Below are 114001 nucleotides of genomic sequence, written 5' to 3' on the forward strand. Positions count from 1 at the left end.
TCCCTCGATCCGCGCCCCAAGATCCTCGTCACCGGCAAGCCGATCTACACGCGCAACGACTACAAGCCCTCGCCCCTGGAGGGCGGCGGCACGATCGACGACATCGTCCGCGACCCGGCCCACCGCTACGTGGCGGCCATCGGCGGCGACGTGCACAACTACCAGCGCTACCCGGTCAAGGTCGGCGACCGGGTCATCCAGTACATCGTCTCCGGCGGCAGCGGCGCCTTCATGCACGCCACCCACACCATCCGGCGGGTCGACGCCGGCGGCGTGCACGAGGACGACTTCCGCTGCTACCCGCTGCGCGGCGACTCGCTGTCGTTCTACAGCCAGCTCTACGCCAGGCGGCTGCGGATGAAGTGGATCTACCTGACGCCGGACGAGGCCGCCTGCATCATGTCCGAGCAGATCAAGAACACCCCCGTGCGCCCGCTCGGCCAGGTCACGGTGACGCGGCGGATGCGGTGGGCGGCGCGGCTGCTCGGCTCCTGGCCGTGGCCGTTCCGGCTGCCGGTGGGCCAGGTCTTCCACCGCTACCTGTCGGAGTTCTCCGACTGGGACACCCCGCCGTTCTTCAAGCAGTTCCTGCACCTCTCGGTCACCCCGGACCGGGTGACCATCCGCTGCTTCGCCGCCACCGGATGCCGCAAGCAGGAGGAGGACCCGCCGCTGGAGGACGAGGTGAGCATCGCTTTGTCGTAGCCGCCTGGCACTCTGGGGGGCGTGTACGCGGTGGTGGCGGGAGAGACGGTCCTGCGGATCGGCGAGGCGCCCCTGCCGGGCCCGCCGGCCCGGGCCGTGCGCGAGCTGGAGCGGGAGCGGCCGCGCTGGGTGTGGGCCGACACGCGCGAGTCCTACCCGCCGCTGCTCACGGCCGGGGTGCGGGTCTCGCGCTGCCACGACCTCGCCCTCACCGAGGGCCTGCTGCTCGCATACGAGGGCCGCTACGGCGAGCCCAGGTCGGCCAGGGCCGCCCACGCCAGGCTGCGCGGGCTGCCCGTGCCCGACGACCAGCCGAGCGTGCCCGGCACCCTGTTCGAGCCCGAGCCGCTGCCCGCCGAGGCGGTCGCCGAGGTGCTCGGCGACCAGCTCCGCCGGATCGAGGCGCTGCCCGACCCCGGGCGGTTCCGGCTGCTGGTGGCCGCCGAGTCCGCCGGGGCGCTGATCGCCGCCGAGATGGGCCACGACGGCATGCCGTGGCGGCGCGACGTGCACGACGCCCTGCTCACCGAGCTGCTCGGGCCGCGCCCGGTCCACGGCATGCGCCCGGCCCGGCTGCAGGCGCTGGCCGACGAGGTGGCGGCGGCGTTCGGCCACCCGGTCAACCCCGACTCGGTGCAGCAGCTCGTCAAGGCGTTCAAGGGCGCGGGCGTGGCGCTCAAGACGACCCGCTCGTGGGAGCTCAAGAAGGTCGACCACCCGGCCGTCGCGCCGCTGCTGGCCTACAAGGAGCTGGCCCGGCTGTTCAGCTTCCACGGCTGGGCGTGGGCCGACCAGTGGGTGCGCGGCGGGCGCTTCCGGCCCGAGTACGTGGTGGGCGGCGTCGTGTCGGGCCGCTGGGCGACCAGCGGCGGCGGCGCCCTGCAGATCCCCAAGGTGATGCGGCGCGTGGTGATGGCCGACGACGGCTGGACCCTCGTCGTCGCCGACGCCGCCCAGCTCGAGCCCCGGGTGCTGGCCGCGATGGCGGGTGACGCCGGGCTGGCCAGGGCGGCCGGGGAGATCGACCTCTACGCGGCCCTCGCCCAGGCGTTCGGCGGCGAGCGCGACCACGCCAAGATCGCGATGCTGTCGGCCATGTACGGCGGCACCAGCGGCGACGCCGCCAAGCTGCTGGCTGTGATGCGCCAGCGCTTCCCCCGGGCCTACCAGTTCGTCGAGGACGCGGCCAAGGCGGGCGAGGACGGGCGGGTGGTGCGGTCCTGGCTCGGGCGCACCAGCCCGCCGCCGTCCGGTCGCTGGCGGGAGCTGGTGTCCGGGCCCGAGGGCGGCCGGGCGGCCCGCGACCGGGGCCGCTTCACCCGCAACTTCGTCGTGCAGGCCACGGCCGCCGAGTGGGCGCTGGCCCTCATGGCGGTGCTGCGCGGGATGCTGCCCGACCCGGCCAGGCTGGTGTTCTTCCAGCACGACGAGGTCATCGTGCACTGCCCGCTCGACCGGGCGGGCGAGGTCATGGCCGCGGTGTCGGCCGCCGCGGCGGAGGCGAGCAGGCTGCTGTTCGGGCCGACCCCGGTCCGCTTCCCGATGGAGACCGTCGCGGTGAGCTGCTACGCCGACGCGAAGTAGCCGATCCTAGGCGGGCGCCGCGTCGGCGGCGCGCCGCCGGACGACCACCAGCCAGAGCCCGGCCGCGGTCACCATCACCCCGACCACGAGCCCGAGCACCCCGTACGACAGGCCGCCCACGATCGCCCCGGCGATGATCGTGCCGGTGGCGCCGCACACGTTCATGAGCAGGTCCGACAGGCCCTGCACGGCGGGCCGGGCCTCCAGCGCGACCGACTCGCTGACCAGCGCCGACCCCGCCACCAGCCCGCACGACCAGCCCAGCCCGAGCAGGAACAGCGCCAGCGTCACCTGCCACACCCGGTGCCCGGCCGTGCCCGCCAGCGCCGCCGAGGCCAGCAGCAGCCCCATGCCGAGCATCAGCACCGGCACCCGGCCCGCCTTGTCGGCCAGCCAGCCGACCACCGGCGACATCATGTACATGCCGGCGATGTGCAGGCTGATCACGATGCCGATCACGTCCAGGGACGAGCCGTCGTGGTGCAGCTTCACCGGCGTCATCGACATGATCGAGACCATCGCCGTGTGGCTGACCGCGATCATCACCAGCGCGTTGCGGGCCATCGGCGTCGTGCGCAGCGTGCGCCAGGCGGTGCGGACGGTCCGCTTGCCGCCCTGGCCCGTCGGCTGCGTGCCGTCGAGCTCGCGGGCCAGCCTGAGCGGGTCGGGGCGCAGGCCCGCCAGGATGATCACCAGTGCGACCGCGAACGCCAGCGCCGCGAACGCGAACGGCCCGGCCTTCTCCACCAGCCCCAGGCTCTCCATGCCGATCCGGTCGGCGGGCTCGGCCAGGTTCGGGCCCGCCACCGAGCCGAACGTGGCCGCCCAGACGACCAGAGACAGATGCCTGGCCGCGTGGCCGGGCGGCGACAGGTCCGTGGCCGAGTAGCGGGCCGCCAGGTTCCCGGCGCTGCCGCCGCCCACCAGCACCAGGCCGGCCAGCAGCAGCGGCCAGTTGCCGATGCTGATGGCCGCCACCGAGATCACGCAGCCGAGCAGTGCCGCCAGGTAGGCCAGCGCCAGCCCGGCCCGGCGTCCGCTGCGGCCCGCGGCCTTGGCGGTTGGGCAGCGCCAGCAGCGCCGCGCCGAGCACGGTGGCGGTCCCGGCGAAGCCGCTGATCACCGTCGAGCCCGACAGGTCGTCGACGACCACCGAGCTGAGGGCCAGCCCGACGGCGACGCCCACCCCGCCCACGATCTGCGCCGCCGACAGCACGACGAGGATGCGGCGCTGGATGCCACGGATCCGGCCAGAGGGCGAAATTTCAGCATTGGGGGGGGCGCTGGTCACCCGTGAAGTCTCGCATAACCCCAGAGATGGCCCCAAACAGGACAGTCGGCCGTCCCGATGCGCTCAGAGCACCGTCACCCGGTCGCCCTGGCGGATCGTGCCCGTGCCGTCGGGGATGAGGTTGAGCCCGAACCAGGTCTTGCCGTCCCACCGGCGGTGCCGGGCCAGCGTGCGGATCGGCTCCTTGCCCTTGGTCCACGTGTCGGGGTCGACCGTCGTCAGCACGCACCGGTCGCACAGCTTGACGCCCCTGAACTCCACCTCCCCGATCCGGACCCGCTTCCACGCGTCCTCGGCGAACGGCTCGGACCCGGAGACCACCACGCTCGGCCGGAACCTGCGCATCGACAGCGGCCGCGGCTCCGGCTCGCCCAGCTCGGCGGCCGTGGCCGCCACCCAGGTGTTGAGCTGCTCCAGCGACGCCGTCGTGGTCAGCAGCAGCGGGTAGGCGTCGGCCAGGCTCACCCGGTCGTCCGCGCGGCCGTAGGCGGGGTCCACCGGACGCCGGGTCGGATCGTCCAGCCAGGCCAGCCGCGCCGGCCGGCCGATCAGCGCCGTCAGCCAGGCCGCCGCGTCGTCGCCGCAGTCGGTCACCTCCACCGGCGTCCCCCACACGCTGACCATGACCCGCGCCGCCGTGGGCGTGACCCGCAACGGGGTGGCGCCCGGCGCCGTCAGCGTGATCGTGCCGCCGTCCGGCCGCGCCACGCACGACAGCATCACCGGGAACTCACGCGCCGTCAGCGGCTCGCCGGCCTCGTCCACGACCAGGTAGCGCCGGTCACCGGCCAGCCCCCACGGCTCCACCTCGGCGCTGCGCAGCTCGTGACCGGTGGTGGACTTGACCGGATAGAAGTAGATGTTCGCCAGCTCCATGCCGCGACCGTAACAGGGGGCGATCAGGTGGTCTCGCGGAAGGTGTCCAGGAAGACCTTGCGGGTGTCCGCCTCGTCGTCCCACCGCAGCTCGGGCATCGTGAACGCGATCGTGTACGCGGTCCGCTCGTCGATCGTGACGTGCCTGGTCAGGGCGTGCATGGGGACGCCGTTGCCGGTCGTGTAGGTGTACTCCCAGTCGGCCGCCTTCCAGCCGCGGTACTTCACCGCCTGGAGCTGGACCTGGATGTAGGCGTCGACGCCGCCGTCGGCCTCGCGCCGGGTCAGCTCCGACAGGCCGCCGTCGGCCTGCGGCGTCGCCTGCTCCACCTCGATCGTCAGGCCCGAGTCCTTCGGGCCGGTGAACGTGGCCTCGTCGCCCGACGACGTCAGCTTCCAGCTGTCCGGCAGCGCCACCGTGAAGCCGGGCGGGGTGTGCTCCCGGTAGCCGTCGGGGACGGGCGAGGGGGCGGCGTCGGCGGCGCTCGCCGTCGGGGACGCGCTCACCGCCGGCTCCGTCGTGCCGCCGGTGGAGAGCAGCACCAGCGCCGCCACGACGGCGACCACGGCGGCCACGGCCGTGAGGAGCAGCAGCGGCGTCGGCCTGCCGCCGCGCACCCAGGCGTTGCCCGAGTCGTCCGGCCTGCGCCTGCTCCTGGTCTGGCGGTGCGCCACGCCCGGCAGCGTGGCCAGGCGGCTGTGCGGCATCTCGCGCGACAGGTCCCTGGACTGGTCGCGCAGGTCGTCGGGGGAGGCCAGCGGCCACGGCGCGGACCTGCCGGCGGTCCGGCTGTCGCTGGTCAGCGGCAGGATCGGCGGTGCGGACGGCTCGTCGTCGTCCACGTTCGGGTAGCCGCCCAGCGGCGGGTTCGACGGGCCGTCGAGCAGGCCGCGCGCCACGAACGGCGCCTCCTGCGGCCCGGGCGTCTCCTCCGGCATCCGCTGCGGCCCGGACGTGTCGTGCAGGCCGGACATGTCGGGGATGCGGTGCGAGCCCGACGCAGGGTCGGGCAGCGGGTACGAACCGGACGAGGGGTCGGGCAGCGGGTACGAGCCCGACGAGTCTTCGGGGACGCGGTGCGGTCCTGAGCGGCTGCCGAACGCGTCGAAGCCGTCCGCCACCGGCGGCTGCCTGAGCTGGTCGGTCGGGTGCCCGCCGGCCGGGCCCGCCACCGCGTACCCGCCGGACGAGCTGCCGAGCGGATCGTACGGGACCCGTACCGGACCCGACGGGGTCTCCACGATCCGCGACGGCAGCGGCCCGGACGGCGGCTCCGACGGCGGCCCGGACGGCGGCATTGACGGCGGCTCGCCCGCGCCGAAGTCCGGGTCGGGCGGCAGCGGCGGGGGCGGCGGCACGTCCGGGACGCGCGGGCGGGCCGAGCCGTGCGCGCGCAGCACCCGCTCCAGCTGCTCCACCACCTGGTCGGAGGTCAGCCGCTCGGCCGGGTTCTTGCGCAGCAGCCCGTCGATGACCGGCCGCAGCGCGCCCGCCCGCTGCGGCGGGTTCGGCTCCTGCGTGAGGACCGTGCCGAGCACCGCGATCGCGTCCGGCCCCTCGTACGGCGGCCGCCCCTCGACCGCCGCGTACAGCGTCGCCCCGAACGACCACAGGTCGGCCGCCTGGGTCAGCGGCTGGCCCGACAGCCGCTCCGGCGGGATGTAGGCGGGCGAGCCCATGAGCAGGCCGGTCTGCGTGATCGTCACGTCGCCCTCGATCGCGGCGATGCCGAAGTCCGTCAGCACCACCCGGTCGGCGGTGAGCAGCACGTTGCCCGGCTTGATGTCACGGTGCAGGATCCCGGCCGAGTGCGCGTGCCGCAGCGCGTCGAGCACCCGGATGCCGATCTCGGCCGCCTGGACCACCGGGAGCGGGCCGCCCTGCCGCACCGCCTGCTCCAGCGACCAGGCGCGGACCAGCTCCATGACGATCCACGGGCGGCGGTCCTCCTCGACGACGTCGTGCACGGTGATGATGCCCGGGTGCGTGAGCCGGGCCGCCGAGCGCGCCTCGCGCAGCATCCGCCGGTGCGCCACCTGCTTGCCCGCGTGGTCCAGGCCGAACGGCAGGATGAGCTCCTTGACCGCCACGTCCCGGGCGAGCAGGACGTCGTGGGCGTGCCACACCATGCCCATGCCGCCCCGGCCCACCGGCGACATCAGGCGGTAACGGCGGCCGATCAGGCGGCCCTGGCTCTGTGAGGCGCCGCCCTCGGCGCCGGGGCCGCTGAGTACGCGGTCGGCTGCCATGTCACGCCCCCATCTGTTACCTGCGTCGCGGCATACGTTCCAGATTAATGAGATTCGCCACGATATAGGCAGGCCATTCCGGGTGTGAAGCCAAACCTTCCTTACAGAAGCCCTGACCTGCCGATACGTCAGCCTGCAAGGGCCGCGAGCGCGCTGGTGAACGCCTCGGCGGGCGGGCTCACCAGCCCCGCCCCCACCTGCCCGGTGCCCGCGACACGCCCGGCGATGCCCGTGTTGACCACGGGCAGCAGCCCGGTCCTGGCGACCAGCGCCACGTCGATCCCCACCGGCGTCCCCCGGAAGCCCAGCGCCGGGATCTGGTAGGCCGGATGCTCCGCCAGCGTGATCTCGTACATGGACCGGGTCGCCGCCACCGCGTCCGCCACCTCCCCGCCCACGAACCGCACGATCGCCGGGGCCGCCGCCATCGCGAACCCGCCCAGGCCCGACGTCTCCGTGATCGTGGAATCGCCGATGTCCGGGTTCGCGTCGCCCGGCCCGTACGCGCCGAGGAACAGCCCGTCCGGCACCCCCGCCGGGCCGGTGAACCAGCGCGACCCCAGCCCCGACACCTGCACGCCGAAGTCCGTGCCGTTGCGCGCCATCGCCACCACCAGCGACGAGCCCGGCACGTCCCGCGCCGCGTCGGTGCTCACCTTGGCCGCCGCCATCGCCGCGTTCAGGAAGAAATGGTCGTTGCCCGCGATGAACCGCAGCACGTCCGACGCGTTCGCCGGAGCCGCGTCGACCACCGCCGGAGCCAGCTCCCGCAGCAGCAGCGAGGTGGCCGCCCGGTTGCGGTTGTGCAGCTCGTCGCCCATCTGCAACGCCTGTGCGATCATCGCCCGCAGGTCGATCGGGCCCGCCAGCTCCACCGCCGCCGACAGCACCGGGCCCAGCACCGTGTCCATCCAGCGCAGCCGCTCCAGCACCTCCGGCCCGTACGCGCCGTACCGCAGCACCTTGCCCAGGCCCTCGTTGAGCGAGCAGTACGCGACGCCGCCGTGCTCGTCGTCCCGCACCTCGAACAGCCACATCGACGGGCTGACCACCCCCGCCATCGGCCCCACCGCGCCGTGCCCGTGACACGGCTCCAGCAGGACGTCACCCGAGGCCAGCGCCTGCTCGGCGGCCCGCTCGTCCGGCGCGTACCGCTCCAGCAGCATCGCGCCGATCAGCGCCCCGCGCAGCGGCCCCGACGCCCGCCGCCACGTGATCGGCGGGCCCGCGTGCAGGAACATGCCCCTGGGCAGCCGCAGCAGCTCCGACGCCCGCCGCACCCCCGCCAGGTACGGGCGGGCACCGGTCATCCGGCGCACCGCCAGCTCGTTGGCCGCCCGCCTGCGCGGATCCGCCAGCACCCGCCCCAGCGCCTCGGCCGTCCCCGCCATCGGCGGCCGCCACGCCACGGGCACGGTGTCGGCGGCCTGCTCCCGCAACGCCTCCGCCAGCGGTTCGGCCCCCACGGTGATCACCCTCGGCGGCCCGTCCAGCACCATCACGACACCTCCGTAACCGACCCCGGCCAAACCCCTCCAGGCGCGGACCCGGAACCAGGACCGGACCCAGGGCCGTGAGCGGCGGCCCCGGGCTCTCCGGGACCGGGACCGGCGTCGAGGCGAGTGGCCCCGGGCGCTCTGAGGACCGGAGCGGCGGCCCCGAGGACACCGGGACCGGACCCAGGGCCGGGAGCGGCGGCCCGGGGAGCCCCGGGACCGGGACCGGGACCGGGACCGGAAGCGGGGGCAGGGGATGGGGGGCGGCTGGCGGTGGTGGCGGCGAAGCGGGCGGCGCGGGCGTTGGAGGCGAAGACGGCGGCCCCGGCGGCCCGGAGGGTCTCGGCCTGCCGCCGGAGCCCCTGGGGGTCACCCTCGGTGCCGACCAGCGCGACCACGACCGTGGCCGGGGACGCCGCGATCGCCGGGGCCAGTGCGGCTGCCGGGTCGGGGTCGGCCCCGTGCCCGAGCACCACGTCCATCAGCACCACCGCGTCCGGCGGCACCTTCCGCAACGCCTCCAGCCGCAGCGTCGGGTCGATCATCGGATGCGCACGCGCCCGCGTGTAAACGTCGTCCCCGTAGTCGGTGAACTCCCCCCGGCCCGCGACCGCCGCCGCCTCCGCGCACAACGTGCCCCCGGAGTACACGCCGACCAGCGCCCGCTCGCCCCCGGTCCCGTCTCCGATCCCGTCTCCGCTGGAATCTGCGACGTCGCCAAGGGCCGTCCACGACGGCCAGTCGGGCACCGGCACGCCCAGCGCCCGCAGGGCCTCCTCGGCCGCCGACGTCAGGTCGGCGTCCCCGCCGAGCACGGCCGTCACGACCGGCGTGCGCAGCGCCCCCGCCACCTCCCGTACGGCCGCCGCCACCTCGGGCGACGGCGGCTTGGAGATCAGCACGATCAGCTCGGTCGCCGGGTCGTCGTCCAGCATGCGCAGCGCCCGCACGGTGGACCGGCCGCCGATCTCCGCCGACAGGTCCCGCCCGCCGACCCCCAGCACATGGCTGACCCCCACCCCGGCGAGGTCGAGCAGGCACGTCACCTGCTGCGCCCCGGTGCCCGACGCGGCGACCACGCCCACCGGGCCGGGCCGCAGCACGTTGGCGAAGCCCAGCCCGACCCCGCCGATCACGGCGGTGCCGCAGTCGGGGCCCATGACCAGGACCCCGCGCTCGTCCGCCCGCTCCTTGAGCAGCCGCTCCTGCTCCACGGGCACCCCGTCACTGAAGATCATCACCGGCAGCCCGGCCTCCACGGCGTCCAGCGCCTCGGCGAACGCGTGCTCGCCCGGCACCGACACCAGCACCAGGTCGGCGGGCGACCTGGCGGCCGACCGGGTGGTGCGCGGCGGCTGCTCCGCCTCCCGGCCCGGCGGGGCCCGCTCGGTGAGCCGCCGGTCCAGCTCCTCGGCGGCCCCGGCCACGTCGTCGCCCCGCAAGGCCACCAGCAGGTCGCCCGGGTCCGCCGCGGGCACGTCGAAGCCCAGGTCGCGGGCCAGGCCGAGGTTCAGCTGCGTGGCCATCGCCACCACCGCCACCTCGGCCCCCGGCAGGCCCGTACCGGCCCGCATGAGCGTCACCGAGTCGTGGTAGACGCCCCGGCGCACGAACACCGCATCACCCATGCCGACCCCCAGGACCGGGAACCCCGTACGGAAACCCAGGGGGCGGCGGCCCCCCGAGCGGGCGGGACGCCCCTCCGGCGCGGCGCACGGGGACGGGACGCCGGTCCCGCGTGGAAGGGCGCGCGCCCAGGGGGCGGGTCATCGGCGGCCGCCCAGGGCGAGGACGGCGTCGAGGCCGATGGCGATGCCCTGGGCGAGGTCGGCGCCGGAGGTGTGGCCGAGGGCGTGGAGGCGGCGCAGGGCCGGTTCGAGCGCCTGGCGTCCGGCGAGGGCGCGCAGGACGGCGACGACCTCGGGCCCGGCCTGGCCGCGCGCCGCGCAGTGCAGCAGCGTCGCGGAGATCGGCGTGGTGCGGGTGCGGGCGTCGTAGGTGACGGCGGCGGCGAGCCAGCCGGCGAGCTTGACCGCCTGCCCGGCGCCGGTCGCGGCGCCGAGGTGGCGCAGCGTCACCAGCAGCCCGGCCAGCACGTCGTCGCCGCTCGGGGTGAGCCCCGGCCCGAGGCCGACGAGCTGCTCGGCGGCGGTGACCGCGCCGACCAGCCGCCCGGACGCGCAGCTCACGGCCAGCAGATCGACGGCGGGGTGCCCGGCGAGCGCGGGCCCCGCGGGCGGAGGCGGGAGCGTCACGGCGGCGAGGCGGGCCGGGTCGACGGGGCCGAGGGGCGGGGCGGGGTCCCACCAGCGGCGGGCGCGCAGGCTGAGCCGGCCGAGCTCGACGGACCCGTCGCCGACGTGGGCGTCGTCGCCCACGGTGACGTGCGGCAGGGGAGCGGAGAGGAGGACGGAGTTGGGCAGCCGGGACGCCCCGCCCGTGATGACCGCGATCACCGACGGCTCCAGGTCGGTCCTGACCTCCAGGTAGATCCCGGCGGCGAAGGCGGCCAGCACCCGGGCGGGCCGCCGGGGCGCCTCCAGGACGGGCCGCACGGCCGCGCTGGCGGCGCCCGTGACGTGGGCGCGTGCGCGCCCCGCGTGAGTGCCGACCGTCACCGGACCTCCCTATCGACCTTGGACCTGACCGTAGAACGCGCCGGGCAACCCTCCGTACGGAGAAATTTGCCAACAGTCAGCGGGAAGGTTGGCTCTTCCTGCCAGACGTTTCTCGGGTCACAATCACCCCATGGAGCCCCCGGTCCGTCTCGCCAGCACCGGAACGATCATTCACGGCGTGTCCGTCGGGGAGGTGCTGGGCGTGTCGACGCTCGCGGGCGCCCGGCTGATCGCGGGGGAGCGCGGGCTGGGCCGCATCGTGCAGCGCCTCAACGTCATGGAGGTGCCCGACATCCTGGCCTGGGTCAAGCCGCACGAGCTGCTGCTGACGACGGGCTACCCGCTGCGCAACACGCCGCAGTCGCTCGGCCGCCTGGTCGCCGACCTGGACGAGCGCGGGCTGGCGGCGCTGGGGATCAAGCTGGGCCGCTACGTGGACGAGCTGCCCGCGGAGATGGCCGAGCAGGCGGAGCGGCTGGGCTTCCCGCTGATCCTGCTGCCGAACGACGTCGGCTTCGACGACATCCTCAACCAGGTGCTGACCGACATCCTCAACCGGCAGGCGGCGGTGCTGGTGCGGGCGGAGGAGGCGCACCGGGCGCTGGTGCAGGTGGTGCTGGCGGGCGGCGGGCTGGACGAGGTGACCGCCGAGGTGGCGGCCCTGCTGGACGTGGCGGTGGCGGCGGTCGACGGGCGCGGCCGGGTGCTGGCTGCGGCGGGCCCGCGGGAGCACGTGGCGGCGCTGCGCGAGTCGGCCGCCCACGACGGCCTCCCGGCCTCGGCCGGCCAGGGGCAGCCGGGTCAGCCGGGTCAGGCGGGTCAGCCGGGGGCGGGGCCGCGCGGGCGGGTGATGGCGTCGGTGCCGGTGACGGCGGGCGGGCACCACCACGGCCGGATCGTCGCCTACAGCCCCGCCGGGGCGATCCGCGACAGCGACGTCGGCATCCTGGAACGGGCGGCGACGGTCGCGGCGCTGGCCGTCACCCGCCAGGAGGCCGTCCACGCCGTCGAGTCGAAGTACCGGGCCGACTTCCTGCGCGACGTGCTCACCGGCCGGGCCGGCACGGCCGAGCGGGTGGCGGCGCGGGCGCGGGCGTTCGGCTGGGACCTGGAGCGGCCCGTCACGGTGCTGGTGGCCGAGCTCGACCCCGACAGCGACGAGCGCACCGCCCAGGACCGCCTGGTCACCTGCTGGACGGCCGCGCTGCGCCGCCACGACCCGGGCGGCGCGGTCGCGGGCTTCTCGCACGAGGTGGTGGCCGTGGTGGGCGCGGAGGTGGACGCGTCCAGGCTCGCCAGGGACGCCGCCGCCGGGTTCGCCGACGTGCCGCCGGCGACGTTCTCCACCGGCACCTCCCGCCCGAGCCCGGGGGTGGCGACGCTGCCCGAGGCGTACACGCAGGCGCTCAAGGCGGCGCGCGTCGGCCGCCAGCTGCACGGCCCCGGCGCGGTCGCGCACTTCGACCAGCTCGGCGTCTACCGGCTGCTGTCGCTGGTCAGCGACACCGACGAGCTGCACGCGTTCGTGAAGGAGACGCTCGGCCCGCTGTCGTCCGACGCCGACGCCGAGAACGCCGACCTGCGCCGCACCCTCCAGGTCCTGCTGGAGACGAACCTCAACGTGGCCGAGACCGCCCGGCGGCTGCACTTCCACTACAACACGCTGCGCTACCGCATCGGCAAGCTGGAGCGCCTGCTGGGCAACTTCACCGACGACCCCCACCTGCGCCTCAACCTGACGCTGGCCCTGCACGTGCTGCGCATGCGCGGCATCTAGGCTTGCTCTCCGTGGACCTGGAATTCGAGCTGCGCGACGACTTCATCCCGCTGTGCGACCTGCTGAAATACTGCGGCGTCACCGAGACGGGCGGCATGGCCAAGCATCTGATCGCCGAGGGCCTGGTGCTGGTCGACGGCGAGGTGGAGCTCAGGAAGACGTGCAAGATCCGCTCCGGCCAGGTGGTCAGCGGCGACGGTTTCGAGATCCACGTGAACTGACATCGCAGGTCACCCCCTATTGTGCTCTCCGGAACTACGGAGAGGACGGGCACGCGGATGGCGCTCGGGTGGAAACTGCACGGCGACGGCAAGAGGCTGACGCCGGGCGAGGTGGTCAAGCCGGACGAGCGGCTGTCGTGGCCCAGGACGGCCGGGATCGGGGCGCAGCACGTCATCGCCATGTTCGGCGCGACGTTCGTGTTCCCGCTGCTCATGGGCCTGGACGCGAACCTGGCCGTGATGATGTCGGGCGTCGCGACGATCATCTTCCTGCTGGTCGTGCAGGGCAGGGTGCCGAGCTACGTCGGGTCGAGCGCGTCGTTCGTGGGCGCGGTGGTGGCGATCCGGGCGGGCGGCGGCGACAGCGCGACCGTGACGGGCGCGCTGCTGGTGGTGGGCGTCGTGCTGGCGGCGGCCGGGCTGGCGATCCACCTGCTGGGGGTGCGGATCATCCACCGAGTGTTCCCGCCGGTGGTGACCGGCGGCGTGGTGATGCTCATCGGGTTCGGCATGGCGTACGTGGCGGCCGACAACTACTGGCCGCGCGATCCCTGGGTGGCGCTGCTGACGATGGTGGCGACGCTGGTGTTCGTCGGCCTGTTCCGCGGCTTCGTCGGCCGGATCGGCGTGCTGCTGGGCCTGGTGTTCGGGTTCGCGCTGTCGTACGTGTGGGACCTGGTCGGCGGGAAGATCGCCACGCCCGACGCGAGCGGCGCGACGACCGAGCGCTACCGGGTGGACCTGTCGAAGGTCGCCGAGGCCGACTGGTTCGGGCTGCCGGAGCTGCACGGTCCCGCGTTCGAGGTGTCGGCCGTCGTGCTGGTGCTGCCGGTGGTGATCGCGCTCATCGCCGAGAACGTCGGCCACGTGAAGGCCGTCGGCGAGATGACGAGGACCGACGTCGACGCCTACATGGGCCGGGCGGTGCTGGCCGACGGCGTCGGCACGGTGGTCGCCACGTCGGTGGGCGGCCCGGCCACCACCACCTACGCCGAGAACATCGGCGTCATGGCCGCCACCCGCGTCTACTCCACGGCCGCCTACTACATCGCCGCCGTGATCGCGATCCTGTTCGGGCTGTGCCCCAAGTTCGGCGCGCTCATCGCCGCCACCCCCGACGGGGTGCTCGGCGGCGTCACGACCATCCTGTACGGGATGATCGGGCTGCTCGGCGCGCGGATCTGGATGGAGAACAAGGTCGACCTGGCCGAGCCGGTCAACCTGCTGCCCACCGGGGCGGGCATCATCTGCGCGATCGGCCCGGTCGCCTTCCCGGTCACCGACACGTTCGCGCTGAGCGGCATCGCGCTGGGCACGATCGTGCTGCTGGCCGGCTACCACCTGCTTCACCTGGCCCGGCCGCGCCGGGAAGCCTGATCTCTGGTCAGCCGCGCAGTTTTGGCAGATCATGCCCGTGTACGTGCGCGCGGGCGGGCCTAATGTGCCCGCAACGCGGCAAGGCGGTCCGGGCGAAGAGGGGCTCGCATGGCTCTGAGATGGACCAGACACGGCGACGGCAGACACCTGGCTCCCGGCGAGGTCGTACGGCCTGACGAGCGGCTGAGCTGGCCCCGCATGGCCGGGTTCGGGGCCCAGCACGTGGTGGCGATGTTCGGGGCGACGTTCGTCTTCCCGCTCGTCATGGGGCTCGACCCGAACGTGGCGATCATGATGTCCGGGGTCGCGACGATCCTGTTCCTGCTGATCGTGAAGGGGAAGGTGCCCAGCTACCTGGGCACCAGCGCGTCGTTCGTGGGCGGGGTGCTGGCCGTGCGGGCGCTGTTCGGCGGCGACACGGCCGGGGCCGACGCGATCGTCACCGGGGCGATCCTGGTGGCCGGGCTCGTGCTGGCGCTGGTGGGGCTGGCGGTGCACTTCCTCGGCGTCCGGGTGATCAACCGGGTGTTCCCGCCGGTGGTCACCGGGGCGGTGGTCATGCTCATCGGGTTCGGCCTGGCGTACGTGGTGGCCGACGTCTACTGGCCGCAGGACCAGTGGATGGCGCTGGTCACGATGCTGATCACGTTCGTGGTCGTGGTGGCGTTCAAGGGGTTCCTCGGCCGGATCGGCATCCTCGTCGGGCTCGTGGCGGGGTTCGTGCTCTCGTGGGCGGCCGACCGGCTGTTCGGCATGGTGCCCGCCTACGACGACGGCGCCGTCCAGGTCGCGGCGCACTTCCGCGTCGACCTCGGCAAGGTGGCGGAGGCGCCGTGGTTCGGCTGGCCGGACTTCCACTGGCCCGGTTTCGAGGCCTCGGCCGTCCTGCTGGTGCTGCCCGCGGTCATCGCGCTCGTCGCCGAGAACATCGGCCACGTCAAGGCCGTCGGCGAGATGACGGGCACCGACGTCGACCCGTACGTGGGCCGCGCCGTCGCCGCCGACGGACTCGCCACCGTGGTCACCAGCGCCGTCGGCGGCTCGCCCACCACCACCTACGCCGAGAACATCGGCGTCATGGCCGCCACCAAGGTCTACTCCACGGCCGCCTACTACATCGCGGGCCTCATCGCGATCGCGTTCGGGCTGGTGCCCAAGTTCGGGGCGCTGGTCTCCGCGACGCCCGCGGGCGTGCTCGGCGGCGTCACCGTGATCCTCTACGGCATGATCGGGCTGCTCGGGGCGAAGATCTGGATCGAGAACCGGGTCGATTTCGCGGACCCGGTCAACATGGTCCCGATCGGCGCGGGAATCATCCTGGCGATCGGACCGGTGAAGCACATGATCAGCGGCGACTTCAGGCTGGAGGGCATCGCGCTCGGCACCATCGTGGTGGTGGGCGGCTGGCACCTGCTGCGCGTCATCGCCCGCCGCGCCCCCGCGCCTGCCGGGAGCGAAGCCGGGTGAAGCCGCCCCCGTTCGTCCACCACGCGCCCCGCGACGTCGGCGAGACCCTGGAGATCCTGGCCGAGGCGGGGCCGCGCGGCAAGGTGCTCGCCGGCGGCCAGAGCCTCATCCCGATGCTCAACATGCGCCTGGCCGCCCCCGAGCACGTCATCGACATCAACCGCCTCACCGAGCTCGACACGGTCGAGGCCGGGCCGGGCGGCGTCACCGTCGGCGCGCTGGCCCGCCATGCCCGGGTGGCGCGGGCCGGCGTCCATCCGCTGCTCGGCCAGGCGCTGCGCCTGGTCGCCCATCCGGTGATCCGCAACCGGGGCACCGTCGTGGGCAGCCTCGCGCACGCCGACCCGGCCGCCGAGCTGCCCGCGGTCCTGGCCGTGCTCGGCGGCTCGGTGCGGGTGGCCCGCGCGGGCGCCGCCCCCAGGGACGTGCCCGCCGCCGAGTTCTTCACCGGCCCGATGGAGTCGGCGCTGCGGCCCGGGGAGCTGGCCGTGTCGGCGCACTTCCCGGCGCTGCCGCCGCGCACCGGCACCGCCTTCGCCGAGGTCTCCCGCAGGCACGGCGACTACGCGCTGGCCGGCGTCTGCGCCGTCGTCACGCTGGACGGCGACCTGCGCGTCGCCTCGGCGCGGCTGGCCTGCATCGGCGTCGGCCCCGTGCCGCTCGTGGTGGATCTGGGCGCCGACTGGAAGAGCGCCGCCGACGCCGCGCGTGAGCGGGCGGAGCCGGACGGCGACGTGCACGCCAGCGCCGCGTACCGGCTGCATCTCGTCGGCGTGCTGGCGCGGCAGGCGGCCGAGCGGGCCGAACGGACGGCGAGAGAGGCGGCGGCATGACCGACGGGCGAGCAGCGTCCCCGCACGAGATCACGCTGGTGGTGAACGGCGTCGCACGCCGCGCCCGGGTGCCCGGCAGGCGGCTGCTGTCCGACTGCCTGCGCCACGACCTGGGCCTGACCGGCACCCACGTCGGCTGCGAGCACGGCGTGTGCGGCTGCTGCACGGTGCTGCTCGACGGCGAGCCCGTCCGCTCCTGCCTGACGCTCGCCGTCACCGTCGACGGCCGCGACATCACCACCGTCGAGGGGCTGGCAGGCCCCGGCGGGCTCTCGCCCGTCCAGCGGGCCTTCGCCGAGTGCCACGCGCTCCAGTGCGGCTTCTGCACCCCCGGCTTCCTGTGTACGGTGACCGCGCTGTTGCGCGAGCACCCGGCGCCCACCGACGAACAGGTCACCGAGGGCATCTCGGGCAACCTGTGCCGCTGCACCGGCTACCGCAACATCGTCAAGGCCGTGCACCGCGCGGCCGAGCTCATGGCGGAGGAGTCATGAGCACCCGGCTGTTCGGCGAGCCGATGCCGCGCAGGGAGGACCCCAGGCTGCTCACCGGGCAGGGCCGCTACCTCGACGATCTCGGCCCCGGCGCGCTCGCCGCCGCGTTCGTCCGCTCGCCGCACGCGCACGCCCGCATCCGCGACATCGACGTCAGCGGCGCCCTTGACGTCGACGGCCTCGTCGCCGTCTACACCTGGGAGGACCTGCCCGAGCGGATCGGCAGGCCGCTGCCGCTGCTCATCCCGCACCCGGCGCTCACCCACGGCCGCACCGCCCGCCCGCTGGCCCGCGACGTCGTCCGCCACGTCGGCGAGCCCGTCGTCATGGTCGTCGCCGAGGACCGCTACCTGGCCGAGGACGCCTGCGCGCTCATCGAGGTCGACTACGAGGTGCTCGAACCCGTCGCCGGGCTGGAGGAGGCCGCGCGCGGCGACCGGCTCGTGCACGCCGACGTGCCCGGCAACGTCGGCGCCCACCTGGTGCAGGAGGTGCCGTCGGCCGGCGGCCGGAGCGCCGCCGACGCGATCGCCGCGGCCCCGCACACGCTCTCCTTCCGGCTCGACATCGAGCGCAGCGCGAGCATGCCGCTCGAAGGCCGCGGCGTCTACGCCCGCTGGGACGGCGCCGACCTGCGCGTCTACTCCAGCACCCAGACCTCCACCAGCGTCCGCATGGCCATCGCCGCCGCGCTGGAGCTGCCGCTGCCGCACGTCGAGGTCATCGCCCCCGACGTGGGCGGCGGGTTCGGCGTCAAGATCGTGCACCCGTGGCCGGAGGAGCTGCTGGTGCCGTGGGCGGCCATGCTGCTCGGCCGGGAGGTCAAGTGGGCCGAGGACCGGCGTGAGCACTTCGTCGCAGCCGCCCACGAGCGCGGCCAGGTGCACCGGGTGCGGGTCGGGTTCGACGACGAGGGGCGGGTGCTCGGGCTGGACGTGTCGATCCTGCACGACCACGGCGCCTACACGCCGTACGGGATCATCGTGCCGATCGTCACGTCCACGCAGCTCCTCGGGCCCTACCGGATCGGGGCGTACCGGGTCGAGTTCACCGCCGTCTACACCAACACCGTCCAGGTCACGCCGTACCGGGGGGCGGGGCGGCCGCAGGGCGTTTTCTGCATGGAACGGACCATGGACAAGATCGCCCGGTATCTGGGCAAGGACCGGACCGAGGTGCGGGCGGCCAACCTGATCCGGCCGGAGGAGTTCCCGTACGACCAGGGCCTGACCTTCCAGGACGGCCGCCCGCTCGTCTACGACAGCGGCGACTACCCCGAGATGCTGCGCATGATCAAGGAGCTGATCGGCTGGGACTCCTTCGAGCGGGCGCCCGGCCGGGGCATCGGCATCGGCTGCTACGTCGAGGGCACCGGCGTCGGCCCGTACGAGGGCGGGCACGTGCAGATCACCTCCGACGGGCGGGTGCACGTCTCCACCGGGCTCACCTCGCAGGGGCAGGGCCACGAGACCGCGTTCGCCCAGATCGCCGCGACCGAGCTGGGCGTGCCCGTCGAGCGGGTCTCCGTCGTCACCGGCGACACCCGCCGCTTCGGCTACGCCGTCGGCACGTTCGCCTCGCGCGCCGCCGTGATGAGCGGCAACGCGATCGCGCTGGCCTGCGCCGAGGTGCGCGCCAAGGCGCTGCGCGTCGCCGCCGCCGCGCTGGAGGCCGACCCGGCCGACCTGACCGTCACCGACGGGCTCGTGCACGTCGTGGGCGCGCCGTCGGCGTCGATCCCGCTGGCCACGGTGGCGGTGCTGGCCAACCCGCTGCGCTACGCCTTCGACGAGGAGACGGCCCGCGCCACCCAGTTCGCCGGGGCCGCGTCGCCCGACCGGCCGCCGGTCGAGCCGGGCGAGGAGCCGGGGCTGGAGGGGCGCGGCTACTACTCGCCGATCCGGTCCACGTTCGCCGCCGGCATGCACGCGGCCGTCGTCGAGACCGACCCGGAGACCGCGGAGATCAAGGTCGTGCGCTACGCCGTCGTGCACGACTGCGGGCGGCTGATCAACCCGATGATCGTCGAGGGGCAGATCCACGGGGGAGTGGCGCAGGGCATCGGCGGCGCCCTGTACGAGCGGATGGCCTACGACGGCGACGGGCAGCTGCTCAACGCCTCGTTCATGGACTTCCTCATGCCGTACGCGACCGAGATCCCGCCCATCGAGACCGGCCACCTGGAGACGCCCTCGCCGCTCAACCCGCTCGGCATCAAGGGCGCGGGCGAGGCGGGCGTCATCCCGGTGTCGGCGGTGATCGCCTCGGCGGTCGAGGACGCCGAAGGCATTAGCATCGACCGCATGCCGCTTTCCCCGTCCGACCTTTTCCACCTGCGCGAGGGCGCGTGAGCGAGCTGCGCGCGCCCGCCGCGGGCCTGACCGCGCCCCCCGCCCTGCCCGCCGGCGCCCGCGTCGTCGACCTGGCCTGGAACGAGCTGACCGAGCTGCCCGCGAGCGTGACCGGGCTGACCGCGCTGGAGGAGCTGCGGCTCGACGGCAACCGGCTGCGCTCGCTGCCCGACCTGTCGGGGCTCGCCGCGCTGCGCGAGCTCCACCTCGACGGCAACGCGCTCACCGCGTTCCCCGCCTGCCCGCCGGGGCTGGAGAGCCTCTTCCTGTACGGCAACGCCGTCGAGGCCATCCCCGACCGGCTCCCTCCGGGCCTGCGCCACCTGGCCGTCGGCGGCAACCGGCTGAGCGCCGTGCCCGGCGCCGTGTGGGAGCTGACCCGGCTCGAATCGCTCAACCTGGCCGAGAACGCGCTGACGTCGATCCCGCCCGCCGTCGCCCGCCTGACCCGGCTGCGCATGCTCGACCTGGGCCACAACCGGCTCACCGCGCTGCCGCCCGAGCTGGGCGAGCTGCCCCTCACCGACTACCTGTACGCCAGCGACAACAGCCTCACCGAGGTCCCCGACACCCTCGGCAGGCTCGACCGGCTGGGCTACCTCAACCTGACCGGCAACCGGCTCACCCGGCTCCCCGCCACGATCGGCCGGATGGCGTCGCTGGTGGAGCTGCGGCTCTACGACAACCAGCTGACGGAGCTGCCCGAGAGCATCGGCGGCCTGACCCGGCTGCGCGAGCTGCACCTGCGCGGCAACCGGCTGACCGCGCTGCCCGCCTCCGTCGGCGAGCTGGCCGAGCTGCGGACGCTCGACCTGCGCGACAACCACCTGCGCGCCGTGCCCGCCGAGCTGGCCAAGCTGGACCGGCTCAGCCACCTCGACCTGCGCAACAACCGGCTGCGCGACCTCCCGGAACGCCTGCCGTACGTGGACAAGCTGGACCTGCGCTGGAACAAGCTCGACGGCGACCCGCCGGTGCTGCGCGAGCTGGCCGCCCGGGGCTGCGTCATCCTGCGCTGAACCATCGCGCGCTGAACCGGGCCGCCCGCCTGTGCGTACCTCCGCACATGAAGACTCGTCCATGTCTGGCCGCCCTCGCGCTGCTGGCCGGGCTCGCCGCCGCGTGCGCGCCCGGCGCCGAGGGCGGCGGCGTCCCGAACCCCGAGCCCGCCGCCCCCCTCACCGTGGAGCAGCTCGCCGCCAAGGTCGGCTGCACGCCCCGCATGCAGGTCGACGCCGCCGACATCCGCACCGGCTACTGCAAGACCGAGGCCGGCCGCTTCTTCGTCAGCACGTTCGTCACCGAGGAGGGCAAGAACGCCTGGATGGACACCGCCCCCGAGTACAAGCCGCACCTGGTGGGGCCGCTGTGGACGGTGCTGGCCGACCTCAAGGTCCTGCGCAAGCTGCAGGAACCGCTCGACGGCGACCTGCACCTGTCGGACCACCGCGTCACACAGTCGCCCGCGGCGGGCGACCGTGTCACACAGTCGCCCGCGGCGGGCTACTGACCACCGGGAGCGTGACGCGCTTCCTGAACACCCAGTACGTCCACCCCTGGTAGCCGAGCACGAACGGCAGCGCGATCAGCCCGATCCAGCTCAGCATCGTCAGCGTGTAGGGCCCGGAGGCCGCCTCGGCCAGCGTCAGGCCCGGCAGCGGCGCGCCCCTCAGCTCGGTGAACACCGCCACCGACACCAGCACCAGCGCCGCCGCCATCGCGGTGAACGCCCAGCCCTCGCGGCGCCGCCACACCAGCGCCGTCGCCGCCGCCACGGCCCCCATCGCGGCCAGCGCCGGGATCGTGCCCACCGCCGACAGCGCGACCACGGCCACCGGGACCACCACGACGCTGACGGCCAGCGCGGCGGTCCTGGCGCGCCGCCGCACCGGCCCGTCGGTGCGCAGCGCCAGGAACACCGCGCCGTGCAGCAGGCACACCGCCAGCGAGAACACGCCGCCCATCAGCGCCGCCGTCGCGCTGCCGAACAGCAGGTCGGCGAAGACCGTGCCCCACACGAACGCGGGCAGCGCGCTGCCGACCGTGATGCCCAGGTCGCACCAGAACGGCTTGGCCACCTTGCCGCGCCACTCCAGGCCCACCCCGCGCACGATCAGCCCGAGCAGCACCAGCATGACCGGGATGTAGAAGCCGCTGAACATGCCCGCGTACCAGGCGGGGAAGGCGGCGAACATGGCGCCGACGGCGGTGATCAGCCACACCTCGTTGCCGTCCCACACCGGGCCGATCGTCTGCAGGGCCTGCCGCTGCTCGGCCGGCGTCCGGCTGACGAACGGGGCCAGCAGGCCCACGCCGAAGTCGAAGCCCTCCAGGACGAAGTAGCCCGTCCAGAGGAAGGCGATGATGACGAACCACAGATCGATCATGACCAGCTCCTCAGTACATCAGGGACGGTTCGCGCCGCTCGGCGGCCGGGACGGGCTCGTGCTCGTCCGGGCCCTTGCGCACGTGCCTGGCCAGCAGCACGATCTCGGCCACGGTCAGCGCCCCGTACACCAGCGTGAAGATCGCCAGTGAGGTCGCGACCTCGGCGAGCGAGACGCCGGGGGAGACGCTGGAGGCGGTCAGCAGCTCGCCCGCGACCGTCCACGGCTGGCGGCCCACCTCGCTGAGCAGCCATCCGGCGGTCACCGCCAGCAGCGGCAGCGGCAGCGCCCACAGCAGCGCCCTGGCCAGCCAGCGCGGCATCTCCCGCCTGCGCCGCATCAGCCACAGTCCCAGCACCGACAGGCCGACCGTCGCCATCCCGAACACGATCATCACCCGGAACGACCAGAACACGACGGTCTGGTCGGGGCGGTAGTCGCCGGGGCCGAACTCCTTCTCGAAGCGCGCCTGCAGGTCCTCGGTGCCCTGGACGACGGCGTCCGGGTCGTTGGTGGACAGGAAGCTCAGCACCTTGGGGATCTCGATCCCCGGCGCGATCGAGAACGGCGCCCCGGCCGTGTCGCGCTCCAGGCCCTCGGCCGCGGCCAGCTTCATCGGCTGCTGCTCGTACATGAGCTTGGCGGAGGTGTCGCCCGTGAGGGCCACGACCGCGCCCGCGATCGCCGTCATGACCAGCGCGGCGCGCGCCGCGCTGCGCCACATGTCCTCCTTGGTGCGCAGCAGCCAGTAGCCGCACACCGCCAGCACGAACCCGCCGGCCACCACGAACGCCGCCCCGACCACGTGCGGCACCTGCGCCAGCGCGGTGGAGTTGGTCAGCACCGCCCACAGGTCGGTCATCCTGGCCTTGCCGTCGACGACCTCGTAGCCGACCGGGTGCTTCATCCACGCGTTGGCCGCCAGGATGAAGTAGGCGGAGATGTTCGAGCCGATCGCCGCCGCCCAGATCGTCGCCAGGTGCACCCGCTTGGGCAGCCGGTCCCAGCCGAAGATCCACAGGCCCAGGAACGTCGACTCCATGAAGAACGCCAGCAGCGCCTCCATCGCCAGCGGCGCCCCGAACACGTCGCCGACGAACACCGAGTACTCCGACCAGTTCATGCCGAACTGGAACTCCTGCACGATGCCGGTGACCACGCCCATCGCGAAGTTGATCAGGAACAGCTTCCCGAAGAACTTCGTCAGCCGCAGGTACTGCTCCTTGCCGGTGCGATGCCACGCGGTCTGCAGCCCGGCCACGAAGACGCCCAGGCCGATCGTCAGCGGCACGAACAGAAAGTGGTAGACGGTGGTCACCCCGAACTGCCACCGTGCGAGATCCAGTGCGTCCATTTCCCCTCACCGCGTCCGTTAGCTCTACAGCCTGTAGTGCGTCTACTTGAAGTAGTACTACAAGCCGTAGAGCAATGCGATGCGATCTTCGTCACAACGCGCCCCCATCAGGCCGTTCAACGATGCCGGAGCGCCCCCGCCGGGCGCGTCACCCGCGCGGCGGACCGCCCGCTACGCCCCGGGACGGACGGCGGCGTCCAGGTACGCCCGCAGGTCGCCCAGCTCGTAGCCGCGGCGCTTGATCTTCTTGACCAGGATCCGGAAGTCCCTGGCCAGATTGGGGCGGAAGTGCATCAGCAGGATGTCGCCCGGGCGCAGCCGCTTGTCGGGCACCTGGTAGGCGATCTTGCCGCCCGGCTGGACGGTCGCGGTCCACAGCAGCACGGCGTCGATGCCGCAGCTCCCGGCCGCGCGCAGGGTGGCGGAGTTGTATGCGCCGAACGGCGGCCTGAACAGGGTCGGCCGGGCGCCGGTCTGCTTGCGGATCAGCGTGGAGGCGCCGCAGATCTCCCGGCGCTGGGCGTCGTAGCCCATCCGGCTGAGGTCGGGGTGGGTGAGCGTGTGGTTCTCGATCGGGACGCCCGCGTCGCGCAACTGCCGAAAATATCCCCACTTGCCCGCGCCGACGAAGCGTGCCTCGCCGCCCGACTGGTCCGGCGTCCCCTCCGCCTCCACCGCGTCCCGCATCGCGAACGCGGTCATCGGGATCCGCTCCTCCCGGATCTGCCTCACGAACCCCGGATCCTGCTCCCAGCCGTCGTCGATCGTCAGGAACACGACCTTGCGCCTGGTCGGGATCGAGCTCACCACCGGCGGCAGCCCGCCCGACGCCCGGATCCGCCCCACCTCGCCCGGCCTCGGCGCCACCCCCTGCGGGCCCGGCGTCCTCGTCCCGGCCGTCGCCGGCTTGCGTGCCGCGCCGCTCTCCCGCGCCGCGCCGCCGTCCTGCCGCGCCGGCTCCGCCGCGCACCCCGCCATCAGCAGCACCGCGGCGATCGCCGCGCCCCGCCGCGCCCGTCCCCCGTACATGCCGCACCATCCTGCCAGTCCCGATCACCACGTACGCAATCCGCGTTGGTCAGGTGTTGCCCTTATCGCCGGGGCCGGCGGCTTTCTAGAGTGGCGGTGTGAAAGTCGCAGGCAGCGCCGTGATCGGCGTCGACAGAGACCGCGTGTGGGCCGCCCTGCAGGATCCGGCGGTGCTCGTGCGCACCATCCCGGGCTGCGAGCGCCTGGAGGAGACCGGGCCCGACACGTACCGGATGACCGTCAACGCCGGGGTCGCCTCGCTCAAGGGCGTCTACCGGGGCGAGGTCGCGCTCGCCGACCCCTCGCCGCCCGAGACCTTCGTCCTGCGCGCCCGCGGCCAGGGCGCGCCCGGCACGGTCGACGCCACCGTCCGCGTACGCCTCAGCGAGGTGGACGGCGGCACCCGCGTCGACTACGACGCGGACGCGGTCGTCGGCGGCATGATCGGCGGCGTCGGGCAGCGCATGCTCGGCTCCGTCGCCCGCCGCACCGCCGGTGACTTCTTCACCGCCGTCGACCGGCACCTCCGCACCGCCGGGGCCCCGGACGCCCCCGCACCCGAGGCCGTGGCCACCGGCGAACTCCCGTCCCCCAACGGCGCCCACCCCCCGGCCCCGGCGCCCCCCGTCTACGAACGTCCCGCCAGACAGCCCGCCGAGACGCGGCCCTGGGTGATGCTGGCCGCGTTCGGCATGGGCGCGGGCGTCGCACTCGGCAGCGCCGCCGTCGGCTGGCTCTTCGGCCGCTCCCGCCGCTGACCCCCCGGGGGGCCGCCCACCCTCGGGCCCGCGGTGGCGGGGTGACCGGTGGGTTTGTGTGCAGGGTGGACTCTCGCGGAAAAGGATCTCCGGGCGTAGCGTGGCGGTATGCGGCAGGCACACGCTGAAGACGCCAGGACCGAGGCCAGACGAGTGATCCGCAACCTGCTGGGCGACGATCGCCCGACCGCCGGGTCGCTGGTGGCCGAGGCGCGTCCGGTGGTCGGCGAGGAGCGGTGCGAGCGGTGTCTCGGGCTGGTCCTGGGCGCGTCGCTGACGCGGCGGTCGGCGGAGCTGGCGGCGATCGCCGCGCTGCTGGTCGGCACGCGGGAGCTGGGCGTGGAGTGGTGGACGCGCCCCAGGGGCGGGAAGCTGCCCGCGCCGGACGAGGTGTTGCGCACGGCCGTGGCGATCGAGCCGTGGACCGACCTGACGGCGCTGGAGATGCTGGCCGCGTGGGCGTCCGACGACGCCGCCGACGCGCTGTGGGGCAAGCCGGTCGCCGAGGTGGACCTGAACTCCTGGCATGCCGAGGACCGTTTCGCGCTGCCGGAGGGGGTGCGGCCGGGGCAGCGGCTGGTGGTGCACTTCGACGCCGGGGGCAGGCTGGACGCGGTCGTCACGCGGCGTCCCGACGAGGAGCTGGGCTCCAACCTGGACTTCCACTCGCTGCGTTATTCGCGGCCCGCCGAGGCGCAGTGGAGCTGGGGGGTGGCGGCCGGGCTCGGGCCGCACCGGCTGCCGGGCGAGGAGCCGGACCCGTACGCGCGGCCGGTCGAGGCGGAGGCGGTGCGGATCCTGCGTGACTGGGCGCTGCGGCACGGCGCGACGGCGGCGCAGCTCGGGGAGCGGTGGGAGAGCGTCGGCGACGTGGTGGCGGCGATCGAGCGGGTCGACTGGATGTGGCGCAGCGGCGAGTGGTTCGGCTGGTGGCGTGGCGCGTCGGCGCTCGTCGACGGCTCGGCCTACCTGCCGTACCGCCTGGAGGAGCTGGCCTCCGGCTGACACCGCCGGTCCGGGCGGGGCTGGAATCAGCGGGGCGGGGGTGTGGTTGTGGTTGGGCGTGAAGGTTGAGATTTTCTCTGACATCGTCTGCCCCTGGTGCTATATCGGGCACACCCGGTTCGCCCGTGCCGCTGAGGCGTTCCGGGCCAAGGGCGGGGTCATCGACGTGACGATGCGCCCGTACCAGCTCAACCCGGACGCCCCGGCCGAGGGCGAGCCGCTGATTCCGGCGCTGGAGCGCAAGTTCGGCCCGAACGTGGCGCAGATGACCTCCCGGGTCACCGCCGCCGGCGCCGAGGACGGCCTTGACCTGCGCTTCGACCAGGCGATCAGCGCCAACACGTTCGAGGCGCACCGGCTCGTCGAGGTCGCCACCGGGCAGGGCCTGGGGGAGGAGATGACCGGGCGGCTGTTCCGGGCGCACTTCACCGACGGGCTGAACGTCGGCGACCCGCAGGTGCTGGCGAAACTGGCCGCCGAGACGGGCGTGCGCGACACCGGCGAGGGCGCGGACGCGGTGCGCGAGCAGGTGGCGCGGGCCGCGCGGCTCGGGATCACCGGGGTGCCGCTGTTCCTGTTCGAGGAGCAGTTCGCGGTGTCGGGGGCGCAGCCCGTGGAGACGTTCGCGGCCGCCGTCGACGAGGTGGCGGCGCGTACCGGGCAGACCCCGATCACGCAGCTCGCCACCCCCGGCGACGGGTGCGACGACGACGGCTACTGCGCCGTCTGACCGGCGGCGGCGGGGGTGAGGGCCGTGGTGCCCTCGCCGAGCAGGCCGGCGCGGTGGTGACGGCGGCACAGCACCTGGTAGCGCACCGGGGAGGCGTCGGTGTCGCCGATGACGACCTGCTCGCCGGTGCGCGCCAGCTCGCCGCCCACTACGCGGGCGTTGAGCAGGCCGGGCCTGCCGCACCAGCACAGCACCTCGACCTGCAGCCGGCACACCTCGTCGGCCAGCTCGAACAGCCGCTGCGCCGCCGGGAACATCACCGACCGGAAGTCCGAGGCGAGCCCGAACGCGTACACGTCGATCCCGTGCTCGTCGACCAGGTCGGCGAGCTGCTCGATCTGCTCGACGGTGTAGAAGCACGCCTCGTCGCAGATCAGATAGTCGATCTTGTCGTGCGCGCCGACCAGCGCCACCAGGTCGAGCGAGTCGTCCACCTCGATCGCCTCCAGGCCGAGCCCGATGCGGCTGGTGACGCGCGGCCCGCCGGACCGGTCGTGTTTGGTGAGCACCAGGCCGCGCCTGCCCTGGCGGCCGTGGTTGTAGTTCATCTGCAACGCCAGCGTGGACTTGCCGCAGTCCATCGGCCCGAAATAGAACTTCAGCACGGCATCACGAGCACCCGGCGGCACAGGAGACAGGGCAGACGATTCAGTCACGGGGTGCCACCTTAGCGGCTTGGCTTGTTCCATGACCTCGTGGGACATTTCTCCTCTGGAGTATCAGGAGGAACCGTGGTCCATGACAAACCCCCGTCGCTCGACGCGATGATGACCCCCGACGAGGTCACCGCCGCGCAGGCTGACGCCGCCCGGTGGCGGTACGGCTTCTTCGTGGTCGTGACCGGCATCGTGGCCGTCCTCGTCGCGTTCGGCGCCGCCGTGTTCGCCACCGGGGAGCTCGCCGCGCTGTTCGCCGGGGTGGCCGGGGTGATCGGCACCATCATCGGCGCCTACTTCGGCGTGCAGGCGGGCCAGTCGGGGAAGGCCAGGGTCGAGGCCGAGCTGTCCAAGGCGCAGGAGATGGTCGTCCGGCTCGCCGCCTACGTCGGCACCGAGAACGCGCCCAAGGTCATCGACGAAGTGCTCGGCCGTCGCCGAAGCTAGAGGAGCCATGCGCAGCGTCCGTATCGGAGTCGACACCGGCGGGACGTTCACCGATGTGGTGGCGGTGGACGAGCAGACCGGTGAGATCGTCACGACCAAGACCCCCTCCACCCCCGCCAACCCGGCAGACGGCTTCCTCACGGGCGTCGCCAGGCTGGGCGAGCTCGACGTCGCCTCGATCGTGCACGGCACCACCGTGGCGACGAACCAGCTCCTGGAAGACCGGATCTCCAACCTGGGCCTGATCACCACGGAGGGCTTCGAGTTCCTCCTGGAGATCGGCCGGCAGAGCGTTCCCGACGGCTACGGCAACTCGTACTTCTGGGTCAAGCCTCCCCGGATCGTCCCCGTGCACCTGGTGAAGACCGTCGGCGGCCGGCTCGACCACCGAGGCGCCGAGGTGCGGCCGTTCTCGGAGGAGCAGGCCGCCGAGGTGGCGCGCTGGTTCCGGGCCCGGGGCGTGACCGCGATCGGCGTGTGCTTCCTGCACTCCTACGCCAACCCGGCCCACGAGCGGCGCATGCGCGAGGTGCTGGCCCGCGAGCACCCCGAGGCCGTGGTGTCGCTGTCCAGCGACGTGCTGCGTGAATACCGCGAGTACGAGCGCGCCGTCACCACGCTGGTCGACGCGGCGGTCAAACCGGCCATGCGCGCCTACATCGCCAACCTGTCGAGCCGCCTGGGCAAGCCGTTCTCGGTGATGAAGTCCAACGGCGGCGTGCTGTCGGCGCGCGAGGTCGTCCACCAGCCCGTCACCACGGTCCTGTCGGGGCCGGCGGCGGGCGCGCTCGGCGCGAGCCTGATCGCCGCCAACGCCGGGCACCCGTCCGTGATCACGCTGGACGGCGGCGGCACCTCGACCGACGTGGCCGTGGTGATCGACGGCGAGCCGTCCGTCACCACCGAGGGGTCCGTCGGCCGCTACCCGTGCAAGGTCCCGATGATCGACATCGTGACCGTCGGCGCGGGCGGCGGCTCGATCGCCTGGATCTCGCCCGAGGGCACGCTCAAGGTCGGCCCCCGCTCGGCCGGCGCCGACCCGGGCCCGCTCTGCTACCGCCGGGGCGGCACCGAGGTGACGGTCACCGACGCGCACGTCTACCTGCGCCGCATCCCGCCGCACCTGCTCGGCGGCGAGATCCCGCTCGACTACGACGCCGCCCGGATGGGCGTCGAGGCGCTGGCCGACAAGCTCGGGCTCACCCCCGAGCGCACGGCGACGGGCATCCTGGAGATCAGCGCGTTCAACCAGAGCAACGCGATCCGGCAGCTCACCGTCAAGCGCGGCCTCGACGTGCGCGACTTCCCGCTGGTGACGTTCGGCGGCTCGGGGCCGCTGCTGGCCTGCCGGCTCATCGACATCCTCGGCCTGCCCGCCGTCATCGTCCCGCCCGAGCCGGGCAACGTCTCGGCGTTCGGCCTGCTCACCGTCGACGTCAAGAACGACTACGTGCGTACCTGCGTCACCCGCGACCTCGACCTGGCCACGGCCGCCAGGATCTTCGGCGAGCTGGAGGGCGAGGCCGCCGAGGCGCTCGACCGCGAGGGCTTCGACGAGCCCGTCCACGTCCGCAGCGCCGACCTGCGCTACTACGGCCAGGCCTACGAGGTGCGGGTCCCCGCCCCGGCCGGGCCGCTGGACGAGCAGTGGCGCGAGCAGGTCGTGGCCCGCTTCCACGACGCCCACGAGAAGCTGTACGGCTACGCCTACCGCGACGACGCGCGCCACGGCGTCGAATGGGTCAACCTGCGCGTCTCCGGCATCGGCCCCATCACCCGCCCGGTCATCCGGCGTGACCCGTACCGGCGGATCGAGCCCGCCGAGGCGAGCAGGAGCGTCCACTTCGAGGAGGCGCACGACACCCCGGTCCACCAGCGCGCCGCGCTGGAGTCCGGCACGGTCGTCGCCGGGCCCGCCGTCATCGAGGAGTACGGGTCCACCATCCCGATCCATCCCGGCTTCTCCGCGAAGGTGGACGAATACGGCAACCTGGAGGTGCGGCGTGACTGACCCGATCCTCGTGGAGATCGTCGAGGGCACGCTCGCCTCCGTGGAGAAGGAGGTCGAGACCGCCATCGCGCGCACGGCCCGCTCGCCGATGATCCGCGACGCGCACGACTTCCGCGCCGGCATCCACGACGTACGGCTGCGCAAGCTCACCGGCCGCTCCTACAGCGCGCTCGTGCAGCCGGTCGTCCGCGACTTCCCCGTCGAGACGATGAAGCCCGGCGACGTGTACTTCCACAACGACGTCTACCTGTCCGAAGGCGGCATCGGCCACCTGCCCGACCTGTGCGTCACCGTGCCCGTCTTCCACGACGGCGAGGTGGTGGCGTTCGTGCAGGCGTTCGGCCACCACGACGACATCGGCGGCTCGGTCCCCGGCTCCATGCCCTCGCACGCCCGCTCGGTGTACGAGGAGGGGCTGATGGTCCCGCCGATCAAGCTGTGGGACCAGGGCGTGCCGAACGAGGCCGCGCTGCGCATCATGACGCGCAACTCCCGCATGCCCGACTCGCTGGCCGGCGACCTCGACGCCGAGTGCTCGGCCTGCCTCATGGGCGCCCGCCGCCTCGCCGAGCTGTTCGGGCGCTACGGCAGGCAGGCGGTCGAGGAGTGCTTCGACGCCATCATCGGCAAGACGACCGAGACGTTCCGCCGCGAACTCCTGGCCAAGATCCCCGAGGGCACCTACACCTGGGAGGACTACGCCGAGCACGACGGCGTCGACGAGCCGCGCCTGCACGCCCAGCGCATCACGCTGACCGTCGACCACGCCGCCGAGGCGCCGCTCACCATCGACTTCACCGGCACCTCACCCCAGGCCAAGGGCCCGATCAACCACGCGGGCGACTACGCCGACGGCGTCTTCCTGAAGAAGTGGCTCGCGCCCGTGCTGCGCAACCTGGCCGACACGCCCGAGCGCATGGCCGAGCTGGACGTCAACGAGGGCGTCGTCCCCCTCATCAAGATGATCTTCCCGGAGAAGGGCACGCTGCTCACCCCGGTCTTCCCCGCGCCCACCAACGCCCGCACGTTCGTCATCCTGCGGCTGCTCGGCGTCCTGGCCGGGGTGCTCGCCAAGGCCACCGGCGGACGCATGCCCGCCGACCAGGAGACCATCCGCTACACCGGCGTGCACGGCATCGGCGACGACGGCCCCTACCTCATGCGCGAGGTGCTCGGCGGCGGCTCCGGCGGACGCTGGTACGCCGACGGCGAGGACACCATCCACGTCGTGCCCGACTCGCGCAACATCCCCGTCGAGTTCGCCGAGGCGCGCTGGCCGTTCCGGGTGGAGCGGCTCGGGCTGGCCTGCGACTCCGGCGGGCCCGGCATGTTCCGCGGCGGCCTCGGCTACGACAAGCACATCCGCATGCTGCGCGACGCCTCCTACATGTCCATCGCCGACCGGTCCATCCTGTCCTGCTGGGGCGTCAACGGCGGCCTCGCCGGGCGCCCCTTCCGCGTCGAGATCGCCGGCAAGGAGATGGAGGGGCTGGTCGACGACCACCCGGTGCAGGCCGGCGAGCTCATCCGCATCCGCACCACCGGAGGCGGCGGCTGGGGCTCCCCCTACGACCGCGACCCGCGCGCCGTCGCCGCCGACGTCCGCGACGGCAAGGTGTCGATCGCCGGCGCCCTCGGCGACTACGGCGTCGTCCTCGACGGCGACCGCATCGACGAGCAGGGCACCGCCGAGCTCCGTGCCCGCCTGCGGCCCCCGTCCGACCGCTTCTTCGACCGCGGCCCCGGCTACCCCCGCCTCTCGGGCGGGCGCACGTTCGCGGAGGTCGACGAACTGTAGAGAGATCGTCACGTTACGTGAGGGGCGGGGCTAGCATGAGCGCTCGTGAACCCCCCGTTCTCCGCGTACGTCGACGAGTCGATGCTGCTCGCCCGTGGCCTCTACCTCATGGCGGCGGTGCTCGTCCGGCCCGCGCACGCCGACCGATGCCGCGCGGACCTGCGCGCCCTGCTTCTGCGCCGTCAGCGCCGCCTGCACTGGCGGGACGAGAACGACAAGCGCCGCGCCCAGATCATCGAGGTGGTGGCGGCCCTGCGCCCCGCCGGGGTCGTGGTCGTGGGCGCCGGGCTGGACCCGAAGCGGCAGGAGCGGGCGCGCCGCAAGTGCATGGAGCACCTGCTCTGGGAGCTGGGCGGCCACCATGTCGCCGACGTGGTGTTCGAGCGCCGTCACAGCGAGCTCGACCTTCGCGATCACGAGCTGGTGGCGGTGCTGCAGGGCCGTCACTCCATGCCGCCGAGGCTGCGGCTGTCCTGGTCCGACCCGTCGGCCGAGCCCCTGCTGTGGCTGCCCGACATCGTCGCGGGCGCGCTCTCCCGCGCCGAGCGGGGCGATCACCGCTTCTGGAGTCAGGTGGACGCCGAGCTGCTCGTGCGGCGCATCGACGCGCGCTGAGACAGCGCGAAGCCCGGGCTTCCGTCGTCCGGCGGTCCACCCGGGCTCACTTCCGATCCCCCCGTAGGAGGTGGCTGCCCCAAGCGTACCCGTCCGCGTACGCAGTGTCACCTGGGTTGCCGGGCTGTCATGATGGGCTGCGTTTCGTACCCTCTGACACTCTTGGAGCACGCCGTGCGCATCACTCTCGCCGGGCTCGCCACCAGCCATCCCTACACCGATGCCCGCACGCTGGCCCGGCATGCCGAGCTGGTGGTGTGGGAGCCGGACGCCGAGCGGTTGCGGCGCTTCACGGCGGAGCACCCGGGGGCGCGGGTGGCGGGGAGCCTGGCGGAGGCGCTGGAGCACGGCCCTGACGGGGTGGTGCTGACGGTGCCGAACCCGCAGGTGCCCGAGGCGCTGGCGGCGGTGCTGGAGACCGGGGCGGCGTGTTTCGTGAACAAGCCGGCGGCGGCGACGCGGGAGCAGCTCGACCGGCTGGACCGGCTGCCGATCCACGACCGGGTGATGTCGGGTTCGGTGCTGCGGTTCGCGCCGGCGTTCGCCGGGGTGAAGGCGGACGGGGAGGACGTGCTGTCGGTGCGCGCGACCGTACGGCATGACGTGGGCCTGTGGGCGACCGGCTACAACGCCTGGCAGGACACCCCGTCGGAGGGCGGCGGGACGCTGGTGACGATGGGCGTGCACGGGGTGGAGCTGCTGGTGGCGCTGCTCGGGCCGGGGGTGCGGCTGGCGGGGGCGGCGGCCGCGACGCGGCACTACGGGACGCTGCGGTCGGAGGACACCGGGGTGATGGCGCTGCGGTGGGACAGCGGGGTGACCGGCGTGGTCGAGGTGATCGGGGTGAGTGACGAGGAGCGCTACGGCGTGACCGTGCACCGCCGGGGCGGCGACGAGCACGTGGTGATCGAGGCGGGGGACGATCCGGTGCGGGGGCTCGGCTACGCGGGGACGATCGAGGCGTTCCTGGAGATGGCGGGCGGCGCGCCGAGCCCGGTGCCGTGGGCGGAGACGCGGGCGATCCTCGGTGTTCTGGTGGCGGCGCGCGAGAGCGTCTGACGTCGCGGCGCCGCCCGTTGACAGGCGGACTCCCTCACGGTTACGGTCTGGACCGTAAATAACGGACAGAGGGGGACCCCGCGTGCGGACGACAGCGGAACTCGAGGAGCGCCTGGCGCGCCCCAGCGCCGGCCTCGTGGAGGATCTCGGCAAGCTCGACGGCGACATCATGATCCTCGGCGCGGGCGGCAAGCTGGGCCCGAGCCTGGTGCGGCTGGCGCTGAACGCCACCCGGGGCGAGAAGCGCGTCATCGCCGTGTCGCGCTTCTCCGAGCCCGGCCTGGCCGACGCGCTCGCCGCCGAGGGCGCCACCGTGGTGAGCGCCGACGTGGCCGACGAGCGGGCGCTGGCCGGCCTGCCGGAAGCGCCGAACGTGGTGTTCCTGGTCGGGGCCAAGTTCGGCACGCAGGGGCGCGAGCACGCCACCTGGTTCACCAACACGTACCTGCCGGGCCGGATCGCCGAGCGCTTCCGTGACAGCCGCATCGCGGCGCTGTCCACCGGCAACGTCTACCCGCTCGTCCCCGTCACCGGCGGCGGCAGCGTCGAGGACGACCGGCCCGGGCCCGTCGGCGACTACGCGATGAGCTGCCTGGGCCGCGAGCGGGTGCTGACGCACTTCTCGGAGCTGCACGGCACCCCGATGGCGCTGATCCGCCTCAACTACGCCGTCGAGCTGCGCTACGGCGTGCTCGTCGACCTGGCGCAGAAGGTGCTCGCCCGCGAGCCCGTCGACCTGACGACCGGTCAGGTCAACGTCGTGTGGCAGGGCTACGCCAACGAGGTCACCCTCCGCTCGCTGCTGCACGCCGGCACCCCGCCGTACGTGCTCAACGTCACGGGCCCGGAGCTGATCTCCGTACGGCGGGCCGCGCTGGAGCTGGGCGCGCGGCTGGGCGTGGAGCCGGTGTTCACCGGCGAGGAGGCCCCGACGGCGCTGCTGTCGAACGCCTCGCGCTGCCACCGGCTGTTCGGCTACCCGGAGATCACGCCGCTGGAGCTGATCGACCACATCGCCCGCTGGGTGGCGGACGGCGGCCCGCTGCTGGGCAAGCCCACGAAGTTCGAACGCCGTGACGGCCGTTTCTAGCGCCGGCGGGACCACATCTTCCATGACAAGGGGGACAAACGTGCTCAGCACGGCTCCAGAGGCGCAGACGTCGGTGCGTGACCTGTTCAGGCGCGGGCTGGTGATCCCGGCGCACCCGCTCGCGCTCACACCCGGCAGGACGCTCGACGAGCGCCGCCAGCGCGCCCTGACCCGCTACTACATCGAGGCCGGCGCGGGCGGCCTGGCGGTCGGCGTGCACACCACGCAGTTCGCCCTGCACGGCACGGACCTGCTGCCGCCGGTGCTGGAGCTGGCCGCGCGCACCGCGGGCGAGTTCGAGCGCGAGGTGGTGATGGTGGCGGGCACGACCGGGCCCACCGCCCAGGCCGTGGCCGAGGCCGAGCTGGCCAGGTCGCTCGGCTACCACATGGCCCTGCTGAGCCCGTACGCCGAGCTCGACGAGGACGCGCTGGTGGAGCGGGCGCGGGCGGTGGGCGAGGTGCTGCCGGTGATCGGCTTCTACCTGCAGCCCGCCGTGGGCGGACGGCCGCTGTCGCGCGACTTCTGGACGCGGCTGGCCTCGATCGAGTCGGTCGTCGGCATCAAGGTCGCCCCATTCGACCGCTACCGCACGCTCGACGTGCTGCACGGCGTCGTGCGGGCCGGGCGCGCCGGCGAGGTCGCGCTCTACACCGGCAACGACGACCACATCCTGGCCGACCTCATCACCCCGCACCGGGTGGTGGTGGACGGGCGCGAGGTGGAGGTCGAGTTCGTCGGCGGGCTGCTCGGCCAGTGGGCCGTGTGGGTGCGGCGGGCGGTGGAGCTGCTGGAGGAGGCCGGGCGGGCCCGCGCGGGCGACGACGCGGCCACGCGCCGCCTGCTCACGCTCGACGGCCACCTCACCGACGCCAACGCGGCCATCTTCGACACGGCCAACGGCTTCCACGGCTGCATCCCGGGCATCCACGAGATCCTGCGCCGCCAGGGCCTGCTGGCGGGCCGCTGGTGCCTGGACCCGGCCGAGGAGCTGTCGCCGGGCCAGCTCGCGGAGATCGACCGGGTGTGGGCGGCCTACCCGTGGCTGCGCGACGACGACTTCGTCGCCGAGGGACTCGCCCGCTGGCTCGCCTGAAGCCGTGTCAGAGCGTCAGCCGGTAGAGGGTCAGCGGCCGCCCGCTGGAGCCGCTGGTCAGGTTGCCGGTGCGCTCGGCCAGACCGGCGAGCTCCAGCCGGTGCAGCATGCGGCGGGCGGTGCGCTGCTGGACCGCGAGCCGGTCGGCGATCTCCCGCGTGGTCAGCGGCTCGTCGCCGGCGGCGTCGCGGGCCTCCAGGAGCTTCTCCAGCGTGGGCACCGACAGGCCGACGCGGCGGGCGATGACCGACAGGTTCTGCTCGCCGGCAGGGCCTGTCGGCACCGACTCCAGCACGATGTCGGTGTCGGCGCGCAGCGACAGCACGGCGGCGACGTCGCCGATGCGGCGGGCGCGGGCCAGGGCGCGGCGGGCCAGGCTCTCGGCCTCGGCGGCGCTGCGGCCCAGGCCGAAGCCGACCCGCACCACCTGGTTCTGGCCGGCCAGGCGGGCCAGCAGGGGCAGCCCGGTGAAGCCCACGGTGGCGTCGTGCAGCGGCCCCCGGGTGGTGACGAGCAGGTGGGTGCCGCCCCGGAAGGCGGCGACGGTGCCGCCCAGGGCGGCGGCCTCGCGCAGCAGCCCCTCGTCGTTCTCCACCTCGATGAGGCCGAGCGCGATCTGCGCGTCCTCCTGCGCCTGCCCTTCGGCGGTGAGCAGGAGCTGGCGCAGCGCGACCCGCACCGAGTGCGTGGAGGGGGCCAGCCGCAGCACGTGCGGGTCGTCGCGCAGCGCCTCGTAGACCGAGCTCAGGCAGGTGATCACCGGGTGGGCGGGGCCGCGCCGGTGGAAGGCGATGGCCTTCTTCGACGTCATCTCCGGCCGGTAGGGCAGCGTGCGGAGCTGCTCGGTGGGCAGCCCCGCCTCGGCGAACGTGGCGGTCACGTCGGCCGCCGACAGCGTGTCGATGGACAGCCGGGTCACGTCCACGCCCCGGTGCTGGAGCCGGACGAGGGCGCTGAGCAGCGTCGCGCCGGTGTAGTCGACGAACGCGGCGGGGCGGGTGAGCGCGTCGGCGTCGCGGGAGAGCATGTACGGCACGATGCCGGTGAACAGCCAGCCCTCGACGGAGGTGGCGTGCGCCTCCACGATCGCGGGCGCCTGCGACTCGTGGTCGTAGTCGAGCCGCAGGGCGCTCAGGCCCGGCTGCTCCTCGCAGGTGGCCGCGACCTGGTCGACCAGATCATGCGGACCGACGACACCGATGACGATCGCCACCCACGTCTCCCTCTCGCTATTAACGGTCAAGACCGCAATCGTATCCTGTGAGGTGCTCTGTGAAGTTCCCGTCCATGGCAGAGGCGGCCGGCCGCACGCTCGGTGACGAGGAGGTGGCGGCCGTCGAGCGGGTGATCCGTTCGGGCATGCTCAACTCCGTCTGGGGCACCGAGGCGCGGGCGCTCGAACGCGAGATCGCCGGCATGCACGGCGTGCGCCACGCGATCGCGTGCAGCTCGGGCACCGCCGCCCTCCATCTCGCGGTCGTGGCCGCAGCGCCGGATCCCGGCGACGAGATCATCACGACGCCGATCACGGACTTCGGGACTGTGGCCCCCATCTTGGCGCAGAACGCCGTTCCTGTCTTCGCCGACGTCGATCCCGCCGACGGCAATCTCGACCCGGACGCCGTCGCGCGCCTCATCGGGCCGCGGACCAGGGCGATCATGGCCGTGCACCTGTTCGGCGCCCCGGCACGGGTGGACGAGCTGCGCGCGCTGGCGGACGCGCACGGGCTCGCGCTGATCGAGGACTGCGCCCAGGCATGGCTGACCGAGCTGCCCGCCGGGCCGGGGGAGAGGCGGCTTGCCGGGACCGCCGGCGACGTGGCCTGCCTGAGCCTGCAGCAGTGGAAGCACATCACCTGCGGCGACGGCGGGCTCACGCTGACCGACGACGACGAGCTGGCCCGGCGCATGCGGCTCTTCTCCGACAAGGGCTGGGACCGCGCGGCGGGCCGCTCGCACGCCGCGTTCGGCCTGAACTACCGCATGAGCGAGCTCCAGGCCGCCGTGGCGCGCGCCCAGCTCGCCAAACTGCCCCGGGTGGTGGCCGACCGCCGCGCGACGGCCCTGCGGCTGCTGGAGGCCCTGGAGGGCCTGGAAGGGGTACGGCTGCCGCGCCCGGAGGGCCACGCCTGGTGGCTCTTCCCCGTCGTGTTGCCCGGGGGCGGCGCGCCGGAGCTGGCCGCCCGGCTGCGGGAGGCCGGGATACCGGCGCGGGCCGGATACCTGGACGAGCCGCTCAACCGCGCGCCCGTATGGCAAGGGCCGATATACGGGTCGTCTCGCTACCCTTTGGAGGGGTACGTCCCCCGCGCGTGCCCCGAGGCCGAGCGGTTGGTCGCCGAGACGCTGCTGGTCATCGACTGGAACGAGAACTACACCCCCGATCACGTCACCCTCATCGCCCAGGAAATGCTGAAATTTCGGCCCGCCCCGTAGTCACGGTCAGGTATCAGGGATTGACCGCGCCGAGTACGCGTTACTAGGTTTCGGTCAGGACCGGTATTAACGAAAGGATGCCGCCGATGAGGAAGACAACGGCCCTGGGCGTCGCGCTCGCGCTGAGCGTCGCCGCCGCCGGGTGCGGATCGTCGTCCGACGGGTCGGACAAGAGCACGGTGACCCTCTGGATGTACCCCGTCATCGGCGACCAGGCCAAGAGCCAGGCGTTCTGGGCGAAGGTCGAGAAGGACTTCGAGGCGAAGAACCCGGCGATCGACGTCACCGTCGACCAGCAGCCGTGGGAGGGCCGCCAGGAGAAGGTCACCACCGCTCTCGTCTCCAAGAAGGGCTTCGACCTGGTCGTCCTCGGACCCGACCAGATCCCGCAGTACGCCCAGCAGGGCACCATCGAGCCCGTCGACGACGTGGTGGCCGCCGACAAGGCCGCCTACCTGCCCAACTCGCTCAGCGCCCTGACCGTCGACGGCAAGCTCTACGGCGTCCCGATCTACCAGACGATCACCGCGCCCATCTACAACAAGAAGCTGTTCGCCGAGGCGGGCGTCGAGAAGGTCCCCGAGACGCTGGACGAGCTCAAGGCCGCCGCGCCCAAGCTGGCCGCCAAGAAGGTCGCCGTCCTCGACTACCCCGGCAAGCCCGAGGTCAGCCTGAACCAGAGCTTCTACCCCATCCTGTGGGCCAACGGCGGCACCGTCTTCGCCGCCGACGGCAAGAGCGTCGCCTTCAACGGCCCGGAGGGCGTGGCGAGCCTGCAGCTCCTGCTCGACCTCAAGGCCGCCGGCGGCCTGCCGGAGAACGCCGCCAGCAAGGGCAACGACATCGAGGGCGGCGCGCTGGCGTCCGGCAAGTCCGCCATGTACCACGCGGCCACCGCGCTGCAGGCCGTCCAGCTCGGCACCGCCATCGGCGAGGAGAACGTCGGCATCGGCCTGCCCTTGGAAGGCAGCAAGCGGGTCGCCTTCGGCATCCCCGGCGGCGTCGTGCTCGCCAAGCACGCCGAGAACAAGGACGCCGCCAAGAAGCTCGCCGGCTACCTGGCCTCGCCCGAGGTCGCCGCCGAGCTGGCCAAGGAGTCGGGCTTCTTCCCCGCCCGCACCGACGTCACCGTGCCCGGCCAGTCGGAGTCGGCCAAGGAGTTCGCCAAGTCCCTGGAGTACGCCTTCCCCGGCGACACCCACCCGCAGGCCCGCCAGGTCATGGGCCTCATCGCGCCGCACATCCAGGCCGCGCTGCTCGGCCAGGAGGACGCCAAGACGGCACTGGACAAGGCCGCCGAGGAAGCCGACGCGCTGCTGAGCAGCGGCGGCTGAAGCGGCTGAACGAGAAAGGAACGCCGTGCGACATCGCTTGCGTGACCCGGTCACCGGACTGCTGTTCGTCCTGCCCGTGCTGGTGCTCTTCCTGATCTTCCGGATCTTCCCCTCGCTCGGGGCCGTGGGCATGAGCCTGACGAACTGGAACGTCAGCGGCGACTGGAGTCTCATCGGCGCGGACAACTACGCCAGGCTGTTCGAGGACGTCAACTTCTGGCGCAGTCTGCGGGTCACGCTCGTGTACGCGGCCGTCTACGTGCCGCTCACCCTCGTGGTGGCGCTCGGCACGGCGTTGCTGCTCAACCGGGTGGTGTTCATGCGCGGCCTGTTCCGCGGCATGCTCTTCCTGCCGTACGTGACCAGCTTCGTGCTCGCGGGCGTGCTGTGGCGCTGGATCTACGAGTTCGACGGGCTGATCAACGGCCTGATCGGCAAGCTGGACCTCGGCCCGGTGGCCTTCCTGGAGGAGGCGTCGCTGGTGCTGCCCGCGCTGGCCGTCGTGTCGGTGTGGAAGGGGTTCGGCTACTCGATGCTGATCCTGCTGGCCGGGCTCAAGTCCATCCCGGCCAGCTACCTGGAGGCGGCCACCGTCGACGGGGCGGGCTCCTGGCAGAAGTTCCGCCGCATCACGCTGCCGCTGCTCAAGCCGACGCTCTTCTTCGTCCTGATCATCGAGACGATCAGCGCCTTCCAGGTGTTCGACACCATCTACGTGATGACCGGCGGCGGCCCGGCGCGGGCCAGCTACACGCTCATCTACGGCATCTACGACCACGGCTTCCGCTTCTTCGACTTCGGGTACGCGGCCACGTGGGGCGTGGTGCTGTTCGCGATCGTGCTGGTCGTGTCGCTGATCCAGCGCCGCTTCCTGGACCGGGGGAACACGTGACCATCACCGCCACCAGGCCGCTCACCCGCGAACGGGCCGCCGGACGGCCGCCCAGGCGCCGGGCGAGGTGGCCGCTCGCCGCCCTGCTGGCCGTGCTGTCGCTGCTGACGGTCGCGCCGTTCCTGGCCATGTTCGTCGTCGCGCTGTCGCCGGCCGGGCGGCCCACGCTGCCCGCCCAGTGGCCCGAGTCGCTGACGCTGGACAACCTGACCGCGGTGCTGTCGGCGTCCGGGTTCGTGGAGTGGACGGTCAACTCGATCGTCTACTCCGTCGTGTCGGTCGTGATCATCCTGCTCACCGCGTCGATGGCCGGCTACGCGTTCGCCAAGAAGCGCTTCCCGGGCCGCGACGCGATGTTCTGGACGTTCCTGGCGACGATGATGGTGCCGTTCCAGGCGACGCTCATCCCCACGTTCGTGCTGGTCAACAGCCTGGACGGGGTCGACACGTTCTGGGGGCTGATCGTCCCGACGCTGGCCAACTCCCAGGCCGTCTTCCTCATGCGGCAGTTCATCATGGGGCTGCCGGACGAGCTGTTCGACGCCGCCAAGGTCGACGGCGCCTCCGAGCTGCGCGTCTACCTGACGATCGTGGTGCCGCTGACCAAGCCGATCATGGCCACGTTGGGCGTGTTCGTGTTCCTGTGGCACTGGAACGACTTCCTGTGGCCGCTGGTCGTCGGCCAGAGCGACGCCACCCGGACGCTGACCGTCGGCCTGGCGGGGCTGCGGACCGAGGAGATGCAGCTGACGATGCTCATGTCGTCGGCGACGATCTCGGTGATCCCGTGCCTGCTGGTGTTCTTCCTGTTGCAGCGGTACCTGGTGAACAGCATCGCGATGACCGGATTCAAATAGGCTCCCTTCCGTGGATGAAACGGCACAAGCGCTTCGGGATCGGCTCCACGGCACCCTCATCGCCGCCGCGGCCACCCCCATGACGGCGACCGGCGAGGTGGACCCGGACGTCGTGACCCGCTACCTGGCGGGCCTGGTCGAGGACGGCGCGGGGGCCCTGGCGGTCCTCGCCCACACGGGCCGCGGCCCGTACCTCCCCCCGGCCACCCGCGCCACCGTGATCGAACGCGCGGTCGCCACCGGCGTCCCCGTCCTGGTCGGCGTGGGCGGCGGGCCGGCGCGCGACGACCCGGGGGAGCAGGCGCGCGTCGCGGCGGCGCTGGGCGCGGCCGGCGTGCTGGTGTTCCCCGAGGAGGGGGACCGGCTCGCCCGGCACGAGCACGTCTGGCGGGCGGCCCGGCTGCCCATGATCGCCTTCGACCTCTACACCCGCCCCTGCCCGCCCGAGACGCTGCGCGACCTGCTCGCCCACCCGGGCGTGGCGGGGCTCAAGACGGCCCTGCTGTCCGACGCCATGGGCTGCCAGCTCGCCATCGCGCTCACCAGGGACGCCGACCGGCTTGCGATCACCGGCGAGGATCGCATGTTCGGCCCCTCGCTCCTGTGGGGCGCCCAGGCGGCCCTGGTCGGCATCGCCGCCGCCCACGTCGGCCTGACCGCCGCCGTCCTGCGCGCGTTCGAGGGCACCGACCTGCGCGCCTTCCACGAGGCGTCCGCCCGCCTCGACCGGCTGGCGGCGGCCACGTTCACCGCCCCGATGGAGGGCTACGTGCAGCGTATGCTCTGGCTGGCCGCCGCCGAGGGCCGCATCCCCGCCGCCCACGCCGCCGACCCCTACGGCCCGCCGCTGCCCGGCGGCGAACGCGCCGCCGTGCTGGACGCCCTGGCGGCCGGCCGTGCCTGACCCCCGGCCGGACACGATCCGGCAGCTGTCCAGCAAGGTCGTCTACGACAACCCGTGGATGACGGTCCGCGAGGACCAGGTCGAGCGCCCCGACGGCACCCGGGGCATGTACGCCTACGTCGACAAGCCCGACTTCGTGCTGGTCGTCCCGATGGAGGACGACGGGTTCCACCTGGTCGAGGAGTACCGCTACCCGATGCGCCGCCGCTCCTGGAGCTTCCCCCAGGGCACGGCGACGGCAGCCAGCCGGGAGGAGGAGGCCAGGATCGAGCTGGCGGAGGAGACCGGGCTGCGCGCCGCGAGCTGGACCCTCCTCGGCGCGCTCGACAACGCCCACGGCCTGGTCAACCAGCAGCTGTACGTCTACCTCGCCACGGAGCTGCAACGCGGCCCGGCCAACCGGGAGCACACCGAGCAGGACATGCTGCACCGGTGGGTGAGCCGCGCCGAGTTCGAGCGGATGATCCGCGCCGGCGAGATCAGCGACTCCAGCTCGGTCGCCGCCTACACCCTGCTGAGGATGGGGCTCACACCAGGGACTGGGTGACCTCGTCGCGCTCGGCGGTGTGGGTGACGACCGCCCGCGCGCCGTTGACCAGCGGCAGGTACGGCGGCACGTGGCCGCACTCGACGTCGGCCACGATGGGCACGCCGAGCCCGCCGAGCGCGTCGAGCACCGCCTCGTGCTGGGTGAGCGTGCGCAGCCCGGGAGCGCGGGTGCGGCCGACGAGGATCGCGGTGGCGCCGTCGAAGAAGCCGGCCAGCCGCATCCCGTGCAGGTTGCGGCAGATGGTGCCCGCGTCGTGCTCGCACGCCTCCACGTACACGATCAGCCCGTCGCCGGCCAGCGGCGCGGTGTCGAGGTAGGGCGTCCCGGCGAGGTTGCAGAGCATCTCGACGCAGCCGCCGATCAGCCGTCCCTCCGCCCGGACGTCGCCGTCGCCGTCCAGCCGGGTCCACCGGCCGGGCGTGTCGAGGGTGAACTCGTCGGAGCCGGGCGCGTTCTGCCAGTCGTCGAAGCCCTGCGCCCGGTAGCGGCCCGGCGGGGTCTGCGTGAACGTCGCGCCGGGCGGCATCGCCACGATGTCCAGCCAGCTCGCCAGCCCGTCGGGCACCCGGTAGGGGGTGTCCATCAGGTTGTTGCCGTGGACGGTCGCGACGCCGGTCAGCAGCGTCAGCGGGGTCAGGATCGTGGTGTTGTCGGAGTAGCCCACCAGCCAGGTCGGCTCGGCCTGGCGCAGCGCGTCCCAGTCGAGCAGCGGCAGCAGGTCGATGCAGGTGTCGCCGCCCCACGGCGGCACGATCGCCCTGATCGACGGGTCGGTGAGCATGTCCGTCAGCTCGCGGGCCCGCTCGGGGGCGGGCGCGCTGACGTGACCGGAGCCGTCCATGCAGGCGCCGACGACCACCTCGTAGCCGCGCGCCTCGACGGCGTGGATCGCGACCTGGAGGCGGTCGTTCAGGCTCTTGTCGACGCCGCTGGACGGTGAGGTGACCCCGACCCGGTCACCGGGCCGCAGGGGAGACGGATATCGCATCTCCGTTAACTAGCACGTACGCATCAGTCGAAACTAGCGAAATATGTGGCGGACATGTCCTCGTCGCCGTGGCCCTGGGCGTCGGCGCGGCGGAAACGCTCGCGGGCGGCGGCCACCACGTCCAGCCGGACGCCGGCCTCCCGGCCCGCCTCGACGATCAGGCCGGTGTCCTTCTCGGCGTTGCGCACGGTGAAGCTCGGCTCGAAGGAGCCGTCGAGGATCGCCCGCGACTTGACCTGGAAGTAGGCGCTGTCCATCGGCCCGCCCACGATCACCTCGCGGACCAGCTCGGGGTCCACGCCGAGGCCCCGGGCCAGGGCCAGCGACTCGGCGACGACGGCCGTCAGCGAGATGCCGAAGCTCACCGTGGCCATCTTCAGCCGCGACCCGGCCCCGGAGGCGCCGTCCTCGTCCAGCCAGAGCGTGCGCTGCCCGAGGGCGGCGAAGACCGGTTCGAGCGCCTGCCTGGCCTGTCCCGGCCCGGCGGCCAGGATGATCAGCGTGCCCTGCTCGGCCGGCTGCTTGGTGCCCTGCACGGGCGCGTCGACGAACGTCAGCCCGTGTGCCGCGGCCAGCTCCGCCAGCCGGGCCACGCCGCCGACGCCGACCGTGCTCATCTGCGCCCACACCTGCCCGGCGCGCAGCCCGGGGGCGGCGGCGGACACGGCGTCGTGGACGGCTCCGGCGTCGCTCAGCATCGTGATCACGACGTCGGCGCCGTCCACGGCCTCGGCCGGCGTGCCCGCGACCACCGCGCCCGCCGCCTCCAGCGGCTGCGCCTTCTCCCGCGTGCGGTTCCACACGCGGACGGGCAGGCCCACCGCGAGCAGGTTGGCCGCCATGGGCGCACCCATGATCCCCGTTCCGAGCACTGCGACGCCGGTCATGTTCTCCCCCAGATCACGACTTCACCTCTACGGTAACCGGGCCCGGAACGGCGCTGGTCAGCGGCTGCCGTCGATGGCGATCCGCACCAGGTTGCGGCCCTTGACCCCGTACAGGGCGAGCCGGGACGGGTCGAGCGCCAGCTTGGGCTCGCCGCCGAACCACTGCCCCGCCAGCCCCTCCACGATCGGCTTCGCGGTGAAGGCGCGCAGGTCGACCTTGTAGACCTTGTCGCCGTCGGTGCAGTACGCCACCCGGCCCACCACGTGCAGGTCGCCGCCCTTCGAGCCGGTCTTGAGCGTCCGGGTGACCTTCCGGGCGCGCAGGTCCCACTCGAAGACGACGCCCGTGTTCGTCATCCCGTACAGGTGGCGGGGGCCGAGCGCGAGCGCGGAGATGTAGCGGGCGCCCGGGACGGGCTCGGCCTCCCACAGCAGCTCGCGCGCCGCCAGGTCGTAGGCGGCCAGGCGGGCGGTGGTCGTGACCGGCGGCAGGCCCAGCCCCTCCTGGGTGAGCGTGCCGAGGTAGGCGGTGCCGCGCCGGGTGACGACCGAGTAGACGGTCTGGCGCTCGACGGCGGGCCGCTGCGTCGCGTACGCGCCGGTGCGCGGGGCGTAGAAGGACAGGGCGCCGTTCATGTGGCCGGGCTCCGGCTGGGTCGGCATGACGAGCAGGCCGGTCCTGGCGTCCCAGGCCAGGTCGCGCGGGCGGTCCTGCTGGTTGCCGGTGCGCGCCAGCAGGGTCGCCTCGGCGTCGCCGGCCCGGTGGGAGTAGAGCGCGGCCTGGGTGTAGACGCCGATGTAGGTGGTGCCGTGGACGGTGATCATGGTCTTGGGTTCGCCGGGGATGGCCAGCCGGGTGGTCTCGCCGGTGGCCAGGTCGTGGATGTCGGCGCCGCTCTTGCCGCCCACGTAGACGCGCTCGCCGTCGGAGTGGACCGACATCGGCTCCTCGGCGGCGGCCCGGAAGCCGCGCTGCACCAGGTTGCGGTAGTCCAGCGAGCCCGTCGCCGGGTCGTAGACGAACACCGCGTTGTCCTGGACGCCGTACACGCGGCCCTCGTGGGCCAGGATGCGGTGGGTGGCGGCCTCGAAGTACGGCACGCCCAGCACCTCCAGCTCGCCGGTGTCGAGCCGGGCCCGGTAGAAGGTGCCGGTGGGGCGGCCGGCGAAGTAGGCGTAGCCGTCGTGGATCAGCACCGAGACGATGTACTTCTCGCCCGGGGCGGTGGCCTTGACGACCTTGTAGTCGGACGGGTCCGCCTTGTTCAGGATGACCAGCTCGGCGAGCGAGTTCATGCCGCCGGCGATGTGGGTGGCGGAGACGCTCAGGCTCGACACCCAGTCGCGGTCGGCCAGCTCGGGCGGCAGCAGGTCGCGCCGCTCCCCGGTGGCCCGGTCGATCGCGATCAGGTGGGCGTTGGCGCCGACGCCCGCGTAGACGTGAGTCTCGTCGGCCTGGATGCCGCGCACGTACGCCTCGCCGGGGGCCGCCTCGCCCAGGTCGCGGCCGGCGCCGGTGGCCGGGTCGTACTCCTTGACCTTGCCCGGCTCGGAGGTGCCCAGGTAGACCTTGCCGTCGGGGGAGGCGGCCAGGGTCCAGATGAAGTGGTCCGGGTAGGAGGCGACCTTGGTGACGGTGCCCGCGACGGTGTCGAGCTTGTAGAGGTCGGACCTGGAATGGGTGCCCACGTACACGTCGGTGCCGACCCGGCACATCGCCCAGACGCCGATGCCGGTGGGGATGTCGAAATGGGCGGTGACCGAATCCTGGGCGAGGTCGTAGGCGCCGACCACGTTGGGTGACAGGCCGCGCGAGCCGGCGTAGAGCACGCCGCCGACGATCTCGGCGTTGCCCAGCGGGCTGGCGACGCTGGCGGGGCCCAGGTCGGTGAGGGTTCCTTCGGGGGGTGCGGCGGCGTGGGCGGCGGTCGCTGGCGTCAGGGCGGGCAGCGCGGCGGCCGCCGTGGACGCGGCGGCCACCTGCAGGAAACGACGGCGGGGGATCATGTGCGGCTCCTGGGAAGGTTTGGCCGCACGCTATAACGGGCTGGTCCGTAATGTCTAGATCGAGAACAGCTCCGCCGCGTTGCGCCACGCGACCCGCTCGGCCGTCAGGCCCGTGAGCCCCGCCGCCGCGACCGCGCCGAACGCCGAGGACGGGTCGATCAGCGTGGCGTCCGTGCCGAACAGCAGCTGCCGGTCGTCCACCGCCGCCACCACCTCGGCGATCCGGCCCGCCGGGGCGTGCGACCAGCACGGCTCCAGGTAGAGCCGGTCGCAGCCGCGCGCCGCCTCGATCGCGTAGCGGTGGCCGTCGGCGCCCATGTGCCCGGCGATGACCCGCAGGCCCGGGACGTCCAGGCACACCTGGGCCAGGTCGAGCACCGAGGGCCCCCACGTGTGCACGAGCGCCGGCAGCCCCGCCTCGGCGGCCAGCTCCAGCGCGGCCCGCATCCGCGGTGAGGTCACCGGCGAGCCCGTGTAGTCCGTGTGGATCTTGACGCCGACCCACGGCCCGGTCAGGTCCCGCAGGTCCTCCGCCGCCTCGCGCAGCCGCCGCGGGTTGATTGTGACGTACCCGAGGAGCCGGTCCTGCCCCTCCAGCACCTTCGCCAGCGCCCGGTTGCCCGCCTGCGCGTCGTAGATGACCGCCTCGGTGGCCGACACGATCGCCTTGCCGATGCCGTAGCGGTCCATGGTGGCCAGGCTCGCCCCGGCCACGTCCATGGTGAAGAACCACGGCCCCCAGTGCGCGTGCACGTCGATGATCATGCCAGCAGCCTCCTCGCGTTGCCTCCGGCCACGGCCTCGACCTGGGCCGGGTCCAGCCCGCTCGTCGCCAGCCTGAGCAGCGGCACGATCGGCTCGTAGTGCGGCGCGCGGGTGCCGTGCAGCAGCCGCTCCACGCCCAGCTCGGCGGCGACGGTCTCCAGCGCGTCGGGGGAGTTGAGCAGCCGCGTCGAGGTGTGGAACCCGGGCTCCTCCAGCGCGGCCACCAGGAAGTCGCCCAGATGGTAGAAGTGCGTGTCGAGGAAGACGACCCGGGCGCCGATCCCGGCGAACGGCTGCCAGAAGCGGCGCACGTCGCCGCCGGTCAGCACCACCAGCCCGAGCTCCGCCGCCCGGCGGGCGACGTGGCGCACCGACGGGAACGACGCGTCCACGCCCTGCTCGTCCGGGAACAGCCGCACCGCCCGCACCCCGGCCCCGGCCAGCCGGTCGAGCTCGCGCCCGGCGCCGAGCGCGTCACGCAGGTCCACGGCGCCCACGGGCAGCCACCGTGACTCGGCGGCCAGGGCCAGCACCTCGTCGTTGCCCTGCCGTACGTCGAACAGGGCGGCCCGCAGGCTCGCGACCGCGCCGGCGCGGGTGCGGTGGCCGGCCAGGAGCCCGCCCACCGACTCCGGCGTGCCGGGCGGGCCGTCGCGGTCGGGGAAGGCCCCGACGAGCACGTCCACGTCGAGCGTCACCTCCAGGCCGCCGATCAGGCTCCAGGCGTCGAACGGTATTGCGGGCTGTTCCTCAATCGTCATGCGCGTCATCATGCCATTGACTAACCGCGCTCATATAGTTACGGTCTGGGCCAAAATCAGGCACAAATGAACGTGAGGTGGCCGGCGTGCTCCGATCCCTGCTCGTCGTGGTGGCGGGCCTGTTACCCGCGCTCGTCTCTCCCGGGGCCGCATCCGCCGCCCCCTCCCGCTGCGGCGACCCCGCCGTCACCACCTACGGCCCGGCCTCCGTCACCGCCGCCATCGTCGGCGCCGCCGTGCACGAGGGCCGCGCCTACGTCGTCAGCCGCGGCCCCAAGCCGCCCGTGATCGCCGAGATCGACCTGGCCACCCGCAAGGTCGTCAGGAGCGCCACGCTGCCCGACGGCCCCGCCGACGGCGAGCCCGAGGGCGGCTGGGCCGTCGCCGTGTCCGGCGGCAAGGTCTACGTCGGCACCTACCCCGTCCCCGACCTCTACAGCTTCGACATCGCCACCGGCGAGGTGGCCCACCTGCACTCCTTCGGCAAGGTCGGCGGCTTCGTGTGGAGCCTGGCCGCGGCCCCCGACGGCACGCTGTACGCCGGCACCTCCTCCGACGGGCGGGTGTGGGAGTACGTCCCCGGCACCGGCGCCGTCCGCCGCTACGGCGTGCTGGCCCAGGGCGAGCACTACGTGCGCGCCGTGGCCGCCGACGACCGCTACGTCTACGCGGGCCTGCTGGAGAAGAAGCTGCTCGTGCGGGTCGACCGCGTCAGCGGCGAGGTCACCCGGCTCGCCGAGGCCGGCGCCGCGTTCGGCGTCGTCACCCTCAACGGCGACCGCGTGGTGGCCGCCGCCGGGCCCGAGCTGATCGACGTCCGCAAGGACGGCACCGACCTGCGGCGGGTCACCGTCGAGACCGGGCTGCTCGACGCGCTCACCCCGGCCGCCGACGGCTCCGTCTACGCCGCCTCCCGCCCCGACGGCGCCGTCCACCGCTACCGCACCGGCGACAGCGCGCTCACCCGGGTCGCCGCCCCGCCCTCCTACGGCGACGAGACCCGCCTGCTCCACGTGACCGGCGAGAACGCGGTGCTGTCGTTCGCCGGCAGCGGCGGCCTGTGGGCGCTGGACGGCGGCACCGGCGCGGCCGAGTTCACCGACCTCATCGACGCGGGCATGCCGGCCGGCGCCGAGCGCACCCAGAGCATGGTGCTCGTCCCCGGCCGCGCCGTCTACGCCGGTGGCCACTTCGCCCTCGACATCCGCGACCTGCGCACCGGCGAGCAGCGCCGGATCCGGGTCCCCGGCGAGCCCAAGGCCATGGTCAGGGCGGGGGACAAGGTCTACGCCGCCATGTACCCCACCGGCGAGATCGTCTCCGTCGACGTGCGCACCGACGAGGTCCGCAGCCTCGGCTACCTCGGCCACGACCAGAAGCGGCCCTGGGACATCGAGTACGACCCGCGCACCGGCAAGCTCCTGGTCGCCACCTCGTCGCTGTCGGCGAGCGTCCCCGGCGCGCTGTCGGTCGTCGACCCGCGGACCGGCGCCAAGGACGTGTACGCCGGCGTCATCCCCGGCCAGAACCTCATGAGCCTGGCCCTCGACGAGGAGCGGGGCGTCGTCTACCTGGCCGGCGACGTGTTCGGCACCAGCACGCCGACCGCCTCCGTCGCCGCCTTCGACCTGGCCCGCCGCACCGTCCTCTGGCGGGCCGACCCGATGCCGGGCCACCGCACCTTCCAGGACGTCAAGCTGCACAAGGGCCTGCTGTACGCGTCGTTCAAGCGCGAGTCGGGCGCCTGGATGGCGATGGACCCCGAGACGCGGCAGGTCGTGCGGCAGGGCACGATCTCCGGCTACGGTGAGCTGACCACGCACCGGGGCCGCCTGTTCGCCTCGGTCTTCCGGGGCGGCGGCAACGCCTACGAGCTCGACGCCGGGCGCGGGGCCACGCTGCTGGCCACCGGGCTGGGCGACGAGTGGCACACCAATCCGCAGCTCCACTTCGAGCCCGGCTCCTGGAACGCCTGGGCGATCGTGGGGCGTGACCTGGCCCGCGTCCGGCTCGACCCGCGCTGCCCGCCCTTGACGCTCCCCGCCGGCACGTCGTAGGTTTCGGTCTGTGCCGAAATTGATCGTGGACGCCCACCGGCTGGCCGGTCCCGTGCCGTTCGACGACCTGCCGGTGGACCCGCGGCCCGACCTGGACCGCCTGGGCATCGACCGGGCCCTCGTGACCCACACCCTCAGCCTCTACTCCGACGCCGAGGCGGGCAACGACGCCCTCTTCGCGCTGTCGGACCCCCGGCTCGAACCGGTGCCCGTCGTGGTGCCGGCCGTGCCGGGGGCGTGCACCCCCGCCACGCCCGCCGCCGTGCGGGCGTGGGGGGCGCGCATGGTGCGGCTCTGCCCCGAACGGCACCGGTTCGACCTCACCGGCCCGATCGCGCTCCGCTGGCTCGCCGCCCTCCGCGACGGCGCTCTCCGCGACGGCGATACGGGGAGTGACGCCGGGCCGGGACGGCCGCCCGTCGTCGCCGTCGACCTCGACGAGACCAGCCCCGCCCAGCTCCGCACCCTCGCCGACCGGCTGCCCGGCCAGCGGATCCTCGTGCTGAACCCCGGCTACCGCCGCCTGCGCGCGCTGGCCGAGCTCATGGCCGAGGCGCCGGACGTCTGGGTGGAGATCGGCACCGTCAACACCCAGGGCGGCGTGGAATGGCTGGCCGAACGGTTCGGCGCCGAGCGGCTGGTGTTCGGCACCGGCGCCCCGGTCGCCGACGACTGCGGCCCGCGCTTCCTGCTCGACCACCTCGACCTCACGCCGCACGAGACCGACCTGATCGCCGCCGGGTCCCTCGCCGCGCTGCTCGGAGACCGCCGATGATCCTCGACGCGCACGGCCACGTCGGCACCTGGCCCGACTTCCTCATCCCCGACCCCACCGCCGAGGGCCTGGTCGCCACCATGGACCGGCTCGGCGTCACCGCCGTGGGCATCAGCCACCTGCTCGCCGTCGGCCCCGACGCCGAACGCGGCAACCGGCTCGCCCAGGAGGTCGCCGCCCGCCACCCCGGCCGGTTCGGCGTCTGGCAGGTCTACAACCCCCACCACCGCACCCCGCTGGTCACCGACGGCGTGTGGGGCGTCAAGCTGCACCCCGACGTCCACCAGTGCCGCCTCGACGACCCCCGCTACGAGCCCGTCTGGCGGCTCGGCCTGCCGGTGCTCGCCCACGGCCAGACCGACTCGCCGTGGAGCGACCCCGCCCAGTTCGCCACCGTCGCCGCCCGGCACCCGGACGTGCCGCTCCTCATGGGCCACACCGGGCTGTGGCCGAACGGCTTCGCCCGCGCCGCCCGCCTGGTGGCGGACCACCCCAGCGTCCACCTGGAGGTGTGCGGCTCCAAGTCGACCGGCCGCTGGATCGCCCGCCTGGTGGAGCTGGCCGGGGCCGGACGTGTCGTGTTCGGCACCGATGCCTGCTTTCTCGACATGCGCCTCGGCTTCGGCCGCCTGGCGCTCGCCCCGCTGTCCGACGCCGACCGCGCCCTCGTCCAGGGCGGCAACCTGGCCCGCCTGCTCGGGAAGGGACTCCCATGACACTCGCCCTGCACGGCGGCACCCCCGTGCGCGCCACCCCGTGGCCCGCCTGGCCGCCGCCCCTCGACGCCGCCCAGCGCGAGCTCGTGACCGGCGTGCTGGACAGCGGCCTGTGGGGCGCCACCCAGGGCGGCTCCCTCGTCGCCGACCTCACCGCCGCGTTCGCCCGCGCCGCCCGCGTTCCGTACGGGGTCGCCGTCGGCAACGCGACGCTGGGCCTGTTCGCCGCGCTCAAGGGCCTGGGCGTGGGCCGGGGCGACGAGGTGATCGTGCCCGCCTACACGTTCGTCGCCTCGGCCACGGCGGTGCTGCTCGCGGGCGCCGTCCCGGTGATCGCGGACGTCGACCCGGAGCACCTGCACCTGTGCCCGCGCGCCGTGGCCGGGGCCGTCACGCCGCGCACCGCCGCCGTCATGCCCGTCCACCTGGCCGGCAGCCCCGCCGCCATGGACGAGCTCGCCGCCGTGGCCGCCCGCCACGGCCTCGCGGTCGTCGAGGACGCCGCCCAGGCCCACGGCGCCGCCTACCGTGGCCGCCCGGTCGGCGGGCTCGGCGACGCCGGCGTCTTCAGCTTCCAGTCCAGCAAGGCGATGACCGCGGGGGAGGGCGGGATGATCGTCTGCCGGGACGAGAGCGCGTACGAGGCCGTCTGGTCGGTGTGCAACGTCGGCCGCCGGCTCGGCGGCCAGTGGTACGGCCACCCGTCGGTGGGCTGGAACCTGCGGCTCACCGAGATCCAGGCCGCGCTCCTGCTGCCGTGGCTGGACCGCCTCGACGGCGAGCTGGCCCGCCGCGACGCGTTCTGCGCGGCGCTCACGGCCGAGCTGGCGCACCTGCCGGTGAGCGCCGTGCCCGCGCCGGAGGGGACCACGCGCGACTCGCGGCACCTGCTCATGCTGCGCGTCGAGGCCCCGGTGGACCGGGACTTCCTGCTGGCCGCCATGGCCGCCGAAGGGGTGCCGCTGGACGCCGGCTACCCGCCGCTGGGCGGCATGGACGCGCTCACCGCCGAGGGGGCGCGCGCCGAGCCCTGCCCGGCCGCCGAGCAGGCCGCCCGCGACGTGGTGTGGGTGCGCCAGTCGATGCTCATGGACGATCCGGCCCGCGCCTCCGACATCGCCGAGGCGCTGGCCAAGGTGCTGTCGGCCTAGATCCGCCGCAGGAGCTCGGCCGCTTCACGGATGTGGCGGTCGCCTCCGCCGGGCGCCGCAAGCCGTACCGGATCACCGGGGACGGCCGCGACGCGCTGCGCGAGGAGGTCGCCGACCTGGTCCGCTCCCGGCCCGCGCGGCCGCGCACGGCGCTCGGCCCGTGCGGCCGCGCACGGCGCTCGACCTGGCGCGGGGGCGTTCGCGGCGGCGTGTCGGCCGGCGCGCTGGTGGCGGTGATCGCGCTCGGGCGCCGCCGGGCCGTGCCGGAGCTCCAGGAGATCTATATTCGGCCCCAACCGTAACCGGACTATTGACGGAAAAACCGTTCCTTCCTAGGTTTCGGTCATGACCTTAATCAAGCGAGCGTTCGCCGCCGCCGTGGCCGCCGTGGTGCTGGCCGCGCCGGCCGCCCCCGCGCACGCCGATGACCGGCTCACCGACCTGGGGGTGCCGCTGCAGGACGTGCTGCTCCTCGGCGGCACCGTCGCCCCCGGACCCGGCGGCACGCCCGTGCTCTGGGCCGCCTCCTCCGGGGCCCCGGCCCACCTCAACGCCGTCGACCCCGCCACCGGCGCCGAGGTGACCCGGCTCGACCTGCCCGGCGCCGCCGGAGCCTGGGCGGTGGACGCCACGCCCGACGGCAGCGTCTACGCCGGCACCTACGGCGACGGCCGCCTCTACCGCTGGACCCCCGGCGGCGGCGTCACCGACCTGGGCCGCCCGATCGCCTCGGAGAACTTCATCTGGTCCGTGGCCGCCGGCGAGGGCGCCACCGTCTACGGCGGCACCTACCCGGGCGGACGCCTGTTCGCCTACGACCCGGCCACCGGCGTGCGCGACTACGGCAAGCTGTCGCCGTCCCACTCCTACGTCCGCAGCGTCTCCTACGCCGACGGCAAGATCTACGCGGGCACCGAGAACCCGGCCGCCCTGTTCGAGGTCGACGCCGCCTCCGGCGCGGTCCGCCGGCTGCCGGCCCCGCCCGGCATCGACCTGACGGACCGGTGGGCCTACGACGTCGACGTGGAGGCCGGCTACCTGTACGTCCGGCTCGGCAGCGCGTTCCCGGCGCCGCTGCACGTGTGGGACATCGCGGCCGGCGCCTGGGTGGACGCGCTGGAGACGGCCCACGGCCTCGACGTGTCGCCGCCCGACGACGAAGGCAGGGTCTACTTTGTAAAGGCGGGCGAGCTGGTCAGGTACGACCCGCGCACCAAGGCCGTCACGCCGACGGGGATGCCGTTCGTCGGCCGGGTGGCCAACACGCGCGGCATCGGCTGGGCCGAGCTGGGCCTGCCCGACTACCCGGGCAAGAGCCTGGTGGGCCTGCTGTGGCGCGGCATGATGTTCCGCTACAACCCGCAGACCGGGGCCAAGTCGTTCGTCCAGTCCGGGATCAAGGGCGAGCCGATCGACGTCACCGCCATCGCCGACGGCCCCGACGGGCGCGTCTACACCGGCGGCTTCCTCAACGGCGGCTTCGCCGCCCTGGACCCCGGCACCGGCGAGAGGGAGGAGTTCCACACCTTCTCCCAGACCGAGGCGCTGGCCACGCACCGGGGCAAGCTCTACGTCGGCGCCTACCCGGACGCCCGCCTCTACGCCTACGACCCGGCGCTGCCCTGGAACAGCCCCGAGTACTCGCCCAGCCCCGAGCCCGGCCCGGCGCCGAACCCGGCCAGGCTCGCCGACTTCGCCGCCGACAAGCAGATCAGGCCCCGCGCCCTGACCTCCGCCGGTAAGTACCTGGCCGCAGGCACCATGCCCGACCTGGGGCACCTCGGCGGCGTCCTGGCCCTGTGGGACCCGGAGACCGGCGCGCTCAAGCACGCCGAGCGCAACGTGGTCAAGGACCAGAGCATCGTCTCGCTCGCCTACCGCGACGGCGTCCTGTACGGCGGCACCTCCATCTACAGCGGTCAGTCGGCGACCGAGCCCACCCAGCCGGAGGCCAAGCTGTTCGCCTGGTCGGTCAGGCACGACAAGCTGCTGTGGGAGATCGTCCCGGCCCCCGGCAAGCCCGCGATCCCGGCGCTGACCTTCGACGACCGCGGCCGCCTGTGGGGCATCGCGGGCGGCGAGGTGTTCGGCGTGAACGTCCACGCGCGCAAGGTGGTCGACCGCCTCACGCTCTCCGCCGGCTCCAGCTCCGGCGGCCAGCTCGCCTTCAACGCCGCGGACAGGCTCCTGTACGGGGCGCACGCGGGCAAGGAGGCGTTCACCCTCGACCCGAGGACGCTGGCGCGGGCCGTGATCAAGCAGGGGCCGGTGCACCACCTGGCGGTGCACCGGTCGGGAGACGTGTACTTCGCCGAGGGTCCGAAGCTGTTCCGCTACCGGCCCTGAGCCTAGGATCGATCCCGGACCCAGCCTGCCGGGAGGACCGCCGTTGGACGTCGTCCCCTTCGACAGCGCGCCGGCCGAGCCCGCCGGCCGGCTGCTCGCCGACGCGCACCCGGGCGAGCCGGGGCGTGGCGGGCTCGACCCGGCGGCGGCCCGGCGCCGGCACTTCCGGACGGAATGAGGGGGCGCGATGCACGCCACGGGACCGTCGCGGATCATCGCGGTGCGGCACGGCGAGAGCGAGGCCAACCTGGCCTACCGGGAGGCCGGTGACGAGCCGCTGGTCTACGGGCGGGGCGACGACGAGGTCACGCTGACGCCGCTCGGCAGGGAGCAGGCCGCGGCGCTCGGCGCGCTGCTGGCCGCGCTGCCGGAGGAGGAGGCGCCCGACCTGGTCCGCTGCTCGCCCTTCCGGCGGGCGCTCGACACCTGGGCGATCGCGCGCCGGGTGTGGGGCGCCGATCCGCCGGTGACGGTGGACGAGCGGCTGCGCGACCGCGGCAGGGGAGAGCTGGGCCGCTACAACGAGGCGGCGATCGCGCTGCGCCGCCCGGAGGAGCTGGCCCGGCTGCGGGCCGAGGGCGAATACCGCTACCGGCCGCCCGGCGGGGAGTCGTTCGGCGACGTGGCCGCCCGCGTCCGTGACTTCCTGGCGGGCCTGCGCGGGCGGGCCGACGGGCGGCGGGTGCTGATCGTGGCGCACGACGCGGTGGTGCTGGCGCTGCGCCACGTCATCGCCGAGGCGCCCGACGCCGATCTGGCGGAGCTGGACGCGTTCACGCCGATCCGCAACGGCTCGGTCTCCACCTGGCACACGGTCGGCGGCCGGCTGACGCTGCTTGACTTCAACGCCGGGGGCCACCTGTAGGGGTCAGGTGGTGACGATCTCGTCGGCGCGCGCCCGGGTGCCGTCGGCGGCGAACCACGCCTCCTCCTTGGCGAACCACGTCCGCCAGCTCGGCTCCAGGTGGGCGCCGTCGCGCGCCAGCACCCGGCGCAGCCGGACGTCCTCGTCGGCCTCGACCCAGACGGTGAAGGCGAGCAGGTGGGCGGCCGACGCCCTGGCGGTGCCGACGCCCTCGATGATCAGCGTGGGAGCGACCGGCACCACGATCCGCCCGGTGTAGGCGGCCCGTACCCAGTCGTAGCGCCGGAAGGCGCCGGGGCGGCCCTGGCCGAGCGGGCGCAGGACCTGCTCGTCGAGAGCGGCGAACCAGGTTTCCGGGCCGTCGTCCCAGTGCACGGGGAAGTCGTCGCTGTGCACCACCTGGCAGCCGAGCGCGGCGGCGAGCGCGCCGGCGAACGTGGTCTTGCCGGAGCCGGCCGGACCGTCGACGGCGACGACGCGGACCGGGCCGCACGACGGTGGGCGTTCGAGGACGCGCCGGGCCAGGGATTCCACGCACTCAGGGTAGGAGGAGACTGGAGTGCGGAGGCGAGGAGATATGCTTCCGCTTCCGAACCGGCTGGAGGTTGATCTTGCGCGGACCCCTGGGTGACATCGTCGTGCTCGACCTTTCCAGGGCCCTCGCGGGCCCGCACGCCGCGCAGATGCTCGGCGACCTGGGCGCCAGGGTCATCAAGGTGGAGCACCCCGACGGGGGAGACGAGTCGCGGGGGTGGGGACCGCCCTTCGTCGGCCCGGACGAGGAAATTTCGACATATTTCCTGGCGGCGAATCGTAACAAGCAGTCCATCGCCGTGGATTTGAAGTCCGACGCGGGCAGAGACCTCGTCGAACGGCTGGTCCGCCGCAGCGACGTGCTGGTGGAGAACTTCCGCACCGGGGTGCTCGACCGGCTGGGCCTGCCGGTCGAGCGGCTGCACGAGCTCAACCCTCGCCTGGTCGTCCTGTCCATCACCGGGTTCGGGCACGACGGCCCCGAGGGCGGCCGGCCGGGATACGACCAGATCGCGCAGGGGGAGGCTGGGCTGATGTCGCTGACCGGGCCGCCCGGGGAGCCCCACCGCGTGGGCGCCTCGGTGGCCGACCTGCTGGCGGGCATCCACGGTGCGTACGGGGTGGTCGCCGCCCTGTACGAGCGCGAGCGCACCGGCCGGGGCCGGGTCGTGCGGACGTCGCTGCTGGCGGCGGTCACCGGCGTGCACTCCTACCACGGCACCGCCTGGACCGTCGGCGGGCGGGTGCCCGCGGCGGGCGGCAACCACCACGCCACGATCGCCCCCTACGGAGCCTTCCGCTGCGCCGACGGCATGCTGCAGATCGCCGCGGCGAACGACGGCCAGTGGAAGAAGGTCGCCGCGCTACTCGACATTGACCCTGATATGGCGAAATATGCGACCAACAGGGACCGATTCACGCACCGGGATGAGCTGATCGCCGACATGGAGAAGGCCCTGGCCGCCCACGACCGCGCCCACTGGCTGGCCAGGCTGGGAGAGGCCGGCGTGCCCGCGGGCGCGATCCGGTCCATCGACGAGGTCTACGCCTGGGAGCAGACCCGCTCGCAGGGCCTCGTGGTGGAGGTCGACCACCCGGTGCTCGGCCCCATCGAGCTGCCGGGGCCGCCGCTGCGCTTCGACGGCCTCGACGGCGTGAGACACACGCCGCCCCCGGCCCTCGGCCAGGACGGCGACGCGGTGCTGCGCTGGCTCACGGAGCTCGAAGAGCGGGAGCGATGACGGCGATCCGGCGGCACCGCACGAGGAGCTCGTGCGTCAACCTTGCATCACCGGCTGACGAGAGGGAGCGATGGTGAGCCGTCCGGACGCGCGCACACTGATCGACACGGTCCTCGACGGGGGCTCGTGGAAGTCGTGGGACGCGCCTCCCGCCGACCCGGCCGAGCCGGGCTCCTCCTACGCCGAGGAGCTGGCCGCGGCCCGGGTCAAATCCGGCTACGACGAGGCCGTGCTGACCGGCGAAGGGCTGCTCGGCGGGCGCCGCGTGGCCGTCGTGGCGTCGGAGTTCTCGTTCATGGCCGGGTCGATCGGCGTGGCGGCCGCCGAGCGGATCGTCGCCGCCGTCGAGCGGGCCACCCGCGAACGGCTGCCGCTGCTGGCCGCGCCCGCCTCGGGCGGCACCCGCATGCAGGAGGGCGCGACCGCGTTCGTCCAGATGGTCAAGATCACCGCGGCGGTGCAGCAGTTGCGCGCGGCGGGCCTGCCGTTCGTCGTCTACCTGCGCCATCCGACGACCGGCGGCGTGTTCGCCTCCTGGGGTTCGCTCGGGCACGTGACGGCGGCCGAGCCGGGCGCGCTCATCGGGTTCCTCGGGCCGAGGGTGTTCGAGTCGCTGCACGGCTACCCGTTCCCGGCGGGCGTGCAGGTGGCGGAGAACCTGTTCGAGCACGGCCTCATCGACGCCGTCGTCGCCGCCGAGGACGCCCGCGAGATCGCGATCAGGGCGCTGTCGGTGCTGTCGGCCGAGCGCCGCGGCCTCGACCCCGGCCCCGCCCCCGAGGAGGACCTGCGGCCCGTCGAGGCGTGGGAGGCCATCACCCGCTCCCGCCGCGACGACCGGCCCGGCGTGCGGGCGCTGCTCAAGCTCGCCGCCACCGACGTGACCCCGCTCAGCGGCAGCGGCGAGGGCGAGAACGAGCCCGGCCTGGTGCTGGCCCTGGCCAGGTTCGGCGACGCCCCGGTCGTGCTGCTCGGCCAGGACCGCCAGCACCAGCGTGCCCGCTCACCCCTCGGCCCCGCCGGGCTGCGGGTCGCCAGGCGCGGCATGCGGCTGGCCGCCGAGCTGGGGCTGCCCCTGGTCACCGTCATCGACACGGCCGGCGCGGCGCTGTCGAAGTCCGCCGAGGAAGGCGGCCTGTCCGGCGAGATCGCCCGCTGCCTGGCCGAGCTGGTCATGCTCGACGCGCCCACGGTCTGCCTGCTGCTCGGCGAGGGCGCCGGCGGCGCCGCGCTGGCCCTGCTGCCCGCCGACCGGGTGCTGTGCGCGCAGCACGCCTGGCTGTCGCCGCTGCCGCCCGAGGGCGCCTCGGCCATCCTCTACCGCAGCGTCGACTTCGCCCCCGAGATCGCCCAGGCGCAGCGGGTGCGCGCCACCGACCTGCGCCGCGACGGCATCGTCGACCGCGTCGTCCCCGAGCTGCCCGACGCCGCCTACGAGCCGCGCGCCTTCTGCGAGCGCGTCGGCCGGGCGCTGGAGCACGAGATCGCCGGCCTGCTCGCCCAGCCACCCGCCGACCGGCTCGCCGCCCGGCTGGCCCGCTACCGCCACCTGGGCGGCTGAGTCACGGCACCGGGACGCGCTCGACGCGGATGGAGACGACCTCCTCGCGCGGCACCACGACCTCGTAGGCGCCGTGGTCGACCATCCAGTAGCCCAGCGCCTCGGCCTTCATCCCGCTGTGGCCGGTGTAGGCGATGTGCAGGCCGTCCTCGTCCTCGTCCAGGACGATGCACGGCTCGCCGCCGAACGCGCCCACGGTGCGCACCAGCACCAGCCACTCCAGCTCCGTACGCGCCACCGTGCGCCGCCAGTAGCCGGAGGCCGCCTCGAACCCGTCGAGCTCCTCCTCGCTGAACAGCACCACCTGCTCGTCCGGACCCAGCGCGGCAGGCAGCGTGCGCTCGCCGAAGCGGGCCACGAACCCGGAGGCGACAGGGATGAGCTCGTCGTTCATGCGGCCGGCCGCCACGTGAGACCGTCGTACTCGGCGAAGGGCCGTTCGCCCTCGGCGGTGACGTGCACGATGCTCGCGCCCGCCGGGATCGGCATCGGCGTCGTGTGGAACTGCGGCACCACGTGCTCGCGCGAGGTGGTGAACCCGTTGCCGGCGAACGGCGGCGCGTCACTCCAGTCGCCGCCCATGTGCGGGCCGTAGGGCACCGCGTAGGTGTCGACGTCACGTGCCTGCCAGCGCATCACGTAGAGCTCGGGCACGCCGGCCGTCAGCTCCGAGCCGTCGAACGACAGGTCGAGGCCGTAGTAGAGCTGCTCGGGCGTGGTCAGCCTGGCGCAGTCCTGCACCCGGTAGACGAAGCCGGAGATGACCGTGCGCTTGCCCGCCAGATAGGGCACCAGCAGACGCGGCGGGACCACCTTCTGCATCTGCGTTCCGCTCATGATGACCACTTTACGGTCGCTCGACCCCGAGCACCCGATGTTCAAGGCATGGCAAGGTCGCGCGGGCGGCCGCGGTGGCCTCCGGATCGAGCTCCACGACCTGCACGCCCGGCGGCGTGCCCAGGTCGGCGCGGACCACGCCCAGCGGGTCGACCAGCATGCTGCGGCCCACGCCGTAGCCGTCGCCGGACTCGGCGGGGTTGGGCGCCTGGCCGACGGCGGCGGTCCACATGGTGTTCTCCAGCGCGCGGGCGCGCACCAGCGTGACCCAGTGGTCCTCCTTGAGCGGCCCCGACCCCCACGCGGCGATCACCGCGAACAGCTCGGCGCCCCGGTCGACCAGCGCCCTGGTCAGCTCGGGGAAGCGGATGTCGTAACAGGTGACGAGCCCCACGCGGAGCCCGGCGAGCTCGACGACCACCGGCTCGGCGCCCGGCGCGACCAGCTCCGACTCCTTGGCGCCGAACGAGTCGAACAGATGGATCTTGCGGTAGGCGGCGCGGATCCCGCCGTCGGCGCCGATCGCGACGGCGGTGTTGCGCACCCGGCCGTCGCCCGGCTCGAACACCCCGGCGATCACCGCGAGGCCGTGCCGCCGCGCCGCCTCGGCCAGGCCGGTCACGAACGGCCCGTCGAGCGGCTCGGCCAGCTCGGTGATCCGCCTGCCGTAGCGGGTGAGCGTGGCCTCGGGGAAGATCGCCAGGTCGGCGCCCTCCGCCTTGGCGAGGGCGTCGCGGACTCGTGTCAGGTTGGCCGCCGGGTCAGGAGACACCGGGATCTGGCAGAGGGCGATTCTCGTCACGGCCCGACTCTAACTTGTTGGGCACGTACCGGAACCAGGTGAGGCACCGCCAGATCCACTCCAGCGGCCCGTAGCGGAAGCGGGCCAGCCACCACCGGCTGAAGACCCCCTGGACGAGCAGCGTCACCGCCGTCAGCCCGAGCACCGACCAGCGGGTCGGGTCGGCGGCCAGCAGCGGCGCGGCCAGCACGATCACCACCGTGCCGCTCACGTAGTTGGTCAGCGCCATTTTGCCCAGCGGCTCCAGCGCCGCCGACAGCCACGGCCGCAGCACCAGCAGCAGCCCCGTCACGTACGCCGACGCCCCGGCGACCGCGCCCGCCAGGTAGAGCGACCAGTCGCCGGTGGAGTTCCAGGCGGCGGTCAGGAACACGACGGCGAGCACGCTCACCACGAACCCCGGCGCCAGCAGCCGCCGCGACGGCCGCAGCCGCATCAGCCCCATGCCGATCAGGAACGCCGCCGGGATCAGCAGCGGCCCGTTGGAGACGAACGGCGGCGCGTCCTCGATGCCCAGGTAGCCGCCGCCCGACATGACGCTCCACGCCAGCAGCGCCACCCCCAGCAGCAGCGGGAGCAGCCCGCCCGGCAGGAACGAGGCGGGCAGCAGCACCAGCACGCCGAAGAACGCGTAGTCGGTCAGCACCTCGCCCGGGTACCACAGGTGCTGGACCAGCCCGAACCCCATCAGCCACGCCAGCCGCCCGGCCAGCGCCCACCGGTCGGACCCGCGCAGGAACAACACGAAGCTGATGCCGAACAGCAGCGAGAAGATCGGGTAGAAGCGGCTCTGGAAGAACGTGTCGACCACCTGGTCGATGCCGGTCTGCGGCTCGTGCGGCGCGTGCTGCCAGGTGTTGACCAGCATGATCCCGCCCACCGCGAACCCGCGGAGGGCGTCGAGCTCACGGATGCGTGCGACGCTGCCCAAGTGAATCACCCTACGGGTAATAGTGTGAGGCTGTGACGGAACCACTTGTCTCCCGGATGCGCTCCTTCGGCACGACGATCTTCGCGGAAATGAGCGCGCTCGCCACCCGCACCGGCGCGATCAACCTGGGCCAGGGCTTCCCCGACACCGACGGCCCGGCCGCCATGCTCGACCGGGCCGTGCACGCGATCCGCTCGGGCGCCAACCAGTACCCGCCGGGCCCCGGCGTGATGGAGCTGCGCCAGGCCGTCTCCGAGCACCGCCGCGAGCACTACGGCCTGTCCTACGACCCGGCCGGCGAGGTGCTCGTCACCGTCGGCGCCACCGAGGCGATCGCCGCCGCCGTCCTGGCGCTGTGCGAGCCCGGCGACGAGGTCATCGCGTTCGAGCCGTACTACGACTCCTACGCGGCCTCGATCGCGCTCGCCCAGGCCCGCCTCGTCGGCGTCACGCTGCGGCCCGTGGCCGGCCGCTTCACGTTCGACCCCGCCGAACTGCGCGCCGCCGTCACCTCCCGCACCCGGGCGATCCTCGTCAACTCCCCGCACAACCCCACCGGCACCGTGCTCACCCGCGACGAGCTGACCGTCATCGCTGATCTGTGCCGCGAGCACGACCTGATCGCCATCACCGACGAGGTGTACGAGCACCTCACGTTCGACGGCGTCGAGCACGTACCACTGGCCACGCTGCCCGGCATGCGCGAGCGCACCGTGATGATCTCCTCGGCGGGCAAGACGTTCTCCGTCACCGGCTGGAAGACCGGCTGGGTGTGCGCGCCCGCGCCGCTCGTGACCGCCGTGCAGTCGGTCAAGCAGTTCCTCACCTTCACCGCGAGCGCGCCCTGGCAGGTCGCCGTCGCCTACGGGCTGCGGCACGAGGGCGCCTGGGTGGCCGCGCTGCGCGACTCCCTCCAGGACAAGCGCGACCGGCTGATGGAGGGCCTGGCGGCGGCCGGGTTCGAGGTGTTCGGGCCGGCCGGGACGTACTTCGTGCAGACCGACATCCGGCCGCTCGGCTTCACCGACGGGCTCGCCTTCACCCAGCGGCTGCCCGAGCTCGCCGGCGTGGTCGCCATCCCCACGCAGGTCTTCTACGAGCACCCCGAACGCGGCCGGCACTTCGTCAGGTTCGCCTTCTGCAAGAAGGACGAGGTCATCGACGAGGCCGTGACCCGGCTCAAGCGCCTGTCGGCCTGAGCCGGGCCGGCCCCGGCCGGTCTCCTCAGCCCCGGTCGACGTCGTCGACCTCGTCGACCTCGTCAGCCCTGGTCGTCCGCCGCAAGGTCCACGATCGCCGCCACCGGCCCGCCGCCCGACGGGCCCTGGTGCACGGCCGCCACCGACACGAACACCGCCGGATCGCCCGTGACGGCCGCGGCCACCCCGCCCACCGCGGCCTTGATCTGGCGGTGCCAGTGCACGTCGGAGTCGTCCAGCATGATGTTGCGCCGCCCCCGCACCCGCCCCGACGGGTCGGCCTCGCACTTCATGAACACGTTCACCAGCCGCCCGCCCAGGTCGGAGTGGTGCGGCCGCTCCGGCAGCGCCAGGCCGGCGTCGCGGATCGCCGCCCAGATGCCGTCGGCGTCCAGCGCGTCGCGCATCACCGCGTGCCCCGCCCGATAGCGCCCGCCGATGCCGCGCACGTTGCCCACCAGCACGATCTGCGCCCGGTCCAGCTCCACCCCCGACGAGCACGACGCCACCGAGGAGTAGAGCGACAGGTCCTTGTGGATCTGCTCCGCCGACGGCATCGCGATCTCCCCGAGCGCCACCGCCACCCCCAGCGCCGTGGTCGAGTTGGACAGGTCCATCGACGGGCCCGTCTCCTCGATCGCGGTGTCCTGGCCACGCTCCCGCGCCTCGGTGATCGTCGCCAGCGTCAGCAGCGGCGTCTTCGTCTGCACGTAGTGGACGTCACGCGGGTCGTCGATGCCGGCGAGCTTCATCGCCTCGCGCACCCCCGCGGCCACCTTCTCCACCATGGCAGGCCTGCCGATGTCCTCCGGCAGGATCACCTCGCTCATCGCCACCCCGACCGACACGCGCGGCTCGTCCGACGGCACCGCCCGCGCCGGGTCGAGCGTCGCGAAGATCGTGGCGTGCGGGCTCAGCACCCCGTCGGTGCCGCCCGACCACACCAGCGGCACGCTCTCCGGCGCCGGATGCCCCCGCGACGCCAGCACCTCACGGAAGGCGCGGTCGGCCAGGATGCGCGTGTAGTCGTTCACGCCGCCGTTGCCCTCGGTCTTGCCCACCACGGCCAGCACCCGGTGCGCCTCGATCACCCCGTCGTCGATGAGCCGCGCCAGCCCCGACGCGTCGGTCACGCTCTCGATCGGCACCTTGCGCACTTCGATCGGATCCGGCATCCGCCCGCCCCTTCCCGCCACGTCGATCGGCATACCCAGCCTGACGCTAGTGACGCCGCCGCACGGCCACACCGGCAATGTGTGCCAGTAGGGTCCAGGTGTGATTCGTGAAACCGTCGCCAACGGGATCAAGCTGACGTACCGCGAAGAAGGCGACCCGGCCGCGCCGGCGCTTGTGCTCCTGCACGGGCGGACCGCCGACCACAACGACTGGAACGGCATCACCCAGCACCTCGCCCGGCGCCACCACGTGCTCGTACCCGACCTGCGCGGCCACGGCGCCAGCGACCGGCCCGGCACGTACGCCATCCCCGACATGGCCGAGGACGTCGCCGGCCTCCTCGACGCCCTCGGCATCGACCGCGCCGTCGTCGTCGGCCACTCCCTCGGCGGCATGGTCGCCTACCACCTGGCCATGAACCACCCCGGCCGCGTCACCCGCCTCGTCATCGAGGACTCCGCCGCCCCCGAGCCCATGCACGGCCGCGCGCCGCTCGTGGAGGACGACTCCACCGGCTTCGACTGGCGCATGATGCACGACACCGAACGGCAGTTCCTCGATCCCGACCCGGCCTGGCTCGCCGGGCTCGCCCGGATCACCGCCCCGACGCTCGTCATCTCCGGCGGCGCCGCCAGCCCCTTCCGCGCCGACCGCCTCGCCGCCCGCATCCCCGGCGCCGCCCTCGTCACCATCGAAGCCGGCCACCTCGTCCACGTCACCAATCCCAAAGCCTTCAAAGCGGCCCTGGACACCTTCCTCTCTGCCTGACTCCGGCCCTACAAGCGCCCCACCCCGTCGCGGGAACCCGCCCTCCAGCCCACCCCGCCCCCGGGCCCGTACGCACCACCGGCCTACCGAACGCCCCGCCGCTCACCTCGGGGGAGCACTGCCCCGCCCCTCTTGGGGGCGCGCCTTCGGGCTGGTGCGGCGGCCCACCCCGGGTGGTCGCACGGGTGAGGGAGGAGACGGCGTGGGCCGCGCGAGCTCGGGCCGCGCCTTCGCGCCTGGCGCGGCGGCTCCACGGGTGTGCGGCGGCGGCTCCGGGGTCGCGGAATTGGCGCTCGGGCAGTGTCCCGGACGGCGGCCCCCGGCAGGCGCTCCCCTTACGGGGTCAGCCCGGCGTGCTGCGGAGGGGCGGTGCCGTGGAGGCCGGACGGGGTCAGGTGAGGCAGGCGCGGAAGACGGCGGTGAGCCGTTGGACGACCTTGTCGCGGGGCGTCGTCGTGGCCGGGCCGAAGAGCTGGCGGAACTGGCCGCTGCCCATGACGATCGCCGTGGCGATCGTGGCGCGCAGCTCGGCGTCCTCACCCGGCAGGCGGTCGACGAGCGGCTCCAGGATGGCGGTGCGGACCCGGTCCTTGGTGATGCTGCGGATCTCGGCGCTGGACCCGGACCGGGTGAGGGTGGCGAGCACCGGGCTGTCGGCTTCGGAGCCGAGCCGGTCGGCGACGTACTCGGCGAGCCGCACGGCCAGGTCGTCGCCTTCGTCGAGCACGCCGGGGAAGCGCCCCTGCTGGGCCAGCACCTCGGCGAACAGCTCCCGCTTCGACCCGAAATATCGGTTGATGAGCGCGACGTTGGCGTTCGCCTCGGCGGCGAGCATGCGCATGGTCACCTCGTCGTAGCCGTGCTCGGCGAACAACCGGCGGGCCGCGTCGAGGATGCGCCGCCGGGTGCCCTCCCGGCTCCTTGGTTCCACGATGACGACAATAGGGGGCCCGCCAAGCGCCCCAGGCCAACGCGACGCGGGAATACTGGCCGTTATCGCCCGCCTTGGACTGTGTGACCGTAATGTCATAAAGATCCGTCAGGGTGGGAAGGGTGGGTACGAAGCTCGGCGATCACATGCGGGAGCGGCTGCGGACGTTCGGGCTGACGGCTCCCTCGATCGCGCAGTCCGCCGTGGGCTCGGCCGTGGCGTGGATGATCGCCACGCAGTTCCTCGGGCACACGCGTCCCTTCTTCGCCCCGATCGCGGTGCTCATCAGCGTCGGCATCGGCCTCGGCCAGCGGCTGCGCCGGGTGGCCGAACTGGTCGTGGGCGTCAGCCTCGGCGTCGGCGTCGGCGACCTGCTGGTGGCCTGGATCGGCTCCGGCCCCTGGCAGATCGCCCTCGTGGTGGCGCTGGCCATGGCGACCGCCGTGCTGCTCGACAGCGGCGCGCTGTTCGCCGCGCAGGCCGCCTCCTCGGCCGTGCTGGTCGCGGCGGTGGTGCCCGGCGACGACATGGGCGGCTTCGACCGCATGCTCGACGCGCTCACCGGCGGCGTCGTCGGCCTGGCCGCCGTGGCGCTCATGCCCGCCAGCCCGCTGACCATCGCGGCCAAACACGCCTCCGGGGTGCTCGACGCGCTGTCCACGGCGCTGGAGCAGGCGGCGGTGGCGATCGAGAAGCGCGACGCCGACCTGGCCGCCGAGGCACTGGAGGAGGCGCGCGGCACCCAGGCGGCGGTGGAGGAGTTCGAGCAGGCGCTGCAGACCAGCAAGGAGATCATCATGATCTCCCCGATGCACTGGCACCGCCGCGCCAGGCTCGCCCGGTACGAGACGGCCGCCGAGCCCGTCGACCACGCGCTCAGGAACGCCCGCGTGCTGGCCCGCCGCACCCTGGCCGCGCTCGGCGAGTACCCGCCGCCCCCGCCCGCGCTGGCCGACTCGCTCCGTGAGGTGTCGGAGGCGGCGCTGCTGCTGCAACTGGAGCTGGGCGCGGGCCGCGAGCCCGTGCTGGCCAGGCAGGCGCTGCTGGCCGTCGCCACCCGCCAGCGTCCCGAACGCCTGGGCTTCTCCGCCGACGTGATCGTGGCCCAGCTCCGCTCGATCGTGGTCGACCTGCTCCGGGCGACGGGCACCGGCGAGGAGGAGTCGACGGCCGCCCTGCCCCCCGTGAACGCCCCACCCCGGCCCTGACCCTCCCGTCCCTGACCCTCCCGTCCCTCGCTGCCCCGTCCGCCCCTGACCCGTCTCACGGCCGCACGTCATGGAATCGTCGTACGGGATCGGCGGCGTGAGCCTGGTGGGCGGGGCGGGAGAGGGCGCGGGTAGTCTCGGACGCTGTGCCGAGCATTCCGCAACCCCTCGACCCCGACGACGACGGCGGTGTCGCGCCCGCCGTGGCCGCCGCGCTGGACGACTACCAGCGGGGTGCGGCGGGCCCCGACCGGGTGCTCAACGCGCTCACCGGCGCCCGCCTCCTGGTGCCCGTCGTGGCCCTGCTCACCGAGTCCGAGGTGGGCGAGCACGGCCTGCGGCAGGAGAAGGAGAGCGAGATGGCCCTGCCCAAGCTCGTCGGCAAGGACGGCAGGCAGGCGGTGCTGGCGTTCACCGGCACGGAGGCGCTGATCAGATGGCGTCCCGACGCCCGGCCGATCCAGGCGAGCACGCTGCAGGTGTGCCGGGCGGCCGTGGGGGAGGAGGCGGCGGCGGTGGTCGTGGACGTGGCGGGCCCGGTGACGTTCGTGATCGAGGGTGACGTGCTGCGGGCGCTGGCCGCCGTCGAGTCCGGCACGCTCGACCAGCTCCCCGGCGTGACCGTCGCCCGCGTCGAGCCGATCGCCAGACGCCGCTGGTTCCGCCGCCGCACGAACTGAGCCCGTACGAACTGAGCCCGTACGAACCGAGCCCGCGCGGACGGGACGCGGGTCAGGAGCCCGACTCCGACCACTCCTGCTCCTCCTGGTCGACCATGGACACGCGGCTGCCGAGCGCCTTCTCCATCGCCGGGCTGAGGCCGGGGAGGGTGCGGATGAGGATCTCCGACTCGCCGATCACCTTCCGCTTGGCCGCGGTGGGCGCGGGCCCGCACGTTCGCGGCGACGAGCGCGATGAGCGCGAGCGCCGCCACCACGGACGCCACCGTGACCGCGCGCGAGGCGCTGTGGTCCTCGCCCTCGATGTACCGGGCGAGGAGCTCCAGCAGGACGGGCACCAGCACGAAGGTCGAGAGGACGACGGCGATCCTGGTGAATTTTGTCCCCGCCCATCTGGAAATCATCCGACGGCCGGGCCCGCGCCCGCAATAGTGTCGGGCCGTGCTCGCACTGCTGGGGGTGCTCGGCCTCGTCGCCGGTCGCTACGTCAGGACCCTGGCCGGCGCCTTCGCCCCCGACCCCGCCGACCATCGGGCCGAGGCCCGCGCCGCGCTGCGCGCCCTCGTGCGCACCGTCCCGGTCCCGGCCTGGCCGCCGCTGCCCGAGGTGGTCACCGCCGTCGTGACCGTGCTCGTCGCCTGGCGGGCCGGCCTGCCGTACGTGTACGCGGCGGTGGCGGGGACGGCGCTGGCCTTCGTCGACTGGCGCACCAGCCGCCTGCCGGACGTGATCACGCTGCCGTCGTACCCGATCCTCGTGCTGACGCTGCTGCCCACCGGGGAGCTGCCCAGGGCGCTGCTCGGCGGGCTCGCGCTGGCCGCCGCGTACGGTGTGCTCTGGTTCGTCAGGCCGGCCGATCTGGGGCTGGGCGACGTCAAGCTGGCCGGGCTGATCGGCCTGGCGTGCGGGGCGCTCGGCTGGCAGGCGTGGGCCGTCGCGGCGCTGGGCGGGCAGTTCCTGGGCGCCCTGTACGCGGTCGTCCTGCTGGCGACCAGGCGCGCGACACGCGCGACCCAGTTCCCGTTCGGGCCGTTCATGCTGCTCGGCGCCCTGGCCGGGCTCTGTCTCGGTGGATGAACGCCGGACATCCCACTGGGCCGCGCATGGAAGACTTGGAGGCATGTTGCGCTGGTTGACTGCCGGAGAGTCTCACGGCCCCGAGCTCGTTGCCGTTCTGGAAGGCCTGCCCGCCGGGGTCGAGGTGACCACGGCCGCCATCGACGAGGCGCTGCGCCGGCGCCGCCTCGGCTACGGGCGCGGCGCCCGCATGAAGTTCGAGCAGGACGAGGTGACGATCGTGGGCGGGGTGCGGCACGGCCGCACCATGGGCAGCCCCGTCGCCGTCCGCATCGGCAACACCGAGTGGCCCAAATGGGAGAAGGTCATGTCGGCCGACCCGGTCGACCCGGCGGAGCTGGAGGGCCTGGCGCGCAACGCGCCGCGCTCGCGGCCCCGGCCGGGCCACGCCGACCTGGCCGGCATGCAGAAGTACGGGTTCGACGACGCCCGCCAGGTGCTCGACCGGGCCAGCGCCCGCGAGACGGCGGCCCGCGTCGCGCTCGGCGAGGTGGCCAGGCGCTTCCTCAAGCAGGCGCTCGGCGTCGACATCGTCAGCCACGTCACCTCCATCGGCGACGCCGTCACGCCGGCCGACGAGCTGCCCGGCCCCAACGACCTGGCCCGCGTCGACGCCGACCCGGTCCGCTGCGCCGACCCGGCGGGCAGCGCCGCCATGGTCGAGGTGATCGACCGGGCGCACAAGGACGGCGACACGCTCGGCGGCGTCGTCGAGGTGCTGGCCTACGGCCTGCCGCCCGGCCTGGGCAGCTACACGCACTGGGACCGGCGCCTCGACTCGCGGCTGGCCGGCGCGCTCATGGGCATCCAGGCGATCAAGGGCGTGGCCGTCGGCGACGGCTTCGAGACCGCCCGCAGGCCCGGCTCGCGGGCCCACGACGAGATCGCCTACACCACGGGCGACGGCGTGCGGCGCGTCACCAACCGGGCGGGCGGCGTCGAGGGCGGCATGACCAACGGCGAGATCCTGCGCGTCAGCGCCGCGATGAAGCCCATCTCGACCGTGCCCAGGGCGCTGGCCACGATCGACGTCAAGACGGGCGAGGCCGCCAAGGCCCACCACGAGCGCTCCGACGTGTGCGCGGTCCCGGCGGCGGGCATCGTCGCCGAGGCGATGGTGGCGCTGGTGCTGGCCGACGCCGCGTTGGAGAAGTTCGGCGGCGACTCCGTGGAGGAAGTCGCCCGCAACCTGTCCGGCTACCTCTCATCCATGGTGATCAAATGACCAAGGCCGTGCTGATCGGCCCGCCCGGGTCGGGCAAGACCACTCTCGGCCGCCTTCTCGCCGAGCGGCTCGGCGTCGCCTTCCGCGACACCGACGCCGACGTCGAGGCCGTCGCGGGCAAGCCCGTCAGCGAGATCTTCATCGACGACGGCGAGGAGCGCTTCCGCGAGCTGGAGCACGAGGCGGTGCGGCGGGCGCTGGCCGAGCACGACGGCGTCCTGTCGCTCGGCGGCGGCGCCGTGCTGCACGAGGAGACGCAGGCCCTGCTCGCCGGCCACCCGGTCGTCTACCTTCAGGTCGGCCTGGCCGACGCGGTGCAGCGGGTCGGTCTCGCCTCGGCCAGGCCGCTGCTCGTGCTCAACCCGCGCAGCCAGCTCAAGCGGCTGATGGAGGAGCGCCGGCCCGTCTACGAGCGGCTGGCCGTGCTGACCGTCGACACCGGCGGGCGCGAGCCCGACGAGCTGGCCGACGAGATCCTGAAGGGCCTGGCGGCATGAGCGTGACGCGGATCGCCGTGCGCGGCGACAGCCCGTACGAGGTCGTCGTCGGCACGGGCGTGCTCGGCGAGCTGCCGGGGCTGTTCAGGCCCGGGGTGCGCACGGTGGCGGTGATCCACCCGGAGAGCCTGCCGGAGATCTCGCGGCCGGTGTGCGCGGCGCTGTCCGACGCCGGGTTCGACGTGGTCGCGCTGCCGGTGCCCGACGGCGAGCAGGCCAAGACCGTCGAGGTGGCCGCCCAGCTCTGGTCGGCGCTCGGCCGCCACGGCGTCACCCGTTCCGACGCGGTCGTCGGCGTGGGCGGCGGCGCGACCACCGACCTGGCCGGGTTCGTGGCCGGGACGTGGCTGCGCGGCGTGCAGGTCGTGCTCGTCCCCACCACGCTGCTGGCGATGGTCGACGCGGCCGTCGGCGGCAAGAACGGCATCGACACCCCCGAGGGCAAGAACCTGGTCGGCACCTTCCTGCCTCCGGCGGGCGTGCTGTGCGACCTGGCGACGCTGCCCAGCATGCCGCGCGCCGACTACGTGGCCGGCCTCGCCGAGATCATCAAGGGCGGCTTCATCGCCGACCCGCGCATTCTCGAGCTCATCGAGGACGACCCCGACGCCGCCACCAGGCCCGAGGGCGGCCACACCCGCGAGCTGATCGAGCGCAAGATCCAGGTCAAGGCCGACGTGGTCGGCGCCGACCTGCGCGAGGCCGGGCTGCGCGAGATCCTCAACTACGGCCACACGCTCGCCCACGCGATCGAGCGCGCGGAGAGCTACCGGATGCGCCACGGCGAGGCGGTCGCCATCGGCATGGTGTTCGCCGCCGAGCTGTCCCGGCTCGACGGCCGCGTCGGGCCCGACCTGGTCGAGCGCACCCGCGCCATCCTGACGTCGGTCGGCCTGCCCACCGCCTACCCGGCCGACGCCTGGCCGAGGCTGCGCGACCACATGCGCCTCGACAAGAAGAACCGCGGCGCCAAGCAGCGCTTCGTCGTGCTCGACGGCCTGGCCCGGCCAGGCCGGCTGGAGGACCCGCCCGAGGAGCTTTTGGAAGCCGCCTACCGTGCCGTCGCGCGTGTCACCGGGCATTAACGTGTGTGGGCCACTACAGTCGTGGCCCACGCCGCGGCACGACGAAAAAGCGGAGATGAACAGCAGGTCATGAGGCATTACGGCTCCTTCGTGGCGCTCGGTGACAGTTTCACCGAGGGCTTGAACGACCCCGGCACCAACGGCCACTATCGAGGCTGGGCCGACCGGGTCGCAGAACGGCTCGCACAGGACGATGCGTCGTTCCGCTACGCCAACCTGGCGGTGCGCGGCAGGCTGCTCGACCAGATCGTCACCGAGCAGGTCCCCGCGGCCGTGCAGATGGCTCCTGACCTGGTCAGCCTCTGCGCCGGCGGCAACGACCTGCTGCGGCCGGGCAGCGACCCCGACGTGATGGCCAAGCGGCTGGCGGGCGCGGTGCGCGAGCTGCGCTCCTGCGGCGCCGACGTGCTGCTGTTCACCGGCGTCGACCCGCGTGACATGCCGCTGATGCGGCGGCTGCGCGGCCGCTTCGCCGTCTTCTACCTGCACGTGCGCTCGATCGCCGACCTCTACGGCTGCCACCTGGTGGACCAGTGGTCGATGCAGGGCCTGCGCGACTGGCGGGCGTGGAGCGAGGACCGCCTCCACATGAACGCCGACGGTCACCGGCTGGTGGCCGCCCGCGTGCTCGACATCCTCGGCGTCCCGTTCGACGACTGGCACAAGTCGTGGCCGGAGCGGGCCGTGGATCCGCGCGCCCGCCGCAAGGAGGACGCCCAGTGGATGCGCGAGCACCTGGTGCCGTGGGTGTCGCGCCGCCTGCGCGGCGTCTCCTCGGGCGACGGGCTCGCGCCCAAGCGGCCGGAGCTGTCGGTCTGGTCCTGACCGCCCGCCCGCTCACCTGACGATCCCGTACGGCAATCCGTACGGGATCGTGTCATTCGGCGGCGAGCCGTTTGAGGGCGGCGCGCGGGACGGCGGGGTCGGTCGTGCGCCAGAACGGCGGGAGCGAGCCCAGCAGGAAGCCGCTGTAGCGGGCGGTGGCCAGCCGGGGGTCGAGGACGGCGATGACGCCCTTGTCGTCCTGGGAGCGCAGCAGGCGGCCGGTGCCCTGGGCGAGCAGGAGCGCGGCGTGGGTGGCGGCCACGGTCATGAAGCCGTTGCCGCCGCGGGCGGCCACGTGGCGCTGCCGGGCCGAGGTGAGCGGGTCGTCGGGGCGCGGGAACGGGACGCGGTCGATGATGACCAGCCGCAGCGACGGGCCGGGCACGTCGACGCCCTGCCAGAGCGACAGCGTGCCGAACAGGCAGGTCCTCTCGTCCTCGGCGAACTGCTTGACCAGCAGCATGGTCGAGTCGTCGCCCTGGCACAGCAGCGGCACGTCCAGGCGCTCGCGCAGCGCCTCGGTGGCGGCCTTGGCGGCCCGCATGGAGGAGAACAGGCCGAGCGTGCGCCCTCCCGCGGCCTCGATCAGCTCGGTGATCTCGTCGAGGTAGGCCTGGGGGAGGCCGTCGCGGCCGGGCTGGGGCAGGTGCTTGGCGACGTAGAGGATGCCGGCGCGCGGGTGGTCGAACGGCGAGCCGACGTCCATGCCCTGCCAGCCCTTGTCGCCCAGCCCCCACTGCCGGGCCATGCCGTCGAACGTGCCGCCGAGCGCCAGCGTGGCGGAGGTGAGCACCACGGTGCGGTCGCCGAACAGCTTGTCGCGCAGCATGCCGCCCACGTTGAGCGGGGCGACGCGCAGCATCGGCGGGCGGCGGTCGGTGCCGGCCTCCAGCCACACGACCTCGGCCCGGTCGGCCTCGGAGGCGTGGCCGTAGGCCTCCAGCATGCGCACGGCGGTGTCGTGGACCTCGTCGAGCGCGGTGAAGGCGGCCTTGCGCTGCCCGGCGCGGTCGGGGTCGTCCTTGTCGCCGCCGCGCGGGCCGAGCGCGGTCAGGCAGCGGGCGGCGCTGTCGCGCACCAGCGCGAGCGTCAGGCCGAGCACCTCGGGCAGCTCGTCCACGCGGCCGGGCGGGGCGGCGGCCAGCAGCGCCTTGAGGTCTTCGCCGGCCTCCAGGAGCTGGTCGGCGATGGGCTGCTCGATGAGGCGGCCCACCCGGCGCACGGCCAGCGACACCGAGCTCTCCGACAGCTCGCTCGTCACCACCGAGGTGACCCGGTCGACCAGCTCGTGCGCCTCGTCGACGACGACGAGGTCGTGCTCGGGCAGCACCGGCAGGTCGCCCATGGCGTCGATGGCCAGCAGCGCGTGGTTGGTGACGACGACGTCGACCTCGCCGGCCCGCGCCCTGGCCAGCTCGGCGAAGCACTCGGCGCCGCTGGGGCAGCGGGTGGCGCCCAGGCACTCCTGGGCGCTGACGGAGAACTGCCGCCAGGCCTGCTCGCTCACGCCGGGCACCAGCTCGTCGCGGTCGCCGGTCTCGGTCTCGTCGGCCCACTCCTGGATGCGCTGGACCATGCGGCCGGTCGCGCTGACCTCGCGCGGGTCGAACAGCTGGTCCTGCTCGTCGTCCTCGGGCCAGCCGGCGGTGGCCTTGTAGCGGCACAGGTAGTTGCGGCGGCCCTTGAGGATGGCGAACGTCGGCTCGTGCGGCAGCTCCTTGGCCAGCGCCTCGGCCAGCCGGGGCAGGTCGCGGTCGACGAGCTGGCGCTGCAGCGCGATCGTGGCCGTGGAGACGACCACGGGGGTGTCGGTGTCCATGGCGTGCCGGATCGAGGGCACCAGGTAGGCCAGGGACTTGCCGGTGCCGGTGCCCGCCTGGACGGCCAGGTGCTCCTCGGCGTCGATGGCCTGTTGCACGGCCTTGACCATGCTGATCTGGCCGTGGCGTTCGCTCCCTCCGAGAGCGTCGACCGCGATGCTGAGCAGTGAGTCCGCTGACGGGAGATGGGAGTCCGGCACGGCAGTAAACGCTACCCGCATTCCGAGGTCGCCGCGCCGAACGCGGTGTGATCGGCCATACGCATCCCGGCGTTCGCGGGCCCGTCCGCCGTCGCCCGTGGCACACTGGCCGTCGGTGCTCCAACTGGTCGTGGAGTGACCTGCGGGGGTGTCGGTGGAGATGGTTTTGTAGGCTTCTCCGGGGTTGAGTGGACGTATTAGGGCTGGATGTGCAGGATGTCTGCCATGTCGGAAGTTGTCCCGTTGCCGTCGTTCGGCGAAGTGTTCTTCGATGCCCGAGGCCAGGAGCGGTGTCTCCGTGTCACCTGGCACGAGGGCACGCTGGTGCTCAGCCTGTGGCGGGGGGAGATGTGCACGGCGAGCTTCCGCATGCCGATGGACGACGTCGGCCGGCTGCTCGACACCCTCGACGACGGTTTCGCCGAGGCCACCGGTGAGCAGCCCGCCGTGCCCGCCCAGGACCCCGGGACCGAGGTGATCCCCGGCACCGGGACCTACCACCGGCCGCCGCAGACCGGCCAGCACCAGCCGGCCCCGGACGACCGGCCGGCGGCCTCGCTGTCGCCCAACGACGTGCTCGTGGCCCGGGGCAACCCGGCCCACCAGGACAAGCTCGTCGCCTCCTACGGCGACACCCGCGAGCAGCAGCGCCAGCCCTTCTCCGGCCCGCAGTACAGCGACCCGCTGACCGGCCCGGCCCCCGCCGAGCCGTTCACCGGCCCGCAGTACACCGACAGCGGCTACCACGACCCGCTGTCCGGCCCCCACTTCACGCAGGACCAGCAGCCCTTCACCGGCCCCCAGTACGCCGAGGAGTCGCCCACCGCCTCCACCGGGCCCGTCTACCAGCTGCCCGGCGACCGCCCGTCGCCCCTGTCGACCGACCCGCTCGGCTTCCCCTCCCAGGCCAGTACTCCGTACCAGAGCGACTCCTACCAGGCCGACTCCTACCAGGCCGGGTCCTACCAGAACGAGCCGTACCACTCGGGTGAGACCTACCGGCAGCCCGACCCGTACCCGCAGCACCAGGCCGACCCCTACGCGGGCCGGCAGGCCCCCAGCCGTCCCCAGCCGCCCGTACAGGCCGCCGCCGGGCTCGGCACCCCGATGCACGGCATCCCGGGCGCGGGCCGCCGCCAGGACCCCTTCCAGGACCGCGCGTACGGCCAGGAGCCGTCCTACGGCCAGGACCCCGGCTACGGGCAGAGCGGCGCTTACGGCCAGGACCCCGGTTACGGCCAGGATCCCGGCTACGGGCAGGGCGGCGGTTACGGGCAGGACCGGGCCGACGGGCGCACGCCGCCCAACCCGGTCGACCCGCTGCTCGCCCTCGGCAAGCAGGCCGAGCCGTACCACCCGCAGGACTCCGACATGACCCGCCCGTACGTCGGCGATCCGATGTTCTCCACCGGCGAGCGGCTGCGCCCCGAGCAGCAGCCGTACGACGATCGCGGCGAACGCCGCGAATGGTGATCGCCACCCACTAGCGGCGTTTCCTACACTTGGCCCGACAAATTGGGCGCCATATGTGGAGGAGCCGCCGGTGAACCCGTCGACTGGCCTGCAACTGCTGCTGCTGGCCGGGGGCGCCGTCGCGCTCGCGGCCGTGGCCCGGCGCCGGGGCTGGCCCGCGCCGCTGCTGCTGGTCGCGGCCGGGCTGCTCGTCTCGCCGCTGGTCCCGGCGGTGCGGCTGGACCCGGAGCTGGTGCTCTACGTGTTCCTGCCGCCGCTGCTCTACTCGGCCGCGTTCGACAGCTCCTACCTGCGGCTGCGTGACGCCCGGGGCCCGGTGGCGCTGCTGTCGGTCGGCCTCGTGCTGTTCACCACGGTCGTGGTGGGCCTGGTCGTGCACCTCATGCTGCCCGCCGTGCCGCTGGCGGCGGCGTTCGCGCTCGGCGCCGTCATCGCGCCGCCCGACGCGGTCGCCGCCGTGGCCGTCGGCAGGCGGCTCGGGCTGCCGCGCCGGACGCTGACCATCCTCATCGGCGAGAGCCTGTTCAACGACGCCACCGCGCTGACCGCCTACCGGGTGGCGATCGCGGCGGCCGTCGGCGGCAGCATCGACCTGCTGGAGGGCGGCTGGCAGTTCCTCGTGGCCGCCGCCGGGGGCGTGCTGATCGGGCTGGCGCTGGCGTACGCGTTCGCCTGGCTGTTCCGCCACACGCGCGACTCGCTGGTCGAGAACACGCTGATGCTGCTCATCCCGTTCGCCGCCTACCTGGCGGCCGAGAGCGTGCACGCCTCCGGGGTGATCGCCGTCGTGATCGTGGGGCTCCACCTGGGCAACCAGATGCACCTGCGCGGGTTCGGCACCCGGCTCGTGTCGGACTCGGTGTGGAAGGTCAGCGACTTCTTCCTGGAGACGATCGTCTTCGCGCTGATCGGGCTGCAGCTCGTCACCGTGGTCGAGGGCATCGTCGGCTACAGCCCGTGGGAGGTCGCGCTCTACGCGCTCGTGGTGTTCCTGGTGACGGTCGCGGTGCGGTTCGCCTGGGTGTTCGCCGCCGCCCACCTGCCGCGCCTGTTCAGGCGGGGGTACGAGGCGCCGTCGCCGCAGCAGCTCACGATCGTCGGCTGGGCGGGCATGCGGGGTGTGGTCTCGCTGGCGGCCGCGCTGCTCATCCCCGACATCCCGGACCGCGAGATCCTGCTCTTCCTCACCTTCACCACCGTGATCAGCACGCTGCTCGTCCAGGGCCTGACGTTCCCGGCCCTGATCAGGCGGCTGCGCGTGTCGAGCGAGCAGGAGCTGTACGAGGACCGCCTCGCCGAGGCGTCGGCCCAGCAGGCGGCGCTGGAGGCCGGCCTGGCCGAGCTGGACCGCCTGGTCGCCGCCGAGGGCCAGCCGGACGAGATCCAGCGGCAGGTCATCGACCAGCTCAGGGAGAAGTCCTGGCGGCGCTCCCTGTCGGCCTGGGAGCGCCTGGGCGGCGGCACCGGCCACGGCGGCGCCGAGACGCCCAGCGCCCTCTACAGGCGGCTGCGCCGCGACATGCTCCAGGCCGAGCGGCAGGTGTTCGTCCGGCTGCGCGACGAGCGGCGGCTGGACGACGAGGTGCTGCGCGAGGTGATGGCCCAGCTCGACTTCGAGGAGGCCATCCTGGAGCGTTAGCCCATCGAGCTGTCGACGAAGCACCACCGCCACTTCTCGTTCGGCTCGAACGACTGCACCACCGGGTGGCCGGTGCCGTGGAAGTGCGCGGTCGCGTGCTTGCCGGGCGAGGAGTCGCAGCAGCCCACATGGCCGCACTCCAGGCAGCGCCGCAGGTGCACCCAGCGGCCACCGGAGGCCAGGCACTCCTCGCAGCCCTCGGGAGTGCGCGCCTGCGGGTCGTCAGCCTGGGAAAGATGCTCACACATAGCCATGAGCCGATCCTATTTCGGGCCGGCCGGCCGCCGGATGCCGGGCGCCGTGCCGCCCCAACCGGCGGCCCGTTGGGTAGGGTCGAGATATGTCTCGCCCACGCAGCCGCTTCGTGCCCCTGCTCGCCTTCTCCGCGTTCGTGTTCGCCGCCGGATGCGGTGAGGTGAACGACACGATCGACCGGGCCCAGGCCTGTCTCGAAGCTCCCAAGATCGTCGGAGAGCTGACCGCGCAGCTCACCTCCCTGGCCAACGACCCGCAGGCCATGGAGAAGGCCCTCGACAGCACCGCCACCAAGCTCGGTGAGGTCGCCGACGGCGCGGCCAACACCACGCTCAAGGAAGCCACCGACAAGCTGGCCGGCACGCTGGCCGGCATCAACGTCCAGAACGCCAACGACGCGGTCGACGCCGTCCAGAAGGTCGGCACCGACACGGCCGCCTATCTGGAGAAGGTCGCCACGGCCTGCACCGGAGGCTGAATCCCGGTTTCTCTAGGGAGAATAGGTACGAACTACCGTTTTTCTCATGGAGCCCGACCCGCGTTTCACCCTCGCCAACGAACGCACGTTCCTCACCTGGCTGAGCACCGCCCTGGCGCTGAGCGCGGGCGGCGTGGCCATCGCGGCGGTGCCCGCCGACGTGTTCGTCCCCTGGCTGCGCACGGTGCTCGCGGTCGTGCTCGTCACCCTGTCGGCGCTGGCCGCGGGCCTGGCCTACCCGCGCTGGCGCAACATCCAGCGCGCCCTGCGCGCCGAGGCGCCGCTCCCGCCGCCCGCGCTGGCCGCGGTCTTCGGCTACGGCGTCGCCGCCGTGGCCGTGCTCGCCCTCGTCCTCATCCTGCTCGCCGCGTGAGGGCCAGGTCGCGCATGCCGTCCCGTCCGGCGTCGCAGGCAGGGAGGTGAGATGTCGGAGGAGATCTGGGACCGGGGGCTGCAGAGCGAGCGGACGCGCCTGGCCTGGGTGCGCACCGCCGTGACGCTGGCCACCGGCGGCCTGGGCGCCACCGGGCTGGCCGCCCGCGCCGGGCTGCCCCTGCCCGCCCTGGCCGCCTTCGCGCTCGCCGTGCTGTGCGGGGCCGTCCTGCTCATCAGGACCCACGTCCGCTTCCGCCGCGTCCAGCAGGCGCTGCACGGCGGCCACCCGCTCGACAACGGCGCCGACGCGCTGCTCGCCTGGCTCGGCACCCTCGCCGTCGTCGCCGGCGCCCTGACCTTCGTCATCGCCGTTCGCTGACCCTGCTTGCGGGTACTCCGTCAGCAGGCGGACACTCGAAGTGAGGAGGTGACCTCCATGGACGAAGAGCGCAGGACCGTGCCCTTCGAGTGCCGGAGCTGCTGGCATGTCTGGGAAGAGGACTACCTCGTCCGGCACGTGCCGGGGCGGCACGGAGCCGAGAGCGAGGTGTGGATGCGCGGGGGAGTGGCAGTGCCGCCGCCCGCGCCGAGCGGCGTCGTCTGCCCGCGCTGTGGCTGCCAGGGGGCTGTCATGTTCCCCGACGGCTACCTCGCCCACCATCCGGAGCTGGTCGAGTCCGGCGAACCCGCGCCGCCCGACCCCACCCCGCTGCTGAGCCCGGTGCCCAAACGGTTCTATTGACTCCATAACATGACGGAGGGTGAGCTTTCCCTAACGGAAGGTGTCACAAGGCCCATCTTGCCGGTGGTATGAACCGGGCGGACACTCGGTGCGGATGGCGGTCCGTTACCGGGGGGGTGGTCCTGGTGCACGATGGTTTCGACACTCATCAGCTGTGGCCCTACGAGTGCCTGCGCTGCTGGCACGTATGGGAAGCGCGCTACACGGTCAGGCGGCTCGACGACGGGCACGGTCACCCCGTCGAGGTGTGGCTGAGCAACGGCGTCCCCGTGCAGCCTCCCTGGGCCGGGGCGTGCTGTCCCGGCTGTGGAGCGTTCTACGTGACCTCGTTCCCGCCGGGCTACCTCAGCCGGCACCCCGAGCTGGTCTCGGCGCCCGAACCGGCGCCGGTTCCGGCCCCCGCGCCCGTCGAGCCGCTGCCCGCGGCCACGCCCGTGCCCGCGATGCGGCCCAGGCGGCTGCTCCTCGGGCTCGGCGTGCCGGTGCTGCTGATCGCCGGGTACGAGCTCTACCGGGTGGTTCTCGCGGTCGCGCACACCAACTAGCGGCCCTGCCGACCAACTGGCGGCGTACGCCTGCCGGGAGGGGCGGGCCGCCTCAACGGAGAGGCGGCCCGGCGGAACGGAGAGGCCGCGCGATGCTCAGCTGAGGCTGTCGAGCCAGGCGCGGTGCAGGCTCGCGAACCGGCCGGAGGCGGCCACGAGCTGGCCGGGCGCGCCGTCCTCGACGATCTCGCCCCGCTCCATGACCAGGACCCGGTCGGCGATCTCCACCGTCGACAGCCGGTGCGCGATGATCAGCGCCGTGCGGTCGGCCAGGATCGTGCGCAGCGCCCGCTGGACGAGCCGCTCGCTCGGCACGTCCAGGCTGGACGTCGCCTCGTCCAGGATCAGCACGGCCGGATCGGCCAGGAACGCCCGCGCGAACGCGACGAGCTGCCGCTGCCCGGCCGACATGCGCCCGCCGCGCTTGCCGACCTCGGTCTCGTACCCGTCGGGCAGCGCCGAGATGAACTCGTGCGCCCCGATCGCCATGGCGGCCTCGCGCGCCTCGCGGTCGGACGCGTCCGGCCTGCCGAACCTGATGTTCTCCATCACCGTGCCGCTGAACAGGAAGTTCTCCTGCGTCACCATGACCACGGCCCTGCGCAGCGTGGCCTCGTCCAGCGTGCGCAGGTCGACGCCGTCGAGCAGCACCCGCCCGGCCGTCGGGTCGTAGAAGCGGGAGATCAGCTTGGCCAGCGTGGTCTTGCCGGCCCCGGTCGAGCCGACCAGCGCCACGCTCTGCCCGGCGGGGATCGTCAGGTCGAGCCCCGGCAGGATCGGCATCTCCTCCACGTACGCGAACCGGACCCCCTCGAACCGCACCGCGCCCCGCGCCTCGGCCAGCGCGTGCGGCTCGCGCGGCTCGGGCACCGCGGGCTCCTCCTCCAGCACGCCGGACAGCTTCTCCAGCGCCGCGCTGGCCGACTGCAGCGTGTTGTAGAACTGGCTGATCTCCTGCATCGGCTCGTAGAAGCCGCGCAGGTAGAGCAGGAACGCGGTGAGCACGCCGACCGTCACCTCGCCGTGGAAGGCCAGGTAGCCGCCGTAGAACAGCACCACCGCCACGGTCACGTTGCCGATCAGCTTGATCCCCGGCATGAAGATCGCGATGAGCTTCATGGCCCGGACGTTGGCCTGCCGGTAGTCGTCGTTGAGCTGCTGGAAGATCTCCTGGTTGCGCGGCTCGCGGCGGAACGCCTGCACGGCGCGGATGCCGGTCATCGACTCCACGAAGTGCACGATGACCAGCGCCACCGTCTCGCGGGTGCGCCGGTAGACGAGCGCCGACTGCCGCCGGAACCAGCGCGTGAACAGCAGCAGCAGCGGCAGCGGCACCAGCGCCACCAGCCCGAGGTGCACGTCCAGGACCAGCAGCAGCGCCGCCGTGCCGAACATCGTCAGCACCGCCGTCACCAGCCCGTCGAAGCCCGACTGCAGCAGCTCGGCGATGGCCTCGATGTCGGAGGTGAGCCGGGAGATGACCCGCCCCGAGGTGTACTTCTCGTGGAAGCTCAGCGACAGCCGCTGGAAGTGGTCGAACACCCGGCGGCGCAGCTCCAGCAGGATGTCCTGGCCGATGCGGCCCGACAGCTTGAGGAACCACTGCCGGGTCACCGCCTGCGTGGCCGCCGCCGCCAGGATCACGCCGACGACGGTCAGCAGCGTGCCCGGCCCGGTGCCGCGCAGCATCGGCGGGATGCCCGCGTCGATGCCGACCTTCACCAGGTACGGGATCGCCAGCCCCGCCGCGTTCGAGACGACGATCACCGCGGTGAGCAGCGCGATCGCCTTGTGGTGGGGTTTCAGCAGGTCACCGAGGAGCTTGCGGGAGCGTGCCCGCAGCAGCCCGCTGACCTTGTCCGTCAGCTCGTCCTGGTCCTCCGAGGCGACCCCGCGCCAGGTCGTCGTCGCGGTCATCGCAGCGCTCCTTCGGACGGGTCGAGGTCGGCGTCCTGGGCCAGCAGCTCGCGGTAGGCCGGGACCTCGTTGAGCAGGTCCTGGTGACGGCCCACGTGCGTGATCGTGCCGCCGGACAGCAGCGCGACCTTGTCGGCCAGCAGCACCGTGGAGGCCCGGTGCGCGACCACGATGCCGGTCGCCTCGCGCAGCACCTCCCGCAGCGCCTCCTCCACCAGCGCCTCGGTCTCCACGTCGAGCGCGGACAGCGTGTCGTCCAGCACCAGGATGCGCGGCCTGCTCAGCACGGCCCGCGCCAGGGCCAGCCGCTGCCGCTGCCCGCCGGACAGCGACAGGCCCTGCTCGCCGATCCGCGTGTCGAGGCCCCACGGCAGGTCGTACACGAACATCGCCTGCGCGGTGCGGATCGCGGCGGCGAGCTCCTCCTCGGTGGCGTCGTGGCGGCCGAGCGTCAGGTTCTCGCGCACGCTCATCGAGAACAGCGTCGGCTCCTCGAACGCCGTGGCGACGATCGAGCGCAGCTCGGGCAGCGCCAGCTCGCGCACGTCGCGGCCGTCGATGGTGACCCGCCCGGCCGTGACGTCGAGCAGCCGCGGCACGAGCGCCGTCAGCGTCGTCTTGCCCGACCCGGTCGCGCCCACGATCGCGACGGTCTCGCCGGGCCGCACGTCCAGCCAGACGTCCCGCAGCACCGGCCGGTCCGCGCCGGGGAAGCGGAACTCCACGCCCTCCAGCCGCAGGTGGCCGCGCGGCCGCTCGATCGCCGCCTGCCCGCCCACGATGTCCGGGACGGTGTCCATGACCTCCAGCACGCGGTCGGCGGCGGTCATCGACTCCTGCGCCATCGCCAGGATGAAGCCGAGGCTCGCGATCGGCCACACGAGCTGCAGCACCAGCGTGGTGAACGCGAGCAGCGCGCCCAGCGTCAGCGCGCCCTGGCCGACCGCCAGCGCGCCCAGCAGCAGGACCAGCGCCAGCGTGAAGTTCGGGATCATCTCCAGGAACGTGAAGAACCGCGCCGACAGCCGCACCTTGCCCATCGAGGTGGCGTGCAGCTTGCGCGCGGACTCGTCGAACGTCTCGTACACGTGGTGGCGGCGGCCGAACGCCTTGATCGTCCGGACGCCGATCGCCGCCTCCTCGACGAACGTGGCCAGATCGCCCTGCTCGTCCTGCACCTGCCGGGAGATCTTGATGTAGCGCTTCTCGAACCGCAGCGACAGCAGCACGATCGGCACCGCCGAGCCGGCCACGAGCAGCCCCAGCGGCCAGTAGAGGTTGAGCAGCAGCACGGTCACGGTCACGAGCTGCAGGATGTTCATGACCAGGAACAGCATGCCGAAGCCGAGGAAGCGGCGGATCGTCGACAGGTCCGTGGTCACCCGTGACAGCAGCTGACCCGACTGCCACTCGCCGTGGAAGCTCATCGGCAGCCGCTGCAGGTGCGCGTACACGTCGTCGCGGATGCTCGTCTCCAGGCCGAGCACCGGCCCGGTCTGCGTCCACCGGCGCAGGAACGTGAGAAGCGCTTCGACGACGCCGAGCCCGAGCGCGATCAGCCCGAGCGTGAGCAGCGCGCCGGAGTCACCGGTGCGCACGGGTCCGTCGACGACCCGCTCGCCGACGAGGGGGAGCGTGATGCTGACGCCGATGCCGGCGATCGCGGTCAGCCAGATGAAGATCAGCTTGCCGACGTAGGGGCGGAGATAGTGCCTCATCCGCCAGAGGGAGATGGATTCGAGCAGGGGACGGCCAGGGGAGCTCGTATCTGGAGGCATTCCTCCAAGGCTAGTACGGCCGATCAACCCATTTTCGGGCGGTGAGGAGGTCGTGGCGGGCATGGCAGGGTGGCGTGGCAGGGTGGTCCCATGAACGAGACAGACCTTCGTCACCTGCGCCGATGCGCCGAGCTCGCCGCCGAGGCGCTGGCCGCCGGCGACGAGCCGTTCGGTTCCCTGCTCGTCTCCGCCGACGGCGTCGTCCTGCTGGAGGACCACAACCACGTCGTGGCCACCGGCGACCACACCCGCCACCCCGAGTTCGAGATCGCCCGCTGGGCGGCCGCCCACCTCACCCCCGCCGGACGCGCCGCCGCCACCGTCTACACCTCCGGCGAGCACTGCCCGATGTGCGCGGCCGCGCACGGCTGGGTGGGCCTGGGCCGGATCGTGTACGCGTCCTCGTCGGAGCAGCTCGGGCAGTGGCTCGCCGAGATGGGCGTCGCCGGGCCGCCGGTCCGCCCGCTCGGCATCCGGGAGGTCGTCCCGGACGCGGTGGTGGACGGCCCGGCCCCGGACCTGGCCGCCCAGATCCGCACCCTCCACCGCCGCTTCCACGGCCTGACTTGACCGGACAGTTTGCAGTAATCGGAGCGGGAAGTTCGAAATGTCCGGACGGGGAATGGGGGAGTGTCAATTATCCGCGAGCGCGCCGGATGATATCCGCGCGGTGAGGATACGGTTACGCGCCTGCCATCCTCGGTGAATTTCCTCTTTATGGTTAATGTCCTCATAGCGTAGAGACATGGAGTTGGTGGCGACGATCGCCGGTGTGATCGCTGCTCTGCTCGCGGTGCCCGCGGCGCTGATCGCGGTGCCGCCGATGGCGGGCCTGTGGCGGGACCGGCGCCGCAGGCGCGCCACCCTGGCCAGGGGAGTTTCCGGTCACCGCCCCACCGTGCGGGCCGACGCCCCCGACGTCCCGGGCGTGATCGGCTCGGTCGAGGCGCCCATCGGCCGCCTGCCGGGCTCCGTCCGCGGCCGCGAGGACCTGATGCGGCGGCTACGGCAGGCGGCCGCGGCGCCGGGCGCGCCGGTGCAGGTCCTCGGCGGCATGGGCGGCCTGGGCAAGACGACGATCGCGCTCAAGCTCGCCGAGGAGTTCCGCCAGCAGCAGCGGGTGGTCTGGTGGGTCGAGGCCACCAGCCGCGGCCAGGTGGAGACGCTGCTCCTGCAGGTGGCGCAGGACGACCTCGGGGTCCCGCCGGAGAACGTCCAGGACGCGCTGGCCGGCCGGCGCAACGCCGCCGACGTCTTCTGGGGCGCGGTACGGCGCACCGGCAAGGTCGGCGGGTTCGCGCTGATCCTCGACAACGCCGACGACCCGCACGCCGTGCTGGCCCCGCCCGGAGGCGCCGCCGGCGAGGGCAACGGGTGGATCCGCACCAGCCGGATGTGCGTGACCGTGGTGACCTCCCGCGACCGTGACCCCCGGACGTGGGGGCCGCTGTGCGAGGTGCACGCGATCGAGCCGATCGACGAGGGGGCCGCGGCGCAGATGCTGCGCGACCTGGCCCCCGAAGCGCCCGACAAGGACCGCGCCGCCGAGCTCGCCCGCAGGCTGCAGTGCCTGCCCCTCGCGCTGCACCTGGCCGGAACCCTCATCGCGTGGCCGCACAGCGCCTTCCGCACCTTCGCCGCCTACCAGCAGGCTCTCGAAGGGGACATGGTGGGCATCCTGGACCTGCGCCCCGACACCTCCCAGCCGCCGCCGGACCGGCAGGTGGTGGCCAGGACCTGGCAGCTGTCGTTGCGCACGCTCCGGGACCAGCAGGTGAAGGAGGCCTCCACCATCGCCCTGGTGATGGCCCAGCTCGCCGACGCGCACACCATCCCCTCCGGCCTGCTGCACCCGGGCCGGCTCGGCGCGCTCATCGGAGCCACCTCCAACCAGGTCGCCGTCGCGATCGAGGCCCTGGCCAGGGTCGGTCTCACCGACCCGACCTCCGACGGCGACATCCCCGGCTTCCGGCTGCACCCGCTGGTGGCCGAGACGCTGCGGGTGGCCAGGCCGCCGCGGCTGCGCATCCCGCCCCAGCGCAGCGACGTCCAGCAGCGGGCCTGGGCGATCGCCCTGCACCTGCTGCACGCCGAACTGGGCGAGCTCGACCCCGCGCAGCCGTACGACTGGCCGATGGGGGTCCTGCTGGAAGCCCATCTGCGCGCCCTCATCGGCCGCTGCCCCGGCAACCCTCCGCGCGACCTCCTGCGCGGGCTGGCCTCAAGCACGTCGACCGTCATCGACGTGCTGCGCGAGTACGGCTCCTATCCCGACGCCTCGCAGCTCGCCGACGAGGCCGTCCGCGTCACCGGGACGCTGTCGGCCCGTGACCCGGCCCTGCTCCAGCTCCGGCACAGCCTGGCCATCCTGCTGCACAAACGGGGCAGCTTCCGGCAGGCGGAGGACGAGCTGCGCAAGGTGCTGGCCGACCGGGAGCGGGTGCTCGGCCCCGACCATCCCGACACGCTGCTCACGCGGCACAACCTGGCCGCCAACCTGCACCGGCAGGGCAATCTCCGCGAGGCGGAGAAGTACTACCGCGAGGTCCTGAACGACCGCAGGCGCGTCCTCGGCGCCGACCATCCGGACACGCTGCTCACCGGGCACCACCTCGGCCGGGCGCTGCAGTCCCGCGAGGAGTTCCGCAAGGCGGCGGAGTCGTACCGGGACACGCTGGACAACCAGCGGCGCGTCCTCGGCCCGGACCACCCGCAGACCCTGAACACGCGGCACAACCTGGCCACCGTCCTGGCCGACCTGGAGCTGTACCAGGAGGCGGAGACGGACCTGCGGCAGGTGCTGGCCGATCGGCAGCGGGTCCTCGGCGAGGAGCACCCCGACACGCTGCTCACCCTGTACGACCTTGCCACCACCCTGCACAAGAGGGGCCGGTTCGAGGACGCGAAGGAGGCGTACGAGCGGGTGCTGGCCCACCGGGAACGGGTGCTGGGCGCCGACCACCCCGACACCTCGCTCGCCCGGCACGGCCTGGCCCTCGTGCTCATCGATTTCATGGAATTCCGCGACGATCCACCGTGATTAATGGCCGCGCTTTTATGGGCGTTAAGGCTGGTCTCCTCAATCGGCCGGGACTCGGCTAGCATTGCGGATTACACAAGTTCCCGGGGCAGGCACGGGGTGTTGCGCGGTGACATTCCTAGAACCAGCACGAGAGTGGCCCGCCACCCTCGATGTGCCCCAAATGCTGCAGGACGGCTGGGAGCCCCGGCCCTTCCGGCAATTTCTCCTGAAAGTGCACAGCCGGTGCAATCTGGCGTGCGACTACTGCTACGTCTACACCCTGGCCGACCAGAGCTGGCGATCACGCCCCAAGATCATGGCGCCCGAGCTCATCACCACCGCCGCCGCCCGCATCACCGAGCACGCCGAACGCCACCAGGTCGACTCCGTCCGGCTCATCCTGCACGGCGGCGAGCCGCTCCTGGTCGGCCACGCCTACCTGCGCGACGCCGTGGAGACCATCAGAGCCCACGCCGGTCCTGGCCTGCGCGTCGACGCGGCGGTGCAGACCAACGGCGTCCTCCTCGACGACGACGCGCTGCGCTGCTTCGCCGACCTCGACGTCAAGGTCGGCGTGAGCCTCGACGGCAGCCCGCGCGGCAACGACCGCAACCGCCGCTTCTCCGACGGCCGCGGCAGCTACGAGCCGGTCGCCAAGGCGCTCCGCCTGCTGACGAGCCCGCCCTTCGAGCACCTCTACAGCGGCCTGCTGTGCACGGTCGACCTGGCCAACCACCCCGTCGAGACCTACGAGGCGCTCCTGGAGTTCAGGCCGCCGATGATCGACTTCCTGCTGCCGCACGGCACCTGGGAGTCACCGCCGCCCGGCCGCTCTCCCGACCCCAAGAAGACGCCCTACGGCGACTGGCTCGTCGCCGTCTTCGACCGCTGGTACGGCTCCAGCGGCGAGACCGTCGTCCGCCTCTTCGAGGAGATCATCCACATGCTCCTGGGCGGCAAGTCCGCCAGCGAATCGGTGGGCCTGACCCCGACGAGCCTCGTGGTGATCGAGACCGACGGCACGATCGAGCAGACCGACGCGCTCAAGGTGGTGCAGCACGGCGCGCCCGCCACCGGCCTCAACATCGTCGACCATCCCTTCGACCTGGCCCTGGAGCATCCCGGCATGGTCGCCAGGCAACTCGGCTGGGAGGCGCTGAGCGACACCTGCAAATCGTGCCGGTTCGGCAGGGTGTGCGGCGCCGGCCTCTACCCGCACCGCTACCGGCCGGGCACCGGGTTCCGCAATCCCTCGGTCTACTGCTACGACCTCTACCGGCTGATCGGGCACATCCACTCGCGTCTCGTCAGAGACCTCCGGCGATCCTCCACGTGAAGGGAACTCCATGGAACCACGCTCCCACCGCTTGCCCGGCGAGGTGCTGTCCCGGCTGGCGGCCGGCGGGGGCGGGGCCGCGGCCATGCGCCACCTCGTCGCGGCCGAGCGCAGCAAGCACCGCCTGCTGGTGCTCGGCGTCGCGCGGCTGGCCGGGGAGAAGGAGGTGGAGCACGCGTACGACGTGCTCGCGGGCATCGAGAAGAAGCGCCCGGACGCGGTCGACGCCGTGCTCGGCCACCCCGCCGTCGGCGGCTGGGCCGCGCACACCGTACAAGCCTTGACCCGTGGGGACGGGGCACCGCCGGACGACCCCGCGTCCGGCCCGTACGGCGGGGCCGCGCAGCTCGGAGCGGTGGCCGCGGCGGCGGCCGTGCGGGCCGGGGTCGCGTGCCGGACGGAGGCGCCCGCGCCGCGGGGCCGGGTCACATTGCCCTCCCTCGGACAGCTCGTCCTCCCCGGCGCCGCCGACCTGGTCGAGCTGCGCGTGCACGCCGACGGCGTGGTCGAGGCCGGCGGGAGGCGCGTCCTGGCCGGAGAACGGGAGCAGCCCGGCTGGGAGCCGCTGGCCCGGATCCGGACCGGCGATGAGGGACTCAGCCTGCTCGTCGACGACCTCGACCCGCACCGGTGGACCAGCGAGACGGTCGTCGACGGCCGCCTGCCCGCAGCCGAGCTCCGTGCCTGGCAGGCGTGCCTGGACGCGTCATGGCGGATGCTCCTGCGGCACCACTGGACCATCGCCCAGGAGCTGGGCGCGATCATCACCGTGCTCACCCCGATCCGGCCCCCGGCCCAGGGCATGAACAGCGCCTCGGCGGCCGGCCGGTTCGGCGCGATCGCGATGTCCACCCCGCCCGACGGCCGCTGGCTGGCCTCCACCTTCGCCCACGAGGTGCAGCATGCCAAGCTCGGCGCCGTCCTGGACGTCATGGACCTGCTGGAACCGGACGACGGCCGCCGCTACTACGCCCCCTGGCGGCCCGACCCGCGCCCGCTGTCCGGCCTGATCCAGGGCGCGTACGCGTATCTGGGCGTGGCGGGGTTCTGGCGGCGGCAGCGGGCACACGAGACCGACCTGCGCCCGCACATCGAGTTCGGCCGGTGGCGCGAGTCGGCGCACGAGGTGACGGGGACCCTGCTCGACAGCGGACGGCTCAACGCGGCCGGCAAGCAGTTCGTCACCGCCATGCGCACCACTCTGTCGGCCTGGCTCACCGAGCCGGTGCCCGCCGAGGCCCTGGCCGCGGCCAGGGCGGAGGCCGGCGGGCACCGCGAGGCCTGGATCGCCAGGAACGGGCGCGTCACAGCGTGAGCGGGTCGAAGTCCCAGTTGAAGCGCTCACCGGTCGTGGCGTGGAGCCGTTCGGGATGGTCCTTCGGGAACTCCCTGTAGCGCGCCAGGGTCGTCTCGTACAGGTCTTCGGCCTCGGCGACGCTGCCCGAGGCGCGCAGGTCCATGGCCAGGTTGACGGCCGCCGAGAGCGTCAGCGGATGCCGGTCGCCGAAGAAGTCGTGCACCTGCTGGTAGGTCCGCCTGCCCAGCTCGCGCGCCCCGGTGACGTCGCCGAGGGCGGCCAGGTCACTGGCCAGGTTGACGGAGCCCGCGAAGGTGTAGCGGTGGCGCTCGCCGAGCACCTCCCGCAGCCCGTCGCGCGCCTCGCGGTCGAGCTCGCCGGCCCGTCGGACGTCGCCGCGCAGACGGTAGAGCAGGGCCAGGTTGATCTGGCAGCCGTAGGTGAAGGGGTGCTGCGGGCCGAAGACCTCCTGGTAGCGGGGGAGCACCGTCCGGGCCAGCGCCATCGCCTCCTCCTCGCGCCCGCTCTGGCGCAGCGTGTTGCTCAGGGCGACCATCGCGGCCATCGTCTCGGGATGCTGGGAGCCGAAGAGCTTGACCAGCCGCGCGTGCGTCTCCTCGATCAGCTCCAGCGCCCCGGCGACGTCGCCGATCCGCCGGCGGGCGATGGACAGGTCACGGGCCGTCATGAGCGTGAGCTGGTGCTCGACCTGCAGCTCGCGGCAGCCGTGCGCGTAGGCCTCCTCGCCGAAGTCGCACGCCTGCGCGTGGTCGCCGCAGGCCCGCACCACCCGGGCCAGGCCGTTCCAGTACATCTGCACGTCCCACTTGCTCACGTCCGCGCGCGTGCTCGACAGCTCCAGGAAGGCCAGCTGCTGGAGCCTGCGGGCGGTCTCGTACTCGCTGAGCAGGGCGTGGTCGAGCGCGAGGTTGTTGATCACGCGCAGGGTGGCCGGGTCGGTGGCGCCGAACACCCTCTCGTAGGCGTCCAGCGTGGCGGTGTCCTGCTGGAACGCCTCACGGAACTTGCCCTGCGCGCGCAGGTTGGCGCCGAAGGTGAGGGCGACGCCGAGCGTCTCCGGATGCTCCGGGCCGAACTCCTCCCGCATCAGCTCGAGCGTCTCCTCGTTCAGCCTGCGGGACTCGTCGTAGCGGCCGATCTGCCACAGCACGTTGCCCAGCTGCCTGCGGATGCGCAGCACGTTGTGGTCTCGCGGGCCGCCCCGCCGCGACCAGCTTTCGAGGAACTCCTCGGCGAACGCCTGCGCCGAGTTGTAGCTGGCCACCCGGTAGAGGTAGCGGACGATGTTGATCGCGAAGTCCTGCACGGCCTCGTGCGTGCTCGTGGCGATGCCGACCGGCCTCAGGTGCGGCACCAGGTCGTAGAAGGCCGGCCACTGCGTGGTGTCCTCGGGGTTCGTCGGCGCCCCGCCGGCCAGCAGCTGGTGCACCTCGTGCCGGATGGCCTCGCGCTCGTCCTCGGCGAGCGAGTCGCGCAGGAGCGCCTGGACGAGCCGGTGGACCTGGACGGTGCCGGCCTCCTGCTCGATCTTCACCAGGGCGAAGCGGTTGAGCTCGGCCAGAGCCTGGCTGAGCATGAGCGGGTTGGCCAGGATGGGGCCCATCCGCGGGGTGCCGGTCTTGTTGGCCCGCCGGAAGATGTCGCGCGGGATCGGATCGGGGCCGAAGAAGGCCAGGCAGCGCAGCACCTCGGCCGCCTCGGGCAGCCGGGCCTCGATCTCCTGGACCGACAGCTGCCAGGCCGCGGTCATGGAGAGCGGGTACTCGGTGGACTTGCCGAGCCCGAGCACGGCCCGGGTCTGGCGGGCGAGCTGCTCGATGTACTCGTCGGTGGTCATGCCGGTCATGACCTGCAGGGCCGCCGCCTGCTCCAGCGCCAGCGGAAGGTCGCCCAGCTCGGTGGCCAGGTGCTCGGCCTCGTCCTGCTCGATGGCGCGCTGGAGGCGCTTGCGCAGGAAGTCGACGCTCTCGCCCTTGGTGAAGACGTCGACGGGCACCGTCTCGGCGACCCCGCTCCAGCGGCTGTTGCGCGAGGTGATCAGCACGTGGCCGGGCCCGCCCTCGGGGATCAGGTCCCTGATGCCCTCGGGGTCGTCGGCGTTGTCGAAGATCAGGAGCCACTTGTCGACCGGGTCGCCGCGCTGAAGGGCGTCGCGCACGGACGCGGCGGCCTCGTCGATGCCGACGCTGCTGGGGGAGCGCAGCTTGAGATCGTCGGTGAGCGCCGCCAGCGTGCTGGGGACCAGCATCGGCTGGTCGGCCGGCACCCACCACACGAGGTCGTAGTGGCCGCGGTAGCGCCAGGCGTACTCGATGGCGAGCTGGGTCTTGCCCACGCCGCCGAGCCCTTGCAGGGCCTGGGGGAGCGGGACGACGGCGGCCTTGGTGGAGGTGGTGATGCTCTCCCGCAACTGGGCGAGCAGGCTTTCGCGCCCGGTGAAATTCTTGTTGCGACCCGGGATCTTCTTACCCCAGATTGCGGGCATCCGTGCCGGTTCCGGCGTGCTGACCTGCTCGTCCACGGCGCCTCAGCCCCTCTCGTCTTCCCCTTATTTTCGCTCCTGAGATTGATTCTGGCGAGAAGCGGTCACAGAATCACATAGAGGAAACCAGGGGTGCGCTCAGGGTGCAATTCACCGCATTTGCGGGCGGCCGTAACCAGGCTCAGGGAGGGCCGTATGGAGGATGCGAACGGGTCCGGGCTCATCGATGTCAGCGACATCGACCTGGAAGATCTCAAGAGCTTGGCGATACCCGCCCTGGACCGGGCGTGGCGCAGGTGCGCGGGCCAGGAAGGCGGGACGGTGGCCGGCTTCTCGTCGGCGCTGTGAACATCAGGACCGACCGGCGTGGCGTGAGACGGTCCCGCGGCGACCGCGCACCATGACGAGATGACGGCCACGTACGTTCCGCGGTGAGCGTACGTGGGCGTGCGCCTGTTCCGCCCAGCTGGCGATGCCGGGCGCACGGATGTGCGATGACATCGCATTTGCTCGAAATCGGGCTTTATCGGATTAAATCCGGAGTCGCATGAATTGCCGCCCTATCCTGTGGGCTGGCGTATACCCTCTATGATGCGACAGGCGCGGCATTGTTGCCTGCCGCAAAGGGTCTCTCGTTTGACGTGATTTGACCGAGTATGAGCGCATTGCCGCTGTGTGACGTGTTGTCTTGCTGATCTCCGGAGAATGTGTCGCGACTGATGTCATACGCAGCTGGGCGGAAGCGTGCTTAAGTTTGTTCACATCATGCCGTTTTTGGCAGATTCGCCTGGATTTAAGGGTGTTTTATGGGCGTCGGGCAGCTCTCTCCTCAGCACGCGCACGCTGAACGTCACCTATCCGCTGCTGGCGGTCGCGCTGACCGACTCCCCGGCGTGGATCGGGTGGGTCATGTTCGCCTCGACGGTGCCCGGGCTGCTCTGCTACATCCCGGCGGGCGCGCTCGTCGACCGGCTGGGCGCCCGCAGGGTGCTGGCGTGGAGTGAGACGGCCCGCGCCATCCTCATCGGCTGCCTGTGCGTCGCCATGGCCTCCGGCGTGCTCGGACTGTGGCATCTCGTGGTCGTCGCCCTGGTCGAAGGCGTGCTGTGCGTCATCTCCAATGTGGCCGAGACGACGCTGGTCCCCACCACGGTGAGCTTGGACCGGGTGGACACCGCGCTGTCCACGCACGAGGCCATGACGCATGCCACCGTTCTGCTGGGGCGGCCGCTCGGCGGACTGCTGCACGGCATCGGCGTCCTGGTGCCCTTCCTGGCGAACGCCGCCATGTTCGCCGTGGCCGCGATCATGCTCCATCGGCTGCCCGACCGGCACCATGAGCGCACGCGGAAGTCCCCGGCGCAGCTCGGCGCCGGGCTGGCCGAGCTCTGGCGGAACCGGTTCCTGAGGTCGGCGACCCTCGTGACCGCCTGCACGAACCTCATGGTCCAGTGCCTGATCGTGGTGCTCCTGATCACCGCGTCGAGAGAGCGCCTTCCTCCGCTGTACGTCGGCGCGGTCCTCGCCTGCCCGGGGCTCGGCGGCATCGTCGGCGCGTTCATGGCGCCGAGGCGGCACGCCATCTCGCAGTGCATCGGCGCGTGGACGGGCGAGGGCCGCATGTCGCGGCTGTTCGCCCGGGCCGGGCTGCTGGGGGACGGCCGGTCCACGATGCTGCTGCTCGTCTGGGCGTGCGCGGCCGGGGTCCTGCTCACCCTCGTGTTCCGGCAGAGCTTCCTCTCCTTCGCCGGAGCGCTGGTCGTCGTCGGACTGGCGGGCGGGCTCAGCAACGTCACCGTGCGGACCGCGCTCAGCCGGGAGCCCGCCCGCGTGACCGCCGCCTCCCGGCTGGGCAGCTACGGCGCCGTCGTGCTCGGGCCGGTCCTGGGCAGCCTTCTCCTCATGCACGTCGAGCCGGCCGTCGTCCTGGCGATCCTCGCCGGCGGCATGCTCACCCTCGCCGGCCTGTTCACGGTGGTGCCCACGTTCAGGAGAAGCCTTTCCCCCCGGGAGGCCGGGCGCTGAACGACGCCCCGGCCCGCCGACGTATGCCTTCGCTCAGTCGTGAGCGTCGAGGGCGCCGAGGGTGATGGTGTCGGCGACCTCGGCGTGGCGTTCCGCCTCCTCCTCGGCGAAGCGGGCCGCGTCCAGCTTCTCGGCGATCTCCTCGTCCTGCCGCATCAGCGCCTCCAGCGACTGGCCGGCCATCTCCAGCACGCCCATGTCCGCGTACGCCTGCTGCAGCCGGGGGCTCCACAGGCCGATGTCCTTGACGCACGGCACGATGCGGCTGAACAGCAGTGAGCGGAACAGCCGCAGGTACTCCGACTCGTCGACCGCCCGCATGGCCTCGTCCACCTCGGCCTTCGTCAGACCGAGGTTCTCCCACGTCTCGCGTCCGCGCAGCCGGTCACGCATGAGGTAGCAGCCCTCGATGACGAAGTCCTCGCGCTCGCGCAGCTCCGGCTCCGAGAGCTGGCGGTAGTAGTCGCGCAGCGCCATCCGGCCGAAGGCGACGTGCCGGGCCTCGTCCTGCATGACGTAGGCGAGGATCTGCTTGGGCAGCGGCTTGGTGGTGATGTCGCGCATGACGCCGAACGCCGCCAGCGCCAGGCCCTCGATGAGCACCTGCATGCCCAGGTACGGCATGTCCCAGCGGGAGTCGGTCAGCGTGCTGTCGAGCAGCGCCTTGAGGTGTTCGTTGATCGGGTAGGCGAGGCCGACCTTCTCCTGGAGGAAGCGGGCGTAGGTCTCGGCGTGGCGGGCCTCGTCCATCGTCTGGGTGGCGGCGTAGAACTTGGAGTCGAGGTCGGGCACCGATTCGACGATCCGCGCCGAGCAGATCATCGCGCCCTGCTCACCGTGCAGGAACTGGGAGAACTGCCAGGCGGCGCCGTGCAGCCTGACCTCCTGCCGCTGGCGTTCGTCCATCCGGTCCCACAGCGGGGTGCCGTGGATGGCGATGGTGTGGTCGGGGATGCCGAGCACGTCGTACGGGTCCACTTCCAGGCCCCAGTCGATGCGCTTGACGGAGTCCCACTGCTTGTCCTTGCCCTTCTGGTAGAGGGCCAGCATCCTGTCCCGGCCGTCGTCGTACTCCCAGGTGAACTTGCTGGTTCCGGCCATGTCCACGTTCCACGTGGAGAGCCCGGCGGGGATGGTGTAGAGATCGTGGGTCGACATGGGGACCTCCGGGGGGTCACGTACACCGTACGTCCGTAATCGGAGCTTGCACGTACGGTGTACGTACGTCAATAGAATGAGCTATGAGCACCGAGCCCCTGTCGAGGGCGCGCATCGTGGCCGCGGCCATCGAGCTGATCGAGCGGGAGGGCGCCGATGCGGTCTCCATGCGGCGCATCGCGGCCGAGCTGGGCGTCGGCGTGATGTCCCTCTACAACCACGTGCCCAACAAGGACGCGCTGCTCAGCGGCGTGGCCGAGGCCGTGCTGAGCGAGATCGAGTTCACCGACGACCCGGGCGCCGACTGGACCGACCGGGTGCGCGTGCAGGCCCGCGCCTTCCGGCAGATCGCCCACCACTATCCCCGCTGCACGATGCTCGTCGTCAGCCGGCAGGTCCACTCGCCGGCCGGGATGCTGCCGGTGGAGCGGGCGCTGGCGACGCTGCGCAGCGCGGGGTTCGACGGGGCCGACGCGGTGCGGGTGCTGCGGGTGTTCATCGCGTTCGTCGTCGGGTCGCTGCTGCGGGAGGTCGGGGTGACGCCCGCGTTCGCGCCGCCGCGTGAGGACGCGGCCGATCCCGGCGTGGTCGACCCGGCGCTGTTCCCCGAGGTGCACGCGCTGTCGGCGCTGCTGGACGGCTGCGACCACGAGGGCGACTTCGAGTTCGGCGTCGAGCTGATGATCCGGGCGATCGCCGTGCACCCGGCACGGCGGGAGGGCACCCGCACAGCCGCGGATGCCCTCGGGAAAGCCGACGTCGACACCTGACGTCAATACCAGTTGTGCGACCGGAAGTGCCCCCAGGCGCCGCACGGCTTGCCGTACCTCCCCTTGATGTAGGCCAGGCCCCACCGGATCTGCGTCTCCGGATTGTGACGCCAGTCCCTGCCCGCTCCCCGCATCTTTCCTCCGGGGAGCGCCTGCGGGATGCCGTAGGCGCCTGACGATCTGTTGTATGCGCGGTGGTTCCAGTTGCTCTCCCTGGTCCACAGGTTGTCCAGGCAGTGGAATTCGCGCAGCGGCCACGACCGCTGCACCACCTGGTTCAGGGCGAAACCCTTGCTCCTGCTCTTCGCGTTCCCGGCGACGACCTTCGGCTCGGCGGAGGTCCGCCAGACCCCGGTCCTGACGACCGGGGCGTCCCCGGTCTCGGCCCAGGCGACCGTCGGCGTACCGCTGAACGCGGTGAGGCCGGCGACGGCGGCGAGAGTGATCTGTAGCGTGCGCTTGCTGTCCAATTCAGTCCTCGCGGTCGGGTCGCGTGCGGACGGGCGCTCTCGCTTCCCCGGCGCCCCTGCCGGTCCGCGTCCGTGGCTCGCACGCGGAGGGTCCGCGCGGCCCTCCGGGATCCTTGGTTCCGTCCGATCACGCTGGACGGCCCGGAGGGCGCCACGACATGTCCTCTTAGCCGGTTGTAGTACGCGGCCCGACCGGGCTCCGGGACCTGGGACACGCCCCGGACAGGTGTTTGCCGGACGGTGGCCGACAATCGGCGCTCCCGTTGGGCCGGGTTGGCGCGGCCCGGGGCGCGGATGGCCCGCCCTTGCCGCGAAACGGGCGCGCACCTGGGGTTTGAACCGCTCTCGAAGGTGGGATGGCGAGTAGGGTCGGGCGCATGAGTGTTCGAGAGATCCCGGTCCGCACCCTGGCGGACGTGCCCACCACCCTTGCGGACCTGGCGGGCGACGCCGCCCTCCTCATCGTGAACGTGGCCTCCCGCTGCGGGCTGACCCCGCAGTACGCCGGCCTCGTCGAGCTGCACAAGCAGTACGGGCCGCGCGGGTTCAGCGTGGTCGGCGTGCCGTGCAACCAGTTCATGGGGCAGGAGCCGGGCAGCGCCGAGGAGATCCAGGAGTTCTGCTCGGCCACCTACGGCGTCGACTTCCCGCTGCTGGAGAAGGCCGAGGTCAACGGCCCCGGCAGGCACCCGCTGTACGAGAGCCTGACGGGCGTCCCGGACGCCGACGGCGAGGCCGGCGACGTGCAGTGGAACTTCGAGAAGTTCCTCGTGGCCCGCGACGGCACGGTGGCGGCGCGTTTCCGTCCCGGCACGGCGCCGGACGACCCGGCGATCGCCGCGGCCATCGAGAAGGTGCTGTAGGGCCGCGGGAAGCCGGCCTCAGCGGTGCGGACCGCAGCTGCCCCGGACGATGAGCTCGGTCGGCAGCACGACCGTGCGCGGGCGCCGGGCGGCGCCGGTGCGCAGGACCAGCTCGGCCGCGCGATAGCCGATGTCGCGGCCGGGCTGGGCGATCACGGTCAGCGGCGGCGCGCACAGCTCGGCCCACGGCACGTCGTCGTACATGACCAGCGACACGTCGCGGGGCACCCGCAGGTCGAGCTCGCGGGCGGCCAGCACGGCCGCCTCGCCCAGCACGTTGCCCGCCGCGACCACCGCCGACAGGTCCGGGCGACTCTGGAACAGCCCGGAGGCGGCGGCGTAGGCGGCGTCGCGGCTGCCCGTGGCGAAGACGACCAGCTCCTCGTCCACCGGGTCGCCGACCGCCTCGCGGAAGGCGGCCACCCGCCGGTCGTGCCCCGGGCCGCCGAGGAAGGCGATGCGCCGGTGGCCCAGCCCGCGCAGGTAGCGGACCGCCGTACGGATGCCGGCCCGGTCGTCGGCCAGGACGGCGGGCACGTCGACGGGGCGGGCGGGCGGCGCGGCCGGGGCGGGCACGCCGTCCAGGAGCATGAGGTCGCGCACGGTGGAGGAGCCGGCCTGCTCGGCGGCGTCGGCCGGCAGCCGGTCGGCGAACACGACCGCCATCCCCGCGCGGATCGCCGGCCGCCAGGTGTCGGCGCCGCCGGACGGCACCGCGATCACCCGGTCGACGCCCTGCTCCAGCAGCATGCCGATCATCTCGGCCTCCTGCTCGGGGTCGTCGGCGGTGGAGGCGAGCACGACCGGTTCGCCCGCCGAGCGGCCGCAGGCGAGCACGCCCTCGGCCAGCCGGCCGAAGAACGGGTCGGTGAGGTCGGGCACGAGCAGCCCCATGCCGCCGGTGCGGCGCTGGCGCAGGTTGCGGCCCAGCGCGCTGGGCCGGTAGTCGAGCTGGGCGGCGACGGCGAGCACCCGCTCACGGGTGCGCGGGCTGGCCGAGCCGCCGGACAGCACCCTCGACACGGTGGCCACGCCCACGCCGGCCGCCTCGGCCACGTCCTTGATGGTCGCCCGCTTTTCCATGGAAACGATTCCATCATGCTTTCCGGAATCCGGGAAGTCCTCAGGGACAGCAGGGCTGGTCACGCCCAAACCCTTGACACCGATGTCCGTTTCGGGTGAGATGCTTGAAAACGTATCCACGAAAGTGGAAACTCCGCACAACATCGGGGTCAAGCCCTGGAGCGCGAAGGACAGTCATGGCATCCATCGTTCTGACCAACGTCGACAAGATCTACGCCGGTGGCGTGAAGGCCGTGAACGGGCTCAACCTTGAGATCAAGGATGGCGAGTTCATGGTGCTGGTCGGCCCCTCCGGTTGCGGCAAGTCGACCGCGCTCCGGATGATCGCCGGCCTCGAGGACATCAGCGGCGGCGAGATCGCCATCGGCGACAAGGTGGTCAACCACCTGCCGCCGAAGGACCGCGACATCGCGATGGTGTTCCAGAACTACGCGCTCTACCCCCACATGACGGTCGAGGAGAACCTCGCCTTCGGCCTCAAGCTTCGCAAGATGCCCAAGGCCGAGATCCAGCAGCGCGTCAACGACGCCGCCAAGATGCTGGGCCTGGAGACCTACCTCAAGCGCAAGCCGGCCGCCCTGTCCGGTGGTCAGCGCCAGCGTGTCGCCATGGGCCGCGCCATCGTCCGCGAGCCGCAGGCCTTCCTCATGGACGAGCCGCTGTCCAACCTGGACGCCAAGCTCCGCGTCTCCATGCGCGCCTCGCTCAACCAGATGCACGAGCGCCTCGGCGTCACCACCGTCTACGTCACGCACGACCAGGTCGAGGCCATGACCCTCGGCGACCGCGTCTGCGTGCTCCGCGACGGCCTCCTCCAGCAGGTCGACACGCCGCAGAACCTGTTCGACAAGCCGGTCAACCTGTTCGTCGCCGGCTTCATGGGCTCGCCGTCGATGAACTTCGTCACCGCCGAGCTGGTCCGCGACGGCGGCGCCGCCGTCACCTTCGCCGGCATCAAGCTGCCGATCCCCGACTCCACCTTCACCGAGAAGCCGGGCCTCGACCAGTACATCGGCAAGAAGATCATCCTCGGCATCCGCCCGTCGGACTTCGAGGACGCCGCCTCCGCCGGCAACCACGCCAACGGCTGGGCCACGCTGCCCGTCAAGGCGGAGGTCACCGAGGAGCTCGGCTCCGAGATCAACGTCCTGTTCCTCATCGACGCCCCGCCCGTCGAGCACAAGGACACCGTCGCCGCCGCCGACAAGGGCGACGAGGAAGAGGCCACGCTGCCGCTGGCCGGCGACAAGTCGCTGTGGACCGCCCGCGTCAACGCCCGCAGCCACGCGCGCCCCGGCCAGAACATCGACCTGGTCCTCGACACGCACAACCTGCACTTCTTCGACACCAACTCCGGCCTGGCGATCGGGCACCCGGCCAACGTCGGCCGCTAGTCACCGACCGCCGATTCCCGGCCGCGAGCCCGCTCGCGGCCGTCCCGGGCCCTCACCGCGACCCCCTCCCGCGGCGAGGGCCCACCTCTTTTCCGGGGTACGGGCTGCCGCGTCGCGGTGTGCCGTGCCTGGAGCGTCGTGCGGTGTCGTGCCGCGCCGTCAGCGGCCGATGCGGGCGGAGATCCGGGCCGCGATGCCGTGGGGGACGAGCCGGCCGGCGTTGAGGATGACCTTGTAGCGCAGCGACGGCACCGAGACCCGCTTGCCCAGCGCCAGGTCGCGCATCGCCGTACGGGCCACGTCGTCGGCCTTCAGCCACAGGATGTCGGGCATGCCCGACATGTCCATCGAGGCCCGCTGGTGGAACTCCGTCCGCACGAACCCCGGGCACAACGCCATCACCCGGACCCGCGCGCTGCCCGCCTCGGCCGCCACCGACTCACTGAAGTTGACCACCCACGCCTTGCTCGCGCTGTAGGTGCCCCGGGTGAAGAACGCCGCCACCGACGCCACGTTGATCACGCCGCCCCGGTCGCGCTCCCGCATCCCCGGCAGCGCCGCCAGCGTCAGCCGCAGCACCGCCTCACAGTGGACCTTGAGCATCACCAGCTCGTCCTCCACCGGCGTCTGCAGGAAAGCGCCCTTGTGGCCGAACCCGGCGTTGTTCACCAGCAGGTCGACGCCCTCCCGGCAGCGGGCCTCGGCACGCGCCAGGCCCTCCTCGGTCGCCAGGTCGGCGGACAGCACCTCCACCGGGACGCCATAGCGCAGGCGCAGCCGCCCCGCCTCCTCGGCCAGGCGGCCCTCGTCGCGCGCCACCAGGACCAGCGAGAAACCGTCGGCGGCCAGCCGCCGTGCGAAAGCGGCGCCGATGCCGGCGGTGGCGCCCGTGATCAGTGCGGTAGGCATGCCAGAACCCTAACGCCCCCACCCCACCCCTCCGCGAACCCCCGGCCCCACCGGAAAGGCCCGCCGCGTGCCGGGGCGGGCGCCCGCTTCGGGAGGGGGCCGCCGCCCGCGTGGTGCGGTGCTCTCCGGAGGGAACGGGTGCGGTGTGCGTGTCCGCCCCAGCCCTCGCCCTCGCACCCGTGTGCGGGGGTTCGTTCCGAAAAGGGGGCCGCCTGCTCCCTGGGGGTGGGGCGGGGTGGGGGTGGGCGTGGCAGGATGGCGGGGTGGGTCTTGTGCGGGCTGTGCCGGTCGCCTTACTGGGCGTCGTTCTGGTCGCTTGTTCGGCGGGTGTGCCGGAGCGTACGCCCGAGCAGGCCGTGACGACGGCGGAGGCCGGGCCGTCCGGCACCGGCGGTGAGGCGGCGGCGGGGAAGGTGCGGCTGACGCGGGTCGCCGAGCTGGAGCGGCCCGTGGCCTTCGCCGTGCGTAAAGGGGACGACCGGCTGTACGTGGCCGAGCAGGGCGGGAAGCTGCGCACCACCGACGGCGCGACGGTCGTGGACCTGTCGGGCGAGGTGAGCGACGGCAACGAGCAGGGCCTGCTGGGCGTGGCGTTCCATCCGTCGGGCCGCTGGCTCTACCTCGACTGGACCGACGCCGACGGCACCACGCACGTGACCGAGTGGGCCTACGACGGCACCAAGGCCACGGCCCGGCGCGACGTGCTGACGCAGAAGCAGCCGTACGCCAATCACAACGGCGGCCAGCTCGCCTTCGGCCCCGACGGCTACCTCTACGTCGCGCTGGGCGACGGCGGCAGCGGCGGAGACCCGGAGGGCAACGGCCAGGATCTCGGCACCCTGCTCGGCAAAATCCTGCGCATCGACCCGCGCGGCAACCCGTACAAGATCCCCGAAGGCAACCCGTTCGCGGACCGGGAGGGGGCGCGGCCGGAGATCTGGGCGTACGGGCTGCGTAATCCGTGGCGGTTCGGGTTTGACCGGGAGAGCGGCGATCTGTGGATCGGCGACGTGGGCCAGAACGCCTGGGAGGAGGTCGACCGCCAGCCGGCCGGCTCGGGCGGCGGCGAGAACTACGGCTGGAACCTGCGCGAGGGCAAGGCCGGGTTCGGCGCGGGCGGGCAGGCGAAGGACCTGGTCGACCCGGTGATCGTCTACCCGCTGGGCGAGGGCGGCGCCTGTTCGGTCATCGCCGGCTTCGTCTACCGCGGCTCGAAGATCGACTGGTTGCGCGGCCGGTTCCTGTACGGCGACTTCTGCGCGGGCTGGATCAGGGCGACCCCGGCGGACAGGCCGGGCGAGGGTGAGGAGATCGGGCGGGTGGATCAGCTGTCGTCGTTCGGCCAGGGCCACGACGGCGAGCTGTACGCGCTCAGCCTCCAGGGCCCGGTCTATCGGATCGATCCCGCCTGACCCGGTCGATCAGGTCCTCGACCTGGCCGTTGAGCCGGGCGCCGCGTGACCAGCCGGCGTAGTGGGTGAGCAGGACGACGACCTCGCGCAGTTCGCTCTCGTTCAGGTCGCCGGTGCGCAGGGCGGCGTCGAGCTGTTCGGCCACCTGGTCGTCGAGGCCCTGCCCGACGAGGAGCCCGAGCAGGACGAGGCGGCGCTCCCGGTCGGAGAGCGCGTCGCGCGACCACACCTCGGCGAAGGCGCGCTCGGCGGCCATGCCGTAGGAGTCGACGGCCGGTTCTGTCATGGCTGGCTCCGGTCGTGCGTGAGGGGAACCTCCATCTTCGGCTACTTCTCGCCGCGCACCAATGCAGGCGCGCCAAAGCCGCGGTTTCCTGTTGATCTGTAACAAGTAAGGCCGGTGTACGGCCAAGATTTGGTCAAGATTTCTCATCGTGCATCGGGCTCACCGGATCCGAAAACGGGCACAACAACGTCGGTGCCTCATCATTGGAGGTAGGACCCCAGTGAAGATCCGGTGAGGAAGACACGGGCGTGGGTCGCGCTGACGGCCGCGATCCTGTTGCCGGTTGCGTGCGGGCAGCCGGAGTTCACCTACGTGCGCGACAGGGACGGCACCACCTACTTCAAGGTGCCCGCCTCGTTCGCCAGGATCGACGCCTACCCGCTGGAGCTCGTGTTCAGCGGCGACAGGCCGGGCTCGCAGGCGGCGCTGGAGCGCAGGCGGCGGGTCTGGTCGGCGGCCTTCGACCAGGCGCGGGAGCCGGACGTGGACCACCTGTTCGGCTCGCGGGAGCCGTTCGTGTACGCGGCCGTGCACCGGCTGACCGGGCCGCAGCGCGACGTGGTGTCGCTCGACCGGCTGCGCGACTTCGTCCTGCCGGTGACCGAGGAGTCGCGCACCGCCTACCTGGGCCGGGTGCTGGAGTCGGGGCGGCCGCCGCTGTTCAGCGGGTTCGAGCGCCTTAGCGACGAGCCCGTCCGGCTGGACGACGGCGCCCGGGGCGTACGGGTCCGCTACAGCTACCGGATCGGCGCCGGACACCAGACCTTCGACCAGACCGCCATCCTCGACGGCTCCGGCTCCACCGTCTCGGTCATGCTCATCGCCTGCCGGCCGGACTGCCACGTGGCCCGCCGGGCGGAGTTCGACGAGATCGCGCGTTCGTTCAAGCTGCTGCGGCTGCCCGGATGAGGGAGCACCCTGTGAAGAGCACACGCCAGGCAGGGCTGCGCGCGCCCGGCAGCGGGCCCGCCGTGCCCGCCACCGCCACGCGGCCGAGGATGCGCCTGTGGGACCGCAGCAGGCTCCTGCTCGGCCTCGCGGTCGCGTACGCCGTCCTGACATGGAAGGTGATGGCCGACTTCCCCGGCATCGTCCCGTACGGCGAGGCCATGCTGGTGATCGCGCGGCAGCATCAGTGGATCTTCTGGCTGCTCGGCGCTGAGGCGGTCCGGCAGGCGCACTTCCTGGTCAGCGAGGTGTCGCCGGGCTACCACCGGTTCTGGGCCGGGCGGGTGTCCGGCGGGGTCGAGCGGTGGTCGCACCGGCGCTTCGACGACTGGGCCCGGTTCCGGTTCGCCCGGCTGCTGATGGCGGCGTTCTGGGTCGCGCTGGCGGCGCTGGTGCTGGGCGCGGTGCTCGGCACCAGCCCGTTCCTGGCGGTGTTCCAGGCGGCGGCGCTGGTCCTCGCGGCGCTGCCGTCGGTGCTGCGGGCCGTGCTGGTGGCCTGCGCGGTCGTCGTGCCGGTCGCGGGGGCGCTCTGGCTGCTGTCCAGGGGCGGCGTGGAGACGTACTTCCCGGGCGACGTCGAGACGCGCCTGGCCGACGTGTGGGGGCAGGACCACGTCGTCGAGCGGGTCCGCGAGGCCGTCGTCTTCCTGGAGCGGCCCGGCGAGATCGAGGAGCGCGGCGGCTACGTGCCCGGCGGCCTGCTGCTGTGGGGGCCGCCGGGCACCGGCAAGACGCTGCTGGCCGAGGCCGTCGCGGGGGAGACCGGCAAGCCGTACGTGCTCGTCGAGCCGGGCGCGTTCGCGAACCTGCTCCCGGGCGTCGGCGTCCTCAAGATGAAGGCGCTCTTCCGGAGGCTGCGCAGGCTCGCGCTCCGCCACGGCGGGGTGGTCGTCCACTTCGACGAGGCCGACGCGCTCGGCAGGCGCGGCAGGCCCGCCCACCAGGGCGCGGGCGGCCCGGCCCCCTGCCACGGCATGACGTACCTGTCCGAGGAGAGCCGGATGGCCCTGGCCTTCCGCGACCCCGGCAACGGGCTGCTCGCCACGGGCCGCGCGGCCCACGGCGAACCTGGCACCCTCCAGGCCCTGCTCGCCGAGCTGTCCGGGCTGAAGAAGCCGCGCGGCCTGTTCAACCGGCTGGTCCGGCGGGCGCTCGGCATGCGGCCCAAGCCGCCGCCCGGCTACCGCGTCCTCGTCATGATGGCCACCAGCCGCCCCGACGCCGTCGACGAGGCGCTGCTGCGGCCCGGCCGCATCGACCGCGTCTACAAGGTCGGCCACCCGACCAGGGCCGGACGGGTGGCCACCTACCAGGGCTACTTCGGCAAGGTCGCGCACCGGCTCACCGCCGAGCAGATCGACAGGCTCGCCACCCTCACCCCGTACGCGACCGGCGCCACCATCAAGGACCTGGTCAACGAGTCGCTCATCGCCGCCGTCCGAGCCGGGCGCGACGTCATCACCTGGGCGGACGTGCTGCACGCCAAGCGGCTCAAGCAGCTCGGCCCGCCCGGCGGCGCCGAGTACGCCGGCCGGGAGCGGCACGCCGTGGCCGTGCACGAGGCCTGCCACGCGGTCGTCGCGTACGTGGCCCGCTTCCACCTGGAGATCGACGTCGCCACCATCGAGAAGGGGGCCGACCACCTCGGGCTGGTGGCCTCCATCGAGCCGGGCGACCAGTTCACCCGGTGGAAGTCGGAGTACGAGGCGGACATCATGGTCGCGCTCGCCTCGCTGGCCGGGGAGCGGATGTTCTTCGGCGAGGACAGCTCCTCCGGCGTCGCCGGCGACCTGCACGCGGCGACCTTCCTGGCGGCGCTCATGGAGTCGCACTGGGGGATGGGCTCCGGCGTCACCTCGCTGCCCGCGCTGCGGGAGCTGGAGATCACGGGCGGCAAGGCGCACCGCCGCGGGTCGCGCCGCTCCGCCCGGGCGCGGCCCGGACCGGCGCCGGACGTGCTGGGGGAGCGGATCGAGGACCACCTCGTGCGGCTGCTGGAGAAGACCGAGCGGCTGCTGGAGGAGCGCCGCAGGGACGTGCTGTCGCTGGCGCACGCCCTGGAGGCGCACCGCACGCTCAACGGGGACGACGTGGTCGCGGTCATCGAACGGGCCGCGGGGCCGCTGGTCGACGGCGCCGTGTACGCCTCGGACGACTTCTACCGGGAGCTGGAGGACTACCACCGGGAGGCGGTCCGCGCCCACCGTGAGCACGGCCGCATCGGGCGCGACCTGCCCGGCGTGAGCGCCCCTCCCGAGGAGGTGATCGAGCCCCGCACGATCGTCCCACCGGCGGCGGCGGTCCCGCCGGACGACGGGCCCGGGGTGGTGGCCGTGCCCGGGGCGCAGGGGTCCCGGCCGGAGTTCGTGCCGTGGGCCGCCGAGCCGGCGCCGGCGTACGAGCCCGTCCCCGCGCGTGGCGCCGCGCCCTTCTCCGCTCCCGTCCCCGCGTCTGGTGTGGGGCGGCGCTGGTGGCTGGCCGGGGGGAGCCTGCTCGCGCTGGTGACGGTGGCCGTCGTCTGCGGGCTGGCCGTGAGCGGCGCGCTCGCCGGCTCGGCCGGGGCGGAGCCCGGCGGCGGGATCGTCTCGCCGGGCCTGCTGGCGGTGCTGTTCCTCGTCGTGGTCGCTGCCGTCGTGGGCGCCGGGCTGGCCGCCGTCGCGGTCAGGGGCCTGCGCGCCGCCCAGGCCAAGGCCGAACGAGAACGCGACCAGGCGCATGCCCGCGCCCAGCTCCTGGCCGCGGCGCTCGACCCGGACACCGCCATGCGCCTGCTCGGCTACGACGGACAGGCCAGGCGGGAGGGCGCCTGATCCGGCACCGGCTTAACACGCCGTTCACATTCGGGCAAAAACGTGGAAACGGCTGTCCTTAAGACTCGGCGTGGCTGAGAGAAACCGTGAAAGGACCGCCGTGAGCTACAAGGCTGAGTACATCTGGATCGACGGCACCGAGCCCACGGCGCTGATGCGCTCCAAGACCAGGATCCTCGCCGACGGGGCAGAGCCGCCGCTGTGGGGCTTCGACGGTTCCAGCACCAACCAGGCCGAGGGCCACTCGTCGGACCGCGTGCTCCGCCCCGTGTTCACCTGCCCGGACCCGATCCGCGGCGGCGACAGCGTGCTGGTCCTGTGCGAGGTGGAGGAGACCGACGGCACCTCGCACAAGAGCAACACCCGTGCGCTGCTGCGCCCGATCGCCGAGCGTTACGCGGCTCAGGAGTCGTGGTTCGGCATCGAGCAGGAGTACACGTTCTTCAAGGGCAGCCGCCCGCTCGGCTTCCCCGAGGGCGGCTTCCCCGCCCCGCAGGGCCACTACTACTGCGGCGTGGGCGCCGAGGCCGTGTTCGGCCGCGAGATCGTCGAGCTGCACCTGGACCGCTGCCTGGCCGCCGGCCTGGCCATCTCCGGCATCAACGCCGAGGTCATGCCCGGCCAGTGGGAGTTCCAGGTAGGCCCGGCGGGCCCCCTCGAGGTCGCCGACCACCTGTGGATCGCCCGCTGGCTGCTCTACCGCACCGCCGAGGAGTTCGGCGTGGAGGCGACGCTCGACGCCAAGCCCGCCCGTGGCGACTGGAACGGCGCCGGCGCGCACACGAACTTCTCCACCAAGGCCATGCGCGAGGGCTACGACGCCATCATCACCGCCTGCGAGGCGCTCGGCGAGGGCGACAAGCCGATGGAGCACGTCTCCCAGTACGGCGCCGACATCGAGAGCCGCCTGACCGGCGCGCACGAGACCGCCCCGTGGAACCGCTACACCTACGGTGTCTCCGACCGCGGCGCCTCCGTGCGCATCCCGTGGCAGGTCGAGGTGGACAAGAAGGGCTACATCGAGGACCGGCGCCCCAACGCCAACGTCGACCCGTACGTGGTCACCCGCCTGCTCGTGAACACCTGCTGCGCCGCGCTGGAGAAGGCCGGCCAGGTCTGACCCGGCGGACGGCGGGACGCGGACGCCGCGTCCCGCCGCCGTGCGCTCAAAGCCGGAAGTCGCGGTCCGGCGTGATGTCGGCGACGTCCATCTGGGCCTTCTGCAGCCGCCCGGAGTGGTCCCAGTTCATCGCCTGCCAGCGGGTGAACTGGTCGAGCACCCACATCCCCGACTGCCGGCTGCCGTTGCCCGACTTGCCGTTGCCGCCGAACGGCAGGTGCGCCTCGGCCCCCGAGGTGGAGTTGTTGACGCTGACCATGCCCGCCGAGACGCCCTCGCGGAAGCGGAAGGCGTGCTTGGCGTCAGTGGTGTAGATGGAGCTGGACAGCCCGTAGCCGGGCCGGTTGGCGAGCTCGACGGCCTCCTCCAGCGTGGCGAACGAGGTGACGCCGACGATCGGCCCGAACGTCTCCTCCAGGAACAGCCGGTCGTCCGGCCGCACGCCGTCGACGACGACCGGATGGTAGTAGAGGCCGCCCTCGCCGGTGAAGCCGCCGTGCGGGCTCTCGGCGGTGATGCGGCCGGTCGCGCCGGTGACGACCCGGTGGTGGGGCTGGATCCAGGTCAGGTATTCCTCGTAGCGGTCGGCGAACTTGCGGTCCAGCAGCGGCCCGGCCAGCACGTCCTGCTCGGGGTCGCCGATCCTGGCCTCCCGTACGGCGCGGGCGAAGCGGTCGGTGAACTCGCGGTGGATCGACTCGTGCACGATGACCGTGCCCAGGCTGGTGCAGCGCTGCCCGGCGGTGCCGAACCCGGAGAACAGCGCGCCCTCCACCGCCAGGTCCAGGTCGGCGTCCGGCATGATGACCATCGGGTTCTTGCCGCCGAGCTCCAGGCAGGCCGACTGCAGGTGCCGGCCGGCCAGCTCGCCGATCTTCCGGCCGACCTCGCTGGAGCCGGTGAAGCCGACCTTGTCGACGTTCCCGGCGTCCAGGGCGCGCTCCAGCCCGGCGAACGTCTGCCCGCCGTCGGCGAAGACGATGTTCAGCACGCCGTCGGGCAGCCCCGCCGCCGCGAACAGCCGGTAGAGGGCGTGCGCGGAGGCGGCGGCGTACTCGGCGGGCTTCCACACGACCGCGTTGCCGCACAGCAGCGCCGGCACCAGGTACCAGGACGGGACGGCCACCGGGAAGTTGCCCGCGGTGATCACCGCCGCGACGCCGACCGGGTTGCGGAAGGTGAACAGGTTCTTGTCGGGCATCTCCGACGGCACCGTCTGCCCGTAGAGCCTGCGGCCCTCGCCGAGGAAGAAGTCGCACGTGTCGACGATCTCCCGCACCTCGCCCAGCGCCTCACCGTAGGGCTTGCCGATCTCCTGGGTGACGATCCTGGCCAGCGTCTCGGTGTTGGCCTCGACGAGCCGCCCGATGGAGGCGATCACCCGTCCCCGCACGGGAGCGGGCACCCTAGCCCACTCCCGCTGCGCCTCCTTCGCCGTCGCCGCGGCGACGGCGAAGGTCTCGGCGTCGGCCAGCCCCACCTCGGCGACGACCTCGGCGGTGCGGGCGGGGTTCGTCGATGCGTACGTCTCGATCGCGGCGGCGTCCTTGCCTCCGACGACGGAGGAAATCTTGCGGCTCACAGGTGCCCTCCTCACAGGTTCTCCGGACACACAATCATCCCTCCGGATGCTTGGCCAGCCAGCGGGTGATGCCGAGCGTCTCCAGGAACGGCAGGTCGTGGCTGACCACGAGCAGCGCGCCCCGGTAGGCCGACAGCGCCTCGGACAGCCGGCGGACGCTGGCCATGTCCAGGTTGTTCGTCGGCTCGTCCAGGAGCAGCAGCTGGGGCGGCGGCTCGGCGGAGAGCAGGGCGGCCAGGACGGCGCGGAACCGCTCGCCGCCCGACAGCGTCGCGGCAGGCTGCTCGGCCCGCGCCCCCCGGAACAGGAAGCGGGCCAGCCGCGCCCGCAGCTCGCCCACGGGGACGGCCGGGGCGAACCGCCGGACGTTGTCGAGCACGCTGAGCGAGCCGTCCAGCAGGTCGAGCCGCTGCGGCAGGTAGCGCACGGGCACCCCGGGGCAGGCCCCGGGAGCGCCTGAGACGATCGCGCGCAGCAGCGTCGTCTTGCCCGACCCGTTGGGGCCGGTCAGCGCGACCCGCTCGGGGCCGCGCAGCACCAGCTCGGTCACGGGCTCGCCGCCGGCGTCGGGGCCGCCGCGCAGCTCGCTCAGCCCCGGCACGCCCGTCAGCGTCAGGACCGTGCGCCCGGCCGGGACCTCGGTGCGCGGCAGCGACACGCGGATCTCGGCGTCCTCGCGGACGGCCTGCTCGGCCTCGGTGAGGCGGTCGCGGGCCTGCTCCAGCTTCTCGGCGTGCATGGTGCGGTGCTTGCCCGCCGCCACCTGGGCCTGCCGTTTGCGCGCGTTCATGATGATCTTCGGCTCGCGCTTGGTCGCGTACATCTTGTCTCCGTAACGGGTCCGGCGGCTCAGCTTGACCAGGGCGTCGGCCAGCTCCTGCTTCTGCTTCCTGAGGCCGCCCTCGGCGACCCGGACCATGCGCTCGGCCGCCTCCCGCTCGGCCGCGAGCGCCTGCTCGTAGGCCGTCAGGTTGCCGCCGAACACGCGCACCGCCCCGTCGCGCAGGTCGGCGATCTGGTCCACCAGGTCGAGCAGGACGCGGTCGTGGCTGACCACCACCAGCACCCCCGTCCAGGAGCGCACGGCCGCGTACAGGCGGCGGCGGGCGTCCAGGTCGAGGTTGTTGGTGGGCTCGTCGAGCAGCAGCACGCCGGGCCTGCGCATGAGCAGCGCCGCCAGGCCGGTCATCACGACCTCGCCGCCGGACAGGGTGCCGGCGGGCCGGTCCAGGCCGAGGTGGCCGAGGCCGAGCCGGTCCAGCTCGGCGTGCGCCCGCTCCTCGACGTCCCAGTCGTCGCCGATGGCCGTGAAGTGCTCGGGGGAGGCGTCGCCGCCCTCGATGGCGTGCAGCGCGGCCCGCTGCCGTTCGATGCCGAGCAGCCCGGCGACGGTGGCGCCGGTGGCCAGGGGCAGGTCCTGCGGCAGGTAGCCGACGTCGCCGGCGACGCTGACCGAGCCGGCCGTCGGCCGCAGCTCACCGGCGACGAGCTTGAGCAGCGTGGACTTGCCGGAGCCGTTGACGCCCATGAGCCCGGTGCGCCCGGCGCCGAAGGCGACGTCGAGGCCGTCGAGGACGGGGGTGCCGTCGGCGTGCTCGTAGGAGAGGCCGTCACAGACGATGGAGAATGACATAAGGGGTGGCTCCTCACCGTGTCAGGAAATTTCGGGACACGTGGAGACACCGCGGAAAGGCCGCCCGGAAACGCGGAACAGAGGCGTCGAAGGATCACCTGAGGTCGGGCGGGCGCACACCACGGACGTGGGCGCGGCGTCTCGGCCTCAGAGCTTCAACAGATCACCTCGGATGTCGGCGGCAGGACCCGCACACTGTACGCGACCGAAAAGGTGGGGGCAAGGGGATGCCGGCGGTGCATCTTCCTCCACCCCGGCTGTGCAGCTGGCCTCCTGTCCGCCTCCCGCCCCCGCCCGTAGCGTCGGAGCCGCAGAGCAACGCGCAGGCCATCCGACGAGAGGACGATCATGAGCGAGGTCACGCGCAGGGGCTTCATCGGCGGCACGGCGGCGCTCGGCGGCGGGCTCGCCGCGGGCGGCGGATTACCCGGCGAGCCCGCCGGGCCCGGCGCCCCGCCGCTCGGGCCGGTCGTGGTGCGCCCGTCCGACCCCCGCTACGAGGACCTGGCGGTCCGGCGCACCAACCAGCGCTTCCGCGCCGAGCCCGACTACTTCTACCTGGCCGGGACGACCGAGCAGGTGGTCCAGGCCGTCGGCCGGGCGGTGCGCGAGAACCGGCGGCTGACCGTGCGCAGCGGCGGCCACTGCTACGAGAACTTCGTCGGCGAAGGCGCCGAGGTGGTGCTCGACCTGTGCGAGATGTCGGAGGTCTACTTCGACGAGGAGCGCCGCGCGTTCGCGATCGAGGCGGGGGCCACGCTCATGCAGGCCTACCGGCGGCTCTACCTCGGCTGGGGCGTCACGATCCCCGGCGGCCAGTGCGGGGGCGTGGCCGCCGGAGGGCACATCGCGGGCGGCGGCTACGGGCCGCTGTCACGGCGCGACGGCCTGACCGTCGACCACCTGCACGCCGTCGAGGTCGTGGTCGTCGACCGGCACGGCCGCGCCCGCGCCGTCGTGGCCACCCGCGACCCGCGCGATCCCAACCACGACCTGTGGTGGGCCCACACCGGAGGCGGCGGCGGCAACTTCGGCGTCGTCACCCGCTACTGGATGCGCGATCCGCGGGCGCGCGGCGACGACCCCGGCACCCTGCTGCCCAGGCCGCCCGCCTCCGTCGTGTCGGGCATCGCGATCTGGTCGTGGAAGGACATGACGCGCGAGTCGTTCCAGCGGCTGCTGCGCAACCACGGCGAGTGGCACGAGCGCAACAGCGAGCCCGGCACCCCGTACGCCTCGCTGTGGGGGTCGCTGCTGATCCCCGGCCGCCAGGGCGACGACGCGCCGGGCGACATGATCCTGCCGGCGCAGATCGACGCGGGCGTGCCCGGCGCCGAGAAGCTGCTGGCCGGCTTCCTCGCCGCCGTCGGCGAGGGCGTCACGCCGCCGGCGACGGTGCCGCCGTTCCTGCGCCAGCCGTGGTTCCAGGCCGTGCGGTCGCTCTCGCTCGGCGAGGCGACCGAGGCGGGCCACTACAAGGGCAAGTCCGCCTACCTGCGCAGCCGCTTCACCGACGAGCAGGCGGGCATCGCCTACGACAGCCTGACCGCGGGCGGCCCCGCGCGGACCGGCGTGCTGTGGCTGCTGTCGTACGGGGGCCGCGTCAACACGGTCGCGCCGGAGGCGACCGCCACCGTCGAGCGCCGGTCGATCCTCAAGGTGCTCCACCTGGCCACCTGGGACCCGGCCGGCGACGGCGCGGCCGAGCTGGCCTGGGTGCGCGACCTGCACCGCAGGACGTTCGCGGCGACCGGGGGCGTGCCGGTGCCGGGCGGCAACCTCGGCGGCGCCTACATCAACTACCCCGACACCGACCACGCCGACCCGGCCTGGAACACCTCCGGGGTGCCCTGGCCGGCGCTCTACTACGGGGACAACTACGCGCGCCTGCAGCGGGTCAAGGCGCGCTGGGACCCGCGCGGCGTCTTCGGCCACGCCCTGTCGATCAGGCCGTGACCAGGCCGCTCACCTGGGCCAGCAGCTCCAGCGAGCGCAGCCAGGCCGCCCGCTCCGGCGCCGCAGACACCACGATCAGCTCGTCGGCGCGGGCGTGCCCGGCGAACCTGTCGAGCTCGGCGGCGACGTCTCCCGGCGTGCCGACGGCCGAGTAGCGCGTCATCTGCAGGATCTGCTGCCCGGCGGGGGATTCGAGGACCGCGTCGGCCTCCTCCGGCGTGAACGCGCGGCCCCGGCCGAGCAGCAGGCTCACCCGCTTGCGCTTGGCCGACAGGAACTGCGCCTGCGCCTCCTCGGCCGTGTCGGCGGCGATCACGTTCACGCCCGCGATCACGTACGGCTCCGCGAGCTGGGCCGACGGCCGGAAGTCACGCCGGTAGAGCTCGACCGCCTCCTCCAGCGCGGCCGGCGCGAAGTGGGAGGCGAACGCGTACGGCAGCCCGAGCATGGCGGCGAGCTGAGCGCCGAACAGGGACGAGCCGAGGATGTACAGCGGCACGTCGGTGCCCTTGCCCGGCGTCGCCTCCACGCCGGGGATGCGCGACTCGCCGGTCAGATAGCCCTGCAGCTCCAGCACGTCCTGCGGGAACTCGTCGGCGGCGGCCGGGTTGCGGCGCATCGCCCGCATCGTCTGCTGGTCGCTGCCCGGCGCCCGGCCCAGCCCCAGGTCGATGCGGCCCGGGTGGAGCGTGGCCAGCGTGCCGTACTGCTCGGCAATCGTCAGCGGGGCGTGGTTGGGCAGCATGACGCCGCCCGCGCCGAGGCGGATCGTGCGGGTGTGCGCGGCCACGTGGGCGATCAGCACGCTCGTGGCGGACGAGGCGATCGTGGGCATGTTGTGGTGCTCGGCGTACCAGATACGCCGGTAACCCCACTCCTCGGCGCGCTGGGCCATCGTGACGCTGGCGGCCAGGCTGTCGGCGGCCGTCTCCCCTTCGCCGATGTGCGCCAGATCGAGTATGGAGAGCGGGAGAGCCATGGAGAACATGCCTTTCGCTGTGAAAGATCCGGGAGCACGTGGTGTAACCACCGGGACCGCCGGGTTATTTCACAGGGCCGGTTAACCGTGGGTTCACCGGTGGTGTCTACGTTGACGGGCCATGAGCTGGAAGTACACGGTCAACGCGACGCTCGAAGGACTCACCGGCTACACGCTGACCCGGGCCCGCGCGGCCAGGCCGGCGCCCGCGCCGAAGCCCGTCCCCAAGCCGCCGCTCGAACTGCAGCGGCTGCCCGGCGACGAGGTGCGCCCGCCGGCCGACCCGGCGCACGACCGGCTGCTGCGGGCCCCGGTCTTCCTGCTCTCCTCGGTGCGCTCCGGCTCGACGCTCATGCGCGTCATGCTCAACAGCCACTCCCAGGTGCACTCGCCCATCGAGACGCACTTCCGGCGGATCACCGTCGGGCTGACGACCGAGCCGGTCCGGCAGGCGATGGAGCTGCTCGGCCACACCCACAGCGACATCGAGCACATCGTGTGGGACCGGATGCTCCACCGCGAGCTGGCCCGCAGCGGCAAGCCGGTCCTGGTGGAGAAGACGCCCTCCAACGTGTTCGCCTGGCGGCGGATCGCGGCGTGCTGGCCGGACGCGCGGTTCCTGTTCCTGCTACGGCACCCGATGTCGATCGTGCAGTCCTGGCACGAGGCCGACCCGGTCAAGCGGCCCATGGAGGAGGCGGTGCCGCGCACGCTCAGCTACATGACCTACCTCCAGGAGGCCCGCACCCACCTGGAGGGGCTGACCGTCCGCTACGAGGACGTGGTCGCCGATCCGGAGGCCGAGCTGCGGCGGGTGTGCGCCTTCCTCGGGGTGGAGTGGGAGCCGTCGATGCTGAACTACGGCGAGCGCGACCACGGCGGTTTCGTGAAAGGCGTCGGCGACTGGCGCGACAAGATCCGTAGCGGTACGGTCGTCGCTGGCCGCCCGTTGCCGACAGACGACGAGCTGCCGCCCGAGCT

Annotated in this window: 105 protein-coding genes (2 of these 105 only partly in view); 68 read left to right on the plus strand and 37 right to left on the minus strand. The window is 73.0% G+C overall.

Annotation, left to right across the window (positions count from 1 at the left end; translation table 11 throughout):
* Both ACBI99_RS10230 and ACBI99_RS10235 read left to right on the plus strand, forming a co-directional pair.
* Positions 1 to 705, plus strand: partial view of a metallophosphoesterase gene (locus ACBI99_RS10230; protein ID WP_219506730.1) — the end only. It extends 780 nt beyond the left edge of the window; 705 of the gene's 1485 nt are visible here — the last part of the coding sequence; its start codon lies off the left edge, out of view; its stop codon occupies positions 703 to 705.
* Between the two features lie 21 nt (positions 706 to 726).
* Positions 727 to 2289 carry a bifunctional 3'-5' exonuclease/DNA polymerase gene (locus ACBI99_RS10235; protein ID WP_375072163.1) on the plus strand — a complete coding sequence of 521 codons (1563 nt, stop codon included), beginning with the start codon at positions 727 to 729 and terminating at the stop codon, positions 2287 to 2289.
* 6 nt (positions 2290 to 2295) lie between these two features.
* On the opposite strand, the gene ACBI99_RS10240 is transcribed toward ACBI99_RS10235, so the two are convergent.
* From ACBI99_RS10240 to ACBI99_RS10265, 6 genes are all read right to left on the minus strand, one after another.
* On the minus strand, positions 2296 to 3312 hold the full coding sequence (locus ACBI99_RS10240; RefSeq protein WP_375072242.1) for an MFS transporter: 1017 nt from the start codon (positions 3310 to 3312) through the stop codon (positions 2296 to 2298).
* A gap of 331 nt (positions 3313 to 3643) precedes the next feature.
* Positions 3644 to 4456, minus strand: coding sequence for an MOSC domain-containing protein (locus tag ACBI99_RS10245; protein ID WP_375072164.1), 813 nt, complete (start codon positions 4454 to 4456; stop codon positions 3644 to 3646).
* Between the two features lie 23 nt (positions 4457 to 4479).
* On the minus strand, positions 4480 to 6705 hold the full coding sequence (locus ACBI99_RS10250) for a serine/threonine-protein kinase (RefSeq protein WP_375072165.1): 2226 nt from the start codon (positions 6703 to 6705) through the stop codon (positions 4480 to 4482).
* 128 nt (positions 6706 to 6833) lie between these two features.
* Entirely contained in the window at positions 6834 to 8204 is a 1371-nt protein-coding gene (locus ACBI99_RS10255; RefSeq protein ID WP_375072243.1) for a DUF1116 domain-containing protein, read from the minus strand.
* Entirely contained in the window at positions 8204 to 9829 is a 1626-nt protein-coding gene (locus ACBI99_RS10260) for an FdrA family protein (RefSeq protein WP_375072166.1), read from the minus strand. The genes ACBI99_RS10255 and ACBI99_RS10260 overlap by 1 nt, the downstream gene beginning before the upstream one ends.
* Positions 9830 to 9967: 138 nt before the next feature.
* On the minus strand, positions 9968 to 10819 hold the full coding sequence (locus tag ACBI99_RS10265) for a DUF2877 domain-containing protein (RefSeq protein WP_375072167.1): 852 nt from the start codon (positions 10817 to 10819) through the stop codon (positions 9968 to 9970).
* Between the two features lie 130 nt (positions 10820 to 10949).
* Between ACBI99_RS10265 and ACBI99_RS10270 the strand changes: the two genes are divergently transcribed.
* The 9 genes from ACBI99_RS10270 to ACBI99_RS10310 all read left to right on the plus strand — a co-directional run bounded on the left by ACBI99_RS10270 (position 10950) and on the right by ACBI99_RS10310 (position 20849).
* Positions 10950 to 12596, plus strand: coding sequence for a PucR family transcriptional regulator (locus tag ACBI99_RS10270; protein WP_375072168.1), 1647 nt, complete (start codon positions 10950 to 10952; stop codon positions 12594 to 12596).
* Positions 12597 to 12607: 11 nt separating this feature from the next.
* Complete coding sequence (locus tag ACBI99_RS10275) at positions 12608 to 12817, plus strand: RNA-binding S4 domain-containing protein (protein ID WP_219506709.1); 210 nt, start codon at positions 12608 to 12610, stop codon at positions 12815 to 12817.
* Positions 12818 to 12874: 57 nt separating this feature from the next.
* On the plus strand, positions 12875 to 14194 hold the full coding sequence (locus ACBI99_RS10280) for a uracil-xanthine permease family protein (protein WP_375072169.1): 1320 nt from the start codon (positions 12875 to 12877) through the stop codon (positions 14192 to 14194).
* 108 nt (positions 14195 to 14302) lie between these two features.
* On the plus strand, positions 14303 to 15661 hold the full coding sequence (locus tag ACBI99_RS10285) for a uracil-xanthine permease family protein (RefSeq protein ID WP_375072170.1): 1359 nt from the start codon (positions 14303 to 14305) through the stop codon (positions 15659 to 15661).
* Positions 15658 to 16494: an FAD binding domain-containing protein gene (locus tag ACBI99_RS10290; RefSeq protein ID WP_357589488.1), complete on the plus strand. Its 837-nt coding sequence runs from the start codon at positions 15658 to 15660 to the stop codon at positions 16492 to 16494. The genes ACBI99_RS10285 and ACBI99_RS10290 overlap by 4 nt, the downstream gene beginning before the upstream one ends.
* Complete coding sequence (locus ACBI99_RS10295; RefSeq protein ID WP_357589486.1) at positions 16491 to 16988, plus strand: (2Fe-2S)-binding protein; 498 nt, start codon at positions 16491 to 16493, stop codon at positions 16986 to 16988. The genes ACBI99_RS10290 and ACBI99_RS10295 overlap by 4 nt, the downstream gene beginning before the upstream one ends.
* Complete coding sequence (cutA, locus tag ACBI99_RS10300; protein ID WP_357589484.1) at positions 16985 to 19339, plus strand: aerobic carbon-monoxide dehydrogenase large subunit; 2355 nt, start codon at positions 16985 to 16987, stop codon at positions 19337 to 19339. The genes ACBI99_RS10295 and cutA overlap by 4 nt, the downstream gene beginning before the upstream one ends.
* On the plus strand, positions 19336 to 20358 hold the full coding sequence (locus ACBI99_RS10305; RefSeq protein ID WP_375072171.1) for a leucine-rich repeat domain-containing protein: 1023 nt from the start codon (positions 19336 to 19338) through the stop codon (positions 20356 to 20358). The genes cutA and ACBI99_RS10305 overlap by 4 nt, the downstream gene beginning before the upstream one ends.
* Positions 20359 to 20405: 47 nt before the next feature.
* A complete protein-coding gene (locus ACBI99_RS10310) occupies positions 20406 to 20849 on the plus strand; it encodes a hypothetical protein (RefSeq protein ID WP_219506692.1) in 444 nt (147 codons plus the stop codon).
* Here the strand turns inward: ACBI99_RS10310 and cydB are convergent.
* The 3 genes from cydB to ACBI99_RS10325 all read right to left on the minus strand — a co-directional run bounded on the left by cydB (position 20821) and on the right by ACBI99_RS10325 (position 24109).
* The gene (cydB, locus tag ACBI99_RS10315; protein ID WP_219506690.1) at positions 20821 to 21726 is read right to left on the minus strand and encodes a cytochrome d ubiquinol oxidase subunit II; all 906 of its coding nucleotides are present in this window, start codon (positions 21724 to 21726) and stop codon (positions 20821 to 20823) included. The genes ACBI99_RS10310 and cydB overlap by 29 nt on opposite strands.
* Positions 21727 to 21736: 10 nt before the next feature.
* Positions 21737 to 23080, minus strand: a complete 1344-nt coding sequence (locus tag ACBI99_RS10320) for a cytochrome ubiquinol oxidase subunit I (RefSeq protein ID WP_375072172.1) — start codon at positions 23078 to 23080, stop codon at positions 21737 to 21739.
* A 171-nt stretch (positions 23081 to 23251) separates the two neighbouring features.
* Positions 23252 to 24109 carry a polysaccharide deacetylase family protein gene (locus ACBI99_RS10325; RefSeq protein WP_357589483.1) on the minus strand — a complete coding sequence of 286 codons (858 nt, stop codon included), beginning with the start codon at positions 24107 to 24109 and terminating at the stop codon, positions 23252 to 23254.
* Between the two features lie 98 nt (positions 24110 to 24207).
* Between ACBI99_RS10325 and ACBI99_RS10330 the strand changes: the two genes are divergently transcribed.
* The 3 genes from ACBI99_RS10330 to ACBI99_RS10340 all read left to right on the plus strand — a co-directional run bounded on the left by ACBI99_RS10330 (position 24208) and on the right by ACBI99_RS10340 (position 26602).
* Positions 24208 to 24867: a carbon monoxide dehydrogenase subunit G gene (locus ACBI99_RS10330; protein ID WP_219506686.1), complete on the plus strand. Its 660-nt coding sequence runs from the start codon at positions 24208 to 24210 to the stop codon at positions 24865 to 24867.
* Positions 24868 to 24975: 108 nt separating this feature from the next.
* On the plus strand, positions 24976 to 25872 hold the full coding sequence (locus tag ACBI99_RS10335; protein WP_219506684.1) for a hypothetical protein: 897 nt from the start codon (positions 24976 to 24978) through the stop codon (positions 25870 to 25872).
* Positions 25873 to 25930: 58 nt separating this feature from the next.
* Entirely contained in the window at positions 25931 to 26602 is a 672-nt protein-coding gene (locus tag ACBI99_RS10340; RefSeq protein WP_375072173.1) for a DsbA family protein, read from the plus strand.
* Here the strand turns inward: ACBI99_RS10340 and ACBI99_RS10345 are convergent.
* Positions 26587 to 27207, minus strand: coding sequence for a thymidine kinase (locus ACBI99_RS10345; RefSeq protein ID WP_219506682.1), 621 nt, complete (start codon positions 27205 to 27207; stop codon positions 26587 to 26589). The two genes, ACBI99_RS10340 and ACBI99_RS10345, sit on opposite strands and share 16 nt — an antisense overlap.
* Positions 27208 to 27333: 126 nt before the next feature.
* On the opposite strand from ACBI99_RS10345, the gene ACBI99_RS10350 reads away from it, so the two are divergent.
* The 7 genes from ACBI99_RS10350 (at position 27334) to ACBI99_RS10380 (ending at position 35374) form a co-directional block, all read left to right on the plus strand.
* Positions 27334 to 27705: a hypothetical protein gene (locus tag ACBI99_RS10350; RefSeq protein ID WP_219506681.1), complete on the plus strand. Its 372-nt coding sequence runs from the start codon at positions 27334 to 27336 to the stop codon at positions 27703 to 27705.
* A gap of 7 nt (positions 27706 to 27712) precedes the next feature.
* Positions 27713 to 29716 carry a hydantoinase/oxoprolinase family protein gene (locus ACBI99_RS10355; protein ID WP_219506680.1) on the plus strand — a complete coding sequence of 668 codons (2004 nt, stop codon included), beginning with the start codon at positions 27713 to 27715 and terminating at the stop codon, positions 29714 to 29716.
* A complete protein-coding gene (locus tag ACBI99_RS10360) occupies positions 29709 to 31514 on the plus strand; it encodes a hydantoinase B/oxoprolinase family protein (protein WP_219506679.1) in 1806 nt (601 codons plus the stop codon). Before ACBI99_RS10355 ends, ACBI99_RS10360 begins: the two co-directional genes overlap by 8 nt.
* Before the next feature lie 45 nt (positions 31515 to 31559).
* Entirely contained in the window at positions 31560 to 32129 is a 570-nt protein-coding gene (locus ACBI99_RS10365; protein WP_375072174.1) for a hypothetical protein, read from the plus strand.
* Positions 32130 to 32303: 174 nt separating this feature from the next.
* Complete coding sequence (locus ACBI99_RS10370) at positions 32304 to 33188, plus strand: Gfo/Idh/MocA family oxidoreductase (protein WP_357589477.1); 885 nt, start codon at positions 32304 to 32306, stop codon at positions 33186 to 33188.
* An 82-nt stretch (positions 33189 to 33270) separates the two neighbouring features.
* A complete protein-coding gene (locus ACBI99_RS10375) occupies positions 33271 to 34278 on the plus strand; it encodes an NAD(P)-dependent oxidoreductase (protein ID WP_219506676.1) in 1008 nt (335 codons plus the stop codon).
* 22 nt (positions 34279 to 34300) lie between these two features.
* A complete protein-coding gene (locus ACBI99_RS10380) occupies positions 34301 to 35374 on the plus strand; it encodes a dihydrodipicolinate synthase family protein (RefSeq protein ID WP_246645131.1) in 1074 nt (357 codons plus the stop codon).
* A gap of 7 nt (positions 35375 to 35381) precedes the next feature.
* On the opposite strand, the gene ACBI99_RS10385 is transcribed toward ACBI99_RS10380, so the two are convergent.
* Positions 35382 to 36587, minus strand: a complete 1206-nt coding sequence (locus ACBI99_RS10385) for a hypothetical protein (protein WP_375072176.1) — start codon at positions 36585 to 36587, stop codon at positions 35382 to 35384.
* Positions 36588 to 36661: 74 nt separating this feature from the next.
* Here ACBI99_RS10385 and ACBI99_RS10390 point away from each other — a divergent pair, with 74 nt between their 5' ends.
* The 6 genes from ACBI99_RS10390 (at position 36662) to ACBI99_RS10415 (ending at position 42344) form a co-directional block, all read left to right on the plus strand.
* On the plus strand, positions 36662 to 37810 hold the full coding sequence (locus tag ACBI99_RS10390; protein WP_375072177.1) for a DegT/DnrJ/EryC1/StrS family aminotransferase: 1149 nt from the start codon (positions 36662 to 36664) through the stop codon (positions 37808 to 37810).
* An 86-nt stretch (positions 37811 to 37896) separates the two neighbouring features.
* A complete protein-coding gene (locus ACBI99_RS10395; protein ID WP_219506671.1) occupies positions 37897 to 39144 on the plus strand; it encodes a sugar ABC transporter substrate-binding protein in 1248 nt (415 codons plus the stop codon).
* Between the two features lie 25 nt (positions 39145 to 39169).
* Positions 39170 to 40036: a carbohydrate ABC transporter permease gene (locus ACBI99_RS10400; protein WP_219506669.1), complete on the plus strand. Its 867-nt coding sequence runs from the start codon at positions 39170 to 39172 to the stop codon at positions 40034 to 40036.
* Entirely contained in the window at positions 40033 to 40893 is an 861-nt protein-coding gene (locus tag ACBI99_RS10405) for a carbohydrate ABC transporter permease (RefSeq protein WP_308125814.1), read from the plus strand. Before ACBI99_RS10400 ends, ACBI99_RS10405 begins: the two co-directional genes overlap by 4 nt.
* 10 nt (positions 40894 to 40903) lie before the next feature.
* A complete protein-coding gene (locus ACBI99_RS10410; protein ID WP_357589469.1) occupies positions 40904 to 41797 on the plus strand; it encodes a dihydrodipicolinate synthase family protein in 894 nt (297 codons plus the stop codon).
* On the plus strand, positions 41790 to 42344 hold the full coding sequence (locus ACBI99_RS10415) for an NUDIX domain-containing protein (RefSeq protein WP_375072178.1): 555 nt from the start codon (positions 41790 to 41792) through the stop codon (positions 42342 to 42344). The genes ACBI99_RS10410 and ACBI99_RS10415 overlap by 8 nt, the downstream gene beginning before the upstream one ends.
* On the opposite strand, the gene ACBI99_RS10420 is transcribed toward ACBI99_RS10415, so the two are convergent.
* Genes ACBI99_RS10420 through ACBI99_RS10440 form a run of 5 tightly spaced genes read right to left on the minus strand, consistent with a single transcriptional unit; the run spans position 42325 to position 47755 of the window.
* Positions 42325 to 43335 carry a S66 peptidase family protein gene (locus ACBI99_RS10420; protein WP_375072179.1) on the minus strand — a complete coding sequence of 337 codons (1011 nt, stop codon included), beginning with the start codon at positions 43333 to 43335 and terminating at the stop codon, positions 42325 to 42327. The genes ACBI99_RS10415 and ACBI99_RS10420 overlap by 20 nt on opposite strands.
* A 23-nt stretch (positions 43336 to 43358) precedes the next feature.
* Positions 43359 to 44222, minus strand: coding sequence for an NAD(P)-dependent oxidoreductase (locus tag ACBI99_RS10425; RefSeq protein WP_375072180.1), 864 nt, complete (start codon positions 44220 to 44222; stop codon positions 43359 to 43361).
* A 57-nt stretch (positions 44223 to 44279) separates the two neighbouring features.
* Entirely contained in the window at positions 44280 to 46229 is a 1950-nt protein-coding gene (locus ACBI99_RS10430; protein ID WP_357589467.1) for a hypothetical protein, read from the minus strand.
* Positions 46230 to 46283: 54 nt separating this feature from the next.
* Positions 46284 to 46994 carry an amidohydrolase family protein gene (locus tag ACBI99_RS10435; protein WP_375072181.1) on the minus strand — a complete coding sequence of 237 codons (711 nt, stop codon included), beginning with the start codon at positions 46992 to 46994 and terminating at the stop codon, positions 46284 to 46286.
* A complete protein-coding gene (locus ACBI99_RS10440) occupies positions 46991 to 47755 on the minus strand; it encodes an amidohydrolase family protein (RefSeq protein ID WP_357589463.1) in 765 nt (254 codons plus the stop codon). The genes ACBI99_RS10435 and ACBI99_RS10440 overlap by 4 nt, the downstream gene beginning before the upstream one ends.
* 86 nt (positions 47756 to 47841) lie before the next feature.
* Between ACBI99_RS10440 and ACBI99_RS10445 the strand changes: the two genes are divergently transcribed.
* Genes ACBI99_RS10445 through ACBI99_RS10480 form a run of 8 tightly spaced genes read left to right on the plus strand, consistent with a single transcriptional unit; the run spans position 47842 to position 55665 of the window.
* Entirely contained in the window at positions 47842 to 49812 is a 1971-nt protein-coding gene (locus tag ACBI99_RS10445; RefSeq protein ID WP_375072182.1) for a PQQ-binding-like beta-propeller repeat protein, read from the plus strand.
* A 10-nt stretch (positions 49813 to 49822) separates the two neighbouring features.
* Positions 49823 to 50587, plus strand: a complete 765-nt coding sequence (locus ACBI99_RS10450; RefSeq protein ID WP_375072183.1) for an amidohydrolase family protein — start codon at positions 49823 to 49825, stop codon at positions 50585 to 50587.
* Entirely contained in the window at positions 50584 to 51303 is a 720-nt protein-coding gene (locus ACBI99_RS10455) for an amidohydrolase family protein (protein WP_357589457.1), read from the plus strand. Before ACBI99_RS10450 ends, ACBI99_RS10455 begins: the two co-directional genes overlap by 4 nt.
* Positions 51300 to 52454 (plus strand): DegT/DnrJ/EryC1/StrS aminotransferase family protein, encoded by a 1155-nt coding sequence (locus ACBI99_RS10460; protein ID WP_219506651.1) that lies wholly within the window; start codon positions 51300 to 51302, stop codon positions 52452 to 52454. Before ACBI99_RS10455 ends, ACBI99_RS10460 begins: the two co-directional genes overlap by 4 nt.
* A gap of 32 nt (positions 52455 to 52486) precedes the next feature.
* Positions 52487 to 52756 carry a hypothetical protein gene (locus tag ACBI99_RS10465; protein ID WP_375072184.1) on the plus strand — a complete coding sequence of 90 codons (270 nt, stop codon included), beginning with the start codon at positions 52487 to 52489 and terminating at the stop codon, positions 52754 to 52756.
* 43 nt (positions 52757 to 52799) lie between these two features.
* On the plus strand, positions 52800 to 54800 hold the full coding sequence (locus ACBI99_RS10470; protein ID WP_375072185.1) for a PQQ-binding-like beta-propeller repeat protein: 2001 nt from the start codon (positions 52800 to 52802) through the stop codon (positions 54798 to 54800).
* 43 nt (positions 54801 to 54843) lie between these two features.
* A complete protein-coding gene (locus ACBI99_RS10475) occupies positions 54844 to 54978 on the plus strand; it encodes a hypothetical protein (protein ID WP_281427039.1) in 135 nt (44 codons plus the stop codon).
* Positions 54979 to 54987: 9 nt separating this feature from the next.
* Positions 54988 to 55665 (plus strand): histidine phosphatase family protein, encoded by a 678-nt coding sequence (locus ACBI99_RS10480; RefSeq protein WP_219506647.1) that lies wholly within the window; start codon positions 54988 to 54990, stop codon positions 55663 to 55665.
* Between the two features lie 3 nt (positions 55666 to 55668).
* Here the strand turns inward: ACBI99_RS10480 and ACBI99_RS10485 are convergent, their stop codons facing one another.
* Complete coding sequence (locus ACBI99_RS10485; protein WP_357589453.1) at positions 55669 to 56199, minus strand: AAA family ATPase; 531 nt, start codon at positions 56197 to 56199, stop codon at positions 55669 to 55671.
* A gap of 77 nt (positions 56200 to 56276) precedes the next feature.
* Between ACBI99_RS10485 and ACBI99_RS10490 the strand changes: the two genes are divergently transcribed.
* Positions 56277 to 57440, plus strand: a complete 1164-nt coding sequence (locus ACBI99_RS10490; RefSeq protein ID WP_357589451.1) for a CoA transferase — start codon at positions 56277 to 56279, stop codon at positions 57438 to 57440.
* 70 nt (positions 57441 to 57510) lie between these two features.
* Positions 57511 to 59001 carry a carboxyl transferase domain-containing protein gene (locus tag ACBI99_RS10495; RefSeq protein ID WP_219506642.1) on the plus strand — a complete coding sequence of 497 codons (1491 nt, stop codon included), beginning with the start codon at positions 57511 to 57513 and terminating at the stop codon, positions 58999 to 59001.
* A gap of 1 nt (position 59002) precedes the next feature.
* Here the strand turns inward: ACBI99_RS10495 and ACBI99_RS10500 are convergent, their stop codons facing one another.
* The 4 genes from ACBI99_RS10500 to ACBI99_RS10515 are packed head-to-tail and all read right to left on the minus strand — an operon-like array spanning position 59003 to position 61571.
* On the minus strand, positions 59003 to 59395 hold the full coding sequence (locus ACBI99_RS10500) for a hypothetical protein (RefSeq protein ID WP_219506640.1): 393 nt from the start codon (positions 59393 to 59395) through the stop codon (positions 59003 to 59005).
* Complete coding sequence (locus ACBI99_RS10505; protein WP_246645128.1) at positions 59392 to 59838, minus strand: hypothetical protein; 447 nt, start codon at positions 59836 to 59838, stop codon at positions 59392 to 59394. Before ACBI99_RS10505 ends, ACBI99_RS10500 begins: the two co-directional genes overlap by 4 nt.
* 10 nt (positions 59839 to 59848) lie before the next feature.
* The gene (locus tag ACBI99_RS10510) at positions 59849 to 60640 is read right to left on the minus strand and encodes a carbon-nitrogen hydrolase family protein (RefSeq protein ID WP_219506638.1); all 792 of its coding nucleotides are present in this window, start codon (positions 60638 to 60640) and stop codon (positions 59849 to 59851) included.
* Positions 60600 to 61571 (minus strand): DUF418 domain-containing protein, encoded by a 972-nt coding sequence (locus tag ACBI99_RS10515; RefSeq protein WP_375072186.1) that lies wholly within the window; start codon positions 61569 to 61571, stop codon positions 60600 to 60602. Before ACBI99_RS10515 ends, ACBI99_RS10510 begins: the two co-directional genes overlap by 41 nt.
* A gap of 32 nt (positions 61572 to 61603) precedes the next feature.
* On the opposite strand from ACBI99_RS10515, the gene ACBI99_RS10520 reads away from it, so the two are divergent.
* A complete protein-coding gene (locus ACBI99_RS10520; RefSeq protein ID WP_219506634.1) occupies positions 61604 to 62770 on the plus strand; it encodes a pyridoxal phosphate-dependent aminotransferase in 1167 nt (388 codons plus the stop codon).
* A 62-nt stretch (positions 62771 to 62832) separates the two neighbouring features.
* Here the strand turns inward: ACBI99_RS10520 and ACBI99_RS10525 are convergent, their stop codons facing one another.
* On the minus strand, positions 62833 to 63945 hold the full coding sequence (locus ACBI99_RS10525; protein WP_357589448.1) for a ring-opening amidohydrolase: 1113 nt from the start codon (positions 63943 to 63945) through the stop codon (positions 62833 to 62835).
* 100 nt (positions 63946 to 64045) lie between these two features.
* Between ACBI99_RS10525 and ACBI99_RS10530 the strand changes: the two genes are divergently transcribed.
* Positions 64046 to 64714: an alpha/beta fold hydrolase gene (locus ACBI99_RS10530; RefSeq protein ID WP_219506630.1), complete on the plus strand. Its 669-nt coding sequence runs from the start codon at positions 64046 to 64048 to the stop codon at positions 64712 to 64714.
* Positions 64715 to 65105: 391 nt separating this feature from the next.
* Here the strand turns inward: ACBI99_RS10530 and ACBI99_RS10535 are convergent, their stop codons facing one another.
* Complete coding sequence (locus ACBI99_RS10535; RefSeq protein ID WP_357589446.1) at positions 65106 to 65645, minus strand: TetR family transcriptional regulator; 540 nt, start codon at positions 65643 to 65645, stop codon at positions 65106 to 65108.
* Positions 65646 to 65767: 122 nt separating this feature from the next.
* Here ACBI99_RS10535 and ACBI99_RS10540 point away from each other — a divergent pair, with 122 nt between their 5' ends.
* A complete protein-coding gene (locus tag ACBI99_RS10540) occupies positions 65768 to 66853 on the plus strand; it encodes an aromatic acid exporter family protein (protein ID WP_375072187.1) in 1086 nt (361 codons plus the stop codon).
* A 146-nt stretch (positions 66854 to 66999) separates the two neighbouring features.
* Entirely contained in the window at positions 67000 to 67533 is a 534-nt protein-coding gene (locus ACBI99_RS10545) for an SseB family protein (protein WP_375072188.1), read from the plus strand.
* A gap of 52 nt (positions 67534 to 67585) precedes the next feature.
* Here ACBI99_RS10545 and ACBI99_RS10550 read toward each other — a convergent pair whose 3' ends face one another.
* Positions 67586 to 67714 carry a hypothetical protein gene (locus tag ACBI99_RS10550; RefSeq protein WP_375072189.1) on the minus strand — a complete coding sequence of 43 codons (129 nt, stop codon included), beginning with the start codon at positions 67712 to 67714 and terminating at the stop codon, positions 67586 to 67588.
* A 260-nt stretch (positions 67715 to 67974) separates the two neighbouring features.
* Between ACBI99_RS10550 and ACBI99_RS10555 the strand changes: the two genes are divergently transcribed.
* The 5 genes from ACBI99_RS10555 to ACBI99_RS10575 all read left to right on the plus strand — a co-directional run bounded on the left by ACBI99_RS10555 (position 67975) and on the right by ACBI99_RS10575 (position 72242).
* The gene (locus ACBI99_RS10555; protein WP_219506622.1) at positions 67975 to 68610 is read left to right on the plus strand and encodes an A24 family peptidase; all 636 of its coding nucleotides are present in this window, start codon (positions 67975 to 67977) and stop codon (positions 68608 to 68610) included.
* Positions 68611 to 68653: 43 nt separating this feature from the next.
* Complete coding sequence (aroC, locus tag ACBI99_RS10560) at positions 68654 to 69835, plus strand: chorismate synthase (protein WP_219506620.1); 1182 nt, start codon at positions 68654 to 68656, stop codon at positions 69833 to 69835.
* Positions 69832 to 70332 carry a shikimate kinase gene (locus ACBI99_RS10565; RefSeq protein WP_375072190.1) on the plus strand — a complete coding sequence of 167 codons (501 nt, stop codon included), beginning with the start codon at positions 69832 to 69834 and terminating at the stop codon, positions 70330 to 70332. Before aroC ends, ACBI99_RS10565 begins: the two co-directional genes overlap by 4 nt.
* Complete coding sequence (gene aroB, locus ACBI99_RS10570) at positions 70329 to 71417, plus strand: 3-dehydroquinate synthase (RefSeq protein ID WP_375072191.1); 1089 nt, start codon at positions 70329 to 70331, stop codon at positions 71415 to 71417. Before ACBI99_RS10565 ends, aroB begins: the two co-directional genes overlap by 4 nt.
* Before the next feature lie 69 nt (positions 71418 to 71486).
* Positions 71487 to 72242 carry an SGNH/GDSL hydrolase family protein gene (locus ACBI99_RS10575; RefSeq protein ID WP_375072193.1) on the plus strand — a complete coding sequence of 252 codons (756 nt, stop codon included), beginning with the start codon at positions 71487 to 71489 and terminating at the stop codon, positions 72240 to 72242.
* Between the two features lie 52 nt (positions 72243 to 72294).
* Here ACBI99_RS10575 and ACBI99_RS10580 read toward each other — a convergent pair whose 3' ends face one another.
* A complete protein-coding gene (locus tag ACBI99_RS10580) occupies positions 72295 to 74283 on the minus strand; it encodes an ATP-dependent DNA helicase (protein ID WP_375072194.1) in 1989 nt (662 codons plus the stop codon).
* A gap of 204 nt (positions 74284 to 74487) precedes the next feature.
* Here ACBI99_RS10580 and ACBI99_RS10585 point away from each other — a divergent pair, with 204 nt between their 5' ends.
* A complete protein-coding gene (locus tag ACBI99_RS10585; protein WP_219506614.1) occupies positions 74488 to 75735 on the plus strand; it encodes a hypothetical protein in 1248 nt (415 codons plus the stop codon).
* A gap of 70 nt (positions 75736 to 75805) precedes the next feature.
* Entirely contained in the window at positions 75806 to 77374 is a 1569-nt protein-coding gene (locus ACBI99_RS10590; RefSeq protein WP_375072195.1) for a Na+/H+ antiporter, read from the plus strand.
* Here the strand turns inward: ACBI99_RS10590 and ACBI99_RS10595 are convergent.
* On the minus strand, positions 77371 to 77622 hold the full coding sequence (locus ACBI99_RS10595; RefSeq protein WP_375072196.1) for a UBP-type zinc finger domain-containing protein: 252 nt from the start codon (positions 77620 to 77622) through the stop codon (positions 77371 to 77373). The two genes, ACBI99_RS10590 and ACBI99_RS10595, sit on opposite strands and share 4 nt — an antisense overlap.
* Before the next feature lie 92 nt (positions 77623 to 77714).
* Here ACBI99_RS10595 and ACBI99_RS10600 point away from each other — a divergent pair, with 92 nt between their 5' ends.
* The 5 genes from ACBI99_RS10600 to ACBI99_RS10620 all read left to right on the plus strand — a co-directional run bounded on the left by ACBI99_RS10600 (position 77715) and on the right by ACBI99_RS10620 (position 79769).
* Positions 77715 to 78107 (plus strand): hypothetical protein, encoded by a 393-nt coding sequence (locus ACBI99_RS10600; RefSeq protein ID WP_219506611.1) that lies wholly within the window; start codon positions 77715 to 77717, stop codon positions 78105 to 78107.
* Positions 78108 to 78153: 46 nt separating this feature from the next.
* Entirely contained in the window at positions 78154 to 78480 is a 327-nt protein-coding gene (locus tag ACBI99_RS10605; RefSeq protein ID WP_219506609.1) for a YidH family protein, read from the plus strand.
* A 51-nt stretch (positions 78481 to 78531) separates the two neighbouring features.
* Positions 78532 to 78861, plus strand: coding sequence for a DUF202 domain-containing protein (locus tag ACBI99_RS10610; protein WP_375072197.1), 330 nt, complete (start codon positions 78532 to 78534; stop codon positions 78859 to 78861).
* A gap of 57 nt (positions 78862 to 78918) precedes the next feature.
* Positions 78919 to 79224 (plus strand): hypothetical protein, encoded by a 306-nt coding sequence (locus ACBI99_RS10615; RefSeq protein WP_219506606.1) that lies wholly within the window; start codon positions 78919 to 78921, stop codon positions 79222 to 79224.
* Between the two features lie 125 nt (positions 79225 to 79349).
* Complete coding sequence (locus ACBI99_RS10620; protein ID WP_375072198.1) at positions 79350 to 79769, plus strand: hypothetical protein; 420 nt, start codon at positions 79350 to 79352, stop codon at positions 79767 to 79769.
* Positions 79770 to 79865: 96 nt separating this feature from the next.
* On the opposite strand, the gene ACBI99_RS10625 is transcribed toward ACBI99_RS10620, so the two are convergent.
* Together ACBI99_RS10625 and ACBI99_RS10630 are read right to left on the minus strand one after the other, a co-directional pair.
* Positions 79866 to 81686 (minus strand): ABC transporter ATP-binding protein, encoded by a 1821-nt coding sequence (locus ACBI99_RS10625; protein WP_219511381.1) that lies wholly within the window; start codon positions 81684 to 81686, stop codon positions 79866 to 79868.
* Entirely contained in the window at positions 81683 to 83404 is a 1722-nt protein-coding gene (locus tag ACBI99_RS10630) for an ABC transporter ATP-binding protein (RefSeq protein WP_219511378.1), read from the minus strand. Before ACBI99_RS10630 ends, ACBI99_RS10625 begins: the two co-directional genes overlap by 4 nt.
* Positions 83405 to 83554: 150 nt before the next feature.
* On the opposite strand from ACBI99_RS10630, the gene ACBI99_RS10635 reads away from it, so the two are divergent.
* The 4 genes from ACBI99_RS10635 to ACBI99_RS10650 all read left to right on the plus strand — a co-directional run bounded on the left by ACBI99_RS10635 (position 83555) and on the right by ACBI99_RS10650 (position 89137).
* Positions 83555 to 84034, plus strand: coding sequence for a nucleoside deaminase (locus ACBI99_RS10635; RefSeq protein WP_375072199.1), 480 nt, complete (start codon positions 83555 to 83557; stop codon positions 84032 to 84034).
* A 175-nt stretch (positions 84035 to 84209) separates the two neighbouring features.
* Positions 84210 to 86504 carry a tetratricopeptide repeat protein gene (locus ACBI99_RS10640; protein WP_375072200.1) on the plus strand — a complete coding sequence of 765 codons (2295 nt, stop codon included), beginning with the start codon at positions 84210 to 84212 and terminating at the stop codon, positions 86502 to 86504.
* 163 nt (positions 86505 to 86667) lie between these two features.
* On the plus strand, positions 86668 to 87822 hold the full coding sequence (locus ACBI99_RS10645; protein ID WP_219511371.1) for an FxsB family cyclophane-forming radical SAM/SPASM peptide maturase: 1155 nt from the start codon (positions 86668 to 86670) through the stop codon (positions 87820 to 87822).
* A gap of 10 nt (positions 87823 to 87832) precedes the next feature.
* A complete protein-coding gene (locus ACBI99_RS10650; RefSeq protein WP_375072201.1) occupies positions 87833 to 89137 on the plus strand; it encodes an HEXXH motif domain-containing protein in 1305 nt (434 codons plus the stop codon).
* Here ACBI99_RS10650 and fxsT read toward each other — a convergent pair.
* Entirely contained in the window at positions 89127 to 91625 is a 2499-nt protein-coding gene (gene fxsT, locus ACBI99_RS10655) for an FxSxx-COOH system tetratricopeptide repeat protein (protein WP_375072202.1), read from the minus strand. The two genes, ACBI99_RS10650 and fxsT, sit on opposite strands and share 11 nt — an antisense overlap.
* A gap of 192 nt (positions 91626 to 91817) precedes the next feature.
* Here fxsT and ACBI99_RS10660 point away from each other — a divergent pair, with 192 nt between their 5' ends.
* Both ACBI99_RS10660 and ACBI99_RS10665 read left to right on the plus strand, forming a co-directional pair.
* Positions 91818 to 91970: a hypothetical protein gene (locus ACBI99_RS10660; protein WP_219511366.1), complete on the plus strand. Its 153-nt coding sequence runs from the start codon at positions 91818 to 91820 to the stop codon at positions 91968 to 91970.
* A 426-nt stretch (positions 91971 to 92396) separates the two neighbouring features.
* Entirely contained in the window at positions 92397 to 93647 is a 1251-nt protein-coding gene (locus ACBI99_RS10665) for an MFS transporter (protein WP_219511364.1), read from the plus strand.
* A gap of 33 nt (positions 93648 to 93680) precedes the next feature.
* Here the strand turns inward: ACBI99_RS10665 and ACBI99_RS10670 are convergent, their stop codons facing one another.
* The gene (locus ACBI99_RS10670) at positions 93681 to 94805 is read right to left on the minus strand and encodes a ferritin-like domain-containing protein (protein WP_357589417.1); all 1125 of its coding nucleotides are present in this window, start codon (positions 94803 to 94805) and stop codon (positions 93681 to 93683) included.
* Positions 94806 to 94888: 83 nt separating this feature from the next.
* On the opposite strand from ACBI99_RS10670, the gene ACBI99_RS10675 reads away from it, so the two are divergent.
* On the plus strand, positions 94889 to 95575 hold the full coding sequence (locus ACBI99_RS10675; RefSeq protein ID WP_219511359.1) for a TetR/AcrR family transcriptional regulator: 687 nt from the start codon (positions 94889 to 94891) through the stop codon (positions 95573 to 95575).
* 2 nt (positions 95576 to 95577) lie between these two features.
* On the opposite strand, the gene ACBI99_RS10680 is transcribed toward ACBI99_RS10675, so the two are convergent.
* A complete protein-coding gene (locus ACBI99_RS10680; protein ID WP_219511356.1) occupies positions 95578 to 96045 on the minus strand; it encodes a transglycosylase SLT domain-containing protein in 468 nt (155 codons plus the stop codon).
* A gap of 377 nt (positions 96046 to 96422) precedes the next feature.
* Here ACBI99_RS10680 and ACBI99_RS10685 point away from each other — a divergent pair, with 377 nt between their 5' ends.
* Positions 96423 to 96908, plus strand: coding sequence for a glutathione peroxidase (locus ACBI99_RS10685; RefSeq protein WP_219511354.1), 486 nt, complete (start codon positions 96423 to 96425; stop codon positions 96906 to 96908).
* Between the two features lie 18 nt (positions 96909 to 96926).
* Here the strand turns inward: ACBI99_RS10685 and ACBI99_RS10690 are convergent, their stop codons facing one another.
* Positions 96927 to 97991 carry a LacI family DNA-binding transcriptional regulator gene (locus ACBI99_RS10690; protein WP_357589415.1) on the minus strand — a complete coding sequence of 355 codons (1065 nt, stop codon included), beginning with the start codon at positions 97989 to 97991 and terminating at the stop codon, positions 96927 to 96929.
* A 176-nt stretch (positions 97992 to 98167) separates the two neighbouring features.
* On the opposite strand from ACBI99_RS10690, the gene ACBI99_RS10695 reads away from it, so the two are divergent.
* Entirely contained in the window at positions 98168 to 99385 is a 1218-nt protein-coding gene (locus ACBI99_RS10695) for an ABC transporter ATP-binding protein (RefSeq protein ID WP_219511350.1), read from the plus strand.
* A 159-nt stretch (positions 99386 to 99544) separates the two neighbouring features.
* Here the strand turns inward: ACBI99_RS10695 and ACBI99_RS10700 are convergent, their stop codons facing one another.
* Entirely contained in the window at positions 99545 to 100294 is a 750-nt protein-coding gene (locus tag ACBI99_RS10700) for an SDR family NAD(P)-dependent oxidoreductase (protein WP_375072203.1), read from the minus strand.
* Positions 100295 to 100623: 329 nt separating this feature from the next.
* On the opposite strand from ACBI99_RS10700, the gene ACBI99_RS10705 reads away from it, so the two are divergent.
* On the plus strand, positions 100624 to 101706 hold the full coding sequence (locus ACBI99_RS10705; protein ID WP_375072204.1) for a PQQ-dependent sugar dehydrogenase: 1083 nt from the start codon (positions 100624 to 100626) through the stop codon (positions 101704 to 101706).
* Here the strand turns inward: ACBI99_RS10705 and ACBI99_RS10710 are convergent.
* On the minus strand, positions 101666 to 101992 hold the full coding sequence (locus ACBI99_RS10710; RefSeq protein WP_219511344.1) for a carboxymuconolactone decarboxylase family protein: 327 nt from the start codon (positions 101990 to 101992) through the stop codon (positions 101666 to 101668). The genes ACBI99_RS10705 and ACBI99_RS10710 overlap by 41 nt on opposite strands.
* A gap of 231 nt (positions 101993 to 102223) precedes the next feature.
* Here ACBI99_RS10710 and ACBI99_RS10715 point away from each other — a divergent pair, with 231 nt between their 5' ends.
* The 3 genes from ACBI99_RS10715 to glnII all read left to right on the plus strand — a co-directional run bounded on the left by ACBI99_RS10715 (position 102224) and on the right by glnII (position 106870).
* The gene (locus tag ACBI99_RS10715) at positions 102224 to 102901 is read left to right on the plus strand and encodes a hypothetical protein (RefSeq protein ID WP_219511342.1); all 678 of its coding nucleotides are present in this window, start codon (positions 102224 to 102226) and stop codon (positions 102899 to 102901) included.
* A gap of 11 nt (positions 102902 to 102912) precedes the next feature.
* On the plus strand, positions 102913 to 105750 hold the full coding sequence (locus ACBI99_RS10720) for an AAA family ATPase (RefSeq protein WP_375072205.1): 2838 nt from the start codon (positions 102913 to 102915) through the stop codon (positions 105748 to 105750).
* 100 nt (positions 105751 to 105850) lie between these two features.
* On the plus strand, positions 105851 to 106870 hold the full coding sequence (glnII, locus tag ACBI99_RS10725) for a glutamine synthetase (protein ID WP_219511337.1): 1020 nt from the start codon (positions 105851 to 105853) through the stop codon (positions 106868 to 106870).
* Between the two features lie 46 nt (positions 106871 to 106916).
* On the opposite strand, the gene ACBI99_RS10730 is transcribed toward glnII, so the two are convergent.
* Entirely contained in the window at positions 106917 to 108452 is a 1536-nt protein-coding gene (locus ACBI99_RS10730; RefSeq protein ID WP_364168919.1) for an aldehyde dehydrogenase family protein, read from the minus strand.
* A 34-nt stretch (positions 108453 to 108486) separates the two neighbouring features.
* Positions 108487 to 110085 (minus strand): ABC-F family ATP-binding cassette domain-containing protein, encoded by a 1599-nt coding sequence (locus ACBI99_RS10735; protein WP_375072206.1) that lies wholly within the window; start codon positions 110083 to 110085, stop codon positions 108487 to 108489.
* A gap of 348 nt (positions 110086 to 110433) precedes the next feature.
* Here ACBI99_RS10735 and ACBI99_RS10740 point away from each other — a divergent pair, with 348 nt between their 5' ends.
* The gene (locus ACBI99_RS10740; RefSeq protein WP_219511331.1) at positions 110434 to 112041 is read left to right on the plus strand and encodes an FAD-binding protein; all 1608 of its coding nucleotides are present in this window, start codon (positions 110434 to 110436) and stop codon (positions 112039 to 112041) included.
* Here the strand turns inward: ACBI99_RS10740 and ACBI99_RS10745 are convergent.
* Positions 112031 to 113020 (minus strand): LLM class flavin-dependent oxidoreductase, encoded by a 990-nt coding sequence (locus ACBI99_RS10745; RefSeq protein ID WP_219511328.1) that lies wholly within the window; start codon positions 113018 to 113020, stop codon positions 112031 to 112033. The two genes, ACBI99_RS10740 and ACBI99_RS10745, sit on opposite strands and share 11 nt — an antisense overlap.
* Before the next feature lie 121 nt (positions 113021 to 113141).
* On the opposite strand from ACBI99_RS10745, the gene ACBI99_RS10750 reads away from it, so the two are divergent.
* Positions 113142 to 114001, plus strand: partial view of a sulfotransferase gene (locus ACBI99_RS10750; RefSeq protein ID WP_357590838.1) — the 5' portion only. Its footprint extends 34 nt past the window's final position; the window shows 860 of its 894 coding nt (coding positions 1-860); the start codon lies at positions 113142 to 113144; its stop codon lies beyond the right edge, outside the window.

This window comes from Nonomuraea sp. ATR24, from assembly GCF_041950485.1.
In the GTDB taxonomy this organism is placed as follows: Bacteria; Actinomycetota; Actinomycetes; order Streptosporangiales; family Streptosporangiaceae; genus Nonomuraea; species Nonomuraea ceibae.

Bases quoted from the DNA above. Each gene is read 5' to 3' on its own strand.
- ACBI99_RS10245 (WP_375072164.1), bottom strand. From the start codon at position 4,456: ATGGAGCTGGCGAACATCTACTTCTATCCGGTCAAGTCCACCACCGGT.
- ACBI99_RS10585 (WP_219506614.1), top strand. From the start codon at position 74,488: ATGTCGGAAGTTGTCCCGTTGCCGTCGTTCGGCGAAGTGTTCTTCGAT.
- ACBI99_RS10325 (WP_357589483.1), bottom strand. From the start codon at position 24,109: ATGTACGGGGGACGGGCGCGGCGGGGCGCGGCGATCGCCGCGGTGCTG.
- ACBI99_RS10740 (WP_219511331.1), top strand. From the start codon at position 110,434: ATGAGCGAGGTCACGCGCAGGGGCTTCATCGGCGGCACGGCGGCGCTC.
- ACBI99_RS10440 (WP_357589463.1), bottom strand. From the start codon at position 47,755: ATGACGATTGAGGAACAGCCCGCAATACCGTTCGACGCCTGGAGCCTG.
- ACBI99_RS10390 (WP_375072177.1), top strand. From the start codon at position 36,662: ATGGCAGAGGCGGCCGGCCGCACGCTCGGTGACGAGGAGGTGGCGGCC.
- ACBI99_RS10700 (WP_375072203.1), bottom strand. From the start codon at position 100,294: ATGCCTACCGCACTGATCACGGGCGCCACCGCCGGCATCGGCGCCGCT.
- ACBI99_RS10355 (WP_219506680.1), top strand. From the start codon at position 27,713: ATGCGCAGCGTCCGTATCGGAGTCGACACCGGCGGGACGTTCACCGAT.
- cutA (WP_357589484.1), top strand. From the start codon at position 16,985: ATGAGCACCCGGCTGTTCGGCGAGCCGATGCCGCGCAGGGAGGACCCC.
- ACBI99_RS10710 (WP_219511344.1), bottom strand. From the start codon at position 101,992: ATGACAGAACCGGCCGTCGACTCCTACGGCATGGCCGCCGAGCGCGCC.
- ACBI99_RS10690 (WP_357589415.1), bottom strand. From the start codon at position 97,991: ATGGAAAAGCGGGCGACCATCAAGGACGTGGCCGAGGCGGCCGGCGTG.
- ACBI99_RS10695 (WP_219511350.1), top strand. From the start codon at position 98,168: ATGGCATCCATCGTTCTGACCAACGTCGACAAGATCTACGCCGGTGGC.
- ACBI99_RS10630 (WP_219511378.1), bottom strand. From the start codon at position 83,404: ATGAGGCACTATCTCCGCCCCTACGTCGGCAAGCTGATCTTCATCTGG.
- ACBI99_RS10480 (WP_219506647.1), top strand. From the start codon at position 54,988: ATGCACGCCACGGGACCGTCGCGGATCATCGCGGTGCGGCACGGCGAG.
- ACBI99_RS10495 (WP_219506642.1), top strand. From the start codon at position 57,511: ATGGTGAGCCGTCCGGACGCGCGCACACTGATCGACACGGTCCTCGAC.
- ACBI99_RS10580 (WP_375072194.1), bottom strand. From the start codon at position 74,283: ATGCGGGTAGCGTTTACTGCCGTGCCGGACTCCCATCTCCCGTCAGCG.
- ACBI99_RS10435 (WP_375072181.1), bottom strand. From the start codon at position 46,994: ATGATCATCGACGTGCACGCGCACTGGGGGCCGTGGTTCTTCACCATG.
- aroB (WP_375072191.1), top strand. From the start codon at position 70,329: ATGAGCGTGACGCGGATCGCCGTGCGCGGCGACAGCCCGTACGAGGTC.
- ACBI99_RS10575 (WP_375072193.1), top strand. From the start codon at position 71,487: ATGAGGCATTACGGCTCCTTCGTGGCGCTCGGTGACAGTTTCACCGAG.
- ACBI99_RS10425 (WP_375072180.1), bottom strand. From the start codon at position 44,222: ATGACCGGCGTCGCAGTGCTCGGAACGGGGATCATGGGTGCGCCCATG.
- ACBI99_RS10505 (WP_246645128.1), bottom strand. From the start codon at position 59,838: ATGAGCGGAACGCAGATGCAGAAGGTGGTCCCGCCGCGTCTGCTGGTG.
- ACBI99_RS10640 (WP_375072200.1), top strand. From the start codon at position 84,210: ATGGAGTTGGTGGCGACGATCGCCGGTGTGATCGCTGCTCTGCTCGCG.
- ACBI99_RS10635 (WP_375072199.1), top strand. From the start codon at position 83,555: ATGAACGAGACAGACCTTCGTCACCTGCGCCGATGCGCCGAGCTCGCC.
- ACBI99_RS10320 (WP_375072172.1), bottom strand. From the start codon at position 23,080: ATGGACGCACTGGATCTCGCACGGTGGCAGTTCGGGGTGACCACCGTC.
- ACBI99_RS10255 (WP_375072243.1), bottom strand. From the start codon at position 8,204: ATGGTGCTGGACGGGCCGCCGAGGGTGATCACCGTGGGGGCCGAACCG.
- ACBI99_RS10565 (WP_375072190.1), top strand. From the start codon at position 69,832: ATGACCAAGGCCGTGCTGATCGGCCCGCCCGGGTCGGGCAAGACCACT.
- ACBI99_RS10420 (WP_375072179.1), bottom strand. From the start codon at position 43,335: ATGCGATATCCGTCTCCCCTGCGGCCCGGTGACCGGGTCGGGGTCACC.
- ACBI99_RS10380 (WP_246645131.1), top strand. From the start codon at position 34,301: ATGACAAGGGGGACAAACGTGCTCAGCACGGCTCCAGAGGCGCAGACG.
- ACBI99_RS10430 (WP_357589467.1), bottom strand. From the start codon at position 46,229: ATGATCCCCCGCCGTCGTTTCCTGCAGGTGGCCGCCGCGTCCACGGCG.
- ACBI99_RS10615 (WP_219506606.1), top strand. From the start codon at position 78,919: ATGGACGAAGAGCGCAGGACCGTGCCCTTCGAGTGCCGGAGCTGCTGG.
- ACBI99_RS10270 (WP_375072168.1), top strand. From the start codon at position 10,950: ATGGAGCCCCCGGTCCGTCTCGCCAGCACCGGAACGATCATTCACGGC.
- ACBI99_RS10625 (WP_219511381.1), bottom strand. From the start codon at position 81,686: ATGACCGCGACGACGACCTGGCGCGGGGTCGCCTCGGAGGACCAGGAC.
- ACBI99_RS10470 (WP_375072185.1), top strand. From the start codon at position 52,800: ATGACCTTAATCAAGCGAGCGTTCGCCGCCGCCGTGGCCGCCGTGGTG.
- ACBI99_RS10310 (WP_219506692.1), top strand. From the start codon at position 20,406: ATGAAGACTCGTCCATGTCTGGCCGCCCTCGCGCTGCTGGCCGGGCTC.
- ACBI99_RS10735 (WP_375072206.1), bottom strand. From the start codon at position 110,085: ATGTCATTCTCCATCGTCTGTGACGGCCTCTCCTACGAGCACGCCGAC.
- fxsT (WP_375072202.1), bottom strand. From the start codon at position 91,625: ATGCCCGCAATCTGGGGTAAGAAGATCCCGGGTCGCAACAAGAATTTC.
- ACBI99_RS10500 (WP_219506640.1), bottom strand. From the start codon at position 59,395: ATGAACGACGAGCTCATCCCTGTCGCCTCCGGGTTCGTGGCCCGCTTC.
- ACBI99_RS10395 (WP_219506671.1), top strand. From the start codon at position 37,897: ATGAGGAAGACAACGGCCCTGGGCGTCGCGCTCGCGCTGAGCGTCGCC.
- ACBI99_RS10335 (WP_219506684.1), top strand. From the start codon at position 24,976: ATGCGGCAGGCACACGCTGAAGACGCCAGGACCGAGGCCAGACGAGTG.
- ACBI99_RS10295 (WP_357589486.1), top strand. From the start codon at position 16,491: ATGACCGACGGGCGAGCAGCGTCCCCGCACGAGATCACGCTGGTGGTG.
- ACBI99_RS10745 (WP_219511328.1), bottom strand. From the start codon at position 113,020: ATGGCTCTCCCGCTCTCCATACTCGATCTGGCGCACATCGGCGAAGGG.
- ACBI99_RS10670 (WP_357589417.1), bottom strand. From the start codon at position 94,805: ATGTCGACCCACGATCTCTACACCATCCCCGCCGGGCTCTCCACGTGG.
- ACBI99_RS10250 (WP_375072165.1), bottom strand. From the start codon at position 6,705: ATGGCAGCCGACCGCGTACTCAGCGGCCCCGGCGCCGAGGGCGGCGCC.
- ACBI99_RS10645 (WP_219511371.1), top strand. From the start codon at position 86,668: ATGCTGCAGGACGGCTGGGAGCCCCGGCCCTTCCGGCAATTTCTCCTG.
- ACBI99_RS10660 (WP_219511366.1), top strand. From the start codon at position 91,818: ATGGAGGATGCGAACGGGTCCGGGCTCATCGATGTCAGCGACATCGAC.
- ACBI99_RS10525 (WP_357589448.1), bottom strand. From the start codon at position 63,945: ATGCCGGATCCGATCGAAGTGCGCAAGGTGCCGATCGAGAGCGTGACC.
- ACBI99_RS10280 (WP_375072169.1), top strand. From the start codon at position 12,875: ATGGCGCTCGGGTGGAAACTGCACGGCGACGGCAAGAGGCTGACGCCG.
- ACBI99_RS10685 (WP_219511354.1), top strand. From the start codon at position 96,423: ATGAGTGTTCGAGAGATCCCGGTCCGCACCCTGGCGGACGTGCCCACC.
- aroC (WP_219506620.1), top strand. From the start codon at position 68,654: ATGTTGCGCTGGTTGACTGCCGGAGAGTCTCACGGCCCCGAGCTCGTT.
- ACBI99_RS10600 (WP_219506611.1), top strand. From the start codon at position 77,715: ATGTCTCGCCCACGCAGCCGCTTCGTGCCCCTGCTCGCCTTCTCCGCG.
- ACBI99_RS10460 (WP_219506651.1), top strand. From the start codon at position 51,300: ATGACACTCGCCCTGCACGGCGGCACCCCCGTGCGCGCCACCCCGTGG.
- cydB (WP_219506690.1), bottom strand. From the start codon at position 21,726: ATGATCGATCTGTGGTTCGTCATCATCGCCTTCCTCTGGACGGGCTAC.
- ACBI99_RS10260 (WP_375072166.1), bottom strand. From the start codon at position 9,829: ATGGGTGATGCGGTGTTCGTGCGCCGGGGCGTCTACCACGACTCGGTG.
- ACBI99_RS10455 (WP_357589457.1), top strand. From the start codon at position 50,584: ATGATCCTCGACGCGCACGGCCACGTCGGCACCTGGCCCGACTTCCTC.
- ACBI99_RS10610 (WP_375072197.1), top strand. From the start codon at position 78,532: ATGTCGGAGGAGATCTGGGACCGGGGGCTGCAGAGCGAGCGGACGCGC.
- ACBI99_RS10605 (WP_219506609.1), top strand. From the start codon at position 78,154: ATGGAGCCCGACCCGCGTTTCACCCTCGCCAACGAACGCACGTTCCTC.
- ACBI99_RS10650 (WP_375072201.1), top strand. From the start codon at position 87,833: ATGGAACCACGCTCCCACCGCTTGCCCGGCGAGGTGCTGTCCCGGCTG.
- ACBI99_RS10285 (WP_375072170.1), top strand. From the start codon at position 14,303: ATGGCTCTGAGATGGACCAGACACGGCGACGGCAGACACCTGGCTCCC.
- ACBI99_RS10595 (WP_375072196.1), bottom strand. From the start codon at position 77,622: ATGTGTGAGCATCTTTCCCAGGCTGACGACCCGCAGGCGCGCACTCCC.
- ACBI99_RS10675 (WP_219511359.1), top strand. From the start codon at position 94,889: ATGAGCACCGAGCCCCTGTCGAGGGCGCGCATCGTGGCCGCGGCCATC.